This window comes from Comamonas testosteroni (assembly GCF_000761245.1).
GTDB lineage: Bacteria > Pseudomonadota > Gammaproteobacteria > Burkholderiales > Burkholderiaceae_C > Comamonas > Comamonas testosteroni_C.
Genome location: NZ_AWOR01000045.1, coordinates 1 through 114,182, shown reverse-complemented (window position 1 = coordinate 114,182; position 114,182 = coordinate 1). Strand labels below are relative to the sequence as shown.

Below are 114,182 nucleotides of genomic sequence, written 5' to 3'. Positions count from 1 at the left end.
CAGCGGAGCCAGGGCGTCGATGATGTCCTGACGGTCGGCGCGCACCTCGATGCCCAATGCGCCCTGACCGGCAGCGGGCAGCACCTGGGCCGGATCGAAGCGGGCGCGGATGCGCTCGCTCATCTCCAGGCGCATCAGGCCTGCAGCGGCGAGCACGATGGCGTCGTACTGGCCTTCGTCGAGCTTGCGCAAACGGGTGTTGACATTGCCGCGCAGGGCCTCGATCTTGAGGTCGGGGCGCAGCGCCTGCAGCAGGGCCTGGCGACGCAGGCTGGAGGTGCCCACCACGGCACCCTGGGGCAGCTCGTCCAGCGATGCATACCGGTTGGAGACAAAGGCATCGCGCGGGTCTTCGCGCGTCATCACGCAAGCCAGCACAAAGCCCTCGGGCAGCTCCATGGGCACATCCTTCAAGGAGTGCACGGCCAGGTCGGCGCGGCCTTCCTCGAGAGCCACTTCCAGCTCCTTGACGAACAGGCCCTTGCCGCCCACCTTGGACAGGGCACGGTCCAGAATCTGATCGCCCTTGGTCGTCATCCCCAGCAGATCGACGCTGTGGCCGCGGCCGCGCAAGATCGCCTGCACATGCTCGGCCTGCCACATGGCCAGCTGGCTCTCACGTGTGGCAATGACGATGGATGTGGGTGAGGATGCAGAAAATTTCATGACGGCGCGGTCTCAAGCGGGTAACAGGGAATGCTAGCATGGCAAGTTGCCTTACACCGTGCCCAAGGAGAATAGTTCATGCCTTCCGCCCGCCCCAAGAGCGCCGCACATGCAGACAAACATGGCGACAAGCCGGCACGCAAGACCGACAAGGATTTGCCGCTGATCGAGGACATCCGGCTGCTGGGGCGCATTCTGGGCGATGTGATTCGCGAGCAGGAAGGTGGAGCGGCCTACGAACTGGTCGAGCAGGTGCGCCAGCTCTCGGTGGCCTTCAGGCGCGATGCCGACGAAGCGGCCGACAAGGCGCTCAAGAAGCTGCTCAAGGGACTGTCCAGCGATCAGACGGTGAGCGTGATTCGCGCCTTCACCTATTTCTCGCACCTGGCCAATCTGGCCGAAGACCGCCACCACATCCGCCGCCGTGCCGTGCACGAGCGCGCCGGCAACACGCAGGAGGGCAGCATCGAGGTGGCACTGGCACGCCTGCGCTGGGCGGGCATTTCGACTGCCACCGTGGTCGACACGCTGGCCAAGAGTTTCATTTCTCCCGTGCTGACGGCCCACCCCACCGAGGTGCAGCGCCAGAGCATTCTGGCGGCCGAGCGTCGCATTGCACAGTTGCTGGCCGAGCGCGACGACATCCTGATGCGCGCCCAGCTCTACAACAGTGCCAAGGATGCGCTCACCCCGCGCGAGCTGACCCGGGTGGAGGCGCAACTGCGTGCCTGCGTGGCCCAGCTTTGGCAGACGCGGCTGCTGCGCCATTCCAAGCTCACGGTGGCCGACGAGATCGAGAACGCTCTGTCCTATTACGAAGCCACGTTTTTGCAGGAGATCCCCAAGATCTACGAGCAGCTGGAGCAGGAGCTGGGCGAGAAGCTGCCCGAGCAGAGCTTTTTGCGCATGGGCCAATGGATAGGCGGCGACCGCGACGGCAACCCCTTTGTGACGGCCGAGAGCCTGGAGCTGGCCCTGACGCGTCAGGCCGACGTGGCGCTGCGTCACTATCTGCGCGAGGTGCACTATCTGGGCGGCGAGCTGTCGCTGTCGGCCAATCTGGTGGATATCACGCCCGAGATGCAGGCGCTGGCCGATGCCTCGCCCGACCACAATGTGCACCGCAGCGACGAGCCATATCGCCGGGCGCTGACGGGCATCTATGCGCGGCTGGCCGCGACGCTCAAGCAGCTGACGGGCGGCGAGGCGGCACGCCACGCCGTGGCGCCCCAGAATGCCTATGCATCGGCCGACGCGTTTCTGGCCGATCTGCAGATCATCGACGACTCGCTGTCGCGCTACCACGGCGATGCCCTGGCGCCGCAGCGCCTGCGCCCGCTAATGCGTGCCGTGCGGGTCTTCGGCTTCTATCTGTCCACGGTGGACCTGCGCCAAAGCTCGGACAAGCATGAGGAAGTGGTGCGCGAGCTGCTCTCGGTCGCCAAGGTCGAGCTCGACTACAGCCTTCTCGAAGAAGACGCCAAATGCGCGCTGCTGGTGCGCCTGCTCGAAGACGCACGCCCCCTGCGAGTGATGGGCGGCGACTACGGCGATCACACGCGCAGCGAACTGGCCATCTTCGAGACCGCCAAGCGCCTGCGCGAGCGCCTGGGCGGCGAGGCGATTCGCCATTGCATCATCAGCCACACCGAGACCGTGAGCGACCTGCTCGAGGTGCTGCTGCTGCAAAAAGAAGTGGGCCTGCTGCGCGGCACGCTGCAGGACGGTGCGCAATGCGATCTCATCGTGGTGCCGCTGTTCGAGACCATCGAGGATCTGCGCAATGCCGCGCCCATCATGCGCCGCTACTACCAGTTGCCCGGCATTGCCGAGCTGGTCCGGAAAAGCGGCGGCGAGCAGGACATCATGCTGGGCTACAGCGACAGCAACAAGGATGGCGGCATCTTCACCAGCAACTGGGAGCTGTACCGGGCCGAGATTGCGCTGGTCGATCTGTTTGACGATCTGGCCGACCACTACGGCATCCGGCTGCGCATGTTCCATGGCCGCGGCGGCACCGTGGGACGTGGCGGCGGCCCCAGCTATCAGGCCATTCTGGCGCAGCCGCCGGGCACGGTGCGCGGTCAGATCCGCCTGACCGAGCAGGGTGAGGTCATCGCCTCCAAATACGCCAACCCCGAGATCGGGCGCCGCAACCTGGAAACCCTGGTGGCCGCCACGCTGGAGGCCACGCTGTTGCAGCCGACCAAGCCCGCGACCAAGGCCTTCCTGGAGGCCGCGGCGTTTCTGTCCGAAGCCAGCATGGCGGCCTACCGCGCGCTGGTCTACGAGACTCCGGGCTTTACCAATTACTTCTTCAGCAGCACGCCGATTCGCGAGATCGCCGAACTCAATATCGGCTCGCGCCCCGCATCGCGCAAGGCGACCCAGGCCATCGAGGACCTGCGCGCCATTCCCTGGGGCTTCAGCTGGGGCCAGTGCCGCCTGACGCTGCCTGGCTGGTACGGCTTCGGCTCGGCGATCCAGGCCTTCATCCACCGTCCGGGCAAGGATGCCAAGGCGCAACTGGCACTGCTGCAGAAGATGTACCGCCAGTGGCCGTTCTTCCGCACCCTGCTCTCGAATATGGACATGGTGCTGGCCAAGAGCGACCTGAACCTGGCCTCGCGCTACAGCGAGCTGGTGACCGACACGCGCTTGCGCCGCCGCATCTTCGGTGCGATCGAGGCCGAGTGGCACAGCACGGTGGAGGCGCTCAACCAGATCACGGGCGACAAGCAGCGCCTGGAGCACAACTCGGCGCTGGCGCGTTCCATCCGCCACCGCTTCCCCTATATCGATCCGCTCAACCACCTGCAGGTGGAGCTGGTGCGCCGCTGGCGTGCAGGACAGACCGACGACAGGGTCAAGAACGGCATCCATCTGTCCATCAACGGCATTGCCGCCGGAGTGCGCAACACGGGGTGAGGCTGTCAGCGGATGCTCCTAAATAAGGAGCTTATATCGCCAATAAATAAAGGGTTTTAGGTAGATAAATGCTTAAAACCCTTTGTTGTATGGCGCTGCAAGCTATGAAAGTTGAAGGGCCTTCAAGCAGGCATGCTCCAAAAGCGAGGCATCCAGCAAGCGCTGTCGCTGCTTCGCAGCCATCAAGGCCGGACACGCTGAAAGCGCCGCAGCAGATCACAGGAGAGTAGGTTGCAACTTTAGTAGCTGCCTGCGCCAACGCATAAAGGGTTTGAGGCAAATAAATGCTTCAAACCCTTTTTCGTATGGTGCTGTCAGCTATGAAAGTTGAGTTTAAAACTGGCGTGCTCCAGGCCAGAGGCAGCGAGCAAGCGCCGCCGCGCAGCGAGGCTGCCGTCCCCCTCAGGGGGAAGCGGCGCAGCCGCTCAGGGGGTTAGTGAAGCATCAAGGATCCAGCCGCCTTGCTCTTGCCGGCGCGCGCGGGAGGATTGCACAAACCGCACTGGTAGTGGCGCGCATTCTCGTAAGGCTCGGTCACGAACTGGCCCTTGCAGACCGAGCATTGCGTGCGCGTCAGCATCTGTGCATCGACAAACTTCACCAGGCGCCAGGCACGGGTAAAGGACAGCAGCACCTCGAGCTCGGCCGCCTGAATCTGTTCGGTATAGAGGCGGTAGGCCTTGGTCAGCTGCTCGGCCGAGTCCAGCTCCACGCCCTTGGACAGGTATTCGTAGATATTGAGGAACAGCGAGCTGTGGATGTTTTCCTGCCAGGTCAGAAACCAGTCCGTGGAAAACGGCAGCTGGCCCTTGGAAGGAGACTTGCCCGAGATTTCCTTGTACAGCCGGATCAGGCGTTCATAAGACAGCGTGGTCTCGGACTCCAGCACCTGCATGCGGGCGCCCATCTCGATGAGCATGGCGGCGCGCTCGATTTGCTTGGATTCGTTCAGAACGCTTTTGGTGGCAGTCTTGGCGGCGGGCATCAATCTCTCCTTAAAACCAGGTAGTCGCTAGCGGGTGCTCAGAGCACTTCGGAGACACGGCTGGCCATCAGGATGTTGGCGTGCAGCGTATTGGTGGCGGCGTTGCCGATCTTGTTGCTGCTGTGATTGGTCAGCAGGCTCCAGACCATTTCGTCATCGGCACGGAAGCTGGCCAGCAAGGTGTTGCGCGATGCCAGCTTGAGCACCTGGGCCGAAGACAGCGAGCCCAGCAGTTCGCAGGACTCTTCGTTCAGACCCAGACGGAACACGGCCTCGGCCTTGTCCTGGCGGATCAGGGTCTGGGCCAGCATCAGATAGGTGAGGTTGGCTTCGCGGATCTCGGCAAGCAGTTGTTCGTTGTTCATGGGTCCAGTCCTTTCAATCTCGACAGACCGTCACGGCACACATAAACAAGACGTTAAAAGTGTTTCGATCTGTTGAAATGAATTGTGTTTCAAGCCTTGATCGAACTGAAGTCGGGGAGCGTCGGTATCGCCGGTCTGGTTTTACAGGCACACATGTAGGATTTCCCTTACTGCCCTGCCGTCCTTCGGGATGACTCGGAGTGCCGGGTGGGGGCTGACATTGCATCAGGCCGGATTCCGCTGGTGCATGTATTGTGAATCTGTCCGGAAGATGACAAACGAGGAAATAGGCGGCTTTTTATTCGGTATCTGATCGCCTATTAAACAAGGAGGCGCGGATTGCCTGTGATAGCGGCCTGCATCCGGGTTGCCAAACTGCATCGACACGGGGCGCGGACATGGGCGTCGGTCATGCCGCCAAGGCCCGGAGCACCGCGAAGGAATGGGCTTGGTCTTGGTCTGGTCTGGCTTGGTTTGGCCTGACTTGGCTTGGCGCTGATCAACAAGCGCCGCATCGCGCTTGGGCCTGTCCGCCGTGATCACGCTGCGCTCTGACCGTGGCCCAGGGCGTGAACCCGGCAAGCGCGGGGGGCGAGCATGCCTGTTCGAAGCCGGTGCCTGGCACGGCACCGGCATGCGTCAGGTTCAGCCCCTCTCGGCCGGCCGCGAAGGCTGGCTGCACCACTCGCTCCAGCTGCCGGCAAACAAGGCGGTGGGCGCAAAGCCTGCAATGCGCATGGCCAGCACATTGGGCGTAGCGCTGACGCCGCTGCCGCACTGGTGCACCACGCTGGAGGGATCGCGTCCGGCCAGCAGCTGGTCAAACTCGGCCTTGAGCAGCGCTGCGGGCTTGAAGCGTCCATCGGCGGCGATATTGCTGCCGAACGGGCGGTTCAGCGCGCCCGGAATATGGCCTGCCACGGGGTCCAGAGGCTCCACTTCGCCGCGGTAGCGGGCCGGGGCCCGGGCATCGATGAGGGTCTGGGTAGCCTGACCCAGATCGGCCTCGACCTCAGCGACGGTCTTGAGCGTCTCCAGCGGCTGGCCCAGTTCAAAGTTGGACTGGAAATGGCGGGGCTCTTCCCCGCTGCCCAGGGCTTGGCCGGCCGCCTGCCAGGCCTGCAGTCCGCCATCGAGCACGGCCACGGCATCGTGGCCGGCCCAGCGCAGCATCCACCACAGGCGACCGCAGTAATTGGCAGCGTTGCGGTCATAGACCACGGCCTGCATATCGTTGGCAAAGCCTATGGACGACAGCCAGGCGGAAAAGCGCTCGCGCGTGGGCAGGGGGTGGCGGCCACCGGATGCCGACTGCACGCTGGTGGCGACCTGGCCGTCTTCGCCGGGTGCTCCGTGCGGTGCACTGAGGTCTTTGTCCAGATCGACGAACAGGGCACCGTCGATATGGACCTGCAGATACTGCTCGCGGCCGGCAGGCGGATTCATGAGGTCAAAGCTGCAGTCAAACACCATCAAGGGCTTGCCGCTGGCCTTGAGCCGGGCCAGTTCTTCGACGGAAATCAGGGTGTTGTAGTGCTCGGGCGTCGAGTGGTTCATGGCTTGCTGCTCCAAAGATTGAACGGCTGCAGACGGCATGGCGTGCAGTCTTGCGGCATACAAACCATTATGCGATCGGGCCGCAGCGCCCGAGCCCGGCCGCTTCATTGTTTGGATATGGCAAGCCGCGCAGATCCGGCGTGGACTGCGCGGCAGGCTGGGGCTGCTGACGTGCATGGCGAAGGCGCCGGGCGCCCCAGGCATGGCTAGCCCCTGGAGCGCAAGGTGGTGGCAGCGGCGCCGCTGGCGACGATGAGCACAATGCCTCCCCAGCCGATCAGGGGGATGCTTTCGCCGAACAGCACCAGGCTGAGCAGGGCGGCAAACACAATGCCCGAGTACTGCAGATTGGCGACGACCAGAGTGTTGCTCTTGCTGCCGGCCGAGGCATAGGCCTTGGTCATGCAGACCTGGGCCACGGCGGCCAGCACGCCCACGGGCAGCAGCCACAGAGCGCTCCAGCCGGGGAAGGGGGAGATGCCGGTGAACAGCATGGTGATGCCGCCGGCAATGGCCGAACCCACCGAGAAATAGAACACCACGCGGGTTTCAGGCTCGCCCAGGCGCGACAGGGTGGTCACCTGCATATAGGCCATGGCCGCAAACATGCCGCCAAACAGGCCGCCGAGCGCAGCCACCCATTCGCTGGCCGGGGCGCTGGTCGGACGCAATACCAGCAGCACGCCGACAAAGCCTGCTATCACCGTGGACACCAGGCCCCAGGGGAAGGGCGGAATAGCGCGGCGGGTTTCGGGCTCGGCCGCATAGGATTTGCGCAGGGTGTGGCGCATCCACAGGCCCTGGGCGATGAGAAACACCGCCATCCAGATGCTGCTCATGGAGTTGAGCGTGGTGGCCGTGGCCAGTGGCAGATGGCCGATGGCGTAGAACCAGGCACCCATGGAGATCACACCGACAAAGCTGCGCCAGGCATGCTCGCGCGAGTACTGGGTGGTCAGCGTCACGCCGCTGCGCCTGGCCAGCCAGACCAGCAGCGCCATGCTGACCAGGCCGCGGTAGAACACGATCTCTGCCGCATTGAAGTCCTGGGAGGCAAACTTCACACACACACTCATGACCGCAAAAATCAACGCGGCCAACACCATCCACAGGGCTTGCATATCTCACTCAATTCAGCATAAAAAATAGCTGCTGTGCTTATGGGGTAAGCGATAGCAGCTATCAGTCTTGAGGTTTACCTCATTCAGCGTTGGGGAACGCTGTCACCCATGATGCGGCGATACCACTCATGGAAATGTTGCATGCCGTCTTCCATGGGGCTCTGATAGGGGCCGACCTCGTTGTCGCCGCGTGCATGCAGCGCCTTGCGGCCGCCGTCCATGCGCTCGGCGATCTCGTCGTCCTCGATGCAGGTTTCCATGTAGGCGGCCTTCTGGGCCTGCACGAACTCGGGCTCGAAGGCGGCGATTTCCTCGGGGTAGAAGAACTCCACCACGTTCAGCGTCCTGTCCACGGCCAGCGGGTGCAGGGTCGAGACGGTCAGCACATGCGGATACCACTCCACCATGATGTGGGGGTAGTAGGTCAGCCAGATGGCGCCGCGCTCGGGCAGATCGCCATTGCGGTAGGCCAGCAGCACCTCGTGCCACTTCTTGTAGATGTCCGAGCCCGGGTTGCCGAAGCTGGGGGCAACGCCCACGGTCTGCACCGAGTACTCGCTGGCGAATTCCCACTTCAGATCGTCGCAGGTGACGAAGTTGCCCAGACCGGGGTGGAAGGGGCCGACGTGATAGTCCTCCAGATAGACCTCGATAAAGGTCTTCCAGTTGTAGTTGCACTCGTGCATCTCGACATGGTCGAGCACAAAGCCGTCGAACTGGAGCTGCTCGCGCAGCTTCATGCCGGCCAGGTCGGCCTCGATGTCGCGGCCGTTGTCCTCGAACAGCAGTCCGTTCCACTCGCGCAGACGGTAGTTGTTGAGGTTCAGGCAGGGGTCGTGGCTGAAATGGGGCGCGCCCAGCAGCTCGCCGCTGGTGCTGTAGGTCCAGCGGTGCAGCGGGCAGACAATGTTGCCGCCGGCATGGCCCTTGCCCTCGGACAGCAGATTGCCGCGCCCCTTGAGCATCACGGCCTGACGGTGGCGGCAGACATTGGAGATCAGCTCGATCTCGCCTTTGGCATTGCGTACCAGCGCCCGCCCCTCTTTTTCCTGAGGCAGGGCGTAGTAGTCGCCTATCTCGGGAACGGCCAGCTGGTGGCCCACGTAGCGCGGGCCGCGCTTGAAAATCGTTTCCAACTCGCGCTGGAACAGCGCCTCGTCGAAATAACTTGAAACTGGTAGTTGGCTTGCGGCCTGCTGCAGTTGAAGACTTAAATCAGTCATGGATGACCTGACCTAAAGACTCCCCACAGGGAGGGTGCACGTGCGCACACGGTAAAAAACGAAACCGGCCTTGTCTGGACACGGGCTTCAGGCAATAGGCGGTGGCTTGGCCAGCCGACTCGTTTGCCCGACCGGATGACCAGGCACGGGGCCGGCTTGACGGGAATGGGATTATAGGCTGTGGGGTTATTTCCGTTTTTCTGGTACGTGTATTGACGTTATTTCGGCGGTGTGGCGAAGAATCCTGTCAGCAAGCTGCCAGCCGCTCGCAAACCTTGGCTGGTCGCCAAAAAGGCCGGCGCGAACGGCGCCGACCTGGCCGGAAGTCACAGCCAAGACATCTCGCGCCGGCCGGCTTTGCGGGCATTGCACGCCAATGGTGCAGGGACGCCTAAAATCGTCGTTTTCGTCCAACATAAGCCACACCCTCCATGCCCAAGGCCGCTGCCGCCAAAAAATCCGAACAGCCTGTCAGCTATGAAGCTGCTTTGCAGGAGCTGGAACAACTGATTGCGCAGATCGAATCGGGTCAGCTGCCGCTGGAGCAGATGCTCAGCGGCTACCAGCGTGCGGCCGAGCTGCTGGGCTTTTGCCGCAGCCAGCTCGAAGCCGTGCAGGAGCAGGTCAAGGTACTGGATGAAGGCAAGCTGTCCGCCTGGACCCAGGACTGATCCCGGCGTCCGCGCTTTTTGCCTTGAAGATGCAGCCCATGAATGAATCAATGATTGCCGAACCATCGACGCCTTTGAACGAGGGCAAGCCTGCCCTGGATTTTTCCGTCTGGATGCAGGAGAGACTGGCGCGCACCGAAGATGCTCTGTCGCGCTGGGTGGGCATCAATGCACCTGCGGGCCTGGGCGAAGCCATGCGCTACGCCGTGCTCGATGGCGGCAAGCGCTTGCGACCGCTGCTGGTCTGGGCGGCTGCCGAAGCGGTGGGCGGTCAGGCTGCGGCCACGCTGCGCGCAGGTTGCGCTGTTGAGCTGATTCACGCTTATTCGCTGGTGCACGACGACATGCCCTGCATGGACAACGACATCATGCGCCGTGGCAAGCCCACCGTGCATGTGCAGTTTGGCGAAGCCTCGGCCCTGCTGGCCGGTGATGCTCTGCAGGCCCTGGCGTTCGAGCTGCTGCTGCCTGAAGACGACGGCATTCCCTGCTCCATGCAGGCCAAGCTGTGCCGCCTGCTGGGCGCGGCGGCGGGCAGCCAGGGCATGGCCGGCGGCCAGGCCATCGACCTGGCCAGCGTGGGCAAGCAACTGAGCGAGGCGCAACTGCGCGAAATGCACCGCCTCAAGACCGGTGCGCTGCTGCTGGGCAGCGTGCTCATGGGCGCTGCCTGCAATGCGCAGACCGATGTCAGGGCACTGGCTGCGCTGAGCGACTATGGTCAGGCACTGGGCGTGGCTTTCCAGGTGGTGGACGACATTCTGGATGTGGTGGCCGACTCCGCAACGCTGGGCAAGACGGCCGGTAAGGACGCGGCCAATGACAAGCCCACTTTTGTGTCGCTGCTGGGGCTGGAGGCTGCGAGAGCCCATGCCGAGCAGTTGCGTCAGCAGGCTCATGCCGCCCTGACGCGCAGCGGTCTGGCCGACACGCAGGCCCTGGGTGCACTGGCCGATATGGTCGTGCAGCGTACCCACTGAGATTTAATAGAGAAGCCCTGTAATCCAGTATTGGTAAACACTAGCAGCTATTAAAAATATAGAACATGTCCACGAATACCTCTTCCCTGCTGCACAACATCAACGATCCCGCAGATATGCGCGGCCTCTCGCGCTCCCAGCTCAAGAGCCTGGCTGCAGAGCTGCGCACCTATGTGATCGACAGCGTCTCAAGGACCGGCGGGCACCTCAGCTCCAACCTGGGGACGGTGGAGTTGACCGTGGCGCTGCACTCGGTGTTCAACACGCCCTATGACCGCATCGTCTGGGATGTGGGCCACCAGACTTATCCGCACAAGATATTGACTGGCCGCCGCGATCGCATGGGCACGCTGCGCCAGTTCGGCGGCCTGTCCGGCTTTCCCCAGCGGGCCGAGAGCGAATATGACACCTTTGGCACGGCGCACTCGTCCACCAGCATCTCTGCTGCGCTGGGCATGGCTCTGGCCGCCAAGCAAAAAGGCGAAGACCGGCGGGCCATTGCAGTGATCGGTGACGGCGCGATGACGGCCGGCATGGCGTTCGAGGCGCTGAACAACGGCGGCGTGCATGACGCCAACCTGCTGGTCATCCTCAACGACAACGACATGAGCATCAGCCCGCCCGTGGGTGCGCTCAATCGCTATCTGGCCCAGCTGATGAGCGGTCAGTTCTACGCCAAGGCCCGCGATGTGGGCAAGAGCGTCCTGAAGCAGGTGCCGCCCTTGCTGGAGCTGGCCAAGCGTCTGGAACAACAGGCCAAGGGCATGGTCGTGCCTGCCACCATGTTCGAGCAATTCGGCTTCAACTACATCGGTCCCATCGATGGGCATGATCTCGATTCGCTGATTCCCACGCTGGAGAATATCAAGGGGCTCAAGGGGCCTCAGTTCCTGCATGTGGTCACCAAGAAAGGCCAGGGCTACAAGCTGGCCGAGGCCGACCCCGTGGCCTATCACGGGCCCGGGAAATTCGACCCGGCGGTTGGTCTGGTCAAGCCAGCCACGCCTGCCAAGCAGACCTTCACCCAGGTGTTTGGTCACTGGCTCTGTGATATGGCGGCCAAGGACCAGCGTCTGGTCGGCATCACGCCTGCCATGCGTGAAGGCTCAGGCATGGTGGAATTCCACAAGCGCTTTCCTGGTCGCTACTACGACGTGGGCATTGCCGAGCAGCATGCAGTCACTTTCGCTGGCGGCATGGCCTGCGAAGGCGTCAAGCCGGTGGTGGCCATTTACTCCACCTTTTTGCAGCGTGCCTATGACCAGCTGATCCACGATGTGGCGCTGCAGAACCTGCCCGTGGTGTTTGCTCTGGACCGCGCTGGTCTGGTGGGCGCTGACGGTGCCACGCACGCCGGTGCTTATGACATCGCCTTTGTGCGCTGCATTCCCAATATGAGCATGGCCTGCCCGGCCGACGAACGCGAAACGCGCCAGTTGCTGAGCACGGCCTATGAGCAGGATCATCCTGTCTGCGTGCGCTACCCGCGTGGCGCCGGTGTGGGCGTGACTCCGCTGGAGAGCCTGGAAGGCCTGCCATTCGGCAAGGGCGAAATGCGCCGTGAGTCAGCTTCCAAAAAGGTGGCGATTCTGGCCTTCGGCAGCTTGCTATACCCTGCCTTGCAGGCCGCCGAAGCCTTGGATGCCAGCGTGGCCAATATGCGCTGGGCCAAGCCTCTGGATGAAGAGCTGTTGCTCCAGATCGCGGCAGATCATGAGCTCATCGTCACGCTGGAAGAAGGCTGCGTCATGGGCGGCGCTGGCAGTGCCGTCCTGGAGAGCCTTGCCGCCCACGGCCTGAGCAAGAGCGTGCTGCAGCTGGGTCTGCCGGACGAGTTCATCGAGCATGGCGACCCCGCCAAGCTGCTTGCGCTGCAGGGGCTGGATGCGGCAGGCATCGAGGCCTCCATCCGAAAGCGTCTGGCTGCGGGCTGAGGCGGCAGGGACATCGTTGATGCAAAACGGGCTCGGGCTGTTGCTGAATCCCTGTTTGCGTAAGTCCTGATGGACTGAAACCAGGCCCTTCATCGAAGGGCCTTTTTCTTTGCTTGTCGTCAAGAAAACTGACGGCAACCGTGAATCGCCACACGGGCGGCGTCTGCGTTCCTAGAATGCCTGTGGCTGCCGGCCTGTGATCAGGCTGTTGCGGCCGACTTTGCAATGGACAACTACTAGCGGAGAAATATTCATGGATCGTCGCTCACTCGTCAAACATGTGGGCATGGCCGGTGTGCTGGCAGCGGGCGTGGCTCCTGCGGTGCGCAGCCAGGAAGTGCTGCGCTGGCGCATGGTGACGAGTTTCCCCAAAGTCCTTGACGCCATCTCTGGCGGAGCAGAAAAATTTGCCCAGTCGCTGCGTCTCATGTCGGGCGGCCAGATCGAGGTCAGCGTGCACTCTGCAGGCGAGCTGATGCCCGCTTTTGGCGTGATGGAGGGGGTGCAGAATGGTGTGGTGGAAATGGCTTTGACCGCTCCCTACTACTTCACCGACAAGGACTACTGCTTTGCACTGGGTTGTGCCGTGCCCTTTGGTCTGACGGCGCGACAGATGGATGCCTGGATGGAGTGGGGCGGTGGGCGCAAGCTCATGGATGATTTCTACGCCCAGTACAACATCAAGAGTCTGAGTGCCGGCAATACCGGCACACAGATGGGGGGCTGGTACCGCAAGGAAATCAAGACCGTGCAGGATCTGCATGGTCTGCGCATGCGCGCTGGCGGCGGTCTGCTCGGCGATGCGCTGCAAAAGCTGGGCGTGCAGGCGGTCAACATGCCCATTGCTGATGCGCAGCAGGCGCTGGAAAAGAACCGCCTTGATGCGGTGGAGTTTGTCGGCCCTTATGACGACCAGAAGCTGGGCTTCGGCAAGATCGCGCCTTACTACTACTATCCGGGCTGGTGGGAGGGCGGTGCCGAGCTGGCCTATTTCATCAATGCCAAGGCCTTTGCAGCCCTGACGCCCGAGCTGCGCGCCATGGTGGAGGCCGCCGCGGCGCTGGCCGCCAAGGATCTGACTGCCAAGTACCTGGCGTACAACCCCGCAGCGCTCAAGAAGCTGCTCAGCGAACGCGTGCAATTGCGAGCCTTTCCGCGCGAGCTTATGGATGCGGGGTTCAAGGCCGTGATGGCCACCATGGCCGAGCATGAAGCCAAGTCGGCACAGTTCAAGAAAATTCACAGAAGCATGCGCGGATTTCAGCACGACCAGTTGCTCTGGGATCGTTTCTCCGAGTTCCGCTATGCCAGCTACATGAGCGCTGTACGGCTGTAGTGAATGAGGACATGGCGAAAGCAGTGCAGTTCGATACCGCGCACTAGGTAGAACTTCTTAAGCGAACGGTCACTTTTTAGCGCTTGCGAAACGGTGGGCTCGTGTACATTTTGTGCCTGTTGCATAAAACAAGCTGGCATAGATCAGTGGTCTGTATCAGCTCAATTCGTTCCTCAAGGAGACTAAAGTGGATCGTCGTTCCATTCTGAAAAATGCCGGTATCGCCGGTGTGCTGGCTGCGGGTGCAGCACCTGCTGTTCACGCCCAGGCCGCTGTGCGCTGGCGCCTGGCCTCGAGCTTTCCCAAGTCGCTGGACACCATTTTCGGCAGTGCTGAAAAGCTGTCGCAACTGGTCAAGGCCATGTCGGGCGGCAAGTTCGAGATTTCGGTGCACCCCGCTGGCGAGCTGATGCCCGCCTTCGGTGTGGTGGATGCGCTGCAGGGCGATACCATTGACATGGCACAGACCGCTGCCTACTACTTCACCGGCAAGGATCCCATCTTCGCCTTCAGCTGCGCCGTGCCCTTCGGCCTGACCGCACTGCAGATGAACGGCTGGAAGGATCATGGCAACGGCCGCAAGCTGCTGGACGCATTCTTTGCCAAGTACAACTTCAAGACCGCATCCGCCGGCAACACCACGACCCAGATGGGCGGCTGGTACCGCAAGGAAATCAAGACCGTGGAAGACCTCAAGGGTCTGAAGATGCGTCTGGGCGGCGGCGTGTTCGGCGAAGCCATGGCCAAGCTGGGCGTGGTGGCGCAGAACATGCCTGCGGGCGATGTCTACCAGGCTCTGGAAAAGGGTACGCTGGACGCCGTGGAATTCGTCGGCCCCTACGACGACGAGAAGCTGGGCTTCAACAAGGTTGCGCCTTACTACTACTATCCCGGCTGGTGGGAAGGCTCTGCCGAGCTGGAGTTCTTCATCAACATCAAGAAGTACAACGCGCTGTCGCCCGAGAACAAGGCGATCCTGGACGCTGCAACCCGCGTGGCTGCCGCCGACATGACCAGCAAGTACCAGGTGCTCAACCCCCAGGCCATCAAGCGTCTGGTAGCCAACAAGACCCAGCTCAAGATGTTCCCCAAGCCTTTGATGGATGCCGGCTTCAAGGCCTCCATGGAAGTGTTTGCCGAGCACGAAGCCAAGTCGCCCGAATTCAAGAAGATCCACCAGGACATGCGCGCCTTCCAGCGCGACCAGATTCTGTGGAACCGCTTCTCCGAGTACCCTTTCAATCAGTACATGGCGACTGCCAAGATCTGATTGAGCTCAGACTCCAGAGCGCCGGCGCCATGCGCCGGCTGCAAAAAAACCGCAGCTTGCTGCGGTTTTTTCATGCCTGCAGATCATGCCAGCCTGACCTGGGCGGCACCCGCATCGGACAGCGCAAACAGTAAATCCTCCAGGGCTTCGACAGGTGCAGAGCCCAGGTCTATGGTGACTTTCATTGCCTCGGCAAGGACTTGCGGGTCTGAGATGAAGTGAAGCACCTGCAGCAGGCCTGTCTCATCGGGCTGATTCTCGTCCTCTCCATCAAACCAGTCCATGAACCAGTCGGTAAGCGCCTTGGCAGCCTGCTCTTGTGGCAGCCCTTGCACTTCCACGGACAGCCAGTCCCAGACAAAGGGGTGCAGCTCCATCGCGCAGTCGCCAAGGCTAAGATGAACGGGCTCGAACTCGAGCCGTGTCTGTGAATCCACCTGCACCGTTTCGGTCGTGTCTTCCGACATGCGGATGAGATCGGCCCGGCAGGGCAGATCCCATATGCCTTCGGTTGCCAGCGTCCCATCGCTATTGCGATAGGCCGGCTCCACATAAGACTGCTGGGCATGGGCAGCCTGAGACAGCAGGTCTGTGTAGGGTTGACGGATGGCCGTCAGCAGTTCGGTGATGGTCATGGAGGTTTCCTGAAGGGGAGTGAATCTATCACCCGTCAATCGTTGAGCCATGAAAAAGCCCCGGCTCTGGCGAGTCGGGGCTGTGCCTGAAGGGGTGCGGATTTACTTGGCTGCAGGCGCAGCGTTCAGCGAATCCTGCAAGGCCTTGGCCGGATCATCCGAGCCATAGCCGCCCGCGTCGGGCGCGGCGGGGGCAGGCTGGCTGCCATCGGCAGGGGCCTCTGGCGCAGCAGATCCTTCTTCACCGCCTTCAGGCGCTCCGAAGGGGTTATCTGCACCATAGCCGCCGCCAGCATCGTTGAGCTGGTTGAGCATCTCGTCGCCCACCTTGTTCATGTCCACGACCACCGGTTTGTCGAGCGCGCCGGTCACAATGCCGGGGAAGGCGATGAGCACGCCCACCATCACCAGCTGAATCAGCACAAAGGGTACGGCACCCTTGTAGATCTGCATGGTGGTGACGGGATCGATGACCTTGTGCGTGACCTTGTCGACGTATTGCTTGTCGGGAGCGACCGAGCGCAGGAAGAACAGTGCAAAGCCGAAGGGCGGATGCATGAACGAGGTCTGCATGTTCACGGCCAGCAGCACGCCGAACCAGATCAGGTCGATGCCCATCTTCTCGGCCACGGGGCCCAGCAGCGGCACCACGATGAACGAGAGTTCAAAGTAGTCCAGGAAGAAGGCCAGGAAGAAGATCATGATGTTGACCACGATCAGGAAGCCGACCTGGCCGCCAGGCAGGCTGGTCAGCAGATGCTCCACCCACTTGGGGCCGTCTGCAGCCTGGAAGACCAGGCTGAAGGTGGTGGCGCCGATCATGATGAACATCACAAAGCTGGCCAGCTTGGTGGTCGAGGCCAGGGCCTGCTTGAGCAGATCCATGTTCAGGCGTCGGCGGGCAAAGCCCATGATGAGGGCCGCCATGGCGCCCATGGCGCCGCCCTCGGTAGGTGTTGCAATGCCCAGGAAGATGGTGCCCAGCACCAGGAAGATCAGCAGAAGAGGGGGGATCAGCACAAAGGTCACGCGCTCGGCCAGCTTGGACAGCAGGCCCAGTTTGAGCACGCGGTTGAGCGAGGCGATCACGAAGGCGATGAAGGTGCCGCCGCACATGGCGGTGACGATCTTCTCGTCGGTGGCGACTTCGGTGATTTCCTTGCCCTGCCACCAGGTGTGCAGATCGGCCATGTGATTGGCCAGGAAGATGGCCACGATGGTCGAGATGCCCATGACCACGGCCAGCGAGGTATAGCCGGAGTTGCCGTTGGACTCGCGGTAGATGCGCGCTTCGGGCGGCAGTGCAGGCACGGTATGGGGCTTGAAGATGGCCAGGAATGCCACCCAGACCACGTACAGGCCCATGAGCATGAAGCCGGGGATGAAGGCGCCCTTGTACATATCGCCCACGCTCTTGCCCAACTGGTCGGCCATCAGAATCAGCACCAGCGAGGGCGGGATGATCTGGGCCAGCGTGCCCGAGGCCGCAATCACGCCCGATGCAAGGCGGCGGTCATAGCCGTAGCGCAGCATGATGGGCAGAGAGATCAGGCCCATGGAAATCACCGAAGCAGCAACCACGCCGGTGGTGGCAGCCAGCAGCGCGCCCACAAAGATCACGGCCAGCGCCAGACCGCCGCGGATGGGGCCGAACACCTGACCGACTGTGTCGAGCAGGTCCTCCGCCATGCCGGAGCGCTCGAGAATCAGGCCCATCAAGGTGAAGAAAGGCACGGCCAGCAAGGTGTCGTTGGCCATGATGCCGATCAGGCGCTGAGGCAGCCAGGCCATCACGGAGGAGGGAAAGACCCCCAGTTCGATGCCCAGAAAGCCGAAGGCCAGGCCCGCAGCGCCCAGGCTGAAGGCTACGGGAAAGCCCAGCAGCAAAAAGCAGATCAGCCCCGCAAACATGATGGGGGCGTAGTTGGTAGCGATGAATTCCATTGATTGTCTCCCGCTACCGTTAGGCCTTGGCCTGGGCGGCCAGCGCTTCAGCCTGCTTGCGATCGGCTTCGGCACGCAGGGCCTCGGCCAGCTCTTCCTCGGCGCTCTTGTCGCTGAGCTTGCCCATGGGGTCGGGGCCGTCACCGCTCAGGAAGGCAATGCGCTTGATCAGCTCGGAGATGCCCTGCAGCAGCAGCAAGGTGATGCCCACAGGAATCGCCGTCCATACGGGCCAGCGGATCAGTCCGCCGGGGTTGCCCGACATTTCGCCGGACTGGTACATCTGAATCACCACCGGCATGCTCAGCCACAGAATGGTCACGCATAAAGGGGTGAGAAAGAAGGCAAAGCCGATGATGTCGATCCAGACCTGGGCCTTTTTGGACAGACGGCTGTTGATCACGTCGATGCGCACATGCTCGCGGTGCAGCAGGGTGTAGCCCGCCGCAATCAGAAAGGACCATGCGAACAGATACCACTGGACTTCCAGAAAGCCATTGGAGCTGGTGTCGAAGGCCTTGCGAACAATGGCGTTGGCGGCGCTGATGAAGGTGGCGGCAAATATCAGCCAGATGGAATATTTGCCGACAAAGGCGTTAAGCCTGTCGATGGCCCTGGACAGGGCGAGTAAAGCCTGCATGGTGTCTCCAAAAAGTAGGCTGTGTATGCGTCGCGCTGTTGGGGCTGGTAAGCCTCAGGGCGATCTGAGTTTTTGAACCGAACTGGAGATTCTACGGATGCAGGTATGGTGTTTTTTACAAATACGCACGCAAATGTGGCGCTCGAGCGTCAGTGGTGCCTGCTATGCGCACGATAGCTTGAAGTGCATGACTGGTAATGCTTAGGTGGTTGTTTTATTGAGGGATTTTAGGTTTTTCATGGGCTTGCTTGGTAGTGTGCGCCTGCTGTCGTGGAGGGTGTTTTTGCACTGAAACTAGGGCAAATCCGTAGAGGGCCAAACTGCATCAGATCGGGTTCAAGACCTCTTACTTGCTCGCCAACCGGCGGTACAGCGTGGCCCGGCTCAGTCCCAGGTTGCGGGCGGCCAGGCTTACATTTCCGTGCGCCTCCTGCATGGCCTGCTGAATCAGCAGCAGCTCGCTGGTGCGCAGCGGCGTGGCCATGGTGCTGGCCGATGCTGAGCGGCTGGTGTCGGCCCCCGTCATGACGGGCGCGCGCAGCAGGGGGCCGGCCTGCGCGAGAGCCAGCAGGCGCATGCCGGACCACAGCGGCAGCTGCAGCGGGACCTCAGGCCGCTGGCGCGCATGCTCGATCAGGTGGCTCCAGGGCAGGGCCAGCAGCTCATGGCTCTGCATGAGCGAATCCTCCCCAGGTGCTTGCAGCGGACGTGGTACCAGCTGCCTGGCCACGGTGTTGCTGCCCAGCAATCGGCCTTCGGCATCAAAGACCATCAGGCCTTCGCCCTCCTGGCCCAGCGGGCCGCCGGGCCAGTTCACGCGCAGTAAGAGGGCATGGGGTAGGGCTCGCAGCAATCGATCTTCGATGGCGCGTGCGCAGCGCAGTGCCAGCAGCAGCAGCTCGGGGCGCTCGGGTACATCGATGCCGGTGATGTCCAGCATGCCCAGGCATTCGCCCTGCGGCCCGAATACCGGGGCACCCGCGCAGCTGTAGTCGCGCAGATCGTCAAAAAAATGTTCCTGCCTGTGCAGCCATACCGGGCTGAGCTCGGCCAGCGTCGCACCTATGGCCGAGGTGCCCACGCCGCGCTCGGACAGGTCCACGCCGACCCGGCCCACGGCCAGCGCGCGCAGATCGCGTTGATCGACGGGGCCTTGCACCTCCAGCACCAGGCCCTGCGCATCGGTGAGCAGGCAGAAGTAGCGCATGGCGCCCACGGCCGCCACCAGTTGCGTCATGACCGGGCGTGCGGCCTGCAGCAGCAGCTGATGCTGTTCCTGGGCGTGGCGCAGCGCATGAGGACCTACGGCCTCGAACTCCACTCTTTGCGCGGGATGGCGCCCCAGGGCCATGCAGCGCAGCCAGGAGCGCCAGAGCCAGGGGGCCAGACCGGAGGGCAGCAGCGCATGGGAGCAGTCCGCCTCCAGCAGCAGCTGCCTGGCCTGGACAAGCAGTGCATGGCGTGCACCAGCATGGGTTGCGGCTTGTGCGGAAGAAGCGGGGCTGGCGGGCGACATGCGGACTCCGGACAGTGTTTCATTTTGAGAATATCTGTGCGTACTGCGCCTGACCCGGGGGTCAACCCTAGAGCCCCGCATTGCAGCAACTGGCCACCATAGGGAGTGCAGTTGTGCTTTGTTACCCAATTCTTCGGATATAGGCAGGAGGCATCACGATGAATGTTCAATTCACGGTCAATGGCCGCGCGGCCAGCATTGACGTCCCCCCCAATACCTTGCTGGTGCAGGCGCTGCGTGAACAGCTGCGCCTGACGGGCACCCACGTGGGCTGCGATACCAGCCAGTGCGGAGCCTGCACGGTGCTGGTCAATGGCAAGGCCATCAAGTCCTGCACCATGCTGGCCGTGCAGGCCCAGGGCGCCGAGGTCCAGACCATAGAGGGCATGGCCGCTGCCGACGGCAGCATGCACCCCATGCAGGCGGCGTTCAAGCAGTGCCATGGCCTGCAATGCGGCTTCTGCACGCCGGGCATGGTCATGAGTGCGGTGGATCTGTGTCGCCAAAAACCTCAGGCCAACGATGCCGAGATCCGCGAACTGCTCGAAGGCAATATCTGCCGCTGCACGGGCTACCAGAACATCGTCGCCGCCGTCAAAGCAGGTCGCGACGGCATGAACGCCGCTTGAGCAGCGCATCACAACTAGAAGAGGAGACACACCATGGGTGCATCTGACTTTTCCAAGCTGCCGCATATCGGCGAGCCCCTTTTGCGCCGCGAGGACGAGCGCTTTCTGACCGGAGCAGGCCAGTACACGGACGACATCACGCTGGGCGCACAGACCTATGCGGTGTTTGTGCGCTCGCCCCATGCCCATGCCAGGCTGCGCAGCGTCAACATCGATGCGGCCAAGGTGGCTGAGGGGGTGATCGGCGTGCTCACGGGCGCCGACGTGGCGGCCGCCGGTATCAACGGTCTGCCCTGCGGCTGGCTGATCACCAGCACCAATGGCGAGCCCATGAAGGAGCCGCCGCACCCGATTCTGGCCCTCGATACCGTGCGCTATGTGGGCGATCAGGTGGCCATGGTGGTTGCCGAGACCCTGCAGCAGGCACGCGATGCCGCGGAGCTGGTGGAGGTTGACTACGAGGTGCTGCCTGCGGTGGTGAATGTGGCCGATGCAGCGGGCGGCAAAAAGTCCGGGGCCGTGGTTCACGACATTGCCCCAGACAACCATTGCTACAAATGGGCGATTGGCGACAAGGCGGCCGTGGATGCTGTGTTTGCGGGCGCCGCCCATGTGACCCGGCTGGACCTGATCAACAACCGCCTGATCCCCAATGCCATGGAGCCGCGGGTGGCCATAGGCAGCTACAACCGTGCCATGGACGAGTACACGCTGTACGTGGCCAACCAGAACCCGCATGTGGAGCGGCTGCTGATGACGGCTTTCGTCATGGGCCTGCCCGAGAGCAAGGTGCGCGTGATTGCTCCCGATGTGGGTGGCGGCTTCGGCTCCAAGATCTTCCTGTATGCCGAGGATGTCTGCCTGACCTGGGCGGCCAAGAAGCTCAATCGCAATATCAAGTGGACGGCCGATCGCAGCGAGTCCTTTCTGACCGATGCGCATGGCCGCGACCATGTCAGCCATGCCGAGATGGCCATGGATGCCAACGGCAAGTTCCTCGCCATGCGTGTGCACACCGATGCGAATCTGGGTGCCTACCTGTCCACCTTCGCCAGCGCCGTGCCCACCATTCTTTATGCAACCTTGCTGGCGGGGCAGTACACCACGCCGCAAATCCATATCGAGGTCGATGCCTGGTTCACCAACACCTCGCCCGTGGATGCCTACCGGGGCGCAGGCCGCCCCGAGGCCACGTACCTGCTCGAGCGTCTGGTCAGCCGCTGTGCCTGGGAGATGAATCTGTCTCAGGCCGAGATCCGGCGCCGCAACTTCATCACCAGCTTTCCCTATCAGACGCCTGTGGCGCTGCAGTACGACATCGGCGACTATCAGGCCTGCATGGATCAGGCCGAGCAACTGGCCGATGTGGCGGGCTTTGCGGCCCGGCGCGCAGCCAGCGAGGCCATAGGGCTCAAGCGCGGCCTGGGCTACAGCAGCTACATCGAGGCCTGTGGCCTGGCGCCCAGCAATATTGCCGGGGCGCTGGGCGCGCGTGCCGGTCTGTTCGAGTGCGGCGAGGTGCGCGTCCACCCCACGGGCAGCGTGACGGTGTTCACGGGCTCGCACAGCCACGGTCAGGGGCATGAGACGACTTTTGCCCAGGTGGTGGCGGCGCGGCTGGGCATTCCCGTCGAGCATGTCGAGATCGTCCATGGCGATACGGGCCGCGTGCCCTTTGGCATGGGAACCTATGGCTCGCGCTCCATCAGCGTGGGTGGCGCTGCCATCATGAAGGCGCTGGACAAGATTGAGGCCAAGGCCAAGAAGATTGCCGCCCACCTGATGGAGGCCAGCGATGCCGACATCGATTTCGCAGGAGGCGAGTTCACGGTGCGCGGCACCGACAGAAAGCTCCCGTTTGCCCAGATTGCACTGACGGCCTATGTGCCGCACAACTATCCGTTGGACAAGCTGGAGCCGGGGCTGGACGAGACCGCTTTCTACGACCCCACCAACTTCACCTTCCCGGCCGGCACCTATATCTGCGAGGTCGAGGTCGACCCGGCCACGGGCGTGGTGCGTGTCGACCGCTTCAGTGCGGTGGACGATTTCGGCACCATCATCAACCCCATGATCGTGGAGGGCCAGGTCCATGGCGGACTGGCCCAGGGCATAGGCCAGGCACTGCTGGAAAACTGCGTCTACGACCGTGATTCGGGGCAGTTGCTGACCGGCAGCTTCATGGACTACGCCATGCCCCGCGCCGACGATCTGCCCGACTTCAAGCTGGGCACGGTCTGTACTCCCTGCACCCATAACCCGTTGGGCACCAAGGGCTGTGGCGAGGCCGGGGCCATAGGCTCGCCGCCTGCCGTCATCAATGCCGTGCTCGATGCCCTGCATTCGCTGGGTGTCAAGGACCTGGACATGCCTGCCAGTCCGCATCGTGTGTGGGAGGCCATCGATGCTGCACGCCCCTGACCACTGCCTGAACACACCCGACTGAGAGGAAGAGAGGACAACACATATGTATGCCTTCAGTTACTCCAATCCCCGGACGCTGGATGAGGTGAGCGCTGCCAGCGGTCAGTTTCTGGCCGGTGGCCAGAGCCTGATTCCTTCGATGAAGCTGCGCCTGGCCCAGCCTGGTGCGATTGTGGATCTCAACCAGGTCGATGGTCTGGCGGGAATCCGCGTCAGCAGTGATCAGGTCGAGATCGGCGCCATGACCCGTCATGCCGATGTCGCCGCCAGCCGCGAGGTGTTGCACGCCATTCCAGCGCTGGCCGAGTTGGCCGGCGGCATTGGCGATCGGCAGGTGCGCGCGCGCGGCACGATTGGCGGATCGCTGGCCAACAACGACCCTGCGGCCTGCTATCCCAGTGCGGTACTGGGTCTGGGCGCGACCGTGGTCACCAGCCGGCGCGAGATTGGGGCAGACGACTTCTTTCAGGGCATGTACACCACGGCGCTGGAAGAGGGCGAGTTGATCAAGGCAGTGCGCTTCCCCGTGCCCAGGACTGCGGCCTATATCAAGTTCAAGCAGCCCGCGTCGCGCTTTGCGCTGGTGGGCGTGTTTGTGGCGCAGACGGCGCAGGGCGTGCGCGTGGCCGTGACCGGTGCGGGGCTGTCGGTCTTCCGCCATGCGGGGCTGGAAGCCGCGCTCAACCAGAGCTTCACGGCCGCTGCGGCGGCTGCGGTGCCTATTGACGACAGCGAGCTCAACAGCGATCTGCACGCGAGCGCGCGCTACCGGGCGCAGCTGATCAGCGTCCTGACGCAGCGAGCGGTGGATCAGCTGCTCTCTGCCTGAGCGGCTTGGTCTGAGTGGCCACGCCTTGGCGGCCCCCGCCTCCCTGGCCGGGCACTGCGCGCCGAGGGCTAGGGAGGCCGCCTCGCGACGGGCGGGGGCGAGCTGCGGCCGGGATAGGCGCTTGCTTGCAGTCTCTTTGTGGCAGCCGCCTTCTTTGAAGCCGTGTTTTTTGAAGAGAACTCGATTAATCCCTTATCAGTAAAGCGCAAGTAGCTATGAATACTGAGGTGACACGCGCTCTGCAGTCGGTGGACGGGCTGCTGGCCGCCTTGCAGGAGGTGGGCTATTTTGCGGACCGGCGTCTGGCCACGGCCGTGTTTCTGGCGCTCAGGCTGCAGCGGCCCCTGCTGCTGGAGGGTGAGCCGGGTGTAGGAAAGACCTCGCTGGCCCTGGCTCTGTCCCAGGTGCTGGAGCGGCAGCTGATCCGGCTGCAGTGCTATGACGGACTGGAGCAGCGCGAAGCGCTGTATGAGTGGAATTACGCGGCGCAGCTGCTGCATCTGCGGGCGGCCGAGCTGCGTGGCGCGGCGGAACTGGAGGCTGTCGAGCAGGAGGTCTATCAGCCGCGCTATCTGGTGCGCCGCCCTTTGCTGCAGGCCCTGCAAGCGCCTGCGCCTGGTGCGGTGCTGCTGATTGACGAGGTGGACAGGGCCGACGAGCCCTTCGAGGCCTTTTTGCTCGAATATCTGGGCGAGTACCAGGTCAGCATTCCCGAGCTCGGCGTCGTCCGGGCTCAGGTGCCGCCCGTCACCATTCTCACGAGCAATCGCACGCGCGATCTGCATGATGCGGTCAAGCGCCGCTGCCTCTATCACTGGCTGGACTACCCCGAACGCGAGCGCGAGCTGGCCATTGTCCAGTCCAAGGTGCCCGAGGCCGCCGCGGCCCTGACCGAGCAGATCGCCCGCTTTGTGAGCCGGCTGCGCAGTCGCCCGTTTGCCGATGCCTTCGAGCGCACGCCCGGCATTGCCGAAAGCGTGGAGTGGGCCAAGGCGCTGGTGGCACTCGACACCCTGGTCATAGACCCCGAGCTGGTGCACGAGACGGCGGGCATTTTGTTCAAGCAGCGCGAAGACGTGGCGGCGCTCACGCCAGAGCGTCTGCAGCAATTGCTGGAGCCCGATGCCACCGCCTGAGCTGCAAGCGCAGTCGCCACAGCGGCCCGCAAGCGTGAGCTGGTGGGGCGATGCGCGCAGCGGCAAGCTCCCCATCAATTTACTGGGGTTTGGCCGAGCCCTGCGCCGCGCGGGGCTGGCGGTGGATGCCGAGCGCCTGGCGCTGGCCCAGCAAGGCCTGCTGCTGGTGGGCATGAACCGCGAGGACGTGGCCGCCGCGCTGGAGGCCGTGCTGGTTTCGCGTGAACAGGACCTGGCGGTCTTTCGCGAGCTGTTTGCGGCCTACTTTCGCAACCCCGAGGTGGCCCAGCAGCTTTTGAGCCAGCTGCTGCCGGGCGCGCCGGAGGCGGCCAGGCCGCGTCACAGGCCGCGTGTGCAGGAGGCCCTGTCGGCGATTCGTGCCGCACGGCAAACACCCGCGAGCGAGGAGTCGACGCTGGATGCTGCCATGTCGGCCAGCGACCGGCACAGGCTGCAGCATGCGGATTTCAACCAGCTCAGTGCCAGCGAGTACCGCCTGGTGCAGCAGCTGGCGCGCGATATCCGCTTGCCGCTGCCCAGCTATCGCAGTCGCAGAAGCGAGCTTCGCGCCTCGGGGCTGCGCGTGCACTGGCCCGCCAGCCTGAAAGCTGCGGCAGCCACGGGCGGCGAGCTGGCAAGTCTCAAATGGCGCAGGCGCAAGCGGCTGCCCATGCCCTGGCTGGCGCTGGTCGATGTCTCGGGCTCCATGGAGCGCTATGTGCGTCTGCTGCTGGCATTTCTGCACCAGGCCACCAGCCCCCGGCGCTATCCACAGCTGCGCCGCCATGTCTACAGCATGGGAACCAGCCTGCAGGAGCTGAACCGGGCTTTTGCCCACAGCGACCCCGATGCCATGCTGGCCCAGCTCAATCACGACATCGACGATTTCGGCGGCGGCACCTGCCTGGGGGAATGCCTGGCGCAGCTGCGCCGCCAGGGGGCACGCCATCTGGTGGGGCGACGTACCCTGGTGCTGTTGGTCAGCGACGGGCTGGATACCGGTGACAGCGCGCTGCTGGAGCGAGAGCTGCAATGGCTGGCTCGGCACAGTGCGCGCATTGTCTGGCTCAACCCCTTGCTGCGCTTTGACGGGTATGCCCCGCTGGCCAAAGGCGCACAGGTGCTGCATCGTCACAGCCATGCCATGCTGGCCGTGCACAACCTGCAGTCTTTGCAGCAACTGGCGCTCCACCTGGCGAAGCTGCTGCAACTGCCGCACCGAGATTGAAAAGGAGAACATCATGGAAATGCATGCCAGCCGTCCTCTTGCCGTGAGCCAGCAGCAGGCCTGGGAGGCGCTCAACGATCCGCAGGCATTGCAGCAATGCCTGGCCGGCTGCGAGAAGTTCGAGGATGCGGGCGATGGCTCCTATGCGGTCACCATGTTGGTGAAGATCGGTCCGGTATCGGCCAAGTTCAACGGTCGGGTCACGCTGTCAGACGTGCAGCCGCCCAAGAGCTACACGATTGCCTTTGAAGGACAGGGCGGTGTGGCCGGCTTTGGCAAGGGCCAGGCCAAGGTGGACCTGACTCCCGTCGATGTACGGCACTGCGAGCTGCAGTACGAGGTGCAGGCCCAGGTCGGTGGCAAGATTGCCCAGCTGGGCCAGCGCCTGATCGACGGCGCTGCCAAGAGCATGGCCGAGGATTTCTTTGCGCGCTTCGAAGCCTTGATGCAGCAGCGCCACCCGAGCGAGCAGCCCGAAGACGAAGGCGGTGCGGAGGAGCCGGATACACGCTCCTGGGAACATGACGCGGCCTCCACCAGCTACGCCCCGCTGGACGCCACACCCTCGGCGCCCCCGCGCGAATCGTCTGGCATCCCCGTCTGGGCCTGGGGCCTGGGGGCTGTCATCGTGCTGGGCGCGCTCTGGCTGCTGACTCGCTGACCAGCGCATGAATAAAAAAGCCCCTGAGCCTGAGGCCAGGGGCTGGATGCAGGTGGCCAAGCCTTACTGAGGCTGGGCGTGGAAAGCCTTGTTGGCGATCTTCCAGCCCTGCTCGGTCTTGAGCAGCACAAAGTAGTCGGTGAAGGTCACGGCACCGTGGTAGAGCGTGACCTTGGCCATGGCGGCCGTGCCCACGATGTCCAGGGAGTCGATGACGCGGCGACGCGTGGCTTCGTCGGCAGCGGGCGTGTTCTTGAAGCGCTGGCAGTAAAAATCCAGGTCCCAGGATGTCAGCGGGCCTTCGCGCACGGACTCCAGCCGTGCTGTGGGCATGAAGGCTGCGCGCATATGCTCGGCATTGTCTTCGGCATGGCCGCGCATGTACAGCTCCAGCGGCACGCGCACGGCGGCTTCTTCGGGGTGATTGGTCAGGCGTTCGGTGGTCATATGGGTCTCTCCTTGGAGCCGGATTCCTTGCGCCGCATGGCGGATGCAGAAATGGCAGTGTCAGCCGCCAAGCATGAGGCCTGAAAACGCCGTCATTGCTGCTATGGAAGTCAGCACTGTTTAAGTCTCCGAATACGGAACTTCAGCAGGTAAACCCAAGGTAAAGCGGGGGTAAATGCAGGCAAAGCCGGCGCTGCCTGACCCGGGGTTTGATTGCAACTGGATACCATTGGCGCCAATTCAGGCTCGAAATTCCTGCGCTCAACCATGTCCAGCTCATCCAATCTGCACCCCAATCGTCATTCTTTACAGCAGGGCAAGGTCCGGCCCGCCTTGCTTGCCTCTGTGGTGCTCGCTGTGGCGGCCGCTGGCGGCGGCTATTGGTGGTATACGCAAAAACAGGGTGCAAGCGGCGATACGTCTGCGTCTGCAGCTCCTAAACAGGGAGCGGGCGGGCCCGGTGCACGCGCAGGGCGCAATGGTCGCGCAGGGCCGGGCGGCCCCGGCGGCATGAGCCAGGCTCAGCCTGTGAGCGTAGGCGTGGTGGAGCAGCGCGACATGCGCGTGCTGGTCAGCGCCATCGGCACCATGAATGCACGAGCCACGGCCGTGGTGCGCGCCAAGGTCTCGGGCGAGCTGCTCAAGCTGCACTTCAAGGAAGGTGACGAGGTCAAGGCGGGCCAGTTGCTGGCCGAGATCGACCCGCGCAGCTTTGCTGCCTCGCTGGCGCAGGTGCAGGGGTCTCTGGCGCGCGATCAGGCCCAGCTCAAGAATGCGCAGCTGGATTTGCAGCGCTACAAGGAACTGCAGGCCCAGGACTCGATTGCCCGCCAGCAGGTCGATACCCAGGCCGCGCTGGTGCGCCAGCTGCAGGGCACGGTGGCTGCCGACCAGGGCCAGGTCGATGCGGCCAAGCTGCAGCTGAGCTATACCAGGATCACGGCCCCCATCTCGGGTCGCCTGGGTCTGCGCCAGGCCGACCTCGGCAACGTGGTCAACCCTTCTGACGCCAACGGGCTGGTGACGATCACCCAGATTCGCCCCATCGATGCCGTCTTCTCCATCCCCGAAACCCATGTCGGCACGCTGGCCCAGCAACTGCGCGAGGGCAAGGTCATGCCCGTAGAGCTCTGGGACCGCGAGCAAAAGCAGATGCTGGCCAAGGGCCAGCTCAATGCGCTGGACAACACCATCGACACGACCACGGGCACCGTCAAAGCCAAGGCCTCGTTCGACAACGCGGAGCGCAAGCTGTTCGCGAATCAGTTCGTCAACGTCAAGCTGCAGCTGCGCCAGCTCGATCAGGCGCTGGTCGTGCCCGCGAATGCGGTGCAGAACAATTTTGTCTATCTGGTCAAGCCCGACAACACGGTCACCCAGCGCAAGATCACCGTGGGCGTGACGGACGGTGACTATGTCAGCGTGCGCGGCGAGCTGGAGCCCGGCGACAAGGTGGTGACCGACGGCATCGACCGCCTGCGCGAAGGCGCCCAGGTGACGGTGGTGGACTCCGAAAAGGTCAAGAAGGTCGACCAGGCCGTGCAGGATGCCGCCAACCAGCCGCGCGGCATGATGCGCAACCTCAGTCCCGAGCAGCGTGAAAAAGTCGCCAAGATGACGCCCGAGGAACGCAAGGAGTTCTTCCAGAAGCTGCGCGCCGAGCGCGGTGCCAATGGCGGCAATGCGGGCCCAGGCCCGGGACCGCGCGGCGCGGACGCCCGTGGCGATCAGCCGCGCGAGGCGCAGGGCAGTCCCTCCAGGCCGGACGGCAAGGCAGAAGTCAAGCCGGATGCCAAGCCTGCGGCTGCGAACGAGGCCAGGCCCCAGGCTGGGGCCGAGCGTGGTGAAGGCGGTGAGGCTCGCACGGAAAGATCCGAGGGCCGGGGTGAGCGTCCCCAGCTGACTCCCGAGCAGCGCGCCAAGCTGGAGGCCCTGTCGCCCGAAGAGCGCCGCGCTTTCTTCCAGAAGCTGCGCGCCGAGCGCGAAGCCAATGGCCAGACCGGTACGGCAGCCGGCGGCACGGCTCGCTGAGCATAGCCAGAGCCTGCGGCCATCATGAATCTCTCGCGTCTCTTCATTCTCAGGCCCATCGCCACCAGCTTGCTGATGGTGGCGGTGCTGATCTCGGGCATTCTTGCCTACCGCCTGCTGCCCATCTCGGCCCTGCCCGAGGTGGATTACCCGACGATTCAGGTCACAACCCTCTACCCCGGGGCCAGCCCCGATGTGATGACCTCCAACGTCACGGCACCGCTGGAGCGCCAGTTCGGCCAGATGCCAGGGCTGGACCAGATGTCCTCGACCAGTTCGGGCGGTGCATCGGTGATCAGCCTGCGCTTTGCGCTCGATATGTCCATGGACGTGGCCGAGCAGCAGGTGCAGGCCGCCATCAACGCGGGCACCAATCTGCTGCCCAGCGACCTGCCCATGCCCCCGCTCTACAGCAAGGTCAACCCGGCCGATGCGCCGGTGCTGACGCTGGCCGTCAGCTCGCCGTCGTTGCCCGTCATCAGGATCAACGACCTGGTGGAGAACCGCCTCGCACCCAAGCTCTCCCAGGTCAAGGGCGTGGGCCTGGTGGCCATTGCCGGTGCGCGCCGTCCGGCCGTGCGGATCCAGGCCAACCCGGCTGCGCTGGCCAGCTTCGGCATGACCCTGGACGATGTGCGCACCGCCATCTCTGCGGCCAACGTCAAGACCGCCAAGGGCAGCTTTGACGGCCCCAACCGCGCATCGACCATCGATGCCAACGACCAGATGCAGTCGGCGGCCGAGTACCGCAACCTGATCATCGCCTTCAAGAACGGCAACCCCGTGCGCCTTTCCGATGTGGCGCAGACCGTGGACGATGCCGAGAACACGCGTCTGGCCGCCTGGTCGGGCACGCCCGAGACCGGCTCCAAGTCGGCCGTGATCCTCAATATCCGCCGCCAGCCCGGCGCGAATGTGATCGACACCGTCGATGCCATCAAGAACCTGCTGCCCCAGCTCAAGGAGACGCTGCCCGCCTCGATCGACGTGCAGGTGCTTACCGACCGCACCGTGACCATTCGCGCCTCGGTCAAGGACATGCAGTTCGAGCTGGCCCTGGCCATCGCCCTGGTGGTGATGGTGATCTTCCTGTTCCTGCGCAGCGCATCGGCCACGCTGATTCCCAGCGTGGCGGTGCCGCTGTCGCTGGTAGGCACTTTCGGCGTCATGTATCTGGCGGGCTTTTCCATCAACAACCTCACGCTGATGGCCCTGACCATTGCCACGGGCTTTGTGGTGGACGATGCCATCGTGATGATCGAGAACATCGCCCGCTACGTGGAAAAGGGCGAGCCGCCCATGCAGGCCGCACTCAAGGGGGCCAAGCAGATCGGCTTCACCATCATCTCGCTGACCATCTCCCTGGTCGCGGTGCTGATTCCGCTGCTGTTCATGGGGGATGTGGTGGGGCGTCTGTTCCACGAATTCGCCATCACCATGACGGTGGCGATTCTGATCTCGGCCGTGGTTTCGCTTACGCTCACCCCCATGCTGTGCGCGCGCCTGCTGCGCCACAAGCCAGAGGCCGAGAAGGAAAAGGCCGAGTCCAAGGGCCTGGGTGCAGCCGTCGCACGCTTTTTCGACAAGGTGATTGCCGAATACGGCCGCATGCTGACCTGGGTGCTGGATCACAGCAAGCTGACCTGGCTGGTGTTCATCGCCACGCTGGTGGTCACGGTGCTGCTGTACTTCGTCGTGCCCAAGGGCTTTTTCCCAGAGCAGGACACGGGCACGATTGCCGCGACCACCGAGGCCGACCAGTCCATCTCCTTTGCCGCCATGGCCGAGCGCCAGCAGGCGCTGGCCGAGCATTTGCTCAAGGACCCGGCCGTCGCCTCCATCTCCTCGTTCATCGGCGTCGATGGAACCAATACCACGCTCAATACCGGCCGCATCCAGATCGACCTCAAGCCCCATGCCCAGCGTGAGCGCCTGCCCGTGGTGCTCAACCGCCTGGCCGAGGACTCCCGGGCCGTGCCCGGCATCCGCCTCTATGCCCAGCCCGTGCAGGATCTGACGATAGAGGACCGCCAGGCCCGCACCCAGTACCAGCTGCTGCTTTCCTCGCCGGACATGAACCAGCTCACGGCCAGCACCAGGGTTTTGGTGGAGCGTCTGCAGCAGCTGCCCCAGCTGCTCGATGTGAGCAGCGATCTGCAGAACCAGGGCCGCCAGGCCTACGTGCAGATCGACCGGGCCCAGGCCAGCCGCCTGGGCGTGACGGTCTCCTCAGTGGACTCGGCCCTCTACAACGCTTTCGGCCAGCGCCTGATCTCCACCATCTTCACGCAGTCCAACCAGTACCGCGTGGTGCTGGAGGTGGCGCCGCAGTTCAAGATCGGTCCCGAGGCCCTGCAGAACATCTATGCCGCATCGAGCAACGGTGCGCCGGTGCCGCTGTCATCGATTGCCACGGTGAGCGAGCGCCCGATGGCGCTGGCCGTCAACCATGTGGGGCAGTTGCCGGCGGCCACCATTTCGTTCAACACCGCATCCGGCGTGTCGCTGGGTCATGCGGTGGAGGCGGCGCAAACCATCATTGCGCAGCTGCGCGACGAGGGGCAGATCCCGCTGTCGGTGGACACGCAGTTCCAGGGCGCGGCGCTGGCTTTCCAGGCCTCGCTCTCCAACACCCTGCTGCTGGTGCTGGCCGCCATCATCACCATGTACATCGTGCTGGGCGTGCTCTACGAGAGCACGATTCACCCGATCACGATTCTCTCCACCCTGCCGTCGGCGGGTGTGGGGGCGCTGCTGGCGCTGCTGGTGTCGGGGCTGGATCTGGACATCATCGCCATCATCGGCATCATCTTGCTGATCGGCATCGTCAAGAAGAACGCCATCATGATGATCGACTTCGCACTGGACGCCCAGCGCGAGGAAGGCATGAATGCGCGCGATGCGATCTACCAGGCCTGTCTGCTGCGCTTCAGGCCGATTCTCATGACCACGCTGGCGGCCCTGCTGAGCGCGCTGCCCATGATGCTGGGAACCGGCGTGGGCAGCGAGCTGCGCCAGCCATTGGGTGTGACCCTGGTGGGCGGTCTGCTGCTGAGCCAGCTGCTGACGCTGTTTACCACGCCGGTGATATATCTGACCTTTGAAAACTGGGCCGAGGGCTGGCGCACCAGGCGCGGCCTGCCGGCCGTCAAGCATGTGCCGCACTCCGAGGCCGAAGTCATGGGCGAGGGCGGGGATGGCGGCCAGGACGGGGCGCGTCCATGAGCATCTCCACGCCCTTCATCTTCCGGCCCATTGCGACCATGCTGCTGACCATCGGCATGGCCCTGGTGGGCGGCGTGGCGTATTTCCAGCTGCCGGTGGCGCCGCTGCCGCAGGTGGACTATCCGACGATTTCGGTGACCGCCAGCCTGCCCGGCGCGGCGCCGGACACCATGGCGGCCACCGTGGCCACGCCGCTGGAGCGCGCCCTGGGCGCGATTGCGGGCGTCAACGAGATGACCTCCAGCTCCAGCATGGGCAGCACGCGCATCACGCTGCAGTTCGATCTGACGCGCACGGTGGACAGCGCGGCCCACGATGTGCAGGCCGCCATCAATGCCGCGCGCACACTGCTGCCTTCGGGCATGCCGGGCAACCCGACCTACCGCAAGGTCAACCCGGCCGATGCGCCCATCATGATTCTGGCGCTGACATCGGATTCGCTCACGCGCGGCCAGATGTATGACGCGGCCTCCACGGTGCTGGCGCAGAAGCTGGCCCAGGTGGAAGGAGTGGGCCAGGCATCGATCAACGGCGGCGCGCTGCCGGCCGTGCGCGTGGAGCTGGACCCGGTGCGGCTGGCCGCCAACGGCGTATCGCTGGATGCGGTGCGCACGGCCATCACCGCCACCAATGCCAACCGCCCCCTGGGCGCCGTGGAGCGCGAAGACCACTACTGGCAGGTGGCGACCAACGACCAGGCCCGCACCGCCGCCGAATACGCGCCGCTGGTGCTGCGCTGGAACAACGGCAATGCCGTGCGCCTGTCCGATGTGGCCGATGTCACCGACTCCGTGCAGGACATACGCAACTACGGCGTCATGAACGGCAAGCCCGCCGTGCTGCTGCAGGTGTTCAAGCAGCCCGACGCCAACATCCTGCAGGCCGTGGACAAGGTGCGCGCCATGCTGCCCCAGCTCAGGGCCTCCATCAATCCGGCCATCGATGTCACGGTGATCTCGGACCGCACGCCCACGCTGCGCGCCTCGGTCAAGGAGGTGCAGAACGCGCTGCTGATCTCGATAGCGCTGGTCATCATGGTGGTGTTCGTCTTTCTGCGCCGGCTGCGCGCCACGCTGATTCCGGCCGTGGCCGTGCCTGCCTCGCTGATGGGCACCTTCGGCGTCATGTATCTGTGCGGCTACACGCTGGACAATCTGTCACTGATGGCGCTGACGGTGGCCGCAGGCTTTGTGGTGGACGATGCCATCGTGGTGCTGGAGAACGTGATGCGCCACATGGAGCGCGGCAAGACCGCCATGCAGGCCGCCATCGAAGGCGCGCGCGAGATCGGCTTCACCGTGGTCTCCATGAGCCTGTCGCTGATTGCGGTGTTCGTGCCCATTTTGTTCATGGCCGGCATCGTGGGGCGCTTCTTCCGTGAGTTTGCCGTGGTCATGTCGGCAGCGATTCTGGTCTCCATGATCATCTCGCTGACCACCACGCCCATGATGTGTGCGGCCTTGCTGCGCACGCCTGCCGAAGAGGAGCGTCGCCGCACTGAGCGCGCGCGCCGCCCGTTCACGCGTCGCTGGGATGCGTTTTGGCTGCGCATCTCGCTGGCCATGGATCGCTTCGAGGTGCGCGTGACAGCGCTGTACCGCCGCACCTTGGCCTGGGGGTTGCGCCACCAGCCCGTGGTGCTGCTGAGTCTGGCGGCGGTCATCGGCCTCAACATCCATCTCTACCAGACCATAGACAAGGGCTTCATGCCCAGCGAGGACACGGGCCGCGTCATGGGCTTCATCCGTGCCGACCAGTCCACGTCCTTTCAGGCCATGGAGCGCCGCATCAAGCGTTTTCTCGATGTGGTGCAACAGGACCCGGCCGTGGAGTATGTCACCGGCTTCACCGGCGGTGGCCAGGCCAATTCGGCCAATATGTTCATGTCGCTCAAGCCCATGGCCGAGCGCAAGGTGTCCAGCGACGAGGTCATCAACCGCCTGCGTGAAAAGCTCAAGGACGAACCTGGCGCGCGGCTGTTCATGATGACCCAGAGCGATGTGCGCATCGGCGGGCGCCAGAGCATGTCCTCCTATCAGTACACGCTGCAGGCCGACGATACGGCCGAGCTGCGCCTGTGGGAGCCGCGCATCCGCCAGGTGCTGTCCACGCTGCCGGAGCTGACCGATGTCAACAGCGACGTGCAGGACAACGGCATGCAGACCAAGCTGGTCATAGACCGCGACCAGGCCACGCGCCTGGGCCTGACCGTGGCGCAGATCGACAACACGCTCAACGACGCCTTCGGCCAGCGCCAGGTGGGCGTGATCTACAACCCGCTCAACCAGTACCGCGTGGTGATGACGGCCTCGTCCCAGTATCTGCAGAGCCCGGAGACGCTGCGTGGCTTCTTCTTCGTCAACAGTGCGGGCCAGCAGATTGCGCTGAGCGCCTTTGCCAAGATCACCACCTCGACCACGCCGCTGTCCGTGCAGCACCAGAGCGGCACGCCGGCCAGCACCGTGAGCTACAACCTGGCGCCCAATGTCTCGCTGTCCCAGGCCAATGACGCGATCCGCAATGCCATGCTGGAGCTGGGCGTGCCCGTATCCATTCGCGGCAGCTTCAGCGGCTCGGCCGGTGCCTTCCAGCAGGCGCTGGCGGGCCAGCCCTTGCTGATCCTCGCGGCCATCATCACCATCTATCTGGTGCTGGGCATCCTCTACGAGAACCTGGTCCATCCGCTGACGATTCTGTCCACGCTGCCCTCGGCTGGCGTGGGAGCGCTGCTGGCGCTGATGTGGTTCAAGACGGAGTTCTCGCTGATCGCCTTCATCGGCGTGATCCTGCTGATAGGGCTGGTCAAGAAGAACGCCATCATGATGATCGACTTCGCGCTGGAGCGCGAGAAAGGCGGCCATGCCACGGCGGCCCAGGCCATCTATCGGGCCTGCCACCTGCGCCTGCGCCCCATACTGATGACCACCATGGCGGCCCTGTTCGGCGCGCTGCCCCTGGCCCTGGGCCGGGGCGACGGTGCCGAGCTGCGTCAGCCCCTGGGCATTGCGATCGTGGGCGGCCTGCTGCTGAGCCAGTTGCTCACGCTCTACACCACGCCCGTGGTCTATGTGCTGCTGGACCGTGTGCGCCTGCGCGTGTTGCGCCTCTGGGCGCGCCGTCCGGCCAGAGGGCGCGGCGGCCAGGCCTCTGCCATGGCTGAGGCGAAGTGAGATGAATATGCCAGCACAGTTTTTGAATCAAATCGGCTTCAACCCCAATCAGGGTAAGCGTAAGAAGCTCACTTTTATGAAGAACTCTCACAAGGCGCTGCCCCGTTGGGTGCCGCGTCTGTTACCGCTTGCCACGGCGCTGGCGCTGGCGGCCTGTTCCACCCAGCCCGCCTATCAGCCGGCCCGGCTCGATGTGCCGGCCCGTTTCAAGGAGGCCACGCCCGAGGCTGCGCAGTTCGGCATCTGGCAACCGGCGCAGAGCTCGGCGGCCAGCCCGGGCGCAGCAGTGCCCGACCAGTGGTGGACGGTGTACGGCGACAGCACGCTCGATCAGCTGCAGCAAGCGGCAGCCGCAGGCAATCCCAGCGTGGAGCAGGCCGTGGCCCGTCTGCGCTCGGCCCAGGCGGCCGTCGCCAGCAGCCGCGCTGCGCAATTGCCCACGCTCAGCACCACGGGCAGCGGCTCGCGTGCCTTGACCGGCGGCGGCACCTACAGCAACACCAACGGCGAGAACGTGGCGCGCAGCGGCAGCATCAACAACAACTTCTCGCTGGGCCTGAGCGCCAGCTGGGAGCTGGATCTCTGGGGCAAGCTCTCGGGCGCGGTGGACGCCAGCCGCGCTTCGGCCCAGGCCAGTGCCGACGATCTGGCGGCAGCGCGCCTCTCGGCCCAGGCATCGGTGGCACAGACCTATTTCTCGCTGCGTGCCGCCGAGGCGCAGATGACGTATCTGCAGGAAAGCCTCGAGGCCTACGAGCAAAGCCTGAAGCTCACGCAGAATCGCTACCGGGCGGGCGTGGTGTCCTCGGCCGATGTGGCCCAGGCCCAGTCCCAGTACAAGAGCACGCAGGCCAGCCTGCTGGAGGCCAGGATCACGCGCGCGCAGTACGAGCATGCGCTGGCGGCCTTGCTGGGCAAGGCTCCGGCCAATTTCAGCCTGCCGGCGACCGGCCACCTGCCGACGCCGCCCGCTGTGCCCGAGATGCTGACCTCCACCTTGCTGGAGAGGCGCCCCGACATTGCAGCCGCCGAGCGCCGCGTGGCCATGGCCAATGCGCAGATCGGCGTGGCGCGTGCGGCCTATTTCCCCTCGCTGACGCTGTCGGCATCGACCGGCTATCGCAACTCCGTGCTATCCGATCTGCTCAATGCGCCGAATCTGTTCTGGTCGCTGGGCCCGGCGCTGGCCATGAGTCTGTTTGACGGCGGCGCGCGTTCGGCGGCCGTGGAGTCGGCCCGTGCCACGCTGGACCTGAATGCCGCCACCTACAAGCAGACCGTGCTGACGGCGCTGCAGGAGGTGGAGGACAACCTGGTCGCCGCCGTCAATCTGGCGCAGGAGGAGCAGGTGCAGACCGAGGCCCTGGCTGCAGCGCAGAAGTCGCTGACCGTGGCCAACAACCAGTACCAGGCCGGCATCGTGGCCTATCTGAACGTGCTCTCGGCCCAGACGACGGTGCTCAGCGCCCAGAACAGCCTCAACAGCGTCAAAAACCGCAGGCTGACGGCCGTGAACACCTTGCTCAAGAATGTGGCAGGGAGCTGGGAGCCGCTGGATGCGGGGCTGCGCAAAGAGTGAGCGCGCCGTGCAGGCTTGTGGTCTGGGTTACAACCGTGGCTCTGTTGTTGTGAAGATCAAACCATGAGCATTGCTGTTTTCTACCTGAGCAATTCCGAGCCCGAGGGCCAGACACCGGTCTGGCAGCCGCAATGCCGGGCCTTCTCCGATGCGCAGATGAGCGAGGCGCTGGCCCTGTGCCAGCAACTGCGCAAGGACGAACGCCATGCCCATGTGGTGATTTCGTCGGAGTTGCGCGATATGGTCGGGCCTGTGGGCGTGTCTGCGGTCGAGGACGGCAAGACGCCCGACGGCGTGGACTATCAGTGGAGCAAGGCCGGGCGTGCCGGGGCCAGTCGCAGAAATGCGGCCGAGCCGCCCAAGCAGCGCCAGGATATGGATCGCTAGGCCGAAAACGGCTGACTAGGCCGCCTGTATCCTGGCCAAATAGCCGGCCAGCAACTGCATGCTGCCGCTCCAGCCCATGTTCATGCTGGCATGCGAGCTGTCGAACACCGCTTCTTCCACGGCACTGGCATTGAGGGCGCGCCACTCCAGATGAATGCGCGTGCCGCCGGCTTCCTCGCTGAGCGTGGTGGTCGACAAGGTGTAAAGCGGCCATTGCGGCGCCATGGGGTGGCGCGTGACGCCGCCGGCCGCGTCGCTGAATTGCACCACGACGACAATGCGCTCGGGCGCTTTGAGCTCCCTGAAGCTCCATTTGCCCCACATGGCAGGCGCCTGGGGCATGGCCTCTGCACGCATGCCGTAATGAAAGCTACCGCCTTCGCGTGCACCCACTTCGCATTGCGTCATCACCATGCCCGGCGGGCGCATCCAGTGGCTCAGGTGCTCGCCTTGCGTGAAGGCCGCGTAGACCAGCTCGCGCGGTGCCTTGATGAATTGCTCGATGACAAACGGTGCAGAGAGTCGCTCGCTCATGGCATTGCCTTTGCAAATCGCTTCGAGCCTTCCATTGTGCACAGCGTGCACCTGACTTCAAGCGCCGCAGCCTCTGGCTTGGATGTCAGGCTTCGAGATCAAAGGCCTGGCGCAGTGCATCGCCGAACTGCGTGGAGCCCGAAAGACAGAGGCTGACCGTGGTGCGGCCCGTGGCCGATGCCTGCAGCTCCAGCCTGCCTGCTGCCCTGTCGAAGCGGGCGCTCAGGGGCTGGCCGTCATCGTCCTGCGCCTGCAGGTCATAGTCCCAGTCATTGCCGTCTTCCAGGGCACCCTGGCGGCCCGCAAACCTCTGGCTGGCCCAGCGCAGCAGAGCTTCGATTTCGCCGGCCAGTTCCGGCACCCGCTCGGCCCTGACGCTGGCCATGGCGTCCCAGGTGCCCGTGCCTTCTTCATCTTCGCTGTAATCGAATTCCAGATAATCCAGAGCCATGGCATATTGCGCGCTGTTGAGGGGGACGCCATTGTGCCTGTGCCTTGCTTCGCGCATGGCTGTGGGCTTTTTAGCGGTATTCAGCGATAAATCCATATGTAGAAGGCGCTGTCAGCTATGAATTCCGAACGTGATGAGGGCTGCGACTCTCGCTGCATGGTGCAGGCCCTGCAGGTGAGTTTTGGCTACCCGGGCCGCGCGGTGGCCCATGAGGCCTCGCATTGCTGGCATGCCGGGCTGTGCCTGCTGCAAGGCGATGAGGGCACGGGCAAGACCAGCTGGCTCAAGGCATTGGCCGGGCAATTGCCGCTGCGCACGGGCTTGCTGCACTATCCGTTTGCCGACAACGGCCGTCTGGCCGCCAGTTCCTGCTTCTGGCAGGACCCGCGCCAGCCGCTCAACGATGTCTACGGTCAGATGTCGGCCCAAAGCTGGGTGGCGCTGCAGCGCACGCTGTATCCGCATTGGTCACAGCAGCAGTTCGAGCAGCATGTGCAGGGCTTCGGGCTGGAGCCGCATTTGCACAAGCCGCTGCTGGCGCTGTCATCGGGCACCCAGCGCAAGCTGTGGATGGCCGCCGGCTGGGCCAGCGCCGCCGAGCTGGTGCTGATCGACGAGCCGCTGGCAGCGCTGGACAAGCCCTCCGAGCGTTATGTGCAGCACGCGCTGGCTGCCATGGCCGCCGAGCTCAAGGACGCGGCGCGGCCCCGCAGCGTCATCGTGGCGCATTGGGATGCCATGCAGGGCGTGGACTGGGAAGATGTGATGGAGCTGGCTACATCGCCTTGAAGCGCGTTGCGTAGAGCCGGCTGACGGCCAGCTTTTCGGGACGCTCGCGCAGCAGCAGGCTCAGGCGTCCGGACTCGTCACGCTGGGCGCTGGCAATGGCCTGCGCTCGCACCACGGTGCCGCGATGGATTTGCCAGAACTGCTGGGCGTCCAGTTGCGGCAGCAGATCCTTGAGCGGGGTGCGGATCAGATACTCCTGGCTGGCCGTCAGCACGCGCAGGTACTTGTCGGCAGCCTCGAGGTAGACGATGTCCTGCACCCTCACCATGTGGATCTGGTTGCCGACGCTGGCCTGGATGATCTGCAGTGCGGCGGGGCCCTGCCCCAGCAGTTGCTGCTGCAGCCCGAGCAACTGCTCGAGCTGACGGTGATTGTGCATGGCAAGGTCCATGCCTTGTTCCGGCTGGCGCTGCTGCCACCACTGCTGCAGGCGCTGCACGGTCTGGCCGAGGCGCGCCGCCTGTACGGGCTTGAGCACATAGTCCATGGCGCAGGCCTCGAAGGCTGCCAAGGCGTACTGGTCGTAGGCGGTGACAAAGACAATCGCCGGCAGCGGCTGCCCGTCAGGCCAGGCGTCGGCAATTTCGGCGGCCGCCTCGAGTCCGCTCTGGCCCGGCATGCGAATGTCCAGGAACAGCAGATCGGGCAGCCGCTGCAGCGCCTGCTGCACGGCGCTGATGCCGTCGGCCACCCTGGCTTCGATCTGCAACTGGGGCCAGAGCTGGCCCAGCAACTGCTGCAAGGCCAGGGCCAGCAGCGGTTCGTCTTCGGCAATCAGGGCGCGCGGTGGACTGGTGTTCATGGCTGGGGCGTCAGGGGTAATACGATGCAGGCCTTGGTTGCGCCTGCGCGGTCTGCTGTCAGATCGAAGCGGGCAGCGCCGCCGTAGCGGCTGGCCAGACGTTCGCGAACCTGCTGCAGGCCAAAGCCGGAGCCGGAGCCGGAAGGCGGCTGGCCAGGCAGCGCCGGCAGGCCCAGGCCATTGTCATGCACGCTGAGCAGGAGGTGGCGGTCATCCAGCATGCTTGCGTGAACGGCAATATGGCCGCCGGCCAGCTGGGGTTCGAGTCCATGGCGAATGCTGTTCTCCACCAGCGGCTGCAGCAGCAGGGTTGGCACGGGCAGTTCGGCCAGTTCAGCGGGCAGATGGAGGCCATAGCTGAGCCGGTCGCCCATGCGGATCTGCATCAGGGCCAGATAGTCGGCCAGCAAGGCAAATTCGCTGGCAAGACTATGGGTGCCGTTGCGCGAGCCGGCCAGCGTGGCGCGCAGATAGGCAATCAGATGGTCGAGCATCTGCTCGGCACGTGGCGCATCGGTGGCGATCAGCACGCGAAGATTGGCCAGGGTGTTGAACAGCATATGCGGCTCCAGCTGGGCCTGCAGCAGACTGAGCCGCGCTTCGGCGGCCTGGCGCTGGGCCTGCTCTGCCTGCATTTGCAGATGGCGCGACTTGCCCACCACATAAAAGCCCCAGGACATGGCAATGCTGGTCGCCATGGTGATGGCAAGCGGCAGCCATAGCGAGGGCCGGGCTGCGGCGGGCAGTTCGGGATGGAACTGCTGAACGTAAAGGTGCCCCAGTGGATTGCCCAGAACCAGACCTGCGGCAATTCCCAGCGGCACCACGGCCATGCCGCGCATGCCGCGCGGCCAGGGAATGTCGTCGGACTCGCGCCAGCGCAGTCTGAGCAGATCGATGCTCAGCCAGCTGATCAGGCCGATGGCCAGCGAATAGGCAAGGTTGACATCCCACAGGCCCTGGCCGAGTGCTGTCAGGGCCGCAGCGATCAGCAGACAGGCAGCCACGGTGATGCCGGCATGACGAAAGAGGGGAGCGGGCGCAAACATGGACATGACGGGCATGGTAGGTGATGGGTGGCCTGGCATCTAGCGCTTTTCGCTGCGCTGCAGCGTTTTCAGCTCGTGCTCCAGCAACTGCTGAAAGAGCGGACTGCCGGGTGCCAGCAGCCAGACCACGGCTCCATGAATCAGCAGGCCCAGGCCCCAGCCCAGAGCCGGGTAGACGGCCCAGTGCCGTCCCTGGCTCAGAGCCAGGGCCATCAGCCCGAGATTCACTGCGGCATAGACCGCAGCATGGATATACCAGCCCAGCTTCATGCCGGCGCGGCGGCGTGCCGACTGGTGCAGAGCGTCTTCAGAGATCGGGTTCATGTTTTTCCTTGTAGTGCTTGGGATGAGGGCGGGGTTCAGGCCAGTCGCTGCCACAGCAGATTGCCGAGCAGGCGGCCCGGAAGCAGCGTGAACAGTCCCGCGACGACGCAACTGCCCAAGTACAGCTTGCGCATGACGCTGCGGTGCTGGGCAATGCGTCGATGGGCCAGATGCCAGAAGGACAGCGCCAGGCCGCCTAGCGTCACGGGGATCAGCAGATGAATGGGCGTGAAGCCTGCCCAGTTGGGCAGCTTGAAGTCGCGAATGAACAAGGCGGAGAGGGCGGTGGCCAGCATGAGCAGCACAAAGCCATAGCCTGCGATTCTGTGCACCCAGGGCAGCGGGCTGGCCTCGCGCCTGGCCCAGAGTGCGATGGCTCCGGTCAGAGTGGCCGCTATGGCGCAAGCCATATGAAAGGCGATCAGCGGTGTGAGTGGCATGGCGAGCTCCTGGTGTTTGCACATGACTGTGCAAGTCCGTGCCGCCGCCATCCAGCGCTTTGCGACGAAGTGACAGAAACCGGGAGCCAGCTGCAGTCCAGGGGATGCGACGTGTATGGCGGCCTTGTTTGTGTGCACGCACATACCACGCAGCGGTTTCAGGGTTGGCAGTTTCCCGTGGATCCCGTGGAGGTTTCAGGGTGTTTTATAGCGGTAATGAGATTGATTACTAAAATTAACGATTCTGAAAATCATTCTCAATAACTTTAAAAATGTTCCTGCTGCGACCGATTTCCCTGGCTGCCCTCGCACTGTGCAGCCAGCAGACTGTTTTTGCCCAAACTTCCAGCACTGAATCAGAAGCTGCCCTGCAGACCGTCACCGTGGAGGCCAGCGCCGATGCTTCGGCCCAGGGTCTGGCCAAGCCTTTTGCGGGCGGGCAGGTGGCGCGCGGAGCGCGTGTCGGCGTACTGGGAAACCAGGACATGATGGAGACCCCGTTTTCCGCCACCAGCTACACCAGCGATCTGATTCAGGACCAGCAGGCCAAGAGCGTGGGCGACGTGCTGCTCAACGATGCGGGCGTGCGCTCGGCGCGAGGCTTCGGCAACTTCCAGCAGGCCTACTTTGTGCGCGGCTTTGTGCTGTATTCCGACGATGTGGCCTACAACGGCCTGTACGGTCTGGTGCCGCGCCAGTACATGGCGTCGGAGTTCGTGGAGCGCGTGGAAGTGTTTCGCGGAGCGAATGCCTTTCTCAGCGGCGCGGGTGCGGGCAGCGTCAGCGGCGGCGGTCTGGGCGGCCTCATCAATGTGGTGCCCAAGCGCGCCGGCAACGAGCCGCTCAATCGTGTGACCCTGGGTGGCGCCAGCGGCGGGCAGGCCTACGCGGCTGCGGATGTGGCGCGCCGTTTCGGCCCCGATGATGCAGCCGGCGTGCGCCTGAATCTTGCACGGCGCAGCGGCGGCACCGGCGTGAGCAACGAAAAAGTCCACACCACGGTCGGTTCGCTGGGCCTGAACTGGCGCAGCAGCCGTGCACGCCTGTCGGCCGATCTGGGCTGGCAGGAGCACAAGCTGACGGCGCCGCGTCCCTCGCTGACCCCTTCGGGCAATCTGCCCATTCCAGCCGCACCGGACAGCAAGACCAACTACGCACAGCCCTGGACCTACTCCAACAGCCGCGACCTGTTCGGCACCGTGCGCGGGGAATACGACTTCAACGACCAATGGACCGGCTGGGCCGCTGTGGGCATGCGCCGGGGCAGCGAGGACAACGCGCTGTCGGGTCTGACGCTGTCCAGCGCGGCTGGCGATGCCGTGGTCAACCGCTTCGACAACACGCGCAAGAACCGCGTCAAGACCGGCGAGCTGGGCCTGCGCGGCAAGTTCGAGACCGGCTCGGTCAAGCATTCGGTGGTGGCTTCGCTGTCGGCCTTTGATTCCAGCGAGCGCAATGCCTGGGGCTACAACTACGCAACCGGCCAGAGCAACAACATCTACAACCCGGTGTCCCTGCCTGCGCCTGGCTATACCGGACTGGGCGGCATCCTGGGCAACCCGCGCGAGACCGAGCGCATCAAGACCAGCAGCCTGGCACTGGCCGATACCCTGGGCTTCATGGACGAGCGCCTGCTGCTGACGGTGGGCATGCGCTACCAGAGCATCAAGGTCGACGGCTTCGATGCCACGACGGGTGCAAGCTCGGGCAGCTACGACAAGAGCCGCGTGACTCCGGTGGCGGGCCTGGTGTTCAAGCTGACCCCCGCGGTTTCGGCTTATGCCAACTACATCGAAGGGCTGGCCAAGGGCGGCAGCGCGCCCATGACCAACGGTGGCCAGGTCGTCAGCAATGCAGGCCAGGTATTCGCTCCCTATGTCTCCCGCCAGAAGGAGGTGGGCCTCAAATACGACGGCGGCAATATCGGCGCCAGCGCCTCCTTGTTCATCACGAGTATGCCCAGTGCCTATGTGCAGAACAATGTCTACGGCGTGTTCGGCAAGCAGCGCAATCGCGGTCTGGAGTTCAATGTGTTCGGCGAACCCGTCAAGGGCCTGCGCGTGCTCGGCGGCGTGACTCTGCTGGACGCCAAATACCTGAGCACGGCGGATGGCGCCAATGATGGCAAGCGCGTGGTGGGCGTGCCCCGCAGCCAGGCCAATATCGGCGCTGACTGGGATGTGCCGGGCGTGCGCGGCCTGGCATTGAATGCACGGCTGATGTATACCGGCGCGCAGTACGCCAATGCCGGCAACACCCAGCGCGTGCCGGCCTGGACCCGCTTTGACCTGGGCGCCCGCTATCTGATGGACGTCGGTGGCAAGCTGGTGACCCTGAATGCGCGCGTGGACAACGTGGCTAACCGCAACTACTGGGCCTCGGTCGGCGGCTATGCCACCAGCGGCTATCTGGTCCAGGGCGCGCCCCGCACCTTCTCCCTGACCGCCAGCGTGGACTTCTGATGCGCGCTCTGTGGACCGTGGTTCATCGCTGGGTCGGCCTGTTTCTCGCGGCCTTCCTGGTCATGACCGGTCTCACGGGGGCGGTGCTCTCGTGGGACCATGAAATCGACGACTGGCTCAACGCCGACATGCTGCACACGCCGGGACGCGGCCCGCTGCAGACGCCGCTGCAACTGGCCAAGGCCGTGCAGACAGCCGATGCGCGCGTCGAGATCTCCTATATGAGCCTTGGCCTGCGCGAGGGCGAGGCGGCTTCCTTTTTGGTGCGCCCGCTGGTGGACCAGGGCACGGGCAAGCCCCATGTGCTGGGCTACAACACGGTGTTCGTGGACCCGGTGACGGGTGCCATCACCGGTCACCGCGACTCCAAGAGCCTGGCCCTGAGCTGGCGCAATCTCATGCCCTGGCTGCGCCATCTGCATGAAAGCCTGCTCAGTCCCACGTTTGCGGGCAGCAACCGCTGGGGCTACTGGTTCATGGGCGGCCTGGCGCTGCTGTGGCTGGCCGACAGCTTCTGGGCGCTGGTACTGACCCTGCCGGTGAAGAAGAAGGCGGCTGCGGCCGGGGCGCAGGACGCGCCCGCCAAGGCTGGCGGCAAGTCCTGGTGGGCGCGCTGGATGCCTTCCTGGCGCATACGCTGGGGCGCCGGTGCCTACAAGCTCAATTTCGATCTGCACCGCGCGGGTGCGCTGTGGATCTGGGGCGTGATCGTCATCGTGGCCTTTACCTCGTTCTCGATCAATCTCTACCGCGAGGTGTTCTATCCCGTGATGAGCAAGGTCTCGACCACCACGCCCGGGCCCTACGAGACGCTCAAGCCGGCACCTTTGGGCAGCTTTATCGAGCCGAAGATCGGCTTTGCCACGGCCATGGAGATCGCGCGCAAGGAAGCGCTGCGGCTGGGTATCAAGACCGAGGCCGGAGGCATCTGGTATGGCGGGGATTTCCCGTTCTACAACGTGTCCTTCTTCGATCCCGACGACGAGACCGGGGCCATGGGCATGGGGCTGTCCAATGTCTATGTGAGCTCGGAAAGCGGTGAGGTGCTGGGCAGCTATCGCCCCTGGCATGGCACGGGAGCCGATGTGTTCGTGCAGCTGCAGTTGCCGCTGCACAGCGGCCGCATTCTGGGCACCTTCGGGCGTGTGCTGATATCGGTGGTCGGTGTGATGGTGGCCATGCTGTCCATCACCGGCGTCATCATCTGGTGGAAAAAACGCCGTGCCCGGCGAACGACCTCGGCGGCTGCCTCGGCCTGAAACCACAAAGCCACCCTGCGGTGGCTTTGTGCATTGCGCCGAACGTCGCGCAATCCGGCTTGGTGACGCCGGGCCTGGCTTTTGCTCAGGACAAGGGCGGCAAAGCGGCTCAGCCCGCTCAGTCCTTCTTCAGGCACTCGCTCATGAAGGCCTTGCGCTCGTCGCCCTTTTTGCCGGTGGCATCGGCATTGCAGCTCTTCATGCGTTCCTGCTGACGCTTTTTGCCGTCGGACAGGCAGGACTTCATGAACTCCTTGCGCTCATCGCCCTTCTTGCCGGTGGCTTCGGTGTTGCAGGTGCCCATGAGCTGCTGCTGGGCGGTTTTGGGTTTGTCGCCGGCAGCCATGCTCATGCTGCAGGCCAGGGACACGACAGCCAGGACCACAAATTTTTTCATGATGGTGTGATTTTTGAAAAAACGCCGACAACCGGCGCGCAGCTATTGCAGCACAAGCGCGTGACTTTGCCCAGAAGCGTCGACCGTGTCTTGTAAAAGTTTGCGATTGTCTGTCGATTGGCGGGCGGAAAAGGTCTTGTGAGCGCGATCGGGAAAATGGCGAGCGGATAATGGGCGGCTTTGCTTCAACCCTGCATCCAAAGGACGATTCGCGTGGATACTTTATTGCTGGTCAAGGCCGCCATCATGGGCATTGTGGAAGGGCTGACCGAGTTCTTGCCGATTTCCTCAACCGGCCACCTGATCCTGGCGGGTTCGCTGATGGGTTTTGTCGGCGGCAAGGCCAAGGTGTTTGAGATTGCGATCCAGACCGGAGCCATCTTTGCCGTGATGCTGGTGTACTGGCAGAAGATCCGGGACACGCTGGTGGAGCTGCCCAGCAGCCGCCAGGCGCAGAAGTTCGCGCTCAACGTTCTCATCGGCTTTTTGCCTGCCGTGGTGCTGGCGCTGCTGTTCGGCAAATATGTGCAGGAGCATCTGTTCACTCCGGTCATCGTGGCGACCACCTTCATCCTCGGCGGCTTCGTGATTCTCTGGGCCGAGAAGCGGCCCGCTGCCGCCACCCGCGTGCAGTCGGTGGACGATATGACGGCTCTCGATGCGCTCAAGGTCGGCCTGGTGCAGTGCTTTGCCCTGGTGCCCGGCACCAGCCGCAGCGGCTCCACCATCATCGGCGGCATGCTCATGGGCCTGTCGCGCAAGGCGGCCACGGACTTCTCGTTCTTCCTGGCCATGCCCACGCTGATCGGCGCGGGCGTCTACAGCCTCTACAAGGAGCGTGCGCTGCTGTCCATGGCGGATGTGCCGCTGTTTGCCGTGGGCCTGATCTTCTCGTTCATCAGTGCCTGGCTGTGCGTGCGCTGGCTGCTGCGCTTTATCTCCACCAACAGCTTTGTGCCGTTTGCCTGGTACCGCATCGTTTTCGGCATCATCGTGCTGGTGACGGCCTATACCGGCATCGTGGACTGGCACCATTGAGTGCCTTGGCGCTGCCCACAAAAAAAGCCGCTTGCGTAATTGCAAGCGGCTTTTTTAATAGCTTGAAGCGCTTGTTCTGATTGAATTTCAGATTGTTTTGATGCTGAAATCGTTATCTGAAAAGCGCAAGAAGCTACTTATTTGTGAGTGCTTCCTGCGGATTTCTGCAAAATGGTCTGCTCCATATTGAGCAGCGATGCCTCGATGGCGGCGGCCGTGGCCTCGGGGCGCTCCATGGGAAACAGATGGCCGCCGTCCAGCATCGTGATGCGCCCGCGGGTGATGCGCTGCGTCATCTCCATGCCCACCTGGCGCATCTCTACCGACGAGCGACCGCCGATGAAGGCCACCGGGCAGCGCACGGGGTGACGCCTGAGCTGGTTGTTGAGATTGCTGGGCAGGGTGTTGTAGATGGCGGTTTCCACCTCGCGCCTGAACAGCAGGCTGCGCTTGCCCTGGTCGTCCTCCAGGCCGTGCTGCACATAGTCCTGCAGCACCTGCGGGTGCCACTGGGCAAAGGCCTTCTTGCTGCGGAAATACTCCAGCGCCTCTTCGTTGCTGGCCCAGGTGGTGCGCCGGCGCTGGCTGATCTTGCCGGGGGAGACCGAGGCCACGATCTGCGTCTGCTTGGCCAGGCCCACGGCGTTCGCCTTCCAGCCGCCCAGCAGGGGCGAGTCGATGAGCAGCACGCCGCGCGCCAGATCGGGGCGCTTGGACGCCGCCTGAAAACTCAGAATGCCGCCCAGCGAGTGGCCCACCAGATAGACCGGCCGGCCGTGCCGCTCGACCTGCTGCTCTATGTATTCGATCAGCTCGTCCACCAGATGCGGCCAGTGATTGGTGACCGGGCGCTGGGGGTCGTGGCCGAAGCGCTGCACGCCGCCAGCCTCGATACCGCGCTGACGCAGCAGCGAAAACAGCAGGCGATAGGTACCTATGGGAAAGCTGTTGGCATGCGCGAAGACCACGGGCAGGGTGTTCGTCGTGCTGGTGGTGGCAGTGGGTTGGGACATGGCGCGGGACGGGCTGGACAGGAAAAACGCCCCGAAGGGGCGTTGGATGCGTCGATCAGTTTAGCGCCTGGACAGGCCTGCCTGTCTTTGCATGCGCGCCTGCTCTTCTGCCGTCTGCAGGCGCTGGTATTCATCGGCCATGCTCAGGCCGGCCTGAGCCGGCACTACGGGCTGGCGCAGCGCGGCGGGCGGAACATTGCCTGCACCCAGGCCGTGGGCCGAGCGTGATGCAACGGGTGCACCCACCTTGATCAGCGGATGCGCGCGCGGGCTGTGAATGCGAATCGGCGTATCGGTCTGGCCGCCGTCCCAGGCCGGATCGTCGATGCTGTCGAAGACATGGCGCAGGCGCTCGCCCCAGCTGTCGTGCAGCATGCGCAGATAGGGGTTGTCGGCGTCCAGGCAGACAATGCGGTCCGTGGCGAAGCGGTTGTTCTCGTAGACGATCAGATCCAGCGGCAGGCCCACCGAGAGGTTGGACTTGAGCGTGCTGTCCATGGACACCAGCGCGCACTTGGCGGCTTCGTCCAGCGGGGTCTCGGAGGTGATGACGCGGTCCAGCACGGGCTTGCCGTACTTGGATTCGCCGATCTGGAAGTAGGGCGTCTCGCCCGTGGCCTCGATGAAGTTGCCCGCCGAATAGACCTGGAACAGGCGCATGCGCTCGCCCTGGATCTGGCCGCCAAAAATCATGGAGACATTGAAGTCCACCCCGGCGCGCTGCAGCGCCGTGGCCTCGCGCTCATGCACATGGCGCACGGCCGCGCCCAGCACGCGCGCGGCATCGAACATGCTGCGCACATTCCAGATGGTCAGCATCTCGTCCGTGGTCGTGTCGTGCAGCTGAAAGCTCTCCAGCAGCTCGCGCACAGACTGGGTGATGGACAGATTGCCGGCCGATTGCAGCACCATGAAGCGCTCGCCCGGTTGCTCATACAGCATGACCTTGCGGAAGGTGCTGATCTGGTCGAGTCCGGCATTGGTGCGGGAGTCGGACAGAAACACCAGGCCGGCGTTGAGCTTGAGGGCGACGCAGTATGTCATGGGTGATAGAGACAATAATGAAAAACGTATGAACACCAGATGCAGCAAGCGTCGAGTGCTTTTAAATGTATAGCGGTAAACGCAGGCTGCAACGCGATTTTAGAAGGGTTTTAATAGTGTCGTTGGTGGCCCTGTAACTGTTGCCAATGCCCTGCCCAGGCACGGCTGCGGGGCCGGGCTCAGGAAGTCCCTGAGATGCACGCCCAGGATGCGTGAGAAGATGCCGCCCCTTGATGGAACACTTGCTTACAGCTGGTTAGAAGAGGGACTCCCATGCACGCATTTCGCAACCTGTCGATACGGACCAAGCTCATGTCCAGCATGGTGAGTTGTCTGCTGCTGTTCGTGGCGATTTCCACGGTGCTGGGTTTTGTGCTGACGGGCGCCAGCCTGCGCGAGCGTGTGGTGGGTCAGGAGCTGCCGGCCGTGGTGGGTGAGATCCGCAACGACATCCTGCGCCAGATCGGCACGCCGCTGGCCATGGCCAGGTCGGTGGCCGGCAACAGCTTTGTGCTGGACTGGGAGGCTGCGGGCGAGCCCGAGGACGGCAATGCCGCGTGGGCCAGATACGCCCAGGCCGTCAAGCAGCAGGCCGGGGCCTCATCGGTGTTCTGGGTCTCGGGCAGCACGGGCCAGTATTTCGGCGAGCAGGGGCCGGTGCGCAAGCTGGCGCCCAAGGGTCAGGGCGACCAGTGGTTCTACGAGCTGCTGGCCGGCGACAAGTCGCAGGTGCTGGAGATCGACAAGGACGTCAGCTCCAACGCCTATATGCTGTTCATCAATGTCCGCTTCGATGCGGGCCAGGGCAGGCAGGGCATTGCGGGCCTGGGCCTGTCGGTGGATGGGCTGGCCCAGGCCGTGCGTGCCTACCAGGTGGGTGAGTCCGGTTCGGTCTCCCTGGTGCGCGGCAACGGCAGCATTCTCGTGCACCGCGACCCGGCGCTGGTGGACGGCAAGCACTGGCTCAAGGACCGCCCCGGCTTCAGCGCCGAGCTCAGCGCTGCGCTGCTGAACCGCGAGCGCTTTGCCCATGCCATGTACGAGGCGCCGTCGGGCCGTCAACTGATCGCTTCCTCCTATGTGCCCGAGCTGGACCTGTACGTGATTGCCGAGCTGCCCGAGGCCCAGGTGCTGGGTGGCGTGCGGCGAACCATTGCGCTGACCTCGGCCGTGGCCGGCTTGGTGGGCGGCGGCATCGGCCTGCTGGTGATCTGGCTGGTGAGTCGGGCGATTGCGGCGCCTGTGGGGCGCGCGGCGCGCATGCTGGAGGAGATTGCCGACGGTCATGGCGACCTGAGCCGTCGCATGCCGGTGGAGAGCAATGACGAGGTGGGGGCGCTGGCCTCGGCCTTCAACCGCTTTGTCTCCTCGCTGGAGCGCATGGTCGGGGCCGTACGCCAGGCAGCCGATTCGATTTCCGTGGCCAGCTCCGAGGTGGCCCAGGGCAACCAGGACCTGAGCCAGCGCACCGAGCAGGCGGCCAGTGCCTTGCAGCAGACGGCGGCATCGCTGTCGGTGCTGACGGACAGCGTGCAGGCCAATACCGAGGCCACGCGCAGCGCGGGCGAGCTGGCGCAGTCGGCGCGCGGCGTGGCCGAGCGTGGCGGTGCGGCCTTCCAGCAGGTGGTGATGACCATGGAGGGCATCAACCACTCGTCGCGCAAGATTGCCGACATCATCGGCGTGATCGACTCGATTGCCTTCCAGACCAATATCCTGGCGCTGAACGCAGCCGTGGAGGCCGCGCGTGCCGGCGAGCAGGGCCGGGGCTTTTCCGTGGTGGCGGCCGAGGTGCGCAGCCTGGCTCAGCGCTCGGCCGAGGCTGCAAAGGAAGTGCGCCAGCTCATCACGGACTCCGTTACCCAGGTGGGCAGCGGATCGCAGCAGGTAGCGCATGCGGGGGCCACCATGCAGGAGTTGCTGGACGCCGTGGCCAGGGTGACGCGGATCATCGAGGAAATCAGCGACGCTTCGCAGACCCAGGGGCGCGGCATCGCCGAGATCAATCAGTCCGTGGCCGGCCTGGACGATGCCACGCAGCAGAACTCCGCCCTGGTCGAGCAGTCGGCCGCTGCCGCGACCAGCCTGCGCGAGCAGGCCGCATGTCTGTTGGGCGAGGTCTCTGCCTTCAAGCTGGGCGAAGTACCGCAGCGCAACCCGTCCGTGCAGGAGCAGCAGCTGCAACTGCTTGAGGCCTGAACGCCAGCCGGGCCTGAAGAGATCAGGCCCGGGCTTGAGTCCGCTAGGCTTAGAACGTGTTCTCAGGCGGCGCTGGTGCTCAGTTTCTTGAGCTGGTAGAGCACTTCCAGCGCTTCGCGCGGGCTCAGCGCATCGGGGTTGACGTCGGCCATGGCCTGGTCCAGCGCGCTGAGGGCGGCGCTTGCGTCCACCAGCTCCGGGGCATCGAACAGGTTGACCTGCAGCTCGTTCTCGCCGGCCTGGGATTCGAGGGCTTCCAGCGCATGGCGCGCATGGTTGAGAACGCCTGCGGGCATGCCGGCCAGCTTGGCGACCTGGATGCCGTAGCTGCGGCTGGCGGGGCCGGCCTGGATCTCGTGCAGAAACACGATGTCGCTGCCCGACTCTGCGGCGCTGACATGCACGTTGACGGCGGCCTTGGCCTTGGCGGGCAGCTCGGTCAGCTCGAAGTAGTGCGTGGCAAACAGCGTGAACGCCTTGGTCTTGTCATGCAACTGGCTGGCAATGCCGCTGGCCAGGGCCAGTCCGTCGAAGGTGCTGGTGCCGCGACCGATCTCGTCCATCAGCACCAGGGAGTGGGGCGTGGCCGAATGCAGAATCTGCGCGGCCTCGGTCATCTCCATCATGAAGGTGGACTGGGCATTGGCCAGGTCGTCGGCGGCGCCGATGCGCGTGTGGATGGCATCGATGGGCCCCAGGCGGCAAGCGCTGGCGGGCACATAGCTGCCCATGCTGGCCAGCAGCACGATCAAGGCCACCTGGCGCATATAGGTCGATTTGCCGCCCATATTCGGGCCGGTGATGATCTGCATGCGCGTGTTGAGATTCATGCGCGTGTGGTTGGCGATGAAGCTGCCGCTGGAGGTCTCGGCCATGCGTGCTTCCACCACGGGGTGGCGGCCGGCCTCGATCTCTATGCAGGGCTGGCTGACGAACTGCGGCTCGGCCCAGTTCAGTGTCAGAGAGCGCTCGGCCAGCGTGCACAGAACGTCCAGTGCGGCAATCGCCTGAGCCACGCGCGTGAGCTGAGGCACATGGGGCTGAAGCTGGTCGAGCATCTGCTCGAACAGGAACTTCTCGCGCTGCAGCGCTCGCTCCTGGGCCGACAAGGCCTTGTCCTCGAAGGCCTTGAGTTCGGGCGTGATGTAGCGCTCGGCGTTCTTGAGCGTCTGGCGGCGGCGAAAACGCTCGGGTACCGCATCCTTGTAGCTGTTGGTGACCTCGATATAGAAGCCATGCACCTTGTTGAACTGCACGCGCAGGTTGGGAATGCCGGTGAGCAGCTTTTCCTTGGCCTCCAGCTCCAGCAGAAACTCGTCGCAATTGTTCTGTATGGCGCGCAGCTCGTCGAGTTCGGCGTCAAAGCCCGTGGCGATCACGCCGCCGTCACGCACCAGGGCTGCGGGCTCTTCATGAATAGCGCGCGCCAGCAGCTCGGCGCAGCCTTCGGGTGGCATCAGGTCGCTGAAGATCTGCGTCAGATAGGCCGACGGAGCCTGTCCGGACTGCGCCAGCAGCTTCGCTTTCTCCAGCGTTTTGGACAGGCCCACCAGCTCGCGCGGGCGCACCTGGCGCAAGGCGATGCGGGCCGTGATGCGCTCCACGTCGCTCACGCCCTTGAGCTCGGAACGCAGGGCTTGCCAGGGCGGCATGCCAGCACCTGTGCCGCGCAGCACGCCAATCGCTTCCAGGCGTTGCATGGCTGCCTTGCGATTGCGCTCGGGCTCCAGCAGCCAGGTCTTGAGCAAGCGACTGCCCATGCCGGTCATGCAGCTGTCCAGCAGCGAAAACAGCGTGGGAGCATCTTCGCCGCGCAGCGTCTTGACCAGCTCCAGATTGCGGCGCGTGGCCAGCGGCAGCGCAATCAGCTCGTCGTCGCGCTGCACCTGGATGGCGTGGATGTGCGTGAGATTGCGGCCCTGGGTATGTTCGGCATAGGACAGCAGGGCGGCACTGGCACCATGGGCCAGCGGCAGACCTTCGGCCTCCCAGGCCTTGAGGCTGGCCGCGCCCAGCAGCTCCAGCAGCTTGCGCTCGCCCAGACCCGAGTCAAACTGCCAGTCAGGGCGGGGTGACAGAGGGCAGCTGATGGCGCTGCTGTGCTTGACGGCAAACAATGCCTGCTCGAAGCGCTCGGTCACGCCTGCGCTGTAGATCACCTCGCTGGGCGCAATGCGCGACAGCCAGGCGCCGAGATCATCGGCCGCGCATTCGGCCATATGGATGCGGCCCTGGGTCACGGCCATCCAGGCCAGGCCACAGCGCTGGCGACCGGCGGTGTGCACGGCGACCAGGATGGCTTCGCTCTTGTCGGAAAGCAGTTCGCTGTCCGTCAGCGTGCCGGGCGTGACCACGCGCACCACCTTGCGCTCCACCGGGCCCTTGCCCACGCCGATCTCGCCGACCTGCTCGCAGATCGCCACCGACTCGCCCATCTTGATCAGGCGGCCCAGATAGTTTTCCAGGGCGTGAAAAGGTACGCCCGCCATGGGTATGGGTTGACCGGCTGTCTGGCCGCGCGAGGTCAGCGTGATGTCCAGCAGGCGCGTGACCTTTTCGGCATCGCCAAAGAACAGCTCGTAAAAGTCACCCATGCGGTAGAAAACCAGCGTGTCGGGGTAGTCGGCTTTGAGCTTGAAGTACTGCTGCATCATCGGCGTATGCGCCGAGAGGTCAGTCATGTCTGGGGAGTAGGGCAGCGACGGGGATTCTGTGCTTTTCTGGGTCATCGCTTCAGCGGTATGCAAAACAGGGGGCGCCGCGCCGGTGCTGGGCGGGCGCCGAATGCTGCATTATCCGTGATGCCCAATAGCAGGGGGCATGGCTGTTTTTTGGCTATTTGGCAGAGGCGGTCTGCACGCCTTGCTCGGGTTGAGAGCCGGAGCCTTGATCGTCGTCATGAATGGGGCGGTAGCCCGGGCCGAAGGACACATCGCCCAGCCTCCAGCCCGCGCGGCAACTGAAGGCTCCCCAGAAACGCTTCAAGGTGTACCACTGCATGGCGATCAGGCCGCGCTCGTTGTCGGCATCGACCTCGGGGTCGCTCACGCCCGTGGGGCGTAGTTCCTCGGCGTGATAGAGGGCGGTGCCGAACAACTGATCCCACCAGGGCAGAACCTGGCCGAAGTTGCAATTGTGGCGCTCGGGGCGCTCGGCATCGCGCAGCATATGGTGGTTGCGGTGAAAGCGTGGGCCGACCAGCAGGCGCTCGCCCATTTTGCCCAGCCAGCCCAGACGCAGCGCTACATTGGCATGGGAGAAGTTCTGCACCAGCTCGCTGAGCAGGCCCAGCATGGCGAACTCGGACGGCTCCACACCCATGGCCAGACCCACGCTGGCCAGCACAAAGCTTTGCAGCATGCCGTCCAGATAGTTGCTGCGGTCGTTGCTCCAGCAGCTCATCTGGCGCTGGCTGTGGTGCATGCTGTGCATGGCCCACCACCAGGGGATGACGTGCTGGGCGCGGTGCATCCAGTAATACGTGAGGTCGTAGACCACGTAGTACACGGCAAACAATATATAGGGGTGGCCTTCAAACCAGGGCAACCAGGCCTTGAGGCCGCTGGCCTCCGAAGTGGACGGGCCGCCGCCCAGCATATGGGCGACCGGCATGAGGATCAAGAAGCTGAACAGCGGAAACAGGCCCAGCAGCATGAGCAGGGTGTAGTTGCGATCCACCGACGTGTGGCGGCGGTCGGCCCAGCGTTCGGCGGGGATCAGGCTCTCCAGTGGCCGCATCACGCCACCAATGAGGAACAGCTGCACCAGCGCGATCAGGATGCCGGCGGCTATCTCGCGCGGATCGCCCGCTGCCTCGGCAATATGGAGTGCGTCGACCACGGGAGTCACCGCATGCACGGATACCCAGTCAATGGCCAGCGCCCAGTGCTGGCTGAAGAAGTCCATCATATTGTTGTGCCCATTTATCGTCGGGCAGATTCTGGACCGGGAGTTTGTGGATTCTGTGGAGAAAAAGTACACCTCCAGCGCTTGTCCACTGCTTGTGGGCGCGGCCCCCAAGGAGTGCTTATTGACTGGGGCGGCCTGGCGGCATAAAAAAAAGGGCCCGGTCCACCGGACCAGGCCCTTTCCGCAGTCGTGGGGCGACCGCCTTTTTATTCTGCGCTCTTCTGGCCTTCTTCGGCCACCGCCTCGGCATCTTCTTCGGCCAGGGCTTCGAATTCACCAGTCTTGACAGCCTGACGCACAGCCGCTTTTTCACCAGCGGTGGCGAACTTGCTGAACTTGCCCAGCACGGGAATCAGCGAGCCATAGATGCGTGGGTTGGCGGCCAGGATTTCGCGTTGTTCCAGGAAGTCGGCTTCACCCGTGAAGTTGCCCACCAGACCACCGGCCTCGCTGACCAGCAAAGAGCCGGCAGCCACGTCCCAGATGGACAGGCCGGACTCAAAGAAGCCGTCGGCAAAGCCGGCAGCCACATAGGCCAGGTCCAGGGCGGCGGAGCCGGGGCGACGAACGCCGGCCGTGCGCTGCATGACTTCGCCCAGCATCAGCATGTATTGCTTGAAGTTGTCGCCACGGCGGAAGGGGAAGCCCGTGGAGATCAGGCAATCACGCAGCTGGGTGCGCTTGGAGACGCGGATGCGGCGCTCGTTCAGATAGGCACCACGGCCCTTGGTGGCCGTGAACAGGTCGTTGCGGCTGGGGTCATAGATCACGGCGTGCTCGATCTTGCCCTTGTAGGCCAGGGCAATGCTCACGCAGTACACGGGGAAGCCGTGGATGAAGTTGGTGGTGCCGTCCAGGGGATCGATGATCCAGACATGGTCGGAGTTCTTGGCACCATGCTCGCTGCCCGATTCTTCGGCCAGGATGGAATGCTGGGGGTAGGCGTTGAGCAGCGTCTCAATGATGATGCGCTCGGCCGCCTGGTCTACCTCGGTCACAAAGTCGTTCACCTGCTTTTGCGCAACGCGCACCGATTCCACATCCAGTGCGGCACGGTTGATGAGGGCGCCAGCGGCGCGAGCAGCCTTGATGGCCACGTTGAGCATGGGGTGCAGGGAGTTCGACATAAATTGTGAGTGCGTTGGCGATGCAGCCCGGAGCAAAACTGGGCTGAACTACGCGGGTAAGAACGTAAAAGCCGCGACCGGCGATGCGGGGCGGCGACAATGGGCGCAATTCTACCCAGGCTGCGCTTTTTTTGCTTGTTCGTCCCGGCGACCCGAGGGTCTTCTCTGCGGCACTCGCGGATGCGAGAGAGAGCAGGTAGCGTAGTCTGCTGTCTTATCAAGGCCACAAGTGGGGCCTTTTGCATTGTTCTGCGTTGATGAAAACCCGATTCGTACTGATTGAAACCAGCCATGCCGGCAATGTGGGCGCAGCCGCCCGAGCGCTCAAGACCATGGGTTTTGACGACCTGGTGCTGGTGCGCCCGCGCTACAAGAACGTGCTGCGCAAGGAAGAAACCATTCAGCGTGCCAGCGGAGCACTGGATGTGCTGGACAAGGCTCGCGTGGTCGACACCCTGGAGGAAGCCCTGGACGGCATCAGCCATATGTGCGCGACGGCGATGACGCCACGCGACTTCGGCCCGCCCACACGCACTCCGCGCGAGCATTTCGAGTTGCTCCTGAAAGGAGAGCTTGATGCACGCTCTGTCCCCTCGGAGGACGCCGGTCTGACCGATAACCAGCGCACGCCCGATGCTGTCTGCAACCAAAAGGGCGTGGCCTTTCTGTTCGGTTGCGAGCGCTTTGGCATGAGCAACGACGATGTCTACCGCTGCGATGTGGCGCTGTCGATTCCGTCCAATCCGCAGTTCGGCTCGCTCAATCTGGGTTCGGCCATTCAGGTCGTTGCCTATGACTGGCGCGTGGCACTGGGTGGTTTTCCCGTGGTGGAGCACACGCCCGAGGCGAATCGCGCCGACATGGCCCAGGTGCAGGGCATGCTGGGCCACTGGGAGCAGGCCCTGGCCCATATCGGCTTTCTGGACCCGGCAGCGCCCAAGAAGCTCATGCCCCGGCTTAACCAGCTTTTCAACCGCGCGCAGCTGACCCAGGAAGAAATCCATATTCTTCGCGGTGTTGCCAAAGCCATGCTGCAGAGCCAGCCACCAACCCGCTAGACTTCACAAGCTAAACATTTCCTCACGTTGTTATTTGATGCTTGATCGCCTGCGCTCCGACATCCAGTGCATTCTTGACCGCGACCCTGCGGCCCGCAGCACCTGGGAGGTCATCACCTGTTATCCGGGGCTGCACGCCATCTGGCTGCAGCGCCCTGCGCACTGGTGCTGGACGCATGGCTTCAAATGGCTGGGCCGCTTCATCTCGCATATGGGGCGCTGGTTCACCGGCATTGAAATCCACCCTGGCGCCGTCATCGGTCGTGAGGTCTTCATCGATCACGGCATGGGTGTCGTGATCGGCGAAACCGCCGTGGTGGGCGATGGCTGCACCATCTATCACGGTGTGACCCTGGGCGGTACCTCTTTGTACAAGGGCGCCAAGCGCCACCCGACCCTGGGCAAGAACGTGGTGGTCAGCGCCGGCGCCAAGGTGCTGGGCGGCTTCGAGGTGGGCGATGGGGCCAAGATCGGCAGCAATGCCGTGGTCATCAAGCCCGTGCCTGCAGGTGCCACGGCCGTCGGCATTCCGGCGCGCATCATTCCCAGCAAGACCGGGCAAAGCGCCGATGTGACCGAGCATGAGCTGGCTCCCAAGGTCGAGGCCAAGGCGCAAGCGGCTGTCGTGGTCGACGAGGATTGCGGCAAGAGCGGCTTCACAGCCTATGGCGTGACGGCCGAAATCGACCCCGTGGCCCAGGCCATGCGCTCTCTGTCCGAAGGCGCTGCCGGTCATGAAAAGCAGATCGCGCTGCTGTGGGCCGCCATCGAGAAGCTCTCGATTCAAGGCCATGTCAAGGACTGTATGCCCTGCGAGTCGGAGCGCCCCGAGGCCTTCCAGAAAGACAAGATCGATCAGATTCTGGGTAAGTAAACCCAAGCGCTTGTCCATGGATCGCTGATGCTTCTAGCTCTGCTGGTGAAAGCCAACGCCTGTCGTTGGCTTTTTTCATGGTGCTTGCCCGTAGTCGATTTGAGGGGCGAAGGCCCTGTCCGTCCGGCCGAGACTGCCTGCCAACTCAACCCCAAGGCAAGCAATGATGAATGTGGAACAGGCCATGCAGCAGCGCCATTCGGTGCGTGCTTTTTTGCCAAGGACGGTGGATGCGGCGCTGGTCAGGGATTTGCTGGCGCAGGCCGGACAGGCGGCTTCCGGCGGCAACCTCCAGCCCTGGCGCGTGATAGCGCTGACGGGGGACAGCCTTCAAGCCTTGCGCCAGGCCATGCCTGCGGCGACACCCGACTGCGATGCGGCCCTGGTCTATCCGGCGCAGCTCTGGGAGCCCTATCGCAGCCGCCGCTTTGACAATGGCGAGGAGCTCTATCGTTCCATAGGCATAGGGCGTGAGGACAGGAGTGGGCGGCAGCAGCAGCTAGCCCGCAATACCCATATGTTTGGCGCGCCGGTGGGCGTATTCACCGCCGTCGACAGCCGCATGCTGCATGCGCAGTGGGTGGATCTGGGAATCTATCTGCAATCGCTGATGCTGCTGGCGACCGGAAAGGGGCTGGCCACCTGCGCCCAGGGCTTCTGGCGCAATTACAGCGATTTTGTGAGCCGGCATCTGGCGCTGCCGCAGGGCTACCAGATCGCTTTTGGCATGGCACTGGGCTATGAGGACAGCGCGGCACCCATCAACCAGTGGCGCTCCACCCGGGCCGGGCTTGGGGACTGGTGCGAGATGCCTGGGTTCGAATGAGCCTTGTCTTGATGCCGGTGTGGGCAGTCGCTTGACGCTTCTTCTCGCATGACAAGAAGGCGGTGCCGACGACGAAGCGCAAGGCATGAGGCCGGGCGCCATGCAGGCAGCCCGGCTTCTTTTTCTCAATGCCGGTCGCTTACTTCCACAGAGCGCACTTGCTTTCTTCCTTGGTGGTGAAGACCTGGTCGCCGGGCAGGTTCTTGAGCACCTTGAAGTAATCCCAGGCCTTCTTCGATTCGGCCGGCGCCTTGACCTGCAGCAGATACATGTCGTGGGCATAGCGGCCATCGGGGCGAACCACGCCCTTGGCATAGAAGTCCGACAGCGGCGTGGCCTTGAAGCCGGCCATGATCTTGTCGGCATCCGTCGTGCCCAGCTTCTCGGCCAGCTTCAGATACTGCATGGCGGCCGAGTAGTTGGCGGCCTGCAGCGAGGTGGGCATCTTCTTGAACTTGGCAAAGAAGCGGTCCGAGAACTTGCGGCTTTCGGGATTCAGGTCCCAATACCAGCTGTCGGTGAACATCAGGCCTTCGGTGGCCTTGAGGCCCAGGCTGTGGATGTCGGAGCTGAACAGCAGCAGGCCGGCCAGCTTCATGGTCTTGGTCAGGCCGAACTCGCGAGCCGACTTGATGGCATTGATGGTGTCGCCGCCGGCGTTGGCCAGACCCAGGATCTGGGCTTTGGAGTTCTGGGCCTGCAGCAGGAAGGAGGAGAAGTCGGCCGTGTTCAGCGGGTGCTTTACATTGCCCAGCACCTTGCCGCCGGTGGCATTGATGACGCGGGTGGTGTCGGCCTCCAGGGCCTGGCCAAAGGCATAGTCGGCCGTCAGAAAGAACCAGTTCTTGCCGCCCAGTTCCACCACTGCCTTGCCCGTGCCCTTGGCCAGTGCCACGGTGTCGTAGGCATAGTGCACAAAATAGGGGCTGCACTGCTCGTTGGTCAGCGCCGAGGTGCCCGCGCCGTTGATGATGTAGACCTTTTTCTTCTCGTCGGCCACCTTGCCCATGGCCAGCCCGGCGCTGGAAGTGGTGCCGCCGATCAGCATGCTCATGCCCTGGGTGTCGAACCACTCGCGCGCCTTGCTGGCCGCGATATCGGCCTTGTTCTGGTGGTCGGCCGTCAGCACCTCGATGGGCTTGCCCAGCAGCTTGCCGCCGAAGTCGTCCACGGCCATCTGCACGGCCAGAGCGCCACCCTTGCCGTCCACGTCGGAGTACAGGCCCGACATATCGGTGATGAAGCCGATGCGAATCTTGTCCTGCGCCTGAGCGCCTGCAGCGGCCAGCAGGCAGCCCAATGCCAGCGTCAATGTTCTGGGGGAGAAAGCGGTAGCGGAGCAAACAGAGCGAGGCTTCATCAGAGTCATCTCCTGAGATGGTGGGTACCCGGTCACTGCGACGGGCAGCCAGCATGGTCGCAGCTGGCGCAGGCCGCGCCATCAGGGCAAGCACCGGGGCGGCTGCGACAAGGTATCCGGTGCGACTCGGGAAAATGCCGCAGGCTTCTACACTGCCGTGCAGCAAATTTGGAAAGAACAAGAGATGGATATTCGTCAAGCATTGCAGCAGCGCCGCTCGGTACGCGCTTTTCTGCCCCAGACCGTGGCCGCAGCCACGGTGCGGGACTTGCTGGAGACTGCCGCGCAGGCCGCGTCCGGCGGCAATATGCAACCCTGGCGTGTGACCGCCGTGGGTGGCCAGACGCTCAAGGATTTGTGTGCCAAGGCCGGACAGACCGAGGCCGTGCCGCGCCCCGGACTGTCCTATCCGCCCGGACTGTGGGAGCCCTATCGCAGCCGCCGTTTTGAAAACGGCGAGGATCTGTATCGCTCACTCAATATCGGCCGCGAGGACAAGGCCGCACGACTGGCCCAGCTGGCCAAGAACGGCCAGATGTTCGGTGCGCCCGTGGGCATTTTTGTGGCGGTGGAAGAGCGCATGGGTTATGCGCAATGGGTGGATCTGGGGATTTATCTGCAGTCCTTCATGCTGCTGGCCGTGGAAAAAGGTCTGGCCACCTGTGCCCAGGGTTTTTGGCGCATGTACAACGACATGCTGATCGAACAGCTGGCATTGCCGGATGGCTACCAGATTGCCTTTGGCATTGCCCTGGGCTACGAAGATGTCAGCGCGCCCATCAACCAGTGGCGCGCAAGCCGCGCGGCCAGCCATGAATGGCTGGTGCTGCAGGGGCTGGATTGAAGGGCGGATTAGGCGCTTGAGGGTCAGGATAGTTAAACAGCTTCAATGGTGCGCAAATTGTGGCAAAACCAGCCTATACTGCGTGCAGCTCCGGGGTGTGCGAAAGCGCTGAGATGCCAGTCACTGTGAAAACAGTGCAGGCGAACCCGACGAACTTGATCCGGTTCATACCGGCGGAAGAAGAGCGGGACCCTGACGCAGGGCCTATGGATGAACAGGACAGCCGGCATCAGTGCCTGCCCTGAAAACCATGGGCACAGCAAACCCCAGGCGCCTCGCGCACTGGGGTTTTGTCTTTTCTGGGCAGCCGGTGCGTGAAGAACCAGGCCGAAATTGCAGAATTTCGGCGGCACAGGCCGGACACCCCTAGCGGGTCCGGTGCCGGGCAAGATCAGAGCAGGGCCGCACTCCACGGAGCGTTTGATGCATTTCAACCGCTTTGAGGAGACTGCGATGAACGCCCCTGATTCCATTTTCACGCCTGCTGCAGGCCATGCCCCCGATGCCGCCCGTTTTGCCGAGCTGCTGGCCCAGTCGCGCCAGCCGTTTCCGGCATCGACCAAGAGCTATCTGAGCGGCGCGCTGCACCCCCAGCTGCGTGTGCCGGTGCGCGATATTGCGCTCACCAATGGAGAGCAGGTCAGCGTCTACGACACCTCGGGCCCCTATACCGACCCCGCCGTGCAGATCGACGTGCGCCAGGGCCTGCCCGGCGTGCGCAGCGCCTGGATCGAAGCGCGCGGTGACAGCGAGTACTACGTGGGCCGCCAGCGCGTGGCGCTGGACGACGGCGGCAAGCGCGGTGAGGAAGATGCGCGCGTGGCCCAGCTGCGCGCCGAGGCGGCCGCGCTGCAGCGCCAGCCGCGCCGTGCCAAATCAGGCCAGAACGTGACCCAGATGCACTATGCGAGGCGCGGCATCATCACGCCCGAGATGGAATATGTGGCTCTGCGCGAAAACGGTCGCCGTGAATGGATGGCGCAGTACCAGCAGGACGCGGCGCGCGAGCTGCGCCTGGCCGGCAACAGCCTGGGCGCAGCGATCCCGAAGATCATCACGCCCGAATTCGTGCGCGATGAGGTGGCGCGTGGCCGTGCCATCATTCCGGCCAATATCAACCACCCTGAAATCGAGCCCATGGCCATCGGCCGCAATTTCAAGGTCAAGATCAACGCCAACATCGGCAATTCGGCCGTGACTTCCAGCATCGAGGAAGAGGTTGAGAAACTGGTCTGGGCCATTCGCTGGGGCGCGGACAATGTGATGGATCTGTCCACCGGCAAGAACATCCACACCACGCGCGACTGGATCGTGCGCAACTCGCCTGTGCCCATCGGCACCGTTCCCATCTATCAGGCGCTGGAAAAGGTCGGCGGCATTGCCGAAGACCTGACCTGGCCCATCTTCCGCGACACGCTGATCGAGCAGGCCGAGCAGGGCGTGGACTACTTCACCATCCACGCCGGCGTGCGCCTGGCCTATATCCACCTCACGGCGCAGCGCCGCACCGGCATCGTCTCGCGCGGCGGCTCCATCATGGCCAAGTGGTGCATGGCTCACCACCGCGAGAGCTTCCTCTACGAGCATTTCGAGGACATCTGCGACATCATGAAGCAGTATGACGTGAGCTTCTCGCTGGGCGACGGCCTGCGTCCCGGCTGCGCCAGCGACGCCAACGACGATGCCCAGTTTGCCGAACTGGCCACACTGGGCGAGCTGACGCAGATCGCCTGGAAGCACGATGTGCAGACCATGATCGAAGGCCCGGGCCATGTGCCCATGCACATGATCCAGCAGAACATGACCGAGCAGCTCAAGCACTGCCACGAGGCTCCGTTCTATACCCTGGGCCCGCTGACCATCGACATCGCCCCCGGCTACGACCATATCGCGTCGGCCATCGGCGCGGCCATGATCGGCTGGTTCGGCACGGCCATGCTGTGCTATGTCACGCCCAAGGAGCATCTGGGCCTGCCCGACCGCGACGACGTCAAGCAGGGCATCATCGCCTACAAGATTGCGGCCCATGCCGCCGATGTCGCCAAGGGCCACCCGGGCGCGCGCTCGCGTGACGATGCACTTTCCCAGGCGCGCTTCGACTTCCGCTGGCAGGACCAGTTCAACCTGGGCCTGGACCCCGACACGGCCCAGGCCTACCACGACGAAACCCTGCCCAAGGACAGCGCCAAGGTGGCTCATTTCTGCTCCATGTGCGGACCCAAGTTCTGCTCCATGAAGATCACCCAGGAGGTGCGCGACTTTGCCAAGCAGCAGGGCATGAGCGCCGAGCACAGCATTGCCGCGGGCATGCAGGCCAAGGCGGCCGAGTTCAATCAGGCCGGTGGCGACTTCTATATTCCCATCGTCAATGCATCGACGGACACCACGGCACGTTGACGTGAGCTGAAGCGGGGCTGCGCAGCTGGTGCACCCGGCGCCATGAAAAAAAGGCAGGCCGAAAGGCCTGCCTTTTTTTGCCGAGCGATGCCGCAGGGTCTGCGGCGTTCGGCTCAGAAAGGGTAGCTGGGGACGCCGCTCGTCAGATCCACCCAGCGGCCCAGCTCCAGCTGGTTGCCCTTGCCGGGCACCATGGCATAGAACTCGGGGCCGAGCTGGGCCATGCCGTGCGCGGCAATCGAGCTCAGGGCGACAGGGCTCAGAGGAATGCCGTAATGGGCAAAGACCGGACGCATATCGCGGCCGATGATGCGGCTGGACAGCACGTAGAGCAGCTCATGGTTGCTGATGTCCCGGCTGGCATAGTCTTTCATGCCTAGCGCGTTCTTGTTGGCATTCCAGTAGGCGTCGTTGTAGATCAGGCGCTCGCCGCGACCCAGCAGGCCCAGGAAGTCGATCACATCCGCAGGCTGCGGCTGGGCCTGGCCCAGGCGTTCCCGGGTGTAGATGAAGGCCAGCTGAAAGTGCACGGCACGCATGGCGTTGTCGGACTTGTTGGCCTTGGTCCAGAAGCGCTGGAACATATCGGCCTGCAGAGCATCGCCGCTCTTGCCTGTGGCGCGTGCCGCCTGGATGTCCAGGTAGAGCTTTTTATGGTCTATGCGCTCGCCGCTGTTGTTCTCGGCGCCGTTGGTGATGGCGTACTGGCGCAGGGCACTGGCATTGGCCAGGATGTTGTTGTCGCATTCCACGGGGCAGCCGCCGCCGTCCGCGGTCAGCAGCGTCATATGGCGCATCACGGTGTTGTGGCCCAGCTCATGCCACCAGCCCCATCCGGGGGCAAGGCCTGCGGCGCCGTCCGAAGGATTGCCCGAGCACAGAAAGCCGCAAGCCGCCAGCCAGCCGACAAAATGCTGCACGCCGGGCGCGCGCTGGATGCTGCCGCTGCAGTCCCAGCCCAGCGTCGCGCAGACGTTGTTCACATTGGCGCTGGCACTCATATTGTTGTAGCCGTTGGCCAGGTGGTTGCTGTCGAAGATCATGCCCTTGAGGCGCTCCACGACATAGGTGCGCGGATGGTGGCTGCCGATGGCGCTTTGCGCGTAGCCAATGGTCTGCTGTACCTCGCCCCCCACCATCTTGGAGGTCTGCCAGCCAAAGTCGCCGCGTTGCAGCGCCTGCACAGCCTCGTCGATCTCCTGTGCACCGGGATTGCGCGTGAAGTCGAAATGCGCGTATTTGACGCTGCCGCGTACGCGCAGCTTGACCACGCTGCCGGCCTTGGCCCCAGAGTAGTTGAGAAACAGCGGGCCGCCCCAGGCCGTGCTGTAGCTCAGCGTCTGGCCCGGGCTCAGGCGCGCCTGGTGCCCATCGGGAAAGCGCGGTCTGGTGTAGTTTTCCTGCGCCAGGGGATTGCCGCGCGTGCGGATATTGCCGACCCGCAGCGCGAGTCCCGCATCCGCAGCGTCCACGATCTGCACCTGCACGGTCTTGCCCGGCACGGCGCCGCGGCCTATGGCCGTGCGACCATCGGTCTGGGCAATGGTGACTTCGATGGTTTCCCAGCTGTCGCTGGTGACCAGGCTGGTCGAGGTCTTGGGCATCCAGTCGGAAAAATTCAGCGGCGTGCTCTCATGCTCGCGCACGGCATAGCTCAGCGTATCGGCCGCCATGGTGCGGAAAAAAGCGCTGGCATCGGAGCGCCGCACCTGCGCATAGTCCACCTGCCGGCGTGCCAGATCGGCCCAGAGCACGAGGCGGCGATGCGCTGCCATATAGGGCTTGAGATGGTAGTTGTCGGCAAACAGATCGATGCCCTGGCCTTCCTGGCCGAGCAGATCGTTGCGGATGCCGTCGAGAGCGCCGATCAGACTGGTGTCCGCAGAGAAGTCGGCACTGCTGCCGTTTTTCAAGGCTGCGAGCGCGGACTCATGCGCCCCCAGTCTATCGGCCGCCTGGCGCTGCTGGGCAGCGGTCCTGCCGCCGATCTGGTAGCCATCGGCGGGCGCCCAGTAATTGCCGGCGTAGCCGCCCAGCTCCATGCCCATGGCCTGAAGCACCTGTCGGCCGCCGGCCGAGTCGCCCCAGTTGCTGTGCAGATAGATCACGCCCTTGCCGGCCTGCAGGTAGCGGCTGACCTGGTTGCTCAGCGATGCCGAGAACGGCGTGTTCTGGCCGAAGACAAAGACATCGATGCTTTCCCAGCAACTGTTGGCGGGGTCGGTGATGGCGCAGCTCACCATCTCGGCCTTGCTACCCAGGCGGGCGACCAGGCTCGTGACCGAGGCCTGGCTGTAGTTCTGCGCCGCCATGCGCAGCGTGGCCGGCAGCGGACCTTGCGCCTTGCCGGTGGCAAGCCAGGTGAAGCTGCGCTTGAACAGAGGCAGCTGCGCCTGATTGGCGCCCGAGGCCGTGGCGAGCTGCCCCAACAGGTCCTTGCCATAGGCCAGGGCGCGGCCATTCTGGGCTGTTCCTATGCTGGCCAGCACATTGCCGTTGTTGGCCACCAGCAGCGGGCTGGCGCTGGTCGACAGCAAGGGGCTGACGCGCTGGCTGTTGTTGCCGAAGTCCAGGGTCGCGGCCGTGCTGTCGTCCAGCAACTGGGCAAGCAGTCTTTGCTGCTGCAAGCGGGTCTGCTGTATCAGCTGCGTTGCCGATTGCAGCAGCTCCGTCTGGTCCTCGGCCAGCAGCAGGCGGCTGTCGCCGGCGCGCAAGGCCTGCTCAATGCGGCTGCTGGTCGGCGGCTCGGTCACCGGCGGCAGTACCGCAGGCGGATCGACTTCAGGAGGCGCAACCTCGGGAGGCGGGACGCCGGGAGTGCCGGGCTGCACAGGGATTTCGGTGCCAGGAGGCGTGGCATGGGAGGAGTCACCCGAGCCACCGCCGCCGCAGGCGGTCAGGGCAAGGCTTGCCAGGAGAGTCAGAGTCCAGCGTGGAAACATGAGTTTGGAAGTCAGGGCGCCGCAACTCGCAGTCATGCTGCGTTGCTACGGGTCAAAGAAACTACCTATTTTTAGGTAGTGAAACAGGCGTAAAGCCGATAAAGCGCGGCGCAGTGTAGCCTTGTCCGTGAGCCTCATGGACCATGGCTCAACGAAATTGCCCAATCCCTGATTGGGCGTGCCAAGCGCTTATTGACTCAACACAAAGACCTATGGCGCGATAGTCTGCATTCCGGTGTTATGTGAATGAATTGCAAGTCCTGAATGCAGCAGGGAATTTTGGCAAAGGAATTTTGGAATCTAATGACTGTAAAAGGATTGCTGCTTTTAAATTGATAGCAGTTCAACTCGCAGAAATACTCGAATGTTTTATTTTGTAATTTGTGTTTTAAATATGTGATTTATTCGTCGATTCGGGATTTTGTCTGCATTGATTTCAGGCTCGGAGTTTTCGGGTATTGCGCTGCGGGCCAGCCATTCGCATGGCCCATGGGGTAAAGAAAATGGGAGCCTGAGCTCCCATTTTTTAGTCCACGCAAATCCGCTTTATCGCCAGTACTGGCATTTGCTTTCCGCCTTGGTGGTCCAGATCTGCTCGGCAGGCAGTTTCTTGATGATCTTGTAATAGTCCCAGGTGCCCTTGGATTCGGCCGGCGACTTGACCTGCATCAGGTACATATCGTGCACATAGCGGCCGTCTTCACGGATGTAGCCCTGGCCGAAGAAGTCGTCGATCTTGGTGCTTTTCAAGGTGGCCATGACCTTGTCGGCATCGAGCGTGCCGGCTTTTTCCACGGCCTTGAGGTAGTTCATGGTGGCCGAGTAATCGGCGGCCTGGATCTCGCTGGGGCGGCGCTGGGTCTTGGCCATGAAGGCGTCGGCAAACTTGCGCGAGCCGTCGTTCATGTCCCAGTACCAGGGGGCGGTGAACTGCATGCCTTCGGTGTTCTTCAGGCCCAGGCTGTGGATGTCGCTGAAGAAGACCAGCAGGCCGGCCAGCTTCATGTTCTTGGTGACGCCGAACTCCTTGGCTGCCTTGATGGAGTTGATGGTGTCTCCGCCGGCATTGGCCAGGCCCAGAATCTGCGCCTTGCTGTTCTGTGCCTGCAGCATGAAGCTGGAGAAGTCGCTGGCGTTGAGCGGCGTCTTGACCGAGCCCAGCACCTTGCCGCCGCGCGCTTCGATGATCTTGCTGGTGTCGGCTTCCAGGGCGTGGCCGAAGGCATAGTCGGCCGTCACGAAGAACCAGCTCTTGCCGCCCGTGTCCACCACGGCGCCGCCCGTGCCCTTGGCCAGGGCCACGGTATCGAACGCATAGTGCACGGTATAGGGGCTGCACTGTTCATTGGTCAGCGCCGAGCTGCCCGCACCGTTGTCGATGAAGACGCGTTTTTTCTCCTGGGCGACCTTGGCCATGGCCAGGGCCGTGGCGGAGTTGGTGCCACCAAACACCAGGCTGATGCCCTGGGTGTCTATCCATTCGCGGGCCTTGCTGGCCGCGATATCGGCCTTGTTCTGGTGGTCGGCCGTCAGCAGCTCGATGGGCTTGCCCAGTACCTTGCCGCCAAAGTCGTCAATCGCCATCTGTATGGCAACGGCACCGTTCTTGCCTTCCACATCGGCATAGAGGCTGGACATGTCGGTGATGAAGCCGATCTTGACTTTTTCCTGCGCCATGACGGGGGCCGCAAAGGCCGCCGTCAGGGCGAGAGCCAGCAGGCAGGCAGAGGGTGCAGACTGGGGCAAGCGATGCATGGAGTCTCCTGAAAATTATGAGAAATGTGGAGAGAGCGTGCAGCGTCCGGGCGGCGGGTGGCCGCCGTCGCTGCATCGCAGCAAACATGCTAGGGGCGGCAATTGCGTCTGGCATCGGGGCAAGCACTTGCGGGAAATCCCAAGGGATACACCGGATTTGATAGCTGTTAGCGCTTGTTATTCATTGGTTTCAGATGGTTTTATTGCTGAAATCTATGGATTAGTGGCGCAGTAAGCTATTGTTTTGGTAGCTGTTGCAGCGAAATGCCCTGTAGATTCGGGCCGCGCCAGCGCCATGAAAAAAGCAGCCCTCAGGCTGCTTTTGTGGAAGTTTTGGCAGGGATTGCACCTGGCGCTGCAGGCTATGCCGTGCGGGGCGCTCGAATGGCGGTCTTGGGGCGGAAGGCCTTGCAGATCTCGTCATGGGTCTCGAGATAGGGGCCGCCGATCAGGTCGATGCAATAGGGCACGGCGGCAAAAATACCGTTGATCCTGGATTGGCCGTCGGCGTCCTTGAGGCCTTCCAGCGTCTCGGCAATCGCCTTGGGCTGGCCCGGCAGATTGATGATCAGGCTGCTGCCGCGTATCACCGCCACCTGGCGCGAGAGGATGGCCGTGGGCACAAAGGCCAGGCTGATCTGGCGCATCTGCTCGCCAAAGCCCGGCATCTCCTTGTGGGCCACGGCCAAAGTGGCCTCGGGCGTCACATCGCGCAGCGCGGGGCCGGTGCCGCCGGTGGTCAGCACCAGGCTGCAGCCCGCATCGACCAGCTCGATCAGTGCCGCGCTGATGCCGGCCTGCTCGTCGGGAATCAGGCGTGGCTCGAACTGGATGGGGTTCTTGAGCGCGCGGCTCAGCCATTGCTGCAGCGCGGGCAGGCCCTTGTCTTCATAGACGCCGCTGCTGGCACGGTCGCTGATGGAGACAATGCCGATCTTCACGGCATCGTGAAGATATACGGGCTCATCACTCATCGCCGTCGTCCTTGGCGCTCGCACCGGCCTTGCCGGCGCTGGCCAGTTGCTCGCGCACCAGCTGGAACAGGTCGCGGTAGGCGCGGCCCTTGCTCACTTCCTTGGGCTCGGCATCAGGGCCGGCGGCAGCGGCCGCTGCTGCGGCTTGTTCCTTGGCTTTATCGATGTCCTTGCGCGACTGGCGGATCAGCGAGCGCAGCTGTTGCACATCGGTGCCGGGGAAATGCTCCAGCCAGATGGACAGGGCCGCTTCCTCGACGATCAGGCGGTCGCGCCATTGCTCGGCTACCTGCAGCGACATTTTTTCGCCGGCCGAGCCATTGCGCTGCTCGTCCAGCGCCTGCTTCACGGCTGCGACCTGCTCAGGCGTCAGCTTGCGCATGAGCTTGCCGACATATTGCATCTGGCGGCGCTTGCCTTCGAAGTTGGTGATGCGCTTGGCCTCGGCCAGCGCATCGATCAACTGGTCGGACAGCTGCAGGCGCTTGAAGAGGTCGCTGCGCAGCGTCATCAACTCCTTGCCCAGATCCTGCAGCGCATCACTTTCGCGCTTGAGGTCGGTCTTGGTGGAGTCGTAGGTGCCTTTGAGTTCGGCCTTGAGTTCAAGGTCCAGCTCGCTGCCTTCGGCAACGAACTTTCCGCGAACAAAATAGCCTTTGGTGGGTTTGCGTGACATGGTAAGGGGGCAATATCGGTGGCAGCGCAGAGGGCGCAGCAGTGGCGGCTATCATATCCGCCGCTATGAAAAAACCTCGCTCCAGCAATACAAGCACTTCCAGTGCACAGGCCCAATCCGCACCGCAAGCCGGTTTCAGCTTCAGCCAAGCCTTTTTCGAGGGGCTGGTGGACCAGGCTCTGCAGCATGCCAAGAAGCTGGGTGCGACGGATGCCGGCGCCGAGGCTTCCGAAGGCTGCGGCCTGTCGGTCAGCGTGCGCAAGGGCCAGCTGGAGACCGTGGAGCGCAACCGCGACAAGTCGCTGGGCGTGACCGTCTATCTGGGCCAGCGCAGGGGCAATGCCAGCACCTCGGACTTCTCCGAAGCCGCCATCAAGCAGACCGTGCAGGCCGCCTATGACATCGCCCGCTTCACCGCCGAAGACCCGTTTGCCCGCCTGCCCGACAGCGCAGATATCGCGCTGCCTGGCACGCACCGCGATCTGGATCTGTTCCATCCCTGGGATATCACCAGCGAAGCCGCTGCAGAGATGGCGCTGCGCTGCGAGGAGGCCGCCTTCAAGACCCACCGCCGCGTGAGCAACAGCGAAGGCGCGGGCGTGTCGGCCCAGCAAAGCCATTTCTTCACGGCCCATACCAATGGTTTTCGTGGCGGCTACGCCAGCTCGCGCCACAGCATGTCGGTGGCGCCCATCGCCAAGCTGCCTGGCAAGAATGGCGAGATGCAGCGCGATTACTGGTACAGCTCCATGCGCAATGCTGCCGATCTGGCTTCGCCAGAGGCCGTGGGTCGCTACGCGGCAGAGCGCACGCTGAGCCGTCTGGGCAGCCGCAAGATTCCGACCACCGAATGCCCGGTGCTGTTCGAGTCGCCCCTGGCCGCCGGCCTGCTGGGCAGCTTTGTGCAGGCCGTCAGCGGCAGCGCCCTTTATCGCAAAAGCACCTTTTTGCTCGACTCCATGGGCAAGCCAATCTTCCCCAAGCACATCGATGTCGAGGAAGACCCCTTTGTTCTGGGCGGCAAGGGCAGCTCGCCCTTTGACGAAGAGGGCGTGCGCGTGCAGGCCCGCAAGGTGGTCGATGCCGGCCGCGTGGAAGGCTATTTCCTGTCCAGCTACTCGGCGCGCAAGCTGGGCATGAAGACCACGGGCAATGCCGGCGGCTCGCACAATCTGGTAATGACTTCGCGCCGCACCAAGGCGGGCGACGATCTGGATGCCATGCTCAAGAAGCTGGGCACGGGGCTGTTCGTGGTCGAGCTGATGGGCCAGGGCGTGAACTATGTGACCGGCGACTATTCGCGCGGCGCCAGCGGCTTCTGGGTGGAGAACGGTGAAATCGCCTTCCCCGTGGACGAAATCACGATCGCGGGCAACCTCAAGACCATGTTCAAGGGCATAGAGGCCATCGGAGCCGATGCCTACAACTATGGTGCCAAGACCGTGGGCTCCATACTGATCAATCGCATGAAGGTGGCCGGCAGCTGATCACTGCAGATCGCTCCATGAAAAAAGCAGCCCGGTGGCTGCTTTTTTTGTGTCTGCTTCAGCTCTCGGCGGCTGCCTGAACAATGCAGTGCGAGAGTTTCTCGAAATGCTTGTGGGCATCGGCACTGAGCTCGATTTGCTTGCGTCTGGCATCCTCGGTATCGGCCAGCAGGATCCAGCCTTTTTGGCGCATGGACTTCAGACGGGTGTGAATCGTGGCCGGAGACCCCAGTTCACGTTGGGCCATCAGGTCTCTGACGCAAAGACGCTCCTGACGCGTGCCGGCATTGGCAATTTGTTCCAGCAGGCGCTCCTCCAGTGGATCCAGCGCGGGCAGCATGGGCAGGTTGCGGATGGTCGCTGCCAGGTGCAGAAAGCGTAAATAGATATCGGCAGACAGGGACTTTGGCATGAGAAGGCAAAAACAGACGGCGCGCCGCTAACGAAGAGCGAAGAAACGGCACTCATAATACTGCGCAGACAGTGAACAAGCTCGGCGGCAGCGCATGAAGAACATTTGGACGCAATTTTCGGTGGCGGTTATCACGGCTTTGCTGTTCCTGGCGATGCTGGCCTTGAATCAGTGGATTTTCTCCGAACTGGAATTTGTCAGAGGCGTCAACTGGATTTACCTGCCTGCAGGTGCTCGTCTGCTTTGTACCCTGCTTTTTGCGGAGGCGGGCGTGGTGGGGCTTTTTGTCGTGTCATGGCTGGTCTGCAACTTTTACTTTTTCCCTGATGACTGGTTGCGGGCATTTGCGGGCGGCATCATGGCCACGCTTGCCCCCTATGGCACCTATTGCGCAGCTCGCAAATGGATGGGGCTTGGGCGATCTCTCAGTGATCTCACGCCGCGTCGCCTGCTGTGGCTCAGTGTCATTTACGGCCTTAGCAATGCCTTGCTGCACCAGGCCTGGTCCGTCGTAAGAGGGGATGGTTTTCAGCTGGACCAGCTTCTGGTGATGATTCTGGGCGACTTCAGCGGCACTTTGATCGTCCTGTATGTATTCAAGGCCTTGCTTATGCTGCCGATCAAAACGGACCGGTATCTGCTCAAGTAAGACCGTTTGCAGTCCCGGCGTTCTATTTGACCGCTTTTGCCGCCAGCCATGACTGATGGCAAGTCATACTAGGGGCTTGATCTAGAAAATCCAATATCAGTTGTCAGTGTCATGAGTTCTGCATCCTCGCCCACCTCCGGCATGAGTCGTCCGGACTGGCTCAGCGCCATCATCGTCATCGTGGTCTGGGGTCTTAATTTCGTGGTCATGAAGTGGGGGCTGGCCAAGCTCTCGCCCCTGCTGCTGTGCGCGCTGCGCTTTGCCGCGGCATCGCTGCCATTTCTGCTGTTCGTGCGTGCACCCAAAAATCTTTCCTGGGGTCTGCTGGCCGCCTATGGTCTGGTGCAAGGGGTTGGGCAGTTCGGGCTGCTGTTCACCGGCATGAAGCTGGGCATGCCTGCCGGCATGGCATCCGTGGTGCTTCAGACCCAGGCCTTCATCACCATGCTGCTGGCGGCTGCGTTCTTGCACGAGAAACCGCAGCGCTGGCAATGGATGGGCTTGCTCATCGCTCTTGCAGGGCTGCTGCTGATCGGTACAGCCCATGGTGAGGGGACATCGGATATGACGCTGATCGGTTTTGTGCTGACCGTGGGCGCCGCAGCCATGTGGGCCGGCTCGAACCTGCTGACGCGGATGGCGGCCAAGCAAGGCTCGTATGAGCCGGTGTCCTTCATCGTCTGGACCAGCGTCTTTCCCATGCTGCCGCTGCTGTTGCTGTCCCTGTGGGTGGATGGCGTGGATTCGGTGACTTCGCAGCTGCAGTCCATAGGCTGGAGCGAGCTTGGAGTGATCGCCTATCTGGCCTTTTTGTCCACCTTGCTGGGCTATGGTCTGTGGACGCGGTTGCTGCAGCGCTATGCGGCCAGCACCGTGGCCCCATTGTCGCTGCTGGTGCCGGTAATCGGTCTGCTGTCGGCCATGCTGCTGCTGGGAGAGGCACCCAATGGCCTGCAGTGGCTGGGGACGCTGGGCGTTTTGCTGGGCATGGTGGTCAACCAGTTTGGCGGCAAATGGCGGCGCTGAGACACCGGCTGGCTGATAACAGGGCACATCCGCTGCTCTGCCGGGGCGGCCTGTGACTGCCTGGCAGAGCACTTTGCCAGCGCAGCACAGGCTCGCAAGTCAATAGCTGTTGCCGATCGAAGTTTTTTTGAACACTCGGCCCGAATCACGAATATTGAATCCCGTTTTCGTCATTATTATTGCCAGCATCCATATAAAAGCATGACTTTCCCATTCCGGATTCGAGCCGGCCTGGGATGCGAATATGCAAAGGAATAATGATGCGTGAGGGAGATATTGGCGCGATGCCTCCTGAGCTGCAGCTGGCCCAGCTGCAGGCCTTGGACAGGGTCATGGCCATGGCTGAATTTGGCCTGGATGGGTCGTTGCACCGTGCCAATGACAACTATCTGCAGCTCATGGGGTTTACGCGTGAGCAGTCTCTGGGTCGCCCACATCGCAGCTTTTGCTCTGCGCGTCTGGCCGACAGTGCCAGGTATCGGGAAATCTGGACGCATCTGTGCGCAGGCAATGCCTACTCCGGAGTGGTGGAGCGACTACGCAGCGATGGCAGCAGTTGCTGGCTGGAAGCGACCTATTCACCGGTGATGGATGCCCAGGGCCGGGTGATGCATATCCTGAAGATCGCTACCGACGTCACGCAGCGGCGAGCCCGGGAGCAGGCGCAGCAGGAGCACCTGCGTCGCTTGTCCCTGGTGGCCGATGCCTCCGACACGGCAGTGGTCATCAGTGATGGAAGCTCACGCATCGTGCATGTCAACGGCGGCTTTACGCGCATGTTCGGCTGGCGTACCGAGGAGGTCGCGGGGCGCATGCCGATTGCCTTGCTGGCTCCTCAGGTTTCCGAGGCCTTTGTGGACCGCTATCGCTCGGAATTGCGCGCTGGCCAGCCCGTGGGGCGTGAGGAAATCGTGGTCGGCAAGCATGGGCAGCGCTACTGGGCCAAGGTCATCAGCAACCCCATCCTCGACGCGGACGGGCGCTGGCAATACACGGTTTCGATGCTGACCGATATCACGCGCTCCAAGATGCATGAGGCCTTGCAGCACCGCGTGCTGGAGGCCATGGCGCGCGAGCGGCCGCTGGTGGATGTGCTGGAGATGGTGTGTCTGGAGGTCGAGAGGATTGCTCCTGAGGTGACGGCATCGATTCTCGAGGTGGATGCCCAGGGGCTGCTCCATCCGCTGGCCGGACCAAGCCTGCCGCATTCTTATTCAGCGCTGCTAGACGGGGTGGCCATAGGGCCGAATGTGGGCTCCTGCGGAACGGCGGCCTGGCGCAACGCGCCGGTGCTGGTGGACGATATTGCACATGATCCGTTGTGGACGGATTTCAAGCACCTGATCCTGCCGCAGGGGTTCAGAGCCTGCTGGTCCACTCCCATCTGCAACAGCGGTGGCAAGCCGATCGGTACTTTCGCGTTCTATTACCGGGAGCAGCTGACCGGTGGGGCCTCGGCTTTTCATCAGCAGCTGGTGGATGCCTGCATCCATCTGTGCGCCCTGGCGCTGGAGCGTGAGCTGTCGCGTGTGCGCATTCGTCAGCTGGCTTTCTACGACGGCCTGACCGGATTGCCCAATCGAAGTCTGCTGCAGGCCAAGGCCGATCAGGCGATTGCGTCAGCTGCCGGCAATGATGAACAGTTGGCGGTGCTGTTCATCGACCTGGACCGGTTCAAGCAGGTCAATGACTCTCTGGGTCACCCTGTGGGGGATGAATTGCTGCGCAATGTCGCGGCACGATTGCAGCGCGTGCTGCGCAGCTGCGATATTGCCGGGCGTTTGTCGGGTGACGAGTTTGTTGCCGTGCTGCCGCAATGCGATGCGGAGCATGTGGCCAATACCATCGAGCGCCTGCAGGAGTTGCTGGCAGAGCCCCTGAATATTGCCGACACCTCGCTGGCCATATCCGCCAGCGTGGGCATTGCAATGTTTCCCATGGACGGCAGGGATATGGAGACTCTGGTGCACCGCGCCGACATGGCCATGTACCAGGCCAAGAGCAAGGGGCGCGGCCGTTTCTGTTTCTTCAGCAGCGAAATGAACCGCTTGGCCCAGGAGCGTCTGGCACTGGAGACTGCACTGCGCAAGGCGCTCAAAAGCGGCGGCCTGCGCCTGCACTATCAGCCTCAGATCGAGATGGCCACCGGCCGTCTGTATGGCGTGGAGGCCCTGGCGCGCTGGACCCATGCAGAGCTTGGCGAGATTTCGCCTGCCCGCTTTATCCCGCTGGCCGAAGAGTGCGGGCTGATTGCCGATCTTGGAAGCTGGGCATTGGAGGAGGCCTGTCGCCAGCTGTCGCAGTGGCGAGCCAAGGGAATGGAAGTCCCCGCAGTGTCGGTCAATCTGTCGCCATCGAGCTTTCACAATCTGGATTTGCCACGGATGATCGCCGATACGCTGGACCGCAATGACCTGGCGCCGCAGGACCTGACCCTGGAGCTGACGGAAAGCATTTTGCTGGACACCAACCCCAGCACCATGAAGACCATAGACGAGGTGCATGCGCATGGCGTGCGCCTGTCCATGGATGATTTCGGCACCGGCTACTCCAGCCTCAGTTATCTGCGCCGCCTGCCGGTCAGCGAGCTCAAGCTGGATCGCAGCTTCGTGGCCGATCTTGAGCATGACGAGGCGGCTCGGGCGTTGAGCAGTGCTATTTTGGGCATTGGCAAGAGTCTGCACCTGACCGTGGTGGCGGAAGGTGTGGAGACGCCAACGCAGAGCGTGATGCTGTGCGAGCAGGGCTACCCGGTGGCGCAAGGCTTTCTGTTCGCCCGGCCGCTGGCTCCAAAAGAGTTTGAGCAATGGCTGGCTGCCAACCCGGCTTCCCCGGTGCCGACCGTGCAAGGCGCCGTCGCCGCATGAACTTGCGGTGCAGAGGCTCGGCGCAGATTGCTCCGGCAGCGATGAAGTGATGTGCAGATGCGGCTGAGAGGCCGCGCGTATTGTGGCGCGGCCGACGCTTTGGCGGCTGTGCGGCATTGCCGTGAGGTTATGCGGGCATGGTTGCAACTTCTGCGTTGTGCTTCAAGGCTTCAGTAGGCGGCTCCTGGCAGTGCAGGGGCCGCCACCGTGGAGCCGGCAAACTGGCTACGCAGCTTGCGCGCGGCATTCACGAACATCAACACATCCACGCCCACGGCCACAAAGCTGCAGCCGAGCTGAAGGTAGCGCTGTGCCAGCGCGGGGTCCGAGGTCAGCGTACCTGCCGCCTTGCCACTGGCAACAATGGTCCGCATCGCTGCCTCGATGGCGGCCTGCACCTCGGGGTGGCCGGGGTTGCCGCGATGGCCCATGGAGGCCGCCAGGTCGGCCGGGCCTATGAAGACGCCGTGCACGCCGTCCACGTTGCAGATGGCTTCGAGATTTTTCAGGGCCGTGGTGGTCTCGGCCTGCACCAGCAGGCAGACCTCGTCGTCGGCCACATTCAGATAGTCGGCGCGGCTGCTCCACTGTGAGGCACGTCCAACGGCACTGCCGACGCCGCGCACGCCCAGGGGCGGGTATTGCGTGGCGGCCACGATGGCGCGCGCCTGGTCTGCCGTGTCCACCATGGGCACGAGCAGCGTCTTGACGCCTATGTCCAGCATCTGCTTGATCAGGGCCGTGGTGCCTTCCACGACTCGCACCACGGGCTGAGCCGGATGCGGGGCCACGGCCTGCAGGGCAGCCAGGGTGCTGCGCAGATCGTTGGGCGCATGCTCGCCGTCGATCAGCAGCCAGTCATAGCCCGTGGTGGCGGCCGCTTCGGCCAGATAGGGGTCGGCCATGGACAGCCACAGCCCGATCTGGGGCTGGCGTGCGGCGATGGCGGTCTTGAACGGGTTGTATGCAGGCATGCTTTTCTCGGTTTGACTATTCATGACGTGGTACGGGGCCACGGCGATGCAGGAGGATCTGCTTCACAGCAGGTGACCGGCGGGCAGCGGCCTGCCTGCCAGGTGGTCGACGATGTTCGCGGCGGTCAGCGTCGCCACGCGCAGCGCTGCCTGGCGCGTCACGCCGGCCACGTGCGGCGTCAGCAGCACTTGCGGCAACCGGGCCAGCGGATGGCCCAGGGGCAGCGGCTCGATGTCGAAGGTATCGAGTCCGGCGCCGCCCAGGTGGCCGCTTTCCAGTGCCGCCAGCAGCGCGGCTTCGTCGACCACAGGGCCGCGTGCGGTGTTGATCAGCAGGCTGCCCGGGCGCAGCAGCGCCAGTTCGTTCGCGCCGATCAGGCCGCGTGTCTGCTCGGTCAGCGGGCAGTGCAGGCTCAGTATGTCCACGCGGGGCAGCAGCTGGCGCATATCGGGCTCGCAGTCGAAGTCGCCGGCCTGGCCTGCGGGGCGCAGCACCAGCACCTTGGCGCCCAGGGCCGCAGCCAGCTGCGCGGTGGCGCGGCCGATGGCGCCATAGCCGACGATGCCCACCGTGGAGCCACGGAAGTCGCGCCCCTGCCAGTTGCTGCCGGCCCAGCCGCCGGCGCGCACCTGCCCGTCCAGCTGAGGCAGCTGGCGCATCAGCGCCAGCATCAGTGCCAGTGCATGCTCGGCAACGGCCGGGGCATTGGCGGCCAGTGCCACGGCTACGGCCACGCCTTGGTCACGCGCGGCTGCCATGTCCACGCTGTCCACGCCGGCACCGTTCTTGGCCACGATGCGCAAGGCGGGGGCTGCCCTCAGCACGGCTGCGCTCACAGGCTTGGAGCCGCGCAGCACCAGGGCCTGGGCGCCGGTCTGTGCCAGCCGCTCGGCCAGGCTTTGCGCGGTGATGGGCTCGGCCATGAAATGGATCTGCCCACCGGCTTGCTGCACCAGGGCCTGGGCTTCGGGCGCCCAGTGCTCGGCGGTGACGAGAACATTGAATGGTGTGGGGGTTGTGGTCATGCTTGTGCGCTCACCCAGTCCGGCTGCACGCGCACATGGCGGATATGCTGGCGGAATACGGTATAGGCCAGATGCAGCGCCCCGTCGGCGCCCTGGCGGATGGAGGGATAGGAATACTCGCGGTTGCGGCCGCGCTCGGAGTCGTTGCTCATGCACCAGCCGTCGCCCACCTCGAGCTTGCGTTGCCAGGGCCAGCTCAGACCGTCGTCGGCCGACAGTGCCAGCGTCATGGGTGCACGCGGTGCGCCCCAGAATGCGCGGCGCTCGCCGGCTGCAGCCTTTGCCGGTGTTGCCGAGCTGTCGTCCAGTTCGTCATACAGCGACTCGCGCCGCTGCGTGGCATCGGCGGCGCTGCTGGCATTGAAGATCATGGCCAGACGTCCGTCGGTCAGGCGCAAGGCCTGGATGGATGAGTTGTTATTGGGCAGCGATATGGCTTCGGGTGCCTGCCAGCTCAGGCCGCCGTCGTCGCTGCGGCTGCGGTAGACATGGTCGGCCCAGCGGCTGCGAAAGAACGCCAGCAGGCCGCCGTCCGAAGCCTGCACGATATTCATGTGCACGCAGCCCAGGCTGCCGGGTACGGCAATGCGCTGCCAGCTGCGTCCCTGATCGGCCGAGCGCAGCACGCCGCTGTCGTCGTGGCTGCCGTCCCAGGCCTGGCCCGGCTGGGCCCGGCAATGGAAGACCGGCAGCAGCCAGCTGCCGTCCGTATGGACATGGATGGGCTGGCGCACGAAAGTGCCTGCCGGGGCATCGGCCAGTGTCTCGGTGGGCTCCCAGCTCAGGCCGTGGTCGTGCGACAGGCGCCGGCGCACCACCGAGGTGTTCTGGTGCCCCGAGTGCTGTGCCGTATGCAGCAGCCAAAGTGCGCCGCCCGGCGCGGTAAACAGCACGGGGTTCTGTTCCGAGCGCTCGGCATCGTGGGAGAGCTGGATGGGCTCGGACCACTGCGCGGCACCAGGGGCAAGTCGCGACATGAACACCGAGATGTCGGAGCGGCCCTCCATGGAGCCGCCGAACCACACGCAGCCCAGGGTGCCGTCGTCCAGCACCATCAGATTGGCGGCATGGGCCTGCACACAGGGCGAGGGCAGGTCCGCCACCAGGCGGTCCGGGTCTTCGGCATGTGGGCGCAGCAATCCATCAAGCATTGGTTTTCCTTGGTTTGTCATGACACTGTGCTGTCTTCAATGTTTCTGGTTGTGTCGCGAGCCTATGGAGGCGGCCTGTCAAGAGCCAGTGCCACCTATTGGGCTCGTGCCGCCCCGCAGCGAGGAGAAGAGAGAATCTCACCTGCTACGGGGAGGCGGCATGTCAATCGGCCTTGATCTTCGCGGTCTTGATAAGGCCGCCCACGCGCTGGTATTCACGGGGCACGAAGGCGCGCAGCTCTGTGGCATCGCCGCTGCCCGGGGTCACGCCCAGATCGCGCAGCTTGGAGGCCACCTCTGGCTGCTTGAGGGCCTTGGCCAGTGCACCCGAAAGCTTGGCGCTGACATCGGCGCTGGTCTTGGACGGTGCAAACAGCGCATACCAGGCCGAGAACTCGAACTGCGGATAGCCGGCTTCGGCGAAGGTCGGCACATTGGGCAGCTCGGGCAGACGGGCGGTGGAGCCCACGGCCAGGGCGCGCACCTTGCCGCCGCGCAGCAGCGGCATGGAGTTGGTGGCGGTATCGAAGATGACCGGAATGCGCCCGCCAATCAGGTCCACGATGTGGGCATTGCCGCCCTTGTAGGGCACGTGGGTCATGGGGACCTTGGCGATGGACACGAACAGTTCACCGGCCAGATGCAGCGGCGAGCCGTTGCCCGAGGAGCCGTACATCACGGCCTGTGGGTCCTTGCGGGCCGCGTCCACCACATCCTTGAGCGATTTGTAGGGCGAGTCGTTGGCGGTGATGGCGATGATGGGGGCGCTGCCAATCATGCCGATGGGCTCGAAATCCTTGACCGGGTCGTATTCGGTCTTGATCAAATGCGGGCTGGCAGCGTGTGTGGCCAGGCCGCCGACAAGCAGTGTGTAGCCGTCGGCTGGCGCGCGCGCCACGATGCCCGCGCCCAGCAGTGCTCCGGCACCGGGCCGGTTGTCCACCACGCTTGCGGTTCCCAGTACCTCGCCCATCTTCTGGCCGACCAGCCGCCCCAGCATGTCATTGGCGCCGCCCGCAGGGTAGGGCACCACGAAGGTGATGGGCTTGCTCGGGAAGTTTCCCTGCGCCTGTGCCAGTGGCATGGCACCGGCCAGGGCCAGTGCGGCCAGTGCGCCAAGCACGGGCCTGCGGGTGAGGTATCGGGATTTGCTCATGGTTTGTCTCCTGTTGTGAATGGTTCTAGCGACCGTGTTGCGTCAATCCAGTTGTCCCTGGCAGACGTATTTGATGTGCAGGTAATCGTCGAGCCCGTGAGTGGAGCCTTCGCGGCCGTAGCCTGACTCCTTGACGCCGCCAAAGGGGGCGGCCTCGGCGGCCAGCGCGCCTTCGTTGACGCCCACGATGCCCGACTCCAGGGCATCGGCGACACGCCAGATGCGGCGTATGTCCTGGCTGTAGAAATAGGCGGCCAGGCCGAACGGCGTGTCGTTGGCGGCGGCGATGACCTCGGCCTCGTCGTCGAACACGGTCAGCGGTGCCACGGGGCCGAAGGTTTCCTCGCAGGCGCAGGCCATGGAAGCGGTGGCACCCGAGAGCACAGTGGGGGCGTAGTAGGTGGGGCCCAGATCCGTCAAGCGCTTGCCGCCCGTGAGCACCCTGGCGCCCTTGGCCACGGCGTCCTCCACATGGCGGGCGATCTTCTCGACCGCGCGGTCATTGATCATGGGGCCGATCTGCGAGGCTGGCTCGTTGGCAGGGCCCACATGCAGGGCAGCCACGCGGGCGCTGAGCTGGCTCGCAAAGGCCTCGTACACCGAGCGGTGCACGAAGACGCGATTGGGGCAGACGCAGGTCTGGCCGCCGTTGCGGAACTTGGCGGCCATGAAGCCGTCCACGGCGGCTGCCACATCGGCATCCTCGAAGACGATGAAGGGCGCATTGCCGCCCAGCTCCAGCGAGAGCTTTTTGAGCGTGTCGGCGCTGCGGCGCGCCAGGTGCTTGCCAACGGGCGTGGAGCCGGTGAAGGTGATCTTGCGCACGCGGCTGTCATCCAGCCACTGGTCCACCACCTCGGGCGTGCGCTCGCGCGAGGCCGTGACGATGTTGAGCACGCCGGCCGGCACTCCGGCTTCGTGCGCCAGCAGCACCAGGGCCAGCGAGGTCAGCGGCGTGTCCTCGGCCGGCTTGCAGACCACGGTGCAGCCCGCAGCCAGGGCCGGCGCGATCTTGCGTGCAATCATGGCGGCCGGGAAGTTCCAGGGAGTGATGGCGGCGACCACGCCCACTGGCTCGCGCAGCGCAAACATGCGCCGGCCTGGCATGGGCGCGGGGATGACTTCGCCGTTCATGCGCGTGGCTGCCTCGCCGAACCATTCGATATAGCTGGCGGCATAGGCGACTTCGCCCTTGCCTTCGGCCAGGGGCTTGCCCTGCTCCAGCGAGATCAGCGTGCCCAGATCGTCCTGATGGGCCAGCACCAGATCGTTCCAGCGCTTGATGATGGCAGCGCGCTGCTTGGCCGGCAGCTTGCGCCAGGCGGGCAGGGCAGCCTGGGCAGCGTCCACGGCGGTGCGCGCATCGGCTGCACCTGAATCGGGAACCTTGGTGATGGTGTTGCCCGTGGCCGGATCGGTCACGGCAAAGCTGGCGCCGCTGGCAGCTTGCGTCCAGGCCCCGGCGATGAAGTTGGCGCTGCGCTGCAGTTCGGTGCGTTGCAGTCTGAGTGGCGTGGCGTTCATGGTGAAAATTGCAGAAAGTGAAGGTTGGATAAGGGCGCAAAGCTCTGGAAGATGCGCTTTCCTCAGCTCACGATGCCCAGGTGCCAGGGCACGAATTCATGGTCGCCCAGTCCCAGTGCCTCGCTCTTGGTCTGTTCGCCGCTGGCGTGGCGCAGGATCTGCTCGAAGATCTGCTGGCCCAGCTCGGGCACGGTCAGCCCTCCGTCGACGACCACGCCGCAATTGATGTCCATGTCCTCCTGCAGGCGCTGGTACATGGGCGTGTTGCTGGCCAGCTTGATGGTGGGGGCGGGCTTGCTGCCGAACATGGAGCCGCGGCCCGTGGTGAAGCAGATCAGCTGGGCGCCGCTGGCGATCTGGCCCGTGGAGGCCACCGGGTCGTAGCCCGGCGAGTCCATGAAGACAAAGCCGTGCTCGGTGATGGGCTCGGCGTATTCATAGACGGCGCGCAGTGGCGTGGTGCCGCCCTTCATGGCGCTGCCCAGGGATTTTTCAAAGATGTTGGCCAGGCCGCCGGCCTGGTTGCCATGACCGACCACGCCGTTGAACTGGGCGTTCTGGCCGGCTGCATAGCGCTCCCACCAGGCCAGGCGGTCCAGCAGCTTCTGGCCGACTTCGGGGCTGATGGCGCGGCGCGTGAGCATGAACTCCACGCCGTGGATCTCGGGCGTCTCGGACAGAATGGCCGTGCCGCCATGGCGCACCAGAATGTCCATGGCCGCGCCCAGTCCGGGGTTGGCCGTGATGCCCGAGAAGCCGTCCGAGCCGCCGCATTCCAGGCCGATCTTGAGGTGGGCGGCGCTGACGGTGCTGCGCTGCGCCTGGTTGGCGATGGGCAGCATTTCTTCGATGGCGGCAATACCGGCCTCAATGGTGACGCGTGTGCCGCCCACTTCCTGCATCACCAGGGTGCGCAGCAACTGACCTTCCTTGAGGCCTTGCGAATCCACCAGGGTATCGACCTGGTTGCGTTCGCAGCCCAGGCCCACGATGAGCACGCCCGCCAGGTTGGGGTGGCGCGCGTAGCCGGCCAGGGTGCGGCGCAGCACGTCGAAGTGCTCGCTGGGCGAGGACATGCCGCAGCCGCTGCTCTGGGCAAAGGCGGCCACGCCGTCCACATTGGGGAAAGCTGCCAGCCGCTCGGGCGTGAAGTGGGCGGCGATGCGCTTGATCACGGTGGCCGAGCAGTTGACCGAGGACAGGATGCCGATGAAGTTACGCGTGCCCACGCCGCCGCCCGCTCGCACAAAGCCCTGAAAAGTGGCGCGCTGCTGCTCTGGCACGTAATCCACGGGCCGCACGTCGGCGCCGAACGAGGGGTCGCGGTAGTAGTCCACCAGCTTGAGGTTGTGGCTGTGCACATAGTCGCCAGGCTCCAGGTCGCGTGTGGCGACGCCGATCACCGTGTCGTACTTCTTGACCTGCTCGCCCTCGGCGATGCGACGCGCCGCGATTTTGTGGCCGGCCGGCACCTGGGCGCGCGTGCGCACTCCCAGCTCGGGAATGTCCTGGCCCAGGGCCAGGGCGGTCTTGGCCACGAGCACGTTGTCGTTGGGGTGCAGGTGCAGCAGGGAAGAAGAGGAGGAGAGCATCTTGGAGTCCGGGGATGGCGGGCCTGAGGCGGTGGGGATGCGGTGGGAACGCTGCGCGTCAGCGCATCAGGTCGCGCAGTTTGAGTTTGTCGATGAGCACGGTTTCCTTCTGGTAGACCGTGTTCACATACCTGGCGTAGTCGGGGCCGTCCAGGTAGAGCAAGGGCGCGTCTAGCCTGTCGGCCACGGACTTGAACTCGGGGCTGGCCACGGCCTGGCGGAAGGCCTCGCGCAGCTTGGCTTCGACGGCGGGCGGCAGGCCCTTGGGCGCGCCGATGCCGTTGGGCGCATCGACGACCACGTTGTAGCCCAGGTCCTTGAGTGTGGGCACGTCCTTGAAGCGCGGCGTGCGCTGCTCGCCCCAGGTGGCCAGCAGGCGCAGCTTGCCGGCTTCGACATGCGGGGCCCAGGAGCTGGAGTCGGCTAGCGCATCGACATGGCCGCCCAGCACGCCCTGCAGCGCCTCGGCGCCGCCCTTATAGGGCACATGGCTGAGCTGAATGCCCGCTGCGGCCGCAAACTCCTCCATGCCCACATGGGTGGCGCCGCCCACGCCGGCGTGGGCGTAGGTGATGCTGCCGGGCTTGGCCTTGGCGGCGGCGACCAAGTCCTGCAGGGTCTTGAAGCGCGAGTTGGCCGGCACGGCGATGCCGAAGGTCTGGCCCGAGGTGCGCGCGATATAGGTGTAGTCCTTGCGCGGATCGGCCTGCAGCGTGCCCAACTGGGAAAAGCGCGTGACCGAGATCGGGATCTGGCCGATGGTGTAGCCGTCGGGTCTGGCCGAGGCCAGGGCCTTGGAGCCGATCATGCCGGAGGCTCCGGCGCGGTTTTCCACGGCAATCGCCTGACCCAGGATGCGGCCGGCCACGGTGCACAGCGCGCGCATGGACTGGTCGGCCGTGCCGCCGGCAGGCCAGGGGCAGATAAAGGTGATGGGGCGCTCGGGCCAGGTCTGGGCCAGCAGGCGGGTGGAACTGCCGAGCGTGGCTGCGCCGAGGGCGCCGAGCACAAAGCTGCGCCGGCTGCTGCGTGGGGGGATCATCGCTTGTCTCCTGTCGTTATTTGAACTGCCAGCCCCGATTGTTCAAAACTGCTTCATGACAATCCAATGAAAAGATAGACTATCTTCATAACCATCAGGTAATGAAGCCCCATGAGCAAGATCGATCGTGTGCTGCGCTCCAACCTCAAGCTGCGCCATCTGCAGCTGTTGGTGGCGCTGGACCAGTTCCGTCACCTGGGCCGTGCGGCCGAGTTTCTGGCTGTGACCCAGCCCGCCGTCTCCAAAACCCTGGCCGAGATCGAACGCATGCTGGGCATGGCGCTGTTCGAGCGCTCCACGCGCGGCACCGAACCCACGGCAGCCGGCGTCAGCATGGTGCGGTTTGCACGCTCGGTGCTGGCCGGTTTCGAACGCACGCGCGACGAGATGGCTGCCGAGGCCAGCGGCGCGCGCGGGCGCACCAGTGTGGGCGCCATGGTGGTGGCCACGCCCGTGTTGCTGGCGCGCGCTGTGGAGCGGTTAAAAGCGCGTTCGGACCAGACCACGGTGATGGTGGAGGAAGGGGATCTGACGCGCTTGCTGCCCAAGCTGCGCCTGGGCGAGCTGGATCTGTTCGTCGGGCGGCTGGAGCCCGGCTATGCCGCGCCCGACCTGGAGACCGAGGCGCTGTACGACGATCCCATGGTGGCCGTGGTGCGGCCCGGTCATGCGCTGCTGGCGCCGGGCGCTGCCAGCTGGCAGGCCCTGGCCGAAGAGCCTTGTGTGCTTCCTCCACCCTGGGCCTCGCTGCGCGTGAAGCTGGAGCAGCAGTTCTATGCCCACGGCCTGCACCCGCCGGTCGACATCGTGGAGACCGCGTCCTTTCTCTCGCAGCTGACCTTTGTGCACCAGCGCGGCGCCGTGGCCTTCATGGCGCGTGGCGTGGCCCGCTGTCACGCGGCCCTGGGTACGCTGGCCATGCTGGATCTGGCCGTGCCCATCGATCTGCCGCCCGTGGGACTGATCACCTTGCGTGGCCAGCCGCTGACGCCGACCACGGGCTTGCTGCTCCAATGCCTGCGAGAGGTCGCGGGGGAGCTGGGCTGAGCCTGGCATGAGCCTGGCATGAGCCTGATATAGGGCGGGCTGGCCCTCTGGGGGAGCTCTGCTTTTGCGTGCTACTGTGGTGCAATCCTTGTCCCATGTCTTGAGCCTTTTGCCTTGTGCCTTGTGCCGGACATGGTTCTAGGTCCAACCATGGAGCTCCATCTATGACTGCCTTGCCATCCACGCCAGCACCTCCGGTCGAGCCTGTCAGCGGCCCTGAGGCTTCGGCTCTGATCGATGCCAGGATTGCCGGCCTGGACGACTGGCGCGGCACCACGCTGGCCCGCGTGCGGGCGCTGATCCGCGGGGCTTTGCCCGCCGTGGTGGAAGAGCTGAAATGGCGCGGTACGCCCGTTTGGTCGCAGGACGGCATCCTGTGCACGGGCGAGACCTACAAGGCCGTGGTCAAGCTGACCTTTGCGCATGGCGCAGCCCTGGCCGATCCGGCCGGCCTGTTCAATGCCAGTCTTGAAGGCGCCACGCGCCGGGCCATAGACCTGCATGTGGGCGAAGTGATCGACGCTGCAGCTTTCCAGGCACTGGTGCAGGCCGCCGCGCAGCGCAATGCCCAGGCGCGGTCGGCCAGAAAACCGGCTTCGCAAGCCAAAGCCAAACCGCGGTCTGAAGCCTAGGTCGCCGCAGCCAGTGGCCCTGGGCGTTCAGGCGTGCAGGTGTACAAAAGCACCCCGGCGCAGGTTCAGCCTGCGCGGGGTGCTTCTTATCTTGAATCCGGCCGGCGGGGCCAGCCCGGAGCCATCAGGCCTTGGCGATGGCAGCCGCGATGGCTTCGCCCACTTCGGTGGTGTTGGCCTTGCCGCCCAGATCGGGCGTCAGCGGACCGGCCTTGATCGTGTGCTCGATGGCGGCCACGATGGTGTCGTGGGCCTGGCGCCAGGCACCTTCGCTGCGGCCCAGGAAGTCCAGCATCAGCGCGCCCGACCAGACCATGGCGATGGGGTTGGCGATGTTCTTGCCGTAGATGTCGGGCGCCGAGCCATGCACGGGCTCAAACAGCGAGGGGAAGCTGCGCTCGGGGTTGAGGTTGGCCGACGGTGCCAGGCCGATGGTGCCCGTGGTGGCGGGGCCCAGGTCGGACAGGATGTCGCCAAACAGATTGGTGGCGGCCACCACGTCGAAGCGGCCGGGCTGCAGCACGAAGCGGGCCGTCAGGATGTCGATGTGCTGCTTGTCCAGCGTGACTTCAGGATAGGCCTTGGCCACATCGTCGGCGCGCTTGTCCCACCAGGGCATGCTGATGGCGATGCCGTTGCTCTTGGTGGCCAGGGTCACGTGCTTCTTGGCGCGGCTCTGGGCCAGATCGAAGGCGTACTTGAGCAGGCGATCGGCGCCATGCTTGCTATAGACCGATTCCTGGATGCAGATCTCGCGGTCCGTGCCTTCAAACATGATGCCGCCCAGGGCGGTGTACTCGCCCTCGGTGTTCTCGCGCACCACGTAGTAGTCGATGTCGCCGGGCTTGCGGCCGGCCAGGGGGCAGGGCACGCCTTCGAACAGGCGCACCGGACGCAGATTGATGTACTGGTCGAATTCGCGGCGGAACTTGAGCAGCGACCCCCACAGCGAGACATGGTCGGGCACGGTAGCGGGCCAGCCCACGGCGCCGAAGAAGATGGCGTCCATGCCCGAAAGCTGCTCCTTCCAGTCCTCGGGCATCATCTGGCCGTGTTCGGCGTAGTAGTCGCAGTGGGCCCAGTCGAAATGGTGGAACTCCAGCGGCAGGTCGAAGCGCCTGGCTGCGGCCTCCAGCGCGCGCAGGCCTTCGGGCATGACTTCCTTGCCGATGCCGTCGCCGGCGATGACTGCAATCTTTTTGGGAGTGGACATGGTGCTCTCTCGTGAATGTATGGGGTGGCGAGGCGGCGGTTCGGCCTGTGCCTGGCGGTATTCTGCATCGTACTTAACTGAATACAATTGACAAATCGTGGCCTGATTGTTTACAGATCGTGCAGAAAATGCCTTCACCCGAAGACCTGCGTGTCTTCATCACCGTGGTGCGCAAAGCCAGCTTTGCCGAGGCTGCGGCCGCGCACAATGCTTCACCGGCCTTTGTCAGCAAGCGCATCCGCCTGCTGGAGCAGGAGCTGGGCGTGAAGCTGCTGCATCGCACCACACGGCGGGTCGCTGTCACGGAGCAGGGCGAGCGCGTCTACCACTGGGCGCAGCGCATTCTGGACGAGGTCGAGCATCTGCTGCAGGAAGTCGATGTGACGCGCCGCCAGCCGCGCGGGCTGCTGCGGGTGTCCACCAGCTTCGGCTTTGGCCGCAATGTGGTGGCGCCCGCGCTGTCGCAGCTGATTGCGCAATATCCGGCGCTGCAGCTGCGCCTGGAAGTGTTCGACCGCATCGTCGATGTCGCGGCCGAGGGCTTCGATCTCGATGTGCGCGTGGGCGACGAGATCGCGCCGCATCTGATTGCCCGGCATCTGGCCGACAACCATCGCGTGCTGTGCGCGTCCCCGGCCTATGTGCAGCGGCGTGGCAGCCCACGCACGCTGGACGAGCTGGCTGCGCATGACTGCCTGGTCATCAAGGAGCGCGACCATGCGTTCGGTGTCTGGAAGCTGCGCTCGGGCAGTCAGGAGCGCAGCGTCAAAGTGACCGGCCCGCTGTCCACCAACCATGGCGAGATGGCCGTGCAATGGGCGCGCGACGGCCATGGCATCGTGCTGCGCTCGCTGTGGGATGTGGCGGCCGATCTGCAGGACGGACGCCTGGTGCAGCTGCTGCCCGAGTGGCAGCAGCAGGCGAATATCTGGGCCGTCTATCCGACGCGGCTGGAGCGCTCGGCCAAGGTGCGGGTCTGCGTGGAGTTCCTGCAGGAGTTCTTCAGCAGGCAAGCTCCTGCAGGATTCAGGAATGCTATTAAAAAAGAAGCTGCTAACGATTGATATACATGAATTTCAGAGTCTTTTGAATCTGAAATATATGCACGGCAAGCGCAAGCAGCTTCTGTTTTTGACTCTGATGCCGTATGACGGCTCAGGCCGGTTGCCAATTATTGGGTCAGCGCGGCCTTCACGGCAGCGGACACCAGGCCCATATCGGCCTTGCCGGCCAGCTGGGCCTTGACGGCGCCCATCACCTTGCCCATGTCGCCGGGGCCGGAGGCGCCCAGCTCGGCCACGATGGCCTGCACGGCCGCGGTGATCTCGGCTTCGCCCATACGCTCGGGCAGATAGACCTTGAGCACTTCCATTTCGGCCTTTTCCACATCGGCCAGATCGGTGCGGTTGGCGGCTTCGAAGGCGGCGATGGAGTCCTTGCGCTGCTTGATCAGCTTGTCGACGATGGCGATGACGGCGGCGTCGTCGAGCTCGATGCGCTCGTCCACTTCCTTTTGCTTCATCGCGGCCTGCAGCAGGCGGATGGTGCCCAGGCGTGCGCTGTCCTTGGCACGCATGGCGGTCTTCATGTCTTCGGTAATCTGGGCTTTCAGGCTCATGGCTTTCTCCTTGGGGTGGGCGAATGGTGGTGCGCCGTGTGAACGGCGTTGACTATCCATGCGCTGGGAGGTCACTGCGCGGCCGGTCAGGCTTGGCAGTGGCCAGAAAACAAAAAACCCGCGCCTGGCGTCCCGAGCGCGGGTTTGCGGCTGTTTTAAGGCCGACTGGTCCTAATCAACGATTAGTACAGCTTCTTAGGCAGTTGCATGCTGCGAACGCGCTTGTAGTGACGCTTCACGGCAGCAGCCTTCTTGCGCTTGCGCTCGGCTGTGGGCTTTTCATAGAACTCGCGAGCGCGCAGATCGGTCAGCAGACCCAGCTTTTCGATGGTGCGCTTGAAGCGGCGCAGGGCAACTTCATAGGGCTCGTTTTCTTTGACGCGGATGGTAGTCATTTAATTTCCAGATATATCTGTGCTGACAGAGGGTTCTCGGGAAGATCGGGCCTGAGAGCCGTGAACAGCGGTTTCCCCGCCACTTTTTAACTAGTATGGCCGACGGGGTAATGCCAGCAAAGTCGAGCATTATAGACCAAGACTTGGGTTGCGTCTGCATACCGCTGCCAAGCTGTCGCGCGCTGGCCAGGGTGACAGGGTTTGCCGCTACCGGCTTGCGCTGCCAAAGGCCTGGTTCAGGCTCCGCCATTGTGCCTTTGTGCCTGTCTTCATGCCTTTGACGCGCGCAATACATAGGCCTTCGGCAGGCGGGCCGGCACGCCGCTGCTCCAACCCATGTCGGTCTCGCTGGACTCTGGGGTTTGTGTGGAGCATCTTGTGCACGGAAATTGCATACAGTTTGAAAACTCTGTTTCTTGACCCAAGTCAGGAAGCGATTGGCCTGGTGCCTGTGCGCATCGCTGTTTTTCCGTGTCCAAGGAGCTTTCATCTTGTCCAGCGCTTCTCATCCCTCTTCGGTTTCGCGTCGTCAATGGATGGCTTCGGCCATCGCCGTCCCCGGCTTGCTGGCGCTGACGGCCTGTGCCGGCAAGGCCCAGGCTCCGGGCGCTGCTGCGGCCGGCAGTTCTCTGGTGGTGGGCGGTCTGTTTGCGGGCTCGCGCAGCGACAAGGGTTTTATGGAGGCCGGCTGGCGTGGTCTGGAAAAGGCGCGCCAGGAGCTGGGTGTGCAGACCCGTTTTCTGGACGGCATGGCGCCCAGGAAGGAGTTGCTGGTGCCGGCTCTCGCGCAGCTCGCGGAGCAGGGGGCGCAGCTGGTGATTGCCCATGGCGGGCAGAACAATCAGGCCGCAGCCGAAGTCGCGGCGCGCTTCCCCAAGACCCAGTTCGTCGTGACCCAGGGCGCGGTGCAGGGGAGCAATCTCTGCAGCTATGACGTGCTGCAGGAGGAGTCGGCCTATCTGGCCGGCGTGCTGGCGGCCCTGACCACCAAAACCGGTGTGGTCGGCCATATGTCGGGCATTCGCGTGCCGCCGGGGCTCAAGGGCCGTGCAGCCTATGCGGCCGGTGTGCGCGATACCGATTCCAGGGTCAAGCTGCTGACGAATTTCTCGGGCGATCAGGACGACAACGCCTTGTCGCTTCGCATCGCCAAGGCCCAGATGGCTGCCGGTGCCGATGTGATCTTCACCATGCTCAACTCCGGCCGCGATGGCGTGACCCAGGCCTGCCGCGATGCGGGCACGCGCCAGATCGGCAATGTGATCGACTGGACCGCGGTGGACCCGCAGGTGTTTGTCGCTTCCGCCTGGGCCGATGTGGGCATTGGCGCGTTTTTGGCCGTCAAGGACATGCAGCAGCGTGGTGCGCCCGGCCCCGGTATTCGCAAGATTGGCCTGAGCGACCCCGCCGCCGTACGCCTGACCATGGGCCAGGGCGTGGCAGCCGCTGTGCGCGAGCGAGTGGCCAAGGCGTCGGCTGCCATCGCCTCGGGGCAGCTCAAGGTTCCCGAGCACTATGAAGGCAAGGAGTTTTCTGCCTGAGCGGATGTTGCGCCGAAGGCGCAGGCAGCAAAAAAGGATGGTTCAACCATCCTTTTTTCATGGAGGCTGCCGCTCCGATTTCAGTCGCTCAAGCCAGGATTGACTGCTTTTGCGCCATGGCCTGCGCGCAGGCGGCGGCACTGGCCCAGGCCCACTGGAAGTTGTAGCCGCCCAGCCAGCCCGTGATGTCCACCACCTCGCCGATAAAGTACAGGCCCGGCCGGCTCTTGCACTCCATGGTTTGCTGGGACAGCACCTTGGTGTCTACGCCGCCCAAGGTGACCTCGGCTTTTTTATAGCCTTCGGTGCCCGTGGGAGTGATCTCCCAGCGCGACAGCTGTTCGGCCAGTCTGGCCAGGGCCTTGTCGCCGGCCTCGTTGATGGGGCGCTGCAGCTCGGGCATGCGGCCGACCCAGGCATCGGCCAGGCGCGCGGGCAGGTGGGCGGCCAGCTCGTTGGCCACCAGCTTGCGCGAGTGGAGCTTGGCCTGGGCCAGCACCTCGGCCAGATCCACGCCCGGCAGCAGATTGATCTGCAGCGCGGTGCCGGGCTTCCAGTAGCTGGAGATCTGCAGCACCGCCGGGCCGGAGAGGCCGCGATGGGTGAACAGCAAATCCTCGTGGAAGCTCATGCGCTCCTTTTTGCTTCCGGTGCTGATTTCCACGGGCAGGGCCAGACCGGCCAGGCCCGCGTAGGGCTGCCAGCCTTCGCCGTCGAAGGTCATGGGCACCAGGCCGGGCGTGCGCTCGATCAGCGGCAGATCGAACTGCTGGGCCAGCCGGTAGCCGAAGTCGGTGGCGCCAATCTTGGGAATGCTCAGGCCGCCGGTGGCGATGACCAGATTGGCAGCCTGCACCAGGCCGCGATCGGTTTCAATCTGATAGCTGCAATCGCTTTCAGTATCTGCGTTTGCCGGTGAAGACATTACCTTCTTGACCTGGCAAGGCTGCCAGCGCTGCACGCCGCCTGCGGTGCACTCGGCCAGCAGCATGGCGATGATGTCCTCGGCCGAATGGTCGGCAAACAGCTGGCCCTTGTGCTTTTCATGGTGGGCAATGCCGTGTTTGTCCATCAGCGTGATGAAGTCGGCAGGCGTGAAGCGCGAGAGGGCCGAGCGACAGAACTGAGGGTTCTGCCCCACAAAATGCTTGTGCGGCGCACGCACGTCGAGGTCGCGGTTGGTGAAGTTGCAGCGTCCGCCGCCCGAGATGCGGATCTTCTCGGCCACCTTGGGCGCATGATCGATCAGCAGCACTTTCAGGCCCTGCTGGCCGGCCTGGGCTGCGCAGAACAGGCCGGCGGCACCGGCGCCGATGATGATGGCGTCAAAAATCTGGAAGGGGACCTGTGGGGTGGAGGACACGGCGGGCAGGGCGCTGAAGCACGAACAACAAAGCCGGTCATTGTCCCAGATGGCTGGTCACCGGGGTTTGAGGGGCTGACAAAGTCCCGCAATGCATGGATCGTGATGCCTGCGCAGCCGCCAGCCCGTTGTCCTGTTGGGATATGTGGCAAGCCTCTGCATGTGCCATGGATCACTTCTAGAATCGCGCCCCATGAATACACCATCCCACCAGCTGAGCATGACCGTGCTCATGTCGCCTGACATGGCCAACTTTTCCGGCAATGTGCACGGGGGCGCCATCTTGAAATTGCTGGACCAGGTCGCCTATGCCTGCGCCAGCCGCTATGCGGGCCGCTATGTCGTGACGCTGAGCGTGGATCAGGTGATGTTTCTGCAGCCCATCCATGTGGGCGAGCTGGTGACTTTTCTGGCCAGCGTGAACCACACCGGCAAGTCGTCCATGGAAATCGGCATCAAGGTGATTGCCGAGGAGATTCGCAGCCAGGTGGTGCGCCACGTGAACAGCTGCTTCTTCACCATGGTTGCGGTGGACGATGACAAAAAACCTGCCCCTGTGCCCCCGCTGCAGCTCGAAACCGACGAGGAAAAGCGCCGCTGGAACGCCGCCATCGTGCGCAAGGAGCTGCGCAAGGAGCTGGCCGAGCGCTTTGCCGAGACTCGTACTCCCTGAGCCGGGTCGTCGCTAGCCCGGGTTGCGGGACAGCCCGGGGGGGCGCTCCTGGCTCAGGCGGCCGCTGACTGCGGCAAGGCCTGGGGCTGGCTCTGCCAGGCGGCAATGCCCTGGACCACATCGCCGACGATGATGATGCTGGGGCTGCCCAGCTGATGGTCGGCAATGCTCTGCGGCAAATCCTTCAGGAAAGTCAGCGCATGGCGCTGCTGCGGCAGGCTGGCATGCTGGATCACGGCCACGGGCGTGCTGCCGGGCAGGCCGCTGAGCAGCTCGCTGCTGATGCGCTCGACGCTGCTCACTCCCATATAGATCACCAGCGTCAGCTTGGCCGCATGGGCCGTGGCGGCGATCTGGCGCCAGTCGGGGCCGCTGTCGCCGGGCTTGGCATGGCCGGTCATGAAAAGCACGCCATGCGCGCGGTCGCGGTGGGTCAGCGGGGCGCCCAGGCTGGTCAGGCCAGCGAGACCGGAGGTGATTCCGTTGATGACATCCACCTCGATGCCGGCCTCACGCAGATGTTCGACCTCCTCGCCGCCACGGCCAAAGATGAAGGGGTCGCCGCCCTTGAGGCGCACCACGCGTTCGCCCTCCTGCACGGCGGCAATCATGAGCTTTTCGATAAAGGCCTGGGGGGTGCTCTTGCAGCCGCCGCGCTTGCCCACATAGACCACGCGGGCACTGGGCGAGGCATGGCTCATCACGCCGTCGCTGACGAGGTCGTCGACAAACAGCACGCTGGCTGCGGCAATGGCCTTGGCTGCCTTGATGGTCAGTAGTTCGGGGTCGCCGGGGCCGGCACCCACCAGGGTGCACGAGCCGCGCTGATTGGGGTTGTGGGAAGTTGCAGTCATTGTGGGGGATCTCAGTCGGGGCTGCGGTTATAGGCTTGCAGTGCGGCGCGGCTGGCGGCGGCGTCGGCATCTGTGGCCTGCATGGCCTGCATGGCCCGATGCAGGGCTTGTATCTGTTCCAGTTGTTGCGCAATGGGTGCCGGCACAGCAAGCTGGCCGCTCAATATGTCCAGCGTCAGCCGGGCTGTCTGCTCGGCATTCAGATCTTGCTGCGGGGCGCTGCTCTCAGCGCCGGATGCGAGCTGGCTGCTGTGCAGGGAAGAGCGCTCAAAGCAGATTTCTCCGGCAATCACTCCCGTGCTCACGGGCTCGCGGTGGGGGGCGGCCACGGCCTCGCCTTCCGTGCCGCGCACCAGCAGCGCACTGGACGCGCGCATGGCCAGCGTCTGGATCATGGGTTGGGCATAGGCCGGGTGGGTGTAGCTCGCCAGCACCAGCCCGGATTGCGCGGTGCTGCCGCCATGGATAGGGTCCAGCAGTTTGACGATGCTGTGCGCAGGGTTGCGCAGGCCCATCTGGCGGCGAATCTGCAGCAGCCGATCCAGCGGTGCCAGCAGGTGACGGGTCTGCATCCAGACCTTGTCGCCGGGCTCCAGGGCGACGGGGCGCTCGATGGCCGTCCAGCCCAGTTGCTGCCACACCTCGGCTGTGCCCAGGCGCTTGTCCTCGGTATGGCTGCCGTGCACCAGCACGGGCAGGCCTTGCTGTGCCAGCAGACCTGCCAGCAGCGGCGTGAGATTGGCCAGCTTGCGCGAGCCGTTGTAGCTGGGGATGACCACCACGGGGCGGGCCTTATGGGCCTGCGGCCACGCGGGCAGACGCTGCTGGGTGGCGTCGAGAAAGCCTGCCAGCTCTTCGGCGCTTTCGCCCTTGAAGCGCATGGCGATGCAAAAGCCGCCCAGCTCCAGATCGCTGACCTTGCCGTCCAGCACCTGCCCCATCAGATCGCAGGCCTGGGCCCGCGAAAGAGAACGCGCGCCCTTGGTGCCGCGACCGATTTCCTTGATGTAGTGGCTGATGCTCATGATTAACGCAATTGTCGCTATAAAAACCATGAGTTGTCAGACGATTTGGTTATATAAATCAAACCGGCCGTGGTCGAGAAGGCGTCGCTCCCTGTTGCGCCAGCTGTGCAGCCAGGGCCTGCAGCTGGGATTGCGCGAGCTGGGCGACAAGGTCCAGCATGGGGTTGCTCTTGAGCGCTTGGGCAGACGCCAGGACGGCGAGCCGGCTGATCTGGCGCGAAGCCCGAAGCGGTCGGAACACGATCTGCTCTCGGTGGAACATCGCAAAGGACGCCGGCACGATGGCCACGCCCAGACCGCAGGCCACGAGCGCCAGCACATTCACCAACTGACCGGCTTCGTGGCGGATCAGCGGAGTGAAGCCGGCCTCGGCGCACAGCGCGACCGTGCGGTCGAAGTAGTCGGTGTCCTGATAGCGGGTGAAGCCCACAAAGGGCTGATGCACGGCGGCTTGAAGATCCAGCATTCCGCTGCCTGCGGCCAGAGAATGCGAGACCGGAACAGCCAGGCAATAGGGGTCATCAATGCTGGCCAGCTCAAGCTCGTCGGCCTCCTTGTGGCCGGGCCGGGCAAAACCGAGTTCCAGCTCGCCCTGGCGCAAGGCCCGCTGTTGCTGGGAGGAAATCATTTCGCGGGCTTCGATCTGCACCTCACAGCCGGCCTGTGCCACGGCCTGCAGCAGACCGGGCAGCAGCGACTGCATGGCCGAGGGAACCAGCCCCAGGCGCAGCACGGTCTGGCTGCTGCGTTCGCGTTCGCGCGCACGCAAGGGGGCTTGCTCGGCGCGCGCCAATATGACGCGCGCATCTTCCAGCAGCGACTCGCCCGCCGCAGTGAGCTGCATGCCGCGTGGCAGGCGCGTGAAGAGTTGGGCACCGACCTCGTCCTCGAGTTGCTTGAGCTGCTGTGACAGCGGCGGCTGGGCGATGAACAGTTTGCGGGCCGCCCGGCTGACGTTGCCCTGCTCGGCGACCGCCACGAAGTAGCGCAGATGTCTCAGTTCCATGCCTGAATCAATCCATATCTCAAAAGTATGATTTTTATATTTAATCAGTGTTGGACATATGAATGATGGGCGGCAACACTGCCGATCCTGTTCGTTCTGAGATGCATGTCCACGCATGCATTGCCTGTCTCATGCAAGCCTTGCAAAAAACCGAGTCCGCCAAGGGACTGAAGCTCAACGAGGTCGACATGCCGTCGCCTGCCGCAGGTGAGGTGCTGCTGCGGGTTCATTCCACAGGTGTCTGTGGCACGGATCTGCATATCGATGCCTGGACGGCGAGCTATCACTTTTTGCAGGCCGCGCTGCCGGTGACCGTGGGCCACGAGTTCAGCGGTGTGGTCGTGGCCAGAGGCGAGGGGGCAGAGCATCTGCCCCTGGGTCAACTGGTGGCCGTGCGACCTTCGGTTACCTGCGGCAGATGCCCCAGTTGCAATGCCGGAGCCTTCGATGCCTGCACCACCCGCCGCGGCATCGGCGTCATACGCCATGGCGGCTTTGCCGAGTATGTGGCCGTGCCCCTGCGCAATTGCGTGGCGATTCCGCATGGCGTGGACCCCGAGATTGCCGCATTGGCCGAGCCGCTGTCGGTGAGCTTCGAAGCCGTGCGCACGGGCAATGTCCAGCCCGGCGATCGCGTGCTCGTCCTGGGGCCGGGCAATATCGGTCAGGGCATTGCGCTGTTTGCCCGTGCCGCAGGGGCCGCCCAGGTGGTGGTTGCCGGCCATGGCGATGCCGCGCGGCTGGAGGTCCTGCGCTCCATGGGGTTCGAGGATTTGCTGGACTTCGAGGGGCAGGACATCGACGAAGCCCTTGCTGCGTATACGCAGGAAGCTTTCTTTGACGTGGTGATCGAAGCCACCGGCGCGGCGGCCGTGCTGGCCCCGGCCCTGCGCGCGCTCAAGACCCATGGCGTTCTGGTGATTGCCGGCATTCATTCCGCTCCCGTGCCGCTTGACCTGACAGCCCTGGTGCGACGCCATCAGCAGTTGCGCGGCTCCTATCGCGCGCCTGAGCGCTGCTGGCTGGAGGTCGTTGAATTCATGCAGACCCATCAGGATCAACTGCGCCTCATGATCACCCATCGTGTGCCGCTTGCGCAGGCCGGGCATGGTTTTGAGCTGGCGCGGGCGCGGCTGGCGAGCAAGGTGCTGATTCAACCCGGCGCGGGTTGTGCACCATGAGCAGCGCCTTCCTGGCCTTGTGGAACGACATCGACCGGCCCGAGGCTCGCGCAGAATATGAGGCTTGGCATGCCCTCGAGCATGTGCCCGAGCGCGTGGGCCTGCCAGGCTTTGTCTACGGCCATCGCTATGCCGGCGCCTGCGGGTACTTCACGCTTTACGGCCTGGAGTCTCTGGCGGCCCTGGACTCAGCCGAGTATGCGGATGTGATCGCCAATCCCACGCCCTGGTCGGCACGCATGCGGCCGCGCCTGAGTGCCTTCATACGCAGGCCCTGTCTATTGCAACTGCAGGCTGGAGCATCCAGCGGTGCGGCGCTGACGACGCTCAAGGCCGTCACCACCGATGTGCAGGCCTGGGCCGTGCAGGCAGCCCGCTGGGCGGAGCAGGCGGTGCAGCAAGGGCGTCTGCTGCGTGTCATGGCGGGTGTGGTGCCCGTCGAGCGTTGCTTGCACTACCCCGTTGGCGGGGAGCGCATTGCCGAGCAAGCCCAGGGGGAAGTCACGGTGGTCATGCTGGCCGAGCATTTGGATGGACCGGCATGCACCCAGGGGGGCCGGTGGTGGGCCGACCGGATGCAGGCGCAGCACCTCGAAAAGCCGCAACAGCAGGACTTTGTTCTGCAAACCCGGGTGTACCGGTCGCTGCTTGCTCTGCCTGCCAGCGGACGCCTGCCGCCCTTGATGGAGTTGATGGCTGGATACGCCGACTGCTGATCTGAGACTGAGATTCTGGAGACATGAAGATGACAAAAAAAACGATGCCCGTGCGCCGGGCCGCCCTGCTGCTGTGCGCTGCCGCCTGCCTGCCCTTTGCGGCTCAGGCTCAGGGCAAGGCTGACTGGCCCACGCGTCCCATACGCCTGATCGTCGGCTATGCCAGCGGCTCTTCACCCGATGTACAGGCCCGTCTGTTGGCCGAGCCCCTGACCAAGGCCCTGGGCCAGCCCGTGGTGGTGGAGAACAAAGGAGGCGCCAGCGGCAATATCGGAGCCGACGCCGTGGCCAAGGCCGGCGACGGCCACACCATAGGCGTGATCGGCAACGGCCCGCTGACCAGCTCGAAGTTTCTCTACAGCAAGCTGCCCTACGATCCGATCAAGGATCTGGCCCCTTTGGCCATGATCGGCTCGGCGCCTCTGGTGCTGGTGGCTCCCAAGTCCATGGCCGCGAATGCGGGCGCCTATTTCAAGGCGCTCAAGACCGGAACCCAGGGCAACTACGGCTCGGTGGGCACGGGGTCCGGCGGCCACCTGGGCGTGGAGTTGATCAAGGAAGCCATGGGCCTGAGCCTGCAGCATGTGCCCTATAACGGCGGCCCGGCTGTGGTCAACGCCCTGATGGGCGATCAGGTGCAGATGGCCTTGCTGCCGGCCTCCACCGTCATGCCGCTGGTTCAGTCCGGCAAGCTGGCCGCCCTGGCCGTGAGCTCCAGCAAACGCAGCCCGCTGGCACCCGGCGTCCCGGCCATGCCCGAGATCGGTGCCGGCAATGTGGACATCGAAGTCTGGAATGCGGTCATGGCCCCGGCTTCCATGCCCGCCGAGCATCGCGCCAAGCTGGCTGCAGCCTTGGAAAAGATTCTTCATGCTCCCGACATCCGCAGCAAGCTGCTGGCTCAGGGCTGGCGCATCGATGACACCAGCGCCTCCTCGCTGGCCAGGCGCATCGAAAACGATGCACGCATCTACGGCAGCCTGATCACGCAAAAGAACATCCGCCTCGAATGAGTGCGACCGGCGCAATCTGAGGCGCCGGGCTCCCACACGGAATCCGCCGCAGCTGCGGCGGATTCTGCTGTCAGCGGCTCGAAAGCGGCAGGACTCTGCCGCGAGCCCCATCCATTATTAAAAAGAGAGACTTCATGACATCCTTGCAATCGGGAGGCTTGGCCGTGGCCGCCGTCTTCATCTCCACATGTTCGCTGGCCCAGGCACAGACCGCTGCGCCCGCCACATCCCAGCTCACGCTGTACGGCGTGGTGGACATGGCCGCCGAGTCGGTGTCCACCGGTGCAGGCCGCACCCTGCGTGCGGAAAGCGGTGTCCTGGCTGGTTCGCGCTGGGGCGTTCGCGGGACCGAAGATCTGGGCGGCGGCCTGCGTGCGCTGTACGTGATGGAGGCCGGACTGAATGCCGATACCGGTGAGCGCGGTCAGGGGGGCCTTGCCTTCGGTCGACAGATCTTCGTCGGCATGGGCGGCGACTGGGGCCAGTTGACGGTAGGCCGCCACTACACCACGTTTCATACCGCGCTGGCTTCTTACGCCCTGACGGGCCTGATCTGGGGCAACGCCGCCAACTATTTCCGTGACGGCTCGGTGCTGCGCGCTGACAACTCGCTGCGCTTTCAGTCGACCTCCATGGCGGGACTGGTGGTGCGGGGCATGTACTCGTTTGGGGAGAACGCCGGCAGCAATGTGGGTCGCCAGTTCGGCGGCTCGCTGGACTACACCCGTGGCCCCTGGTGCCTGGGGGCCTCGCTGTGGGAGCGTCGTACCACGGCCCAGAACACCGACCGCTATCGCCTGCTGGGCGGCTCCTATGACTTCAAGCTGGCACGAGCGGCCTTGCTGCTGTCCACCCGCGAAGATGATCTGCCCGATGCCGCCAGCAAGCGCGGGCGTTTCTTTGAAGCCAGCATGACGATCCCTGTCAGCGCGGCAGGGCAGGTGCTGCTGTCCTATGGGCAGTTCCAGGGGCGTGCGCGCGCAAACAGCGATGCCCGCGCCTTGAGCCTGCGCTATGACCATGCGCTGTCCAAGCGCACCAAGCTGTATGCGGGCGTCTCCGCGATCCGCAACGAGGCGGATGCAGCGTTCACCATCAACAGCGCCAGCAATGCAGGGCCTTCGGTTTCCAAGGGCAGCAAGCCGCGCTCGCTGCTGGTCGGCATCTCGCACTCCTTCTGAGCGAAGCCGTCATCAGACGCAGCCGCCTGCAGGAGGCCCAATCCAGGGCGCAGGCCGCCTCAATGGTCTATAGCCTGGGAGGGGCTTGCGTAGTGGATGAACATTGATCACATTTCGGGACACAGAGCGCGCGTACCATGTGCGCTGTTTTTGAGGAGTGTTGAAATGACCGCTAACGCATCTTTGACCGACGAACTCATGGGCCAGTTGCAGGGCGCCCCCATGCAGGGCCTGGCCCAGCAGCTGGGCATTGACTCCGTGCAGGCCGAGCAGGCCGTGGGCGTGGCGCTGCCCATGCTGTTTGGTGCGCTGGGCCAGAACACGGCCCAGCCTCAGGGGGCTGCCGATCTGTTCGGTGCGCTGCAGCGCGATCACAGCAGTGCCAATGGCGCGATGGATATGGGAGGTCTGCTGGGCGGGCTCGGTGGCCTGCTCGGCGGAGCGGGCGGTGCGGCTGGTGGCCTGGGTGGACTGGGCAGCATTCTGGGCTCGGTGCTGGGAGGCGGCTCCGGTGCCGGCAACTCGCAACTGGATGCAGGCGCCATCCTGGGCAATATCTTTGGCGGTCAGCAGCAGCAGGCCGAGTCCCGGCTGGGTCAGGCCACGGGCCTGGGTGGCAATGCGGGTCAGTTGCTGGCCCTGCTGGCTCCGCTGGTGATGTCTTTCCTGGCCAATCGAGTCCAGGCGCAGGGCATGGGGGCCGGCGACCTGGGCAATGCTCTGGATCAGGAGCGCGGCCAGATCCAGTCGCAAGGCGGCGCTGCAGGAGGCATCCTTGGCAGCCTGCTTGACCAGAATGGCGACGGCAAGCTTGATGCCGGAGATCTGTTCAAGCTGGGCGCGGGTCTGCTGGGCGGTCGTCGCTGAGCACAGGACTCGGTGACAGTATCAAGGCAGCTTTGGCTGCCTTTTTTGTTTTTGTATACGGGCATAGCCTGATTGCCGCAATGCAGCAGGATTCTCACACTGGTCATGTCGTCATGCGTTTTGCATGACAGGCCGATCCAGAAAGGAGAACCAGATGACGACCGTCGCCGAAATTCTGCGCGCCAAGGGCAACAGCACTATCTACAGCGTTTCTCCCTCCGACACCATGCTGGCTGCGCTGCAGCTCATGGCGGAAAAAAGCATTGGCGCGCTGCTGGTGCTCGAAGGTGGCGATATCGCAGGCATCGTGACCGAGCGCGACTACGCGCGCAAGATTGCTCTGCAGGGCCGAAGCTCGGCCAGCACGCGAGTGGACGAGGTCATGACGCGCAAGGTCCATTGCGTGCTGCCGCGCCAGACCAGCGAGGAGTGCATGTCGCTGATGACCAGCAATCGCATGCGCCATCTGCCCGTGATCAGCGAGACCCGCGAGCTGCAGGGGCTGATTTCGATTGGCGACATCGTCAAGGAAATCATCTCGGCCCAGCAGTTCACGATTCACCAGCTGGAGCACTATATTTCCGGGACACCCAATGTGAATCAGCCGTAGGCTGCTATGAATTGAATAGTGAAGGCGGGCAGGGCTAATGTCCGCCTTCTCTGCGTCTGGAGGGCGCAAGTTCTACACTTGCGGCCATGAGTTTGCTGATCCTGGGAATCGAATCCTCTTGCGATGAAACCGGTGTGGCCCTGGTGCGCACCCCGGACGGCCAAGGTGTGCCCACCTTGCTGAGTCATGCGCTGCACAGCCAGATTGAAATGCATCGCGCCTATGGCGGCGTGGTGCCCGAGCTGGCCAGCCGTGACCATATTCGCCGTGTGCTGCCGCTGACCGAAAAGGTGCTGGCCGAATCCGGGCAGCAGCTCGAAAACGTCGATGTGATTGCCTTTACGCGCGGACCCGGCCTTGCCGGGGCTTTGCTGGTCGGCTCCGGTGCTGCCTGCGCCATGGCAGCCGCGCTGGACAAGCCTGTGCTGGGCGTTCACCACCTCGAAGGCCATCTGCTCTCGCCCTTTCTCAGTGCCGACCCGCCGGAGTTTCCGTTTGTGGCCCTGCTGGTCTCGGGGGGGCACACCCAGCTCATGCGTGTGGACGGCGTGGGCGAATACGAAATCCTCGGCGAAACCATCGACGATGCGGCAGGCGAGGCTTTCGACAAATCGGCCAAGCTCATGGGCTTGCCCTATCCGGGCGGCCCCGTGCTCTCGAAGCTGGCAGAGGGCGGCGATCCTCAGGCCTTCAAGCTGCCTCGCCCCCTGCTGCATTCGGGTGACCTGGACTTTTCGTTTGCTGGTCTCAAGACGGCCGTACTGACCCAGGCCAAGAAGCTGGGCGACGAGCTCGAAGCGCGCAAGGCCGATCTGGCCGCCAGCACCCAGGCCGCGATTGTGGACGTGCTGGTCAAGAAAACCATGGCCGCACTCAAGCAGACCGGCATGAAGCGCGTGGTGGTGGCGGGAGGTGTGGGGGCCAACAAGCAGCTGCGCGAGCAGCTCAATGAAGCCTGCGCCAAGCACAAGATTCGCGTGCATTACCCCGAGCTGCATCTGTGTACCGACAACGGCGCGATGATTGCCATGGCTGCCGCCATGCGGATACAGGCAGGACGCGAGCAGGCCCTGCATGAATACGCGTTTGATGTGAAGCCGCGCTGGCCGCTGGATTCGCTCAGGTGAGTTCGTGCAGCAAAAAAGCAGCCCAGGTGGCTGCTTTTTTCATGGTTGCCTGCGCTTATCCGGCAAGCTTTACGGCCAGTTTCGCTACGTTCTGGCCTTGGTAGCGGGCAATGCTCAGCTCGTCGGGATGAGGCTGGCGCGAACCGTCGGCACCCGCAATCGTCGAGGCCCCATAGGGCGAATTGCCGCCCTTGACCGCGCTCAGATTGGTCTGTTCGGGCAGCGGATAGCCCAGCGGCACGATGATCATGCCGTGATGGGCCAGCGTCGCCCAGGTGGTAGTGGCCGTCATTTCCTGGCCGCCGCCAGTGCCGGTCGAGGTAAAGACACTGCCGATCTTGTTGATCAAGGCCCCTTTGACCCAGAGACCGCCGGTCTGGTCGAGAAAGCTGCGCATCTGGCCCGGCATATTGCCAAAGCGCGTGGGCACGCCAAACAGGATGGCATCGTAGTCGGCCAGCTCGGCTGGGCTGGCGACCTCTGCGCTCTGATTGGCCTTGCCGCCTGCGTTCTTGAAGACATCCTCGGGCATGGTTTCGGGCACGCGCTTGACGGTGACCTCGGCACCGCTGACGCTGCGGGCGCCTTCTGCCACGGCCTGCGCCATGGTTTCGATATGACCGTACATGGAGTAGTAGAGAACCAGCACTTTTGCCATTTTGAGCAGCCTTGAAAAATGGGACCAGGGAGGAATGCCGTCTAGCGGCATGCGGAGCATTGTTGGGCAGAGCACAGCGTCTGCGCCCACAAGTTTGGAGCGCATGGTTGTAGGTCAACAAGCCAATCAAACCCGTAGATCTGAATGCACCAAAACGGTGCATTAAACAAGAGCCTTTCGTCAACAGTAGTGATGATTGAGGGTGACAGGCTATTTTTTAAGGAGCTGTAAACCTAATGCTGAATTGCGCTTGGGTAAGGAAACATGCCGACTTAAAAATCGCTTTCATTGTTTGCGAAAGCCGACACCGCTGCGATCTGAGTCATCACTGCTGGTCTGATTACGGGAGTCAGGCCTACAGTCCAGGATGGAGCTGAATAGTTAGAGGAGGGAGCGATATATGAAGTACCCAAGAGCTGGGTGGATGGTTGCGGGCCTGATGGCCGCTGTATTGGCTGGTTGTGGCGGTGGGGGCAGCGATGGAGGTGTCGAAGGGGGGAGCAGCAATGACGGCCAGCCTCAGACGCCGAATCCCGTCCCCGAGGTCGCAGCTCCTGGTGTTGTCAGTCCGTTTCTCGGTGTCTGGAAGAACTATCCGGACAACTATTGCACCGCTAACTGGGCAGTGGTTCCTGCATCGGAGCGCAGTCACAAAGGTGTGATGCCTGTGAGCTATGAGTTCACGGAGTCCACCATGTCGTACACGCACAATATCTACTCCGATTTACAGTGCAAGCAGCTGGAGGGCTCGGTGACGCTGACTGGGAAGATCAGCTGGGCGGCGGTGACGATAGATGGCTGGAAGTCGGCCGTGCGTGCCGAGCTGACTTACACCGGCTCGAAAGTGACGGGCAATATTGCGGTGAATGAGGCCGAAGCGACGGATGAATATGAAGATAACGGCAAAACAATTCTGGGCATTGCCAACAACCAGTTGTTTATAGGCGACCTTCTTAGCGCGGGTGCCGATGGCTATCCCAGGCGCTTCCGCAGCGAGCCAGTGGCCTTTAAATAGGCGTTGAGATTGCCTCAATAAGAAAGCCCGCAGTGCATAGGCATTGCGGGCTTTGTGCTTTCCGGCCGACCTCTTGCTAAGAGGAGATGGAAGAAAGGATGAGGCTGGCCGGTCGGCGTAAACAGCGCTTATTCGATGCTCAGCGTCACGGCCTTGCTCTGGGGCTCGAGCTTGGCCAGGGTCAGCGTCAGCACGCCATGCTCGAGCTTGGCCTTGCTTTTGGCAGCATCGATTTCATGGCCCAGATCCCAGCTGTATTTGACCTGGCGGGCTGCGCCTTCCACGCTTTCAAGCTTTGCGACGGAGCCTTCCAGCGAGAGTTTGAGTTGCTCGCGTGCCAGGCCGGGCACATCCAGGGTCAGGGTCGTGAATTGGTCATCGCGGCTGACTTGAACCTGGCGTTGTACGGGGCTTGCAGCGCCCAGGGTTTCCTGCAGAAAACGTTGCAGGGCCAAGTCGGCGGCGCGAGGGGATACAAAGGTATTACGGCTCATCACAGGGGCGAAGAACATGGTGTTTAACTCCTTTAAACTGCGCGGCTTGCGTTGTTGCCGCTTGACTCATAGGTAGGTGGTGGCAAGCGCATTTCAAGAGGTTTTTTTTGATGAATAAATTGCGCCGTGATGCCTTGAAATATCTGCAGTTGCCACTACTATGCGCGCCGTTCGGCATTGCTGGCGCTGCTGTGGCTGCAGCCAAGGCCAAGCTTGCACAACCCATCAAGCTGGCACTGGTGGAGAGTCTTTCGGGCCCGTTTGCAAACACGGGCGAGGCCGTGTTCCGCAATTTGCTGTGGGCGACCGAGCGAGTGAACGCGCGCGGTGGCGTGCGCCTGGCCGACGGTCTGCATGAGCTGGTGATAGAGCGCTATGACAGCAAGGGCCAGAACGAAGAGGCACTGTCGGCGCTGCGTGCGGCCATAGACAGCGGTGCGCGCATCATCATGCAGGGCAACTCGTCGGCCACGGCGGCGGCGCTTCTTGACGCCATCGACAAGCACAACAGCCGAGATCCTTCGCGCCGTGTGCTGTATCTGAACTATTCGGCCGTGGATCCGGCGCTGACCAACGAGCGCTGCAGCTTCTGGCATTTCCGCTTCGATGCCCATGCCGATATGCGCATGGCCGCGCTGATGGAGGTCATCAAGGACGACAAGGCTGTACACAGTGCCTATCTGATCGGGCAGGACTACAGCTTTGGTCAGGCCGTGCTGCGCGAAGCAAGGCGTCAGCTTGGCATGCAACGGCCCGATGTGCGCATTGTGGGCGACGAGTTGCACCCCGTGGGCCGCGTCAAGGACTTTGCGCCTTATGCGGTCAAGATCAAGCAAAGCGGTGCCCAGGCCGTGATCACGGGCAACTGGGGCAATGATCTGATGCTGCTCGTCAAGGCTGCGCGCGAGGCAGGCTACGAAGGGCGCTTCTACACCTTCTACGGCAATGCCCTTGGAGCCCCGGCGGCCTTGGGAGATGCCGGCGTGGGCAAGGTGCTGGCCGTGGCCGACTGGCTGCCCAATGTGTCCACGGCCGAGAGCCGTGCCTTCTACCAGTCCTTCCGTCAGCGCTTTCCCAGTCCGCAGGACGACTATGTGCATATGCGCATGCAGCTCATGATTGAGGCTCTTGCGCAGAGCCTTGAAAAAGCCGGCAGCACGGACACCGTCGCCGTGGCCCATGCCTTGGAGCATGCCAGGGTCCAGCTGGCGGGTCGCTCGGGCAGCATGCGGGCGGCAGACCACCAGTTTCAGCAATCGCTGGTGGTAGGCATGATGGAAAAGAGAGGCAGCGCAGGCGTGGACTTCGATGTGGAAGGCTCGGGCTACGGCTTCAAGGTGGTGCGCGAGATCTCTGCAGCTAGGGCGGAGATGCCTGGTCAGTGCCAGATGAAGCGCTTTTGAGTGGCTGGGGAACTATCGAATCAATAGCTGCCAGCGCTTGTTGGAAAAGCGCTGCAGCCCGAATTAATCTAGTTGCGTTTAGCAGAGGCGGTCTGGCTGGCCAGATAGGCTTCATGTACCTCGCGCCCCAGCTCGATCACTGACAGCGCATAGAACGCCGACCAGTTATAGCGCGTGATGGCGTAGAAGTTCTCGGTACCCGCGATGTATTCCGTGGGGCCGGAGCTGCCGTTTTTCAGCTCGATCAGTGCCAGCGGGCGCTCATAGTTGTCGGCGCCCAGTACACGTACTTCGCGTTCTGCCATCTGCGTGGCCGTGAACGTGGGGTTGATATCGGGTGCCAGCAGGGTCGCCAGATTCTCGCCCTGGGCGCGCATGTCCACGGTAAAGGCCGTGGGCAGGCCCGGCTTCCAGCCATGGCCGACGAAGTAGTTGGCGACCGAGCCGATGGCGTCGGTGGCGCTGTTGAACAGGTCTATGCGGCCGTCACCGTCAAAGTCGACCGCGTATTTGTCCCAGCTGGTGGGCATGAACTGACCCAGGCCCATGGCGCCGGCATAGCTGCCGCGTAGCGCAAATGGGTCGCTGCCCGTGCGGCTGGCCGTGACCAGCACCTGCTCAAGCTCGCCACGAAAGTAGTCGGTGCGGGCCTGTGCACGAGGGTGAGCCTGCGGAAAATCCAGTGCCAGCGTGGCCAGCGCATCCATCACGCGAAAGTTGCCCATGTTGCGGCCGTAAATGGTTTCCACGCCGATGATGCCGACGATGATCTCTGCGGGCACGCCGAACTGCTGCTCGGCACGCGCGAGTGCCTGGCGGTTGGCCTGCCAGAACTGCACGCCGGCGCGTATGCGTACGGGGTCGATAAAGCGGCTGCGGTATACCGTCCAGTTTTTCACAAAGGTCTTGCCGGCCGGCGTCATCAGGCGTGTGACCACGGGCAGGTTGCGCGCTTCGCTCAGCTGCGCACGCACCCAGTCGACAGGCAGATCGCGGCGGGCAGCGATTTCTTCGGCCAGTTGCATGGCGTCGCTGCGGCCGGCATAGGCCACGGCCGTAGCGGCTGCAGCCGTGACTGCTGCTGCCGGAGCCGCCTTGCGGACGGCCTTTTTGGCCGGTGCGGCGATGGCGCCGGCGGTCAGCAGGCACAAGGCCAGAGTGCCTAGTGTCTTGGTCTTGAAATGTTTGCTGTAGTCAGGGTTGCTGCTCATGTTTTTAATTCTTGGTGGTTTGGGGCCAGCGCTGCTTCCGGATGGACAGCCAGCGCCGGCGCAAGGTCTTCAGTTCGGTGGCTTCGGTATTGGAGGATGGCGCATAGCGTAGCCTTTCCATGTCCAGCAGCCAGTCGGATAAGGCCGCAGCCAGGGGCGCGGATGCAGATTCCTCGGCCCAGCGCTCCTGCACGCGGCGCGAGAGGCTGCGCGCGGACTCGCTGGCGCCGCTCGCCATGCCTGCGCGCTGCAGCCGCAGCTTGGCGCCGTGCATGAGCTGGGCCCAGCCGTCGCGCTGCGTGCGCGTGGCGCGGGCCCAGATCAGCCACAGCAGCGCCATAGCGCTCAAGCTACCCGCCAGCAGGCGCACCAGATCCGGCCAGCTTGGTGCTTCAAAGCCCAGGCTCTGAAGCAGATTGAGCTGACGGCTTTGTGTGTAATTGATCACCCACTGGTTCCAGCGGTTGTTGACGGCCTCCCAGATGGCGCGCAGCTTCTGCAGCGTGCCGGTATCGACGAAATTGCCAACGGCGCTGGCAAAGGCTCCGGGTGGAGCACTCAGGCGCTGGAACTGGCCGACCCGGCTGGGTGCAACAGCGCCCGTGGGGTCCACACGAACCCAGCCCCGGCCGGCAATCCAGACTTCGGTCCAGGCATGGGCATCGCTGTTGCGCACGGTCCAGTAGTTGTCCACGCTGTTGCGGTCGCCGCCCTGGTAGCCGGTCACGATGCGCGCGGGCACTCCCATGCCGCGCATGAGCACGGCAAAGGCGGAGGCGATGTGCTCGCAAAAGCCTTGCTTGCTGTCAAACCAGAAATCATCGGCTGTGTGGACACTGTCCACCACGCCGGGCTCCAGTGTGTAGGTGTAGCCGCCGGTTTTCAGGCGCTGCAGGGCGGCGGCGATCAGCCTGTCGGTACTCGTATTCGTATCCGTATCCGTTTTGGCGCCCAGTTGGGCGCGCAACTCGGCCCGCAGTTGCTCGCCCAGTGCCTGTGTGCGCGGGTTGCTGCCAGCCGGCAGTTGCAGATAGCGCTTGAGCTCGGGCGTGAGCTGCAGCGGCCCATGGTTGAAGTCGAGATAGCTTTGGGCATCGACACGCAGCACATCGGTAATCGGGCGCCAGCTCAGCCACTGGAGGCTGGAGCTCATGCGCAGCCTGCCGATCGAGGCGCCCGGCGGAATCTGCGGCTCGGTCTTGACGGCATCCAGCAGCGTCAGCCAGCGGCGCTTGCTGGGCTCGATCAGCATCTGGTAGCGAACGGGCTCACCGCTCACACGCAATTGAGACATGGCCATGGCGTCGAGCACAGGGTCGGCCTGCCAGCTGCGGCCATCGAATTGGCTGAGCACGGGGCCGCGAAAGTACAGGGTGTTGGCGGGTGGCTCCTTGCCGTCCGGCGTATCGAAGCGAATGCGCAGGGCCACGCTGTCGTCCATGGCCAGCGTGGCGACTTGGCCCACGCGCATGCTCTCGGACAGGCCCGAGCGGCCTGCCATATCGTCGGCGGGCACGCCCCACAGCGGTGCCATGCGTGGGAAGAACAGAAACAGCGCCACCATGACCGGCGCGCCCCAAAGTGCGAGCCAGCCCGCAGTGCGCAGAGCCTGTGTCAATGGAGGCTTGCCAGCCGTCATATGGGCGTTGACCAGGGCCGTGAGCAGGCCCATCAGCCCAAGCACCATGGCCATGGCTGTGGGCAGGGACTGCGAATAGAAAAAGTTGCTGAGCAGTACAAAAAATCCCAGAAAGAACACCACCATTGCATCGCGCCGCGCGCGCAACTCCAGTGTCTTGAGTGCCAGCAGCATGACGACCAGGGTCACGCCGGCATCGCGGCCCACAATCGTTTTGTGCGTGGCCCAGGTAGCTCCAATGGCGATGGCTAGTGCGCCCGCCAGGACCCAGCGGCCGGGCAGGGAGGCGCTGGTCAGTGCCAGGCGTGCACGCCACAGCAACAGAGCTGCGGCAAAGGCGCTGGTCCACCAAGGTGTGTGCTGAATCTGCGGCAGCATGATCCAGGCGATGACGGCGAGCAGAAACAGCGTGTCCCGTGCTTCGCGCGGTAGGGCCGTCAGGCGTTGCAGCCAGTTGCTGCCGACGGAAGAGGCGGTTGCTTTCATGTGCAGGCCGCCAATGCTTCGAGGCAGCGCGTGGCATGCTGTGCGCCGCTGGCGGGCGCGATTTCTTGCCCGCCCGGCAGGCGCAAGCCCCAGGTACGGCCTTGCTGCTGGGCCATCAGCACCCAGGCGGCGAGGCGGGACAGGCGTGCTTCATGGTCGGCAAGTCCGGTTTGGCGCACATCGAGCCAGAGCCTGTGATGGTGAGCTATGGGCCGGTCGCGGCTGACGAGCTGGTGGCTGCCTGCGGCAAAGGCTTGGGCCGCTTTCTTCCACACCACCAGCTTGAGCGGGTCGCCATTCTGATAGGCCCGTACGCCGTCAAATTCCTCACCGCTGCGTACCTGGGCGCTGCTGCGGCCGCCGGCTTCTGGGCTGGCTGCAGGCAAGGGCGGCGCATGGGTTTCGGGAGCGGGATAGACCCAGACCTTGGTTTTGGGGCGCCACATGGCCCAGACGCGAAACGCACCCAGCGGGTAGCGTGTGAGTATGGAGATGGCGGGCAGCTCCTGCCGGCCGCGGCGCGTGGGCATGAAGCTCAACTGCACGGCGGTGCTGCCCTGCTCGGGGATATCGACCCAGGTCCAGGCATCAGAGTGATCGGTGTTGTGCCGGGTCTTGTGCAATGCGAGGCCTATGCCCCAGCGGCGCGAGCGGTGGGCATTGTGCAGGCTGACATGCATGGGGCAGGGCGTATGGGCAAAACAGCCGCCAGATGTACTGCCTTGAGTACCTGCGCCGCCGAGGCTCAACTGCAGACCGCGCAGATTGCCATGGCCCACAACCATGCTGGCGGCCGCGCTTCCTGCCAGCAGAAACGTGAGCAGGTAGCCCAGATTGAGCTGGTAGTTGATGGCAGCGATCAGCAGCACGATCAGCGTGGCCAGCATGGCCCAGCCGGCGCGCGAGGGCAGGATGTAGACATTGCCCTGGGTCAGCATGAGCTGGTCGCTGCGCGGCAGACGAGCAAACATCCACTCGCGCACCCTGGCGCGAGGTGAGAGCCGCTGGAAGATATTGGATGTTTCTGGCTGCTCGCACTTTGATGTCGGGTGCTTCATGCTATGAAATTCATGGCAAAGTCCACCAACATCAAGACAGCGCAACGGCTTGCATCATGGCGCGCACCTGCTCCACGGCACCACGGCCGGCATGGCCCACGGGAACCAGACGGTGGGCAATCACCTGGGGCAATATGACCTGTACATCGTCGGGCGCCACATAGTCGCGGCCTTCCATCAGCGCGATGGTCTTGGCCGCACGCAGCAGCGCGATGCCTGCGCGTGGCGACAGGCCCTGGGCAAACCACTGGCCATTGCGTGTAGCGGCAATCAGATCCTGTACATAGTCGAGCAGGGCGTCGCTGGCATGCACGGCCAGTGCTGCGGCCTGCAACTGCTGCAGCTCCTGCTGGGAGATGACGGGCAGTAGTGCATCGGCAGCGGCGCGGCGGCCATTGCCCGTGAGCAGCTTGCGCTCGGCATCGCGCGAGGGATAGCCCAGGCTGATGCGCATGAGAAACCGGTCAAGCTGGCTTTCGGGCAACGCAAAGGTGCCCAACTGCTCCAGAGGGTTCTGGGTGGCAATCACAAAGAAAGGGGCAGGCAGGCTGTGGGTCTTGCCTTCGGTCGTGACCTGGTGCTCCTCCATGGCTTCGAGCAGCGCACTCTGGGTCTTGGGGCTGGCGCGGTTGATTTCGTCGGCCAGCAATACTTGGGCAAACACCGGCCCGGGGTGGAACACAAAAGCCTCTTGTCCGCGATCGTAGATGGAGACCCCCGTGAGGTCGCTGGGCATGAGGTCGGCAGTGAACTGCACACGCGAGAACTGCAGGCCGAAACTGCGTGCCAGTGCATGGGCCAGGGTGGTCTTGCCTACACCGGGAACGTCTTCAATCAGCAAGTGACCGCCTGCCAGCAAACAGGCCACACCGTCTCTGACCTGATCCGGCTTGCCCTCCATCACCGTGTTAAGCTGACTCAAAAGCGCATTAATTGTGTTCTGTGCATGCATGGCAGAAACATATCCTAAATAAGCGATAGCGGAGACATGACTGTGGGCAAGACAGGTTATTTCACCCACCGGGATTGCTGGTTGCACGAGATGGGGCCGGGCCACCCTGAATGCCCGGCACGGCTGGACGCGATAGAAGACAGACTGCTGGTCAGCGGCGTGGGCGATGCGCTGGAGCGCTGCAATGTGCCGCTGGCGTCATTGGCCGAGATCGAGCTGGCGCATGACCCCATGCATATTGCCGCCCTGCAGGGCCTGACAGACAGGCTGGAGCAGGAGCTGGCGGCTGGCGGGCCTGAGTACAGGCAGCTCGACACCGATACCTCCATCAACCGCCACACCTTCAAGGCCGCACTGCGCGCTGCGGGGGCCACTCTGGCGGCTACCGATGCGGTGCTGGCCGGCGAACTGGAAAACGCCTTTTGCAGCGTGCGTCCGCCCGGGCACCATGCCACGCACAACCAGGCCATGGGCTTTTGCTTTTTCAACAACGTGGCCGTGGGCGTCAAGTATGCGCTGGAGCGTCACCATCTCAAGCGCGTGGCAGTGATCGACTTTGATGTACATCACGGCAATGGCACGGAAGACATCCTGGCCGGTGATCCGCGCGTGTTGATGTGCGGTATCTTCCAGCACCCGTTTTATCCGTTCAGCGGTGACAAGGATCCGGCCCCGAACATGCTGAACGTGCCTGTGGCCGCGTACACCAAAGGCATGGACATTCGCGAGATCATCGAGATGATGTGGATTCCACGCCTCGAAGCGTTCAAGCCCGAGATGATCTTCATCAGCGCTGGCTTTGATGCACATCGCGAAGACGATATGGGTCAGCTCGGCATGACGGAAAACGACTTTGCCTGGATCACCACGCGCATCAAGGACATCGCTCGGCGCTTTTCCAAGGGCCGCATTGTTTCCTGCCTCGAAGGCGGTTATGTGATGGACCCGCTGGCGCGCAGCGTGGAGGCGCATCTGCGCGTATTGGCCGATATCTAGTCCGAAAGCAGGGAGACAGCGATGAGCGATTCCTTAGTGCAGCTGAACCAGGACGAGCGCGGCGTGGCACGCATCACGCTGAGCGACGCGCAGCGTTTCAACGCCTTGAGCAGCGAAATGCTCGCGGCCTTGCAGTCGGCGCTGGATGCCGTGGCCAGGGATGAGCAGGTGCGTGTGGTGGTGCTGGCGGCCGAGGGCCGGGCCTTTTGCGCAGGGCATAACCTCAAGGATATGGCCAAGCACACGGAGCTGGCTTACTACCAGCAACTGTTTGCCCAATGCAGCCGCATGATGCTGTCGATTCAGAAGCTGCCGGTGCCCGTCATTGCAAGAGTGCAGGGTATTGCAACGGCTGCAGGCTGCCAACTGGTGGCGCAATGCGATCTGGCCGTGGCCAGCAGCGAGGCTCGCTTCGCCACCAGCGGTATTCAGTATGGCTTGTTCTGCTCCACACCCAGCGTGCCCCTGGTGCGCAACATGCCCATCAAACAGTCCATGGAGATGCTGCTGACGGGCGAGTTCATCGATGCGCAGACGGCGCTGCACTACGGCCTGCTCAATCGTGTGGCCGAGCCAGAGCGGCTCGATGCCGCAGTGCAGGAGCTGGTGGCGGCTATTGTGAGCAAGCCTCGCACAGCCATCAGAATGGGCAAGGAGCTGGTCTATCGCCAGCGGGAGATGGGATTGGAGTCGGCCTATCAGCTGGCGGGCCAGACCATGGCCACCAATATGCTGGATGCCGATGCACAGGAAGGTGCTCAGGCTTTTCTTGAGAAGCGCAAGCCTGGCTGGTCTTGATGCCTCGGCCATCGTCCGCCGGGCAGGCTGATCTGCGCGAATGGTGCAGCCACGCATCGTGGTTTTGTGCTTCAAGCCCGTCCATTTGAACGACGAGACTGCTTTCGGGCAGTGATACCGTGAGACTTGTCTGAATGCAGGCATGGCGTTGATGAGCTCACTTCCTAGGTATTACCCTGATTGGGCTCATCTCATACCTGTGATTTCGCATGGCTTGTGCATAAAATAGAACGGTCGTTCTTTTTGTGCCAGTCCGTTTGCGAAGGCTGCTGCAGAGTTCTCCGGGCAGATTGTCTGGAAAATTGTGCAGAGAGTGTTGCAGTGCCGCATAAAATGAATCCAGTTTACGTAAACGTCAATGCAGTAATCATTAAGGAGCCGCAGCAATGAAGGTATTGGTCCCTGTCAAGCGCGTGGTGGACTACAACGTGAAGGTCCGCGTGA

At 63.7% G+C, this 114,182-nt stretch carries 96 protein-coding genes and 1 riboswitch (1 of these 97 running past the window's edge); of the genes, 47 read left to right on the top strand and 49 right to left on the bottom strand.

Going from position 1 to position 114,182, the window contains the following annotated elements:
* Window positions 1-666, bottom strand: partial view of a hydroxymethylbilane synthase gene (gene hemC, locus P353_RS11260; RefSeq protein WP_034369125.1) — the 5' portion only. The gene continues 279 nt to the left of window position 1, outside the view; the window shows 666 of its 945 coding nt (coding positions 1-666); the start codon lies at window positions 664-666; the stop codon falls past the left edge of the window.
* A 78-nt stretch (window positions 667-744) separates the two neighbouring features.
* Between hemC and ppc the strand changes: the two genes are divergently transcribed.
* Window positions 745-3,594 (top strand): phosphoenolpyruvate carboxylase, encoded by a 2,850-nt coding sequence (ppc, locus tag P353_RS11255; protein WP_034369123.1) that lies wholly within the window; start codon window positions 745-747, stop codon window positions 3,592-3,594.
* A 433-nt stretch (window positions 3,595-4,027) separates the two neighbouring features.
* Here ppc and flhC read toward each other — a convergent pair whose 3' ends face one another.
* From flhC to P353_RS11230, 5 genes are all read right to left on the bottom strand, one after another.
* Window positions 4,028-4,579, bottom strand: coding sequence for a flagellar transcriptional regulator FlhC (gene flhC / locus P353_RS11250; RefSeq protein ID WP_003052834.1), 552 nt, complete (start codon window positions 4,577-4,579; stop codon window positions 4,028-4,030).
* Between the two features lie 38 nt (window positions 4,580-4,617).
* Entirely contained in the window at window positions 4,618-4,944 is a 327-nt protein-coding gene (gene flhD / locus P353_RS11245) for a flagellar transcriptional regulator FlhD (RefSeq protein ID WP_003052836.1), read from the bottom strand.
* Between the two features lie 645 nt (window positions 4,945-5,589).
* Window positions 5,590-6,501 (bottom strand): sulfurtransferase, encoded by a 912-nt coding sequence (locus tag P353_RS11240; RefSeq protein WP_034369203.1) that lies wholly within the window; start codon window positions 6,499-6,501, stop codon window positions 5,590-5,592.
* A gap of 206 nt (window positions 6,502-6,707) precedes the next feature.
* On the bottom strand, window positions 6,708-7,622 hold the full coding sequence (locus tag P353_RS11235; RefSeq protein ID WP_034369121.1) for a DMT family transporter: 915 nt from the start codon (window positions 7,620-7,622) through the stop codon (window positions 6,708-6,710).
* 83 nt (window positions 7,623-7,705) lie between these two features.
* The gene (locus P353_RS11230; RefSeq protein WP_034369119.1) at window positions 7,706-8,845 is read right to left on the bottom strand and encodes an aromatic ring-hydroxylating oxygenase subunit alpha; all 1,140 of its coding nucleotides are present in this window, start codon (window positions 8,843-8,845) and stop codon (window positions 7,706-7,708) included.
* A 431-nt stretch (window positions 8,846-9,276) separates the two neighbouring features.
* Here P353_RS11230 and xseB point away from each other — a divergent pair, with 431 nt between their 5' ends.
* The 5 genes from xseB to P353_RS11205 all read left to right on the top strand — a co-directional run bounded on the left by xseB (window position 9,277) and on the right by P353_RS11205 (window position 15,036).
* Window positions 9,277-9,516 (top strand): exodeoxyribonuclease VII small subunit, encoded by a 240-nt coding sequence (xseB, locus tag P353_RS11225; protein WP_003069159.1) that lies wholly within the window; start codon window positions 9,277-9,279, stop codon window positions 9,514-9,516.
* Between the two features lie 38 nt (window positions 9,517-9,554).
* On the top strand, window positions 9,555-10,496 hold the full coding sequence (locus P353_RS11220; RefSeq protein ID WP_052084832.1) for a polyprenyl synthetase family protein: 942 nt from the start codon (window positions 9,555-9,557) through the stop codon (window positions 10,494-10,496).
* Window positions 10,497-10,561: 65 nt separating this feature from the next.
* Window positions 10,562-12,430, top strand: coding sequence for a 1-deoxy-D-xylulose-5-phosphate synthase (dxs, locus tag P353_RS11215; protein WP_034369116.1), 1,869 nt, complete (start codon window positions 10,562-10,564; stop codon window positions 12,428-12,430).
* Between the two features lie 253 nt (window positions 12,431-12,683).
* A complete protein-coding gene (locus P353_RS11210; RefSeq protein WP_034369112.1) occupies window positions 12,684-13,766 on the top strand; it encodes a TRAP transporter substrate-binding protein in 1,083 nt (360 codons plus the stop codon).
* Window positions 13,767-13,953: 187 nt separating this feature from the next.
* Window positions 13,954-15,036, top strand: coding sequence for a TRAP transporter substrate-binding protein (locus P353_RS11205; RefSeq protein ID WP_003069176.1), 1,083 nt, complete (start codon window positions 13,954-13,956; stop codon window positions 15,034-15,036).
* An 83-nt stretch (window positions 15,037-15,119) separates the two neighbouring features.
* Here P353_RS11205 and P353_RS11200 read toward each other — a convergent pair whose 3' ends face one another.
* The 4 genes from P353_RS11200 to P353_RS11185 all read right to left on the bottom strand — a co-directional run bounded on the left by P353_RS11200 (window position 15,120) and on the right by P353_RS11185 (window position 19,771).
* Entirely contained in the window at window positions 15,120-15,671 is a 552-nt protein-coding gene (locus P353_RS11200) for a hypothetical protein (RefSeq protein WP_034369109.1), read from the bottom strand.
* A gap of 102 nt (window positions 15,672-15,773) precedes the next feature.
* Window positions 15,774-17,615 carry a TRAP transporter large permease gene (locus tag P353_RS11195; RefSeq protein WP_034369106.1) on the bottom strand — a complete coding sequence of 614 codons (1,842 nt, stop codon included), beginning with the start codon at window positions 17,613-17,615 and terminating at the stop codon, window positions 15,774-15,776.
* A 19-nt stretch (window positions 17,616-17,634) separates the two neighbouring features.
* The gene (locus P353_RS11190) at window positions 17,635-18,255 is read right to left on the bottom strand and encodes a TRAP transporter small permease subunit (RefSeq protein ID WP_034369103.1); all 621 of its coding nucleotides are present in this window, start codon (window positions 18,253-18,255) and stop codon (window positions 17,635-17,637) included.
* A 346-nt stretch (window positions 18,256-18,601) separates the two neighbouring features.
* Window positions 18,602-19,771 (bottom strand): helix-turn-helix domain-containing protein, encoded by a 1,170-nt coding sequence (locus tag P353_RS11185; protein ID WP_034369101.1) that lies wholly within the window; start codon window positions 19,769-19,771, stop codon window positions 18,602-18,604.
* A gap of 158 nt (window positions 19,772-19,929) precedes the next feature.
* Here P353_RS11185 and P353_RS11180 point away from each other — a divergent pair, with 158 nt between their 5' ends.
* The 6 genes from P353_RS11180 (at window position 19,930) to P353_RS11155 (ending at window position 26,678) form a co-directional block, all read left to right on the top strand.
* Window positions 19,930-20,400, top strand: coding sequence for a (2Fe-2S)-binding protein (locus tag P353_RS11180; RefSeq protein WP_034369099.1), 471 nt, complete (start codon window positions 19,930-19,932; stop codon window positions 20,398-20,400).
* A 33-nt stretch (window positions 20,401-20,433) separates the two neighbouring features.
* The gene (locus P353_RS11175) at window positions 20,434-22,821 is read left to right on the top strand and encodes a xanthine dehydrogenase family protein molybdopterin-binding subunit (RefSeq protein WP_034369097.1); all 2,388 of its coding nucleotides are present in this window, start codon (window positions 20,434-20,436) and stop codon (window positions 22,819-22,821) included.
* 46 nt (window positions 22,822-22,867) lie between these two features.
* Window positions 22,868-23,653 (top strand): FAD binding domain-containing protein, encoded by a 786-nt coding sequence (locus P353_RS11170; protein WP_034369095.1) that lies wholly within the window; start codon window positions 22,868-22,870, stop codon window positions 23,651-23,653.
* A gap of 215 nt (window positions 23,654-23,868) precedes the next feature.
* Window positions 23,869-24,789 carry an AAA family ATPase gene (locus P353_RS11165; protein ID WP_034369094.1) on the top strand — a complete coding sequence of 307 codons (921 nt, stop codon included), beginning with the start codon at window positions 23,869-23,871 and terminating at the stop codon, window positions 24,787-24,789.
* Entirely contained in the window at window positions 24,776-26,017 is a 1,242-nt protein-coding gene (locus P353_RS11160) for a vWA domain-containing protein (RefSeq protein WP_034369092.1), read from the top strand. Before P353_RS11165 ends, P353_RS11160 begins: the two co-directional genes overlap by 14 nt.
* A 13-nt stretch (window positions 26,018-26,030) precedes the next feature.
* Complete coding sequence (locus P353_RS11155) at window positions 26,031-26,678, top strand: CoxG family protein (RefSeq protein ID WP_034369090.1); 648 nt, start codon at window positions 26,031-26,033, stop codon at window positions 26,676-26,678.
* Window positions 26,679-26,741: 63 nt separating this feature from the next.
* Here P353_RS11155 and P353_RS11150 read toward each other — a convergent pair whose 3' ends face one another.
* Window positions 26,742-27,125 carry a nuclear transport factor 2 family protein gene (locus P353_RS11150; protein WP_003069196.1) on the bottom strand — a complete coding sequence of 128 codons (384 nt, stop codon included), beginning with the start codon at window positions 27,123-27,125 and terminating at the stop codon, window positions 26,742-26,744.
* A 267-nt stretch (window positions 27,126-27,392) separates the two neighbouring features.
* Between P353_RS11150 and P353_RS11145 the strand changes: the two genes are divergently transcribed.
* From P353_RS11145 to P353_RS11125, 5 genes are all read left to right on the top strand, one after another.
* The gene (locus P353_RS11145; protein ID WP_052084831.1) at window positions 27,393-29,156 is read left to right on the top strand and encodes an MdtA/MuxA family multidrug efflux RND transporter periplasmic adaptor subunit; all 1,764 of its coding nucleotides are present in this window, start codon (window positions 27,393-27,395) and stop codon (window positions 29,154-29,156) included.
* A gap of 24 nt (window positions 29,157-29,180) precedes the next feature.
* Window positions 29,181-32,381 (top strand): MdtB/MuxB family multidrug efflux RND transporter permease subunit, encoded by a 3,201-nt coding sequence (locus tag P353_RS11140; RefSeq protein ID WP_034369086.1) that lies wholly within the window; start codon window positions 29,181-29,183, stop codon window positions 32,379-32,381.
* Window positions 32,378-35,551, top strand: coding sequence for an efflux RND transporter permease subunit (locus tag P353_RS11135; RefSeq protein ID WP_034369085.1), 3,174 nt, complete (start codon window positions 32,378-32,380; stop codon window positions 35,549-35,551). Before P353_RS11140 ends, P353_RS11135 begins: the two co-directional genes overlap by 4 nt.
* 1 nt (window position 35,552) lies before the next feature.
* On the top strand, window positions 35,553-37,130 hold the full coding sequence (locus P353_RS11130) for an efflux transporter outer membrane subunit (protein ID WP_080750513.1): 1,578 nt from the start codon (window positions 35,553-35,555) through the stop codon (window positions 37,128-37,130).
* A gap of 63 nt (window positions 37,131-37,193) precedes the next feature.
* Window positions 37,194-37,517, top strand: coding sequence for a hypothetical protein (locus tag P353_RS11125; protein ID WP_034369083.1), 324 nt, complete (start codon window positions 37,194-37,196; stop codon window positions 37,515-37,517).
* A 15-nt stretch (window positions 37,518-37,532) separates the two neighbouring features.
* Here the strand turns inward: P353_RS11125 and P353_RS11120 are convergent, their stop codons facing one another.
* Entirely contained in the window at window positions 37,533-38,051 is a 519-nt protein-coding gene (locus P353_RS11120) for an SRPBCC family protein (RefSeq protein ID WP_034369081.1), read from the bottom strand.
* A gap of 85 nt (window positions 38,052-38,136) precedes the next feature.
* Window positions 38,137-38,502 carry a hypothetical protein gene (locus P353_RS11115; RefSeq protein ID WP_034369194.1) on the bottom strand — a complete coding sequence of 122 codons (366 nt, stop codon included), beginning with the start codon at window positions 38,500-38,502 and terminating at the stop codon, window positions 38,137-38,139.
* A 117-nt stretch (window positions 38,503-38,619) separates the two neighbouring features.
* On the opposite strand from P353_RS11115, the gene P353_RS11110 reads away from it, so the two are divergent.
* Window positions 38,620-39,291 (top strand): ABC transporter ATP-binding protein, encoded by a 672-nt coding sequence (locus P353_RS11110; RefSeq protein WP_034369079.1) that lies wholly within the window; start codon window positions 38,620-38,622, stop codon window positions 39,289-39,291.
* Here the strand turns inward: P353_RS11110 and P353_RS11105 are convergent.
* Genes P353_RS11105 through P353_RS11090 form a run of 4 tightly spaced genes read right to left on the bottom strand, consistent with a single transcriptional unit; the run spans window position 39,278 to window position 41,906 of the window.
* Window positions 39,278-40,093 (bottom strand): LytR/AlgR family response regulator transcription factor, encoded by an 816-nt coding sequence (locus P353_RS11105; RefSeq protein WP_034369078.1) that lies wholly within the window; start codon window positions 40,091-40,093, stop codon window positions 39,278-39,280. The two genes, P353_RS11110 and P353_RS11105, sit on opposite strands and share 14 nt — an antisense overlap.
* Window positions 40,090-41,157: a sensor histidine kinase gene (locus tag P353_RS11100; protein ID WP_034369076.1), complete on the bottom strand. Its 1,068-nt coding sequence runs from the start codon at window positions 41,155-41,157 to the stop codon at window positions 40,090-40,092. Before P353_RS11100 ends, P353_RS11105 begins: the two co-directional genes overlap by 4 nt.
* A gap of 24 nt (window positions 41,158-41,181) precedes the next feature.
* The gene (locus P353_RS11095) at window positions 41,182-41,466 is read right to left on the bottom strand and encodes a 2TM domain-containing protein (protein ID WP_034369075.1); all 285 of its coding nucleotides are present in this window, start codon (window positions 41,464-41,466) and stop codon (window positions 41,182-41,184) included.
* A 35-nt stretch (window positions 41,467-41,501) separates the two neighbouring features.
* The gene (locus tag P353_RS11090) at window positions 41,502-41,906 is read right to left on the bottom strand and encodes a DUF2306 domain-containing protein (RefSeq protein WP_034369192.1); all 405 of its coding nucleotides are present in this window, start codon (window positions 41,904-41,906) and stop codon (window positions 41,502-41,504) included.
* A gap of 272 nt (window positions 41,907-42,178) precedes the next feature.
* Between P353_RS11090 and P353_RS11085 the strand changes: the two genes are divergently transcribed.
* On the top strand, window positions 42,179-44,368 hold the full coding sequence (locus P353_RS11085; RefSeq protein WP_034369073.1) for a TonB-dependent receptor: 2,190 nt from the start codon (window positions 42,179-42,181) through the stop codon (window positions 44,366-44,368).
* Complete coding sequence (locus P353_RS11080) at window positions 44,368-45,627, top strand: PepSY-associated TM helix domain-containing protein (RefSeq protein WP_034369072.1); 1,260 nt, start codon at window positions 44,368-44,370, stop codon at window positions 45,625-45,627. Before P353_RS11085 ends, P353_RS11080 begins: the two co-directional genes overlap by 1 nt.
* 118 nt (window positions 45,628-45,745) lie before the next feature.
* Here the strand turns inward: P353_RS11080 and P353_RS11075 are convergent, their stop codons facing one another.
* A complete protein-coding gene (locus tag P353_RS11075) occupies window positions 45,746-46,024 on the bottom strand; it encodes a PsiF family protein (RefSeq protein WP_034369070.1) in 279 nt (92 codons plus the stop codon).
* Window positions 46,025-46,237: 213 nt separating this feature from the next.
* Between P353_RS11075 and P353_RS11070 the strand changes: the two genes are divergently transcribed.
* Window positions 46,238-47,062 carry an undecaprenyl-diphosphate phosphatase gene (locus P353_RS11070; RefSeq protein ID WP_003078828.1) on the top strand — a complete coding sequence of 275 codons (825 nt, stop codon included), beginning with the start codon at window positions 46,238-46,240 and terminating at the stop codon, window positions 47,060-47,062.
* Window positions 47,063-47,199: 137 nt separating this feature from the next.
* Here the strand turns inward: P353_RS11070 and P353_RS11065 are convergent, their stop codons facing one another.
* Window positions 47,200-48,075: an alpha/beta fold hydrolase gene (locus P353_RS11065; RefSeq protein WP_034369068.1), complete on the bottom strand. Its 876-nt coding sequence runs from the start codon at window positions 48,073-48,075 to the stop codon at window positions 47,200-47,202.
* A gap of 60 nt (window positions 48,076-48,135) precedes the next feature.
* Complete coding sequence (locus P353_RS11060; protein WP_034369067.1) at window positions 48,136-49,119, bottom strand: proteasome-type protease; 984 nt, start codon at window positions 49,117-49,119, stop codon at window positions 48,136-48,138.
* Between the two features lie 273 nt (window positions 49,120-49,392).
* Between P353_RS11060 and P353_RS11055 the strand changes: the two genes are divergently transcribed.
* Complete coding sequence (locus P353_RS11055; protein WP_034369065.1) at window positions 49,393-51,318, top strand: methyl-accepting chemotaxis protein; 1,926 nt, start codon at window positions 49,393-49,395, stop codon at window positions 51,316-51,318.
* A gap of 62 nt (window positions 51,319-51,380) precedes the next feature.
* Here P353_RS11055 and mutS read toward each other — a convergent pair whose 3' ends face one another.
* The 3 genes from mutS to P353_RS11040 form a co-directional block, all read right to left on the bottom strand.
* Entirely contained in the window at window positions 51,381-53,999 is a 2,619-nt protein-coding gene (gene mutS, locus P353_RS11050) for a DNA mismatch repair protein MutS (protein ID WP_420093381.1), read from the bottom strand.
* Window positions 54,000-54,153: 154 nt separating this feature from the next.
* Window positions 54,154-55,227 (bottom strand): sterol desaturase family protein, encoded by a 1,074-nt coding sequence (locus P353_RS11045; RefSeq protein WP_080750511.1) that lies wholly within the window; start codon window positions 55,225-55,227, stop codon window positions 54,154-54,156.
* 206 nt (window positions 55,228-55,433) lie between these two features.
* Window positions 55,434-56,354, bottom strand: a complete 921-nt coding sequence (locus P353_RS11040) for an inositol monophosphatase family protein (RefSeq protein WP_034369061.1) — start codon at window positions 56,352-56,354, stop codon at window positions 55,434-55,436.
* 257 nt (window positions 56,355-56,611) lie between these two features.
* Here P353_RS11040 and P353_RS11035 point away from each other — a divergent pair, with 257 nt between their 5' ends.
* The 3 genes from P353_RS11035 (at window position 56,612) to P353_RS11025 (ending at window position 59,112) form a co-directional block, all read left to right on the top strand.
* Window positions 56,612-57,412, top strand: coding sequence for an RNA methyltransferase (locus P353_RS11035; RefSeq protein WP_034369059.1), 801 nt, complete (start codon window positions 56,612-56,614; stop codon window positions 57,410-57,412).
* A 37-nt stretch (window positions 57,413-57,449) separates the two neighbouring features.
* Complete coding sequence (gene cysE / locus P353_RS11030; RefSeq protein WP_034369057.1) at window positions 57,450-58,286, top strand: serine O-acetyltransferase; 837 nt, start codon at window positions 57,450-57,452, stop codon at window positions 58,284-58,286.
* Window positions 58,287-58,452: 166 nt separating this feature from the next.
* Window positions 58,453-59,112 (top strand): nitroreductase, encoded by a 660-nt coding sequence (locus P353_RS11025; RefSeq protein WP_034369187.1) that lies wholly within the window; start codon window positions 58,453-58,455, stop codon window positions 59,110-59,112.
* Window positions 59,113-59,251: 139 nt separating this feature from the next.
* Here P353_RS11025 and P353_RS11020 read toward each other — a convergent pair whose 3' ends face one another.
* Entirely contained in the window at window positions 59,252-60,472 is a 1,221-nt protein-coding gene (locus P353_RS11020) for an ABC transporter substrate-binding protein (protein WP_052084827.1), read from the bottom strand.
* 184 nt (window positions 60,473-60,656) lie between these two features.
* On the opposite strand from P353_RS11020, the gene P353_RS11015 reads away from it, so the two are divergent.
* Both P353_RS11015 and thiC read left to right on the top strand, forming a co-directional pair.
* Window positions 60,657-61,316, top strand: coding sequence for a nitroreductase (locus P353_RS11015; protein ID WP_034369054.1), 660 nt, complete (start codon window positions 60,657-60,659; stop codon window positions 61,314-61,316).
* 81 nt (window positions 61,317-61,397) lie between these two features.
* Window positions 61,398-61,515, top strand: a riboswitch (TPP riboswitch).
* 254 nt (window positions 61,516-61,769) lie between these two features.
* A complete protein-coding gene (gene thiC / locus P353_RS11010) occupies window positions 61,770-63,713 on the top strand; it encodes a phosphomethylpyrimidine synthase ThiC (protein WP_034369185.1) in 1,944 nt (647 codons plus the stop codon).
* Window positions 63,714-63,826: 113 nt separating this feature from the next.
* Here thiC and P353_RS11005 read toward each other — a convergent pair whose 3' ends face one another.
* From P353_RS11005 to yjgA, 4 genes are all read right to left on the bottom strand, one after another.
* A complete protein-coding gene (locus tag P353_RS11005) occupies window positions 63,827-66,691 on the bottom strand; it encodes an ImpA family metalloprotease (protein ID WP_232776418.1) in 2,865 nt (954 codons plus the stop codon).
* Window positions 66,692-67,201: 510 nt separating this feature from the next.
* Entirely contained in the window at window positions 67,202-68,410 is a 1,209-nt protein-coding gene (locus P353_RS11000; RefSeq protein WP_034369050.1) for an ABC transporter substrate-binding protein, read from the bottom strand.
* A gap of 362 nt (window positions 68,411-68,772) precedes the next feature.
* Complete coding sequence (gene mog, locus P353_RS10995; RefSeq protein ID WP_034369048.1) at window positions 68,773-69,384, bottom strand: molybdopterin adenylyltransferase; 612 nt, start codon at window positions 69,382-69,384, stop codon at window positions 68,773-68,775.
* Window positions 69,377-70,060: a ribosome biogenesis factor YjgA gene (yjgA, locus tag P353_RS10990; RefSeq protein ID WP_034369047.1), complete on the bottom strand. Its 684-nt coding sequence runs from the start codon at window positions 70,058-70,060 to the stop codon at window positions 69,377-69,379. Before yjgA ends, mog begins: the two co-directional genes overlap by 8 nt.
* A gap of 65 nt (window positions 70,061-70,125) precedes the next feature.
* On the opposite strand from yjgA, the gene pmbA reads away from it, so the two are divergent.
* On the top strand, window positions 70,126-71,547 hold the full coding sequence (gene pmbA / locus P353_RS10985) for a metalloprotease PmbA (protein ID WP_034369046.1): 1,422 nt from the start codon (window positions 70,126-70,128) through the stop codon (window positions 71,545-71,547).
* Window positions 71,548-71,605: 58 nt separating this feature from the next.
* Here the strand turns inward: pmbA and P353_RS10980 are convergent, their stop codons facing one another.
* On the bottom strand, window positions 71,606-71,959 hold the full coding sequence (locus P353_RS10980) for a hypothetical protein (RefSeq protein ID WP_003078963.1): 354 nt from the start codon (window positions 71,957-71,959) through the stop codon (window positions 71,606-71,608).
* Window positions 71,960-72,053: 94 nt separating this feature from the next.
* Between P353_RS10980 and P353_RS10975 the strand changes: the two genes are divergently transcribed.
* The 3 genes from P353_RS10975 (at window position 72,054) to P353_RS10965 (ending at window position 76,501) form a co-directional block, all read left to right on the top strand.
* Window positions 72,054-72,608 carry a hypothetical protein gene (locus P353_RS10975; RefSeq protein ID WP_034369044.1) on the top strand — a complete coding sequence of 185 codons (555 nt, stop codon included), beginning with the start codon at window positions 72,054-72,056 and terminating at the stop codon, window positions 72,606-72,608.
* 141 nt (window positions 72,609-72,749) lie between these two features.
* The gene (locus P353_RS10970) at window positions 72,750-73,634 is read left to right on the top strand and encodes an EamA family transporter (protein ID WP_420093382.1); all 885 of its coding nucleotides are present in this window, start codon (window positions 72,750-72,752) and stop codon (window positions 73,632-73,634) included.
* Window positions 73,635-73,894: 260 nt separating this feature from the next.
* Window positions 73,895-76,501 carry an EAL and GGDEF domain-containing protein gene (locus P353_RS10965; protein ID WP_034369183.1) on the top strand — a complete coding sequence of 869 codons (2,607 nt, stop codon included), beginning with the start codon at window positions 73,895-73,897 and terminating at the stop codon, window positions 76,499-76,501.
* Between the two features lie 170 nt (window positions 76,502-76,671).
* Here P353_RS10965 and hpaI read toward each other — a convergent pair whose 3' ends face one another.
* From hpaI to P353_RS10930, 7 genes are all read right to left on the bottom strand, one after another.
* Window positions 76,672-77,475 (bottom strand): 4-hydroxy-2-oxoheptanedioate aldolase, encoded by an 804-nt coding sequence (gene hpaI, locus P353_RS10960; RefSeq protein WP_034369040.1) that lies wholly within the window; start codon window positions 77,473-77,475, stop codon window positions 76,672-76,674.
* Between the two features lie 63 nt (window positions 77,476-77,538).
* A complete protein-coding gene (locus tag P353_RS10955) occupies window positions 77,539-78,501 on the bottom strand; it encodes an NAD(P)-dependent oxidoreductase (protein WP_034369038.1) in 963 nt (320 codons plus the stop codon).
* Window positions 78,498-79,652, bottom strand: coding sequence for a sialidase family protein (locus tag P353_RS10950; RefSeq protein WP_113707710.1), 1,155 nt, complete (start codon window positions 79,650-79,652; stop codon window positions 78,498-78,500). Before P353_RS10950 ends, P353_RS10955 begins: the two co-directional genes overlap by 4 nt.
* 163 nt (window positions 79,653-79,815) lie before the next feature.
* Window positions 79,816-80,808 (bottom strand): Bug family tripartite tricarboxylate transporter substrate binding protein, encoded by a 993-nt coding sequence (locus tag P353_RS10945; protein ID WP_034369035.1) that lies wholly within the window; start codon window positions 80,806-80,808, stop codon window positions 79,816-79,818.
* A gap of 42 nt (window positions 80,809-80,850) precedes the next feature.
* The gene (locus P353_RS10940; RefSeq protein WP_034369034.1) at window positions 80,851-82,332 is read right to left on the bottom strand and encodes an NAD-dependent succinate-semialdehyde dehydrogenase; all 1,482 of its coding nucleotides are present in this window, start codon (window positions 82,330-82,332) and stop codon (window positions 80,851-80,853) included.
* A 62-nt stretch (window positions 82,333-82,394) separates the two neighbouring features.
* Window positions 82,395-83,924 carry a UxaA family hydrolase gene (locus P353_RS10935; protein ID WP_034369032.1) on the bottom strand — a complete coding sequence of 510 codons (1,530 nt, stop codon included), beginning with the start codon at window positions 83,922-83,924 and terminating at the stop codon, window positions 82,395-82,397.
* 58 nt (window positions 83,925-83,982) lie between these two features.
* Window positions 83,983-84,966 (bottom strand): Bug family tripartite tricarboxylate transporter substrate binding protein, encoded by a 984-nt coding sequence (locus tag P353_RS10930; protein WP_034369030.1) that lies wholly within the window; start codon window positions 84,964-84,966, stop codon window positions 83,983-83,985.
* Window positions 84,967-85,077: 111 nt separating this feature from the next.
* On the opposite strand from P353_RS10930, the gene P353_RS10925 reads away from it, so the two are divergent.
* Together P353_RS10925 and P353_RS10920 are read left to right on the top strand one after the other, a co-directional pair.
* On the top strand, window positions 85,078-86,013 hold the full coding sequence (locus tag P353_RS10925; RefSeq protein WP_034369028.1) for a LysR substrate-binding domain-containing protein: 936 nt from the start codon (window positions 85,078-85,080) through the stop codon (window positions 86,011-86,013).
* Window positions 86,014-86,177: 164 nt separating this feature from the next.
* Window positions 86,178-86,645, top strand: a complete 468-nt coding sequence (locus P353_RS10920; protein WP_034369026.1) for a DUF1801 domain-containing protein — start codon at window positions 86,178-86,180, stop codon at window positions 86,643-86,645.
* A gap of 124 nt (window positions 86,646-86,769) precedes the next feature.
* Here the strand turns inward: P353_RS10920 and P353_RS10915 are convergent, their stop codons facing one another.
* A complete protein-coding gene (locus P353_RS10915) occupies window positions 86,770-87,858 on the bottom strand; it encodes a tartrate dehydrogenase (protein WP_034369024.1) in 1,089 nt (362 codons plus the stop codon).
* 128 nt (window positions 87,859-87,986) lie between these two features.
* Here P353_RS10915 and P353_RS10910 point away from each other — a divergent pair, with 128 nt between their 5' ends.
* Window positions 87,987-88,922, top strand: coding sequence for a LysR substrate-binding domain-containing protein (locus P353_RS10910; protein WP_034369022.1), 936 nt, complete (start codon window positions 87,987-87,989; stop codon window positions 88,920-88,922).
* A 107-nt stretch (window positions 88,923-89,029) separates the two neighbouring features.
* Here P353_RS10910 and P353_RS10905 read toward each other — a convergent pair whose 3' ends face one another.
* Together P353_RS10905 and rpsU are read right to left on the bottom strand one after the other, a co-directional pair.
* Complete coding sequence (locus tag P353_RS10905; RefSeq protein ID WP_034369021.1) at window positions 89,030-89,476, bottom strand: GatB/YqeY domain-containing protein; 447 nt, start codon at window positions 89,474-89,476, stop codon at window positions 89,030-89,032.
* A 182-nt stretch (window positions 89,477-89,658) separates the two neighbouring features.
* Window positions 89,659-89,871, bottom strand: a complete 213-nt coding sequence (gene rpsU, locus P353_RS10900) for a 30S ribosomal protein S21 (protein WP_003052999.1) — start codon at window positions 89,869-89,871, stop codon at window positions 89,659-89,661.
* Window positions 89,872-90,362: 491 nt separating this feature from the next.
* Between rpsU and P353_RS10895 the strand changes: the two genes are divergently transcribed.
* Window positions 90,363-91,412 carry a BMP family protein gene (locus P353_RS10895; protein WP_232776416.1) on the top strand — a complete coding sequence of 350 codons (1,050 nt, stop codon included), beginning with the start codon at window positions 90,363-90,365 and terminating at the stop codon, window positions 91,410-91,412.
* Between the two features lie 88 nt (window positions 91,413-91,500).
* Here the strand turns inward: P353_RS10895 and P353_RS10890 are convergent, their stop codons facing one another.
* Entirely contained in the window at window positions 91,501-92,775 is a 1,275-nt protein-coding gene (locus P353_RS10890) for an NAD(P)/FAD-dependent oxidoreductase (RefSeq protein ID WP_034369019.1), read from the bottom strand.
* Between the two features lie 193 nt (window positions 92,776-92,968).
* Here P353_RS10890 and P353_RS10885 point away from each other — a divergent pair, with 193 nt between their 5' ends.
* Window positions 92,969-93,448 carry an acyl-CoA thioesterase gene (locus tag P353_RS10885; RefSeq protein ID WP_034369017.1) on the top strand — a complete coding sequence of 160 codons (480 nt, stop codon included), beginning with the start codon at window positions 92,969-92,971 and terminating at the stop codon, window positions 93,446-93,448.
* A 53-nt stretch (window positions 93,449-93,501) separates the two neighbouring features.
* Here the strand turns inward: P353_RS10885 and cobA are convergent, their stop codons facing one another.
* Genes cobA through P353_RS10870 form a run of 3 tightly spaced genes read right to left on the bottom strand, consistent with a single transcriptional unit; the run spans window position 93,502 to window position 96,333 of the window.
* Entirely contained in the window at window positions 93,502-94,302 is an 801-nt protein-coding gene (cobA, locus tag P353_RS10880) for a uroporphyrinogen-III C-methyltransferase (RefSeq protein ID WP_034369015.1), read from the bottom strand.
* 11 nt (window positions 94,303-94,313) lie between these two features.
* A complete protein-coding gene (gene ybiB, locus P353_RS10875) occupies window positions 94,314-95,327 on the bottom strand; it encodes a DNA-binding protein YbiB (protein WP_034369013.1) in 1,014 nt (337 codons plus the stop codon).
* A 58-nt stretch (window positions 95,328-95,385) separates the two neighbouring features.
* A complete protein-coding gene (locus tag P353_RS10870) occupies window positions 95,386-96,333 on the bottom strand; it encodes a LysR substrate-binding domain-containing protein (RefSeq protein WP_034369011.1) in 948 nt (315 codons plus the stop codon).
* A gap of 131 nt (window positions 96,334-96,464) precedes the next feature.
* Between P353_RS10870 and P353_RS10865 the strand changes: the two genes are divergently transcribed.
* The 7 genes from P353_RS10865 (at window position 96,465) to tsaD (ending at window position 103,028) form a co-directional block, all read left to right on the top strand.
* Complete coding sequence (locus P353_RS10865; protein ID WP_232776414.1) at window positions 96,465-97,514, top strand: zinc-dependent alcohol dehydrogenase; 1,050 nt, start codon at window positions 96,465-96,467, stop codon at window positions 97,512-97,514.
* Window positions 97,511-98,230, top strand: a complete 720-nt coding sequence (locus tag P353_RS10860; protein WP_034369008.1) for a hypothetical protein — start codon at window positions 97,511-97,513, stop codon at window positions 98,228-98,230. Before P353_RS10865 ends, P353_RS10860 begins: the two co-directional genes overlap by 4 nt.
* A gap of 44 nt (window positions 98,231-98,274) precedes the next feature.
* Window positions 98,275-99,243: a Bug family tripartite tricarboxylate transporter substrate binding protein gene (locus P353_RS10855; protein ID WP_052084826.1), complete on the top strand. Its 969-nt coding sequence runs from the start codon at window positions 98,275-98,277 to the stop codon at window positions 99,241-99,243.
* Window positions 99,244-99,377: 134 nt separating this feature from the next.
* Window positions 99,378-100,424 (top strand): porin, encoded by a 1,047-nt coding sequence (locus tag P353_RS10850; protein ID WP_034369005.1) that lies wholly within the window; start codon window positions 99,378-99,380, stop codon window positions 100,422-100,424.
* A gap of 165 nt (window positions 100,425-100,589) precedes the next feature.
* Complete coding sequence (locus P353_RS10845) at window positions 100,590-101,291, top strand: DUF937 domain-containing protein (protein WP_034369004.1); 702 nt, start codon at window positions 100,590-100,592, stop codon at window positions 101,289-101,291.
* Window positions 101,292-101,445: 154 nt separating this feature from the next.
* Window positions 101,446-101,901: a CBS domain-containing protein gene (locus tag P353_RS10840; protein WP_003069429.1), complete on the top strand. Its 456-nt coding sequence runs from the start codon at window positions 101,446-101,448 to the stop codon at window positions 101,899-101,901.
* Window positions 101,902-101,987: 86 nt separating this feature from the next.
* Window positions 101,988-103,028, top strand: coding sequence for a tRNA (adenosine(37)-N6)-threonylcarbamoyltransferase complex transferase subunit TsaD (gene tsaD / locus P353_RS10835; RefSeq protein WP_034369003.1), 1,041 nt, complete (start codon window positions 101,988-101,990; stop codon window positions 103,026-103,028).
* Between the two features lie 55 nt (window positions 103,029-103,083).
* On the opposite strand, the gene wrbA is transcribed toward tsaD, so the two are convergent.
* A complete protein-coding gene (gene wrbA / locus P353_RS10830; RefSeq protein WP_012839296.1) occupies window positions 103,084-103,686 on the bottom strand; it encodes an NAD(P)H:quinone oxidoreductase in 603 nt (200 codons plus the stop codon).
* A gap of 400 nt (window positions 103,687-104,086) precedes the next feature.
* Here wrbA and P353_RS29910 point away from each other — a divergent pair, with 400 nt between their 5' ends.
* Complete coding sequence (locus P353_RS29910) at window positions 104,087-104,701, top strand: hypothetical protein (protein WP_232776412.1); 615 nt, start codon at window positions 104,087-104,089, stop codon at window positions 104,699-104,701.
* Between the two features lie 128 nt (window positions 104,702-104,829).
* On the opposite strand, the gene P353_RS10820 is transcribed toward P353_RS29910, so the two are convergent.
* The gene (locus P353_RS10820) at window positions 104,830-105,213 is read right to left on the bottom strand and encodes an Hsp20/alpha crystallin family protein (protein ID WP_034369000.1); all 384 of its coding nucleotides are present in this window, start codon (window positions 105,211-105,213) and stop codon (window positions 104,830-104,832) included.
* Between the two features lie 92 nt (window positions 105,214-105,305).
* Here P353_RS10820 and P353_RS10815 point away from each other — a divergent pair, with 92 nt between their 5' ends.
* Window positions 105,306-106,598 (top strand): branched-chain amino acid ABC transporter substrate-binding protein, encoded by a 1,293-nt coding sequence (locus tag P353_RS10815; protein WP_034368998.1) that lies wholly within the window; start codon window positions 105,306-105,308, stop codon window positions 106,596-106,598.
* Window positions 106,599-106,666: 68 nt separating this feature from the next.
* Here the strand turns inward: P353_RS10815 and mltB are convergent, their stop codons facing one another.
* From mltB to P353_RS10795, 4 genes are read right to left on the bottom strand one after another with little or no spacing between them, the layout of a single operon-like run.
* Window positions 106,667-107,809: a lytic murein transglycosylase B gene (gene mltB, locus P353_RS10810; protein ID WP_034368996.1), complete on the bottom strand. Its 1,143-nt coding sequence runs from the start codon at window positions 107,807-107,809 to the stop codon at window positions 106,667-106,669.
* A gap of 4 nt (window positions 107,810-107,813) precedes the next feature.
* The gene (locus P353_RS10805; RefSeq protein WP_034368994.1) at window positions 107,814-109,934 is read right to left on the bottom strand and encodes a transglutaminaseTgpA domain-containing protein; all 2,121 of its coding nucleotides are present in this window, start codon (window positions 109,932-109,934) and stop codon (window positions 107,814-107,816) included.
* The gene (locus P353_RS10800; protein WP_034368992.1) at window positions 109,931-110,992 is read right to left on the bottom strand and encodes a DUF58 domain-containing protein; all 1,062 of its coding nucleotides are present in this window, start codon (window positions 110,990-110,992) and stop codon (window positions 109,931-109,933) included. The genes P353_RS10805 and P353_RS10800 overlap by 4 nt, the downstream gene beginning before the upstream one ends.
* A 31-nt stretch (window positions 110,993-111,023) precedes the next feature.
* Window positions 111,024-111,944, bottom strand: coding sequence for an AAA family ATPase (locus P353_RS10795; RefSeq protein ID WP_034368990.1), 921 nt, complete (start codon window positions 111,942-111,944; stop codon window positions 111,024-111,026).
* A gap of 36 nt (window positions 111,945-111,980) precedes the next feature.
* Between P353_RS10795 and P353_RS10790 the strand changes: the two genes are divergently transcribed.
* The gene (locus P353_RS10790) at window positions 111,981-112,940 is read left to right on the top strand and encodes a histone deacetylase family protein (protein ID WP_034368988.1); all 960 of its coding nucleotides are present in this window, start codon (window positions 111,981-111,983) and stop codon (window positions 112,938-112,940) included.
* Between the two features lie 21 nt (window positions 112,941-112,961).
* On the top strand, window positions 112,962-113,738 hold the full coding sequence (locus tag P353_RS10785) for an enoyl-CoA hydratase (RefSeq protein ID WP_034368986.1): 777 nt from the start codon (window positions 112,962-112,964) through the stop codon (window positions 113,736-113,738).
* Window positions 113,739-114,182: the final 444 nt, after the last annotated feature.

Excerpts from the sequence above, each read along its gene's own strand:
- P353_RS11210 (WP_034369112.1), top strand. The coding sequence starts at position 12,684 with ATGGATCGTCGCTCACTCGTCAAACATGTGGGCATGGCCGGTGTGCTG.
- P353_RS11160 (WP_034369092.1), top strand. The coding sequence starts at position 24,776 with ATGCCACCGCCTGAGCTGCAAGCGCAGTCGCCACAGCGGCCCGCAAGC.
- P353_RS11220 (WP_052084832.1), top strand. The coding sequence starts at position 9,555 with ATGAATGAATCAATGATTGCCGAACCATCGACGCCTTTGAACGAGGGC.
- P353_RS11005 (WP_232776418.1), bottom strand. The coding sequence starts at position 66,691 with ATGACTGCGAGTTGCGGCGCCCTGACTTCCAAACTCATGTTTCCACGC.
- P353_RS11125 (WP_034369083.1), top strand. The coding sequence starts at position 37,194 with ATGAGCATTGCTGTTTTCTACCTGAGCAATTCCGAGCCCGAGGGCCAG.
- thiC (WP_034369185.1), top strand. The coding sequence starts at position 61,770 with ATGAACGCCCCTGATTCCATTTTCACGCCTGCTGCAGGCCATGCCCCC.
- P353_RS11185 (WP_034369101.1), bottom strand. The coding sequence starts at position 19,771 with ATGTCGCCCGCCAGCCCCGCTTCTTCCGCACAAGCCGCAACCCATGCT.
- P353_RS10955 (WP_034369038.1), bottom strand. The coding sequence starts at position 78,501 with ATGACCACAACCCCCACACCATTCAATGTTCTCGTCACCGCCGAGCAC.
- P353_RS10935 (WP_034369032.1), bottom strand. The coding sequence starts at position 83,924 with ATGCTCTCCTCCTCTTCTTCCCTGCTGCACCTGCACCCCAACGACAAC.
- P353_RS11195 (WP_034369106.1), bottom strand. The coding sequence starts at position 17,615 with ATGGAATTCATCGCTACCAACTACGCCCCCATCATGTTTGCGGGGCTG.
- P353_RS11170 (WP_034369095.1), top strand. The coding sequence starts at position 22,868 with ATGTATGCCTTCAGTTACTCCAATCCCCGGACGCTGGATGAGGTGAGC.
- P353_RS11140 (WP_034369086.1), top strand. The coding sequence starts at position 29,181 with ATGAATCTCTCGCGTCTCTTCATTCTCAGGCCCATCGCCACCAGCTTG.
- P353_RS11045 (WP_080750511.1), bottom strand. The coding sequence starts at position 55,227 with ATGATGGACTTCTTCAGCCAGCACTGGGCGCTGGCCATTGACTGGGTA.
- P353_RS11000 (WP_034369050.1), bottom strand. The coding sequence starts at position 68,410 with ATGCATCGCTTGCCCCAGTCTGCACCCTCTGCCTGCCTGCTGGCTCTC.
- P353_RS11240 (WP_034369203.1), bottom strand. The coding sequence starts at position 6,501 with ATGAACCACTCGACGCCCGAGCACTACAACACCCTGATTTCCGTCGAA.
- P353_RS11040 (WP_034369061.1), bottom strand. The coding sequence starts at position 56,354 with ATGTCGAACTCCCTGCACCCCATGCTCAACGTGGCCATCAAGGCTGCT.
- P353_RS11165 (WP_034369094.1), top strand. The coding sequence starts at position 23,869 with ATGAATACTGAGGTGACACGCGCTCTGCAGTCGGTGGACGGGCTGCTG.
- P353_RS10815 (WP_034368998.1), top strand. The coding sequence starts at position 105,306 with ATGAATAAATTGCGCCGTGATGCCTTGAAATATCTGCAGTTGCCACTA.
- P353_RS10850 (WP_034369005.1), top strand. The coding sequence starts at position 99,378 with ATGACATCCTTGCAATCGGGAGGCTTGGCCGTGGCCGCCGTCTTCATC.
- hpaI (WP_034369040.1), bottom strand. The coding sequence starts at position 77,475 with ATGCCTGCATACAACCCGTTCAAGACCGCCATCGCCGCACGCCAGCCC.
- P353_RS10950 (WP_113707710.1), bottom strand. The coding sequence starts at position 79,652 with ATGCTTGATGGATTGCTGCGCCCACATGCCGAAGACCCGGACCGCCTG.
- dxs (WP_034369116.1), top strand. The coding sequence starts at position 10,562 with ATGTCCACGAATACCTCTTCCCTGCTGCACAACATCAACGATCCCGCA.
- P353_RS10975 (WP_034369044.1), top strand. The coding sequence starts at position 72,054 with ATGAAGAACATTTGGACGCAATTTTCGGTGGCGGTTATCACGGCTTTG.
- P353_RS11075 (WP_034369070.1), bottom strand. The coding sequence starts at position 46,024 with ATGAAAAAATTTGTGGTCCTGGCTGTCGTGTCCCTGGCCTGCAGCATG.
- mltB (WP_034368996.1), bottom strand. The coding sequence starts at position 107,809 with ATGAGCAGCAACCCTGACTACAGCAAACATTTCAAGACCAAGACACTA.
- wrbA (WP_012839296.1), bottom strand. The coding sequence starts at position 103,686 with ATGGCAAAAGTGCTGGTTCTCTACTACTCCATGTACGGTCATATCGAA.
- P353_RS10905 (WP_034369021.1), bottom strand. The coding sequence starts at position 89,476 with ATGAGCCTGAAAGCCCAGATTACCGAAGACATGAAGACCGCCATGCGT.
- P353_RS11060 (WP_034369067.1), bottom strand. The coding sequence starts at position 49,119 with ATGACATACTGCGTCGCCCTCAAGCTCAACGCCGGCCTGGTGTTTCTG.
- P353_RS10965 (WP_034369183.1), top strand. The coding sequence starts at position 73,895 with ATGCGTGAGGGAGATATTGGCGCGATGCCTCCTGAGCTGCAGCTGGCC.
- P353_RS11100 (WP_034369076.1), bottom strand. The coding sequence starts at position 41,157 with ATGCCCGTCATGTCCATGTTTGCGCCCGCTCCCCTCTTTCGTCATGCC.
- pmbA (WP_034369046.1), top strand. The coding sequence starts at position 70,126 with ATGAAAAAACCTCGCTCCAGCAATACAAGCACTTCCAGTGCACAGGCC.
- P353_RS11015 (WP_034369054.1), top strand. The coding sequence starts at position 60,657 with ATGGATATTCGTCAAGCATTGCAGCAGCGCCGCTCGGTACGCGCTTTT.
- cobA (WP_034369015.1), bottom strand. The coding sequence starts at position 94,302 with ATGACTGCAACTTCCCACAACCCCAATCAGCGCGGCTCGTGCACCCTG.
- P353_RS10805 (WP_034368994.1), bottom strand. The coding sequence starts at position 109,934 with ATGAAAGCAACCGCCTCTTCCGTCGGCAGCAACTGGCTGCAACGCCTG.
- P353_RS11130 (WP_080750513.1), top strand. The coding sequence starts at position 35,553 with ATGAATATGCCAGCACAGTTTTTGAATCAAATCGGCTTCAACCCCAAT.
- P353_RS11065 (WP_034369068.1), bottom strand. The coding sequence starts at position 48,075 with ATGTCCCAACCCACTGCCACCACCAGCACGACGAACACCCTGCCCGTG.
- P353_RS10915 (WP_034369024.1), bottom strand. The coding sequence starts at position 87,858 with ATGTCCACTCCCAAAAAGATTGCAGTCATCGCCGGCGACGGCATCGGC.
- P353_RS11135 (WP_034369085.1), top strand. The coding sequence starts at position 32,378 with ATGAGCATCTCCACGCCCTTCATCTTCCGGCCCATTGCGACCATGCTG.
- P353_RS10785 (WP_034368986.1), top strand. The coding sequence starts at position 112,962 with ATGAGCGATTCCTTAGTGCAGCTGAACCAGGACGAGCGCGGCGTGGCA.
- P353_RS11115 (WP_034369194.1), bottom strand. The coding sequence starts at position 38,502 with ATGGCTCTGGATTATCTGGAATTCGATTACAGCGAAGATGAAGAAGGC.
- flhD (WP_003052836.1), bottom strand. The coding sequence starts at position 4,944 with ATGAACAACGAACAACTGCTTGCCGAGATCCGCGAAGCCAACCTCACC.
- P353_RS10885 (WP_034369017.1), top strand. The coding sequence starts at position 92,969 with ATGAATACACCATCCCACCAGCTGAGCATGACCGTGCTCATGTCGCCT.
- P353_RS11200 (WP_034369109.1), bottom strand. The coding sequence starts at position 15,671 with ATGACCATCACCGAACTGCTGACGGCCATCCGTCAACCCTACACAGAC.
- P353_RS11155 (WP_034369090.1), top strand. The coding sequence starts at position 26,031 with ATGGAAATGCATGCCAGCCGTCCTCTTGCCGTGAGCCAGCAGCAGGCC.
- P353_RS11085 (WP_034369073.1), top strand. The coding sequence starts at position 42,179 with ATGTTCCTGCTGCGACCGATTTCCCTGGCTGCCCTCGCACTGTGCAGC.
- P353_RS11080 (WP_034369072.1), top strand. The coding sequence starts at position 44,368 with ATGCGCGCTCTGTGGACCGTGGTTCATCGCTGGGTCGGCCTGTTTCTC.
- P353_RS10800 (WP_034368992.1), bottom strand. The coding sequence starts at position 110,992 with ATGAAGCACCCGACATCAAAGTGCGAGCAGCCAGAAACATCCAATATC.
- P353_RS11055 (WP_034369065.1), top strand. The coding sequence starts at position 49,393 with ATGCACGCATTTCGCAACCTGTCGATACGGACCAAGCTCATGTCCAGC.
- P353_RS11110 (WP_034369079.1), top strand. The coding sequence starts at position 38,620 with ATGAATTCCGAACGTGATGAGGGCTGCGACTCTCGCTGCATGGTGCAG.
- P353_RS11090 (WP_034369192.1), bottom strand. The coding sequence starts at position 41,906 with ATGCCACTCACACCGCTGATCGCCTTTCATATGGCTTGCGCCATAGCG.
- P353_RS10940 (WP_034369034.1), bottom strand. The coding sequence starts at position 82,332 with ATGAACGCCACGCCACTCAGACTGCAACGCACCGAACTGCAGCGCAGC.
- xseB (WP_003069159.1), top strand. The coding sequence starts at position 9,277 with ATGCCCAAGGCCGCTGCCGCCAAAAAATCCGAACAGCCTGTCAGCTAT.
- P353_RS10930 (WP_034369030.1), bottom strand. The coding sequence starts at position 84,966 with ATGATCCCCCCACGCAGCAGCCGGCGCAGCTTTGTGCTCGGCGCCCTC.
- P353_RS11180 (WP_034369099.1), top strand. The coding sequence starts at position 19,930 with ATGAATGTTCAATTCACGGTCAATGGCCGCGCGGCCAGCATTGACGTC.
- ybiB (WP_034369013.1), bottom strand. The coding sequence starts at position 95,327 with ATGAGCATCAGCCACTACATCAAGGAAATCGGTCGCGGCACCAAGGGC.
- P353_RS11035 (WP_034369059.1), top strand. The coding sequence starts at position 56,612 with ATGAAAACCCGATTCGTACTGATTGAAACCAGCCATGCCGGCAATGTG.
- P353_RS10920 (WP_034369026.1), top strand. The coding sequence starts at position 86,178 with ATGACTGCCTTGCCATCCACGCCAGCACCTCCGGTCGAGCCTGTCAGC.
- ppc (WP_034369123.1), top strand. The coding sequence starts at position 745 with ATGCCTTCCGCCCGCCCCAAGAGCGCCGCACATGCAGACAAACATGGC.
- P353_RS10970 (WP_420093382.1), top strand. The coding sequence starts at position 72,750 with ATGAGTCGTCCGGACTGGCTCAGCGCCATCATCGTCATCGTGGTCTGG.
- P353_RS11025 (WP_034369187.1), top strand. The coding sequence starts at position 58,453 with ATGAATGTGGAACAGGCCATGCAGCAGCGCCATTCGGTGCGTGCTTTT.
- P353_RS10870 (WP_034369011.1), bottom strand. The coding sequence starts at position 96,333 with ATGGAACTGAGACATCTGCGCTACTTCGTGGCGGTCGCCGAGCAGGGC.
- P353_RS11095 (WP_034369075.1), bottom strand. The coding sequence starts at position 41,466 with ATGAACCCGATCTCTGAAGACGCTCTGCACCAGTCGGCACGCCGCCGC.
- P353_RS11145 (WP_052084831.1), top strand. The coding sequence starts at position 27,393 with ATGTCCAGCTCATCCAATCTGCACCCCAATCGTCATTCTTTACAGCAG.
- yjgA (WP_034369047.1), bottom strand. The coding sequence starts at position 70,060 with ATGTCACGCAAACCCACCAAAGGCTATTTTGTTCGCGGAAAGTTCGTT.
- P353_RS10820 (WP_034369000.1), bottom strand. The coding sequence starts at position 105,213 with ATGTTCTTCGCCCCTGTGATGAGCCGTAATACCTTTGTATCCCCTCGC.
- P353_RS10845 (WP_034369004.1), top strand. The coding sequence starts at position 100,590 with ATGACCGCTAACGCATCTTTGACCGACGAACTCATGGGCCAGTTGCAG.
- P353_RS10865 (WP_232776414.1), top strand. The coding sequence starts at position 96,465 with ATGCAAGCCTTGCAAAAAACCGAGTCCGCCAAGGGACTGAAGCTCAAC.
- P353_RS11020 (WP_052084827.1), bottom strand. The coding sequence starts at position 60,472 with ATGAAGCCTCGCTCTGTTTGCTCCGCTACCGCTTTCTCCCCCAGAACA.
- rpsU (WP_003052999.1), bottom strand. The coding sequence starts at position 89,871 with ATGACTACCATCCGCGTCAAAGAAAACGAGCCCTATGAAGTTGCCCTG.
- mog (WP_034369048.1), bottom strand. The coding sequence starts at position 69,384 with ATGAGTGATGAGCCCGTATATCTTCACGATGCCGTGAAGATCGGCATT.
- mutS (WP_420093381.1), bottom strand. The coding sequence starts at position 53,999 with ATGACTGACCTCTCGGCGCATACGCCGATGATGCAGCAGTACTTCAAG.
- P353_RS10860 (WP_034369008.1), top strand. The coding sequence starts at position 97,511 with ATGAGCAGCGCCTTCCTGGCCTTGTGGAACGACATCGACCGGCCCGAG.
- P353_RS11190 (WP_034369103.1), bottom strand. The coding sequence starts at position 18,255 with ATGCAGGCTTTACTCGCCCTGTCCAGGGCCATCGACAGGCTTAACGCC.
- flhC (WP_003052834.1), bottom strand. The coding sequence starts at position 4,579 with ATGCCCGCCGCCAAGACTGCCACCAAAAGCGTTCTGAACGAATCCAAG.
- P353_RS10840 (WP_003069429.1), top strand. The coding sequence starts at position 101,446 with ATGACGACCGTCGCCGAAATTCTGCGCGCCAAGGGCAACAGCACTATC.
- cysE (WP_034369057.1), top strand. The coding sequence starts at position 57,450 with ATGCTTGATCGCCTGCGCTCCGACATCCAGTGCATTCTTGACCGCGAC.
- tsaD (WP_034369003.1), top strand. The coding sequence starts at position 101,988 with ATGAGTTTGCTGATCCTGGGAATCGAATCCTCTTGCGATGAAACCGGT.
- P353_RS11235 (WP_034369121.1), bottom strand. The coding sequence starts at position 7,622 with ATGCAAGCCCTGTGGATGGTGTTGGCCGCGTTGATTTTTGCGGTCATG.
- P353_RS11150 (WP_003069196.1), bottom strand. The coding sequence starts at position 27,125 with ATGACCACCGAACGCCTGACCAATCACCCCGAAGAAGCCGCCGTGCGC.
- P353_RS10790 (WP_034368988.1), top strand. The coding sequence starts at position 111,981 with ATGACTGTGGGCAAGACAGGTTATTTCACCCACCGGGATTGCTGGTTG.
- P353_RS11175 (WP_034369097.1), top strand. The coding sequence starts at position 20,434 with ATGGGTGCATCTGACTTTTCCAAGCTGCCGCATATCGGCGAGCCCCTT.
- P353_RS10855 (WP_052084826.1), top strand. The coding sequence starts at position 98,275 with ATGCCCGTGCGCCGGGCCGCCCTGCTGCTGTGCGCTGCCGCCTGCCTG.
- P353_RS11120 (WP_034369081.1), bottom strand. The coding sequence starts at position 38,051 with ATGAGCGAGCGACTCTCTGCACCGTTTGTCATCGAGCAATTCATCAAG.
- P353_RS29910 (WP_232776412.1), top strand. The coding sequence starts at position 104,087 with ATGAAGTACCCAAGAGCTGGGTGGATGGTTGCGGGCCTGATGGCCGCT.
- P353_RS11230 (WP_034369119.1), bottom strand. The coding sequence starts at position 8,845 with ATGACTGATTTAAGTCTTCAACTGCAGCAGGCCGCAAGCCAACTACCA.
- P353_RS10980 (WP_003078963.1), bottom strand. The coding sequence starts at position 71,959 with ATGCCAAAGTCCCTGTCTGCCGATATCTATTTACGCTTTCTGCACCTG.
- P353_RS10925 (WP_034369028.1), top strand. The coding sequence starts at position 85,078 with ATGAGCAAGATCGATCGTGTGCTGCGCTCCAACCTCAAGCTGCGCCAT.
- P353_RS10945 (WP_034369035.1), bottom strand. The coding sequence starts at position 80,808 with ATGAGCAAATCCCGATACCTCACCCGCAGGCCCGTGCTTGGCGCACTG.
- P353_RS10795 (WP_034368990.1), bottom strand. The coding sequence starts at position 111,944 with ATGCATGCACAGAACACAATTAATGCGCTTTTGAGTCAGCTTAACACG.
- P353_RS11105 (WP_034369078.1), bottom strand. The coding sequence starts at position 40,093 with ATGAACACCAGTCCACCGCGCGCCCTGATTGCCGAAGACGAACCGCTG.
- P353_RS10910 (WP_034369022.1), top strand. The coding sequence starts at position 87,987 with ATGCCTTCACCCGAAGACCTGCGTGTCTTCATCACCGTGGTGCGCAAA.